At 44.3% G+C, this 115,343-nt stretch carries 103 protein-coding genes and 1 other RNA gene (2 of these 104 cut by a window edge); 54 read left to right on the plus strand and 50 right to left on the minus strand.

Annotation, left to right across the window (positions count from 1 at the left end; genetic code table 11):
- Together tilS and G6047_RS12035 are read right to left on the minus strand one after the other, a co-directional pair.
- On the minus strand, positions 1 to 1,108 hold the 5' portion of the coding sequence (tilS, locus tag G6047_RS12030) for a tRNA lysidine(34) synthetase TilS (RefSeq protein WP_169527876.1). 203 nt of this gene lie to the left of the window's left edge; the window shows 1,108 of its 1,311 coding nt (coding positions 1-1,108); its start codon is at positions 1,106 to 1,108; its stop codon lies off the left edge, out of view.
- On the minus strand, positions 1,098 to 2,405 hold the full coding sequence (locus G6047_RS12035) for an anthranilate synthase component I family protein (RefSeq protein WP_169527877.1): 1,308 nt from the start codon (positions 2,403 to 2,405) through the stop codon (positions 1,098 to 1,100). The genes tilS and G6047_RS12035 overlap by 11 nt, the downstream gene beginning before the upstream one ends.
- Positions 2,406 to 2,575: 170 nt before the next feature.
- Between G6047_RS12035 and G6047_RS12040 the strand changes: the two genes are divergently transcribed.
- Positions 2,576 to 3,466: a DUF4349 domain-containing protein gene (locus G6047_RS12040; RefSeq protein WP_169527878.1), complete on the plus strand. Its 891-nt coding sequence runs from the start codon at positions 2,576 to 2,578 to the stop codon at positions 3,464 to 3,466.
- Positions 3,467 to 3,562: 96 nt separating this feature from the next.
- Here G6047_RS12040 and ypfJ read toward each other — a convergent pair whose 3' ends face one another.
- The 5 genes from ypfJ to panB all read right to left on the minus strand — a co-directional run bounded on the left by ypfJ (position 3,563) and on the right by panB (position 8,454).
- Complete coding sequence (ypfJ, locus tag G6047_RS12045) at positions 3,563 to 4,417, minus strand: KPN_02809 family neutral zinc metallopeptidase (protein ID WP_169527879.1); 855 nt, start codon at positions 4,415 to 4,417, stop codon at positions 3,563 to 3,565.
- 70 nt (positions 4,418 to 4,487) lie between these two features.
- Positions 4,488 to 5,330, minus strand: coding sequence for a hypothetical protein (locus G6047_RS12050; protein ID WP_169527880.1), 843 nt, complete (start codon positions 5,328 to 5,330; stop codon positions 4,488 to 4,490).
- Positions 5,331 to 5,364: 34 nt separating this feature from the next.
- A complete protein-coding gene (locus G6047_RS12055; protein ID WP_169527881.1) occupies positions 5,365 to 6,693 on the minus strand; it encodes an aldehyde dehydrogenase family protein in 1,329 nt (442 codons plus the stop codon).
- 81 nt (positions 6,694 to 6,774) lie between these two features.
- Entirely contained in the window at positions 6,775 to 7,479 is a 705-nt protein-coding gene (locus G6047_RS12060; RefSeq protein WP_169527882.1) for an RluA family pseudouridine synthase, read from the minus strand.
- A 156-nt stretch (positions 7,480 to 7,635) separates the two neighbouring features.
- Positions 7,636 to 8,454 (minus strand): 3-methyl-2-oxobutanoate hydroxymethyltransferase, encoded by an 819-nt coding sequence (gene panB / locus G6047_RS12065; protein ID WP_169527883.1) that lies wholly within the window; start codon positions 8,452 to 8,454, stop codon positions 7,636 to 7,638.
- Positions 8,455 to 8,924: 470 nt separating this feature from the next.
- Between panB and G6047_RS12070 the strand changes: the two genes are divergently transcribed.
- The 4 genes from G6047_RS12070 to kdpA all read left to right on the plus strand — a co-directional run bounded on the left by G6047_RS12070 (position 8,925) and on the right by kdpA (position 12,616).
- A complete protein-coding gene (locus tag G6047_RS12070) occupies positions 8,925 to 10,265 on the plus strand; it encodes a sigma-54-dependent transcriptional regulator (RefSeq protein WP_169527884.1) in 1,341 nt (446 codons plus the stop codon).
- Between the two features lie 167 nt (positions 10,266 to 10,432).
- On the plus strand, positions 10,433 to 10,714 hold the full coding sequence (locus G6047_RS12075; RefSeq protein ID WP_169527885.1) for a DUF7674 family protein: 282 nt from the start codon (positions 10,433 to 10,435) through the stop codon (positions 10,712 to 10,714).
- Between the two features lie 99 nt (positions 10,715 to 10,813).
- Positions 10,814 to 10,891: a K(+)-transporting ATPase subunit F gene (gene kdpF / locus G6047_RS12080; protein ID WP_211165453.1), complete on the plus strand. Its 78-nt coding sequence runs from the start codon at positions 10,814 to 10,816 to the stop codon at positions 10,889 to 10,891.
- Positions 10,892 to 10,903: 12 nt separating this feature from the next.
- Complete coding sequence (gene kdpA / locus G6047_RS12085; RefSeq protein ID WP_169527886.1) at positions 10,904 to 12,616, plus strand: potassium-transporting ATPase subunit KdpA; 1,713 nt, start codon at positions 10,904 to 10,906, stop codon at positions 12,614 to 12,616.
- A gap of 35 nt (positions 12,617 to 12,651) precedes the next feature.
- On the opposite strand, the gene G6047_RS12090 is transcribed toward kdpA, so the two are convergent.
- On the minus strand, positions 12,652 to 13,008 hold the full coding sequence (locus tag G6047_RS12090; protein ID WP_169527887.1) for a four helix bundle protein: 357 nt from the start codon (positions 13,006 to 13,008) through the stop codon (positions 12,652 to 12,654).
- Between the two features lie 87 nt (positions 13,009 to 13,095).
- Between G6047_RS12090 and kdpB the strand changes: the two genes are divergently transcribed.
- From kdpB to G6047_RS12115, 5 genes are all read left to right on the plus strand, one after another.
- Positions 13,096 to 15,138 carry a potassium-transporting ATPase subunit KdpB gene (kdpB, locus tag G6047_RS12095; RefSeq protein WP_169527888.1) on the plus strand — a complete coding sequence of 681 codons (2,043 nt, stop codon included), beginning with the start codon at positions 13,096 to 13,098 and terminating at the stop codon, positions 15,136 to 15,138.
- Between the two features lie 15 nt (positions 15,139 to 15,153).
- On the plus strand, positions 15,154 to 15,705 hold the full coding sequence (locus G6047_RS12100; protein WP_169527889.1) for a K(+)-transporting ATPase subunit C: 552 nt from the start codon (positions 15,154 to 15,156) through the stop codon (positions 15,703 to 15,705).
- A gap of 13 nt (positions 15,706 to 15,718) precedes the next feature.
- The gene (locus tag G6047_RS12105) at positions 15,719 to 17,038 is read left to right on the plus strand and encodes an outer membrane beta-barrel protein (protein ID WP_169527890.1); all 1,320 of its coding nucleotides are present in this window, start codon (positions 15,719 to 15,721) and stop codon (positions 17,036 to 17,038) included.
- 81 nt (positions 17,039 to 17,119) lie between these two features.
- Positions 17,120 to 18,244, plus strand: a complete 1,125-nt coding sequence (locus G6047_RS12110) for a sensor protein KdpD (RefSeq protein ID WP_169527891.1) — start codon at positions 17,120 to 17,122, stop codon at positions 18,242 to 18,244.
- A complete protein-coding gene (locus G6047_RS12115) occupies positions 18,241 to 19,956 on the plus strand; it encodes a sensor histidine kinase (RefSeq protein WP_169527892.1) in 1,716 nt (571 codons plus the stop codon). Before G6047_RS12110 ends, G6047_RS12115 begins: the two co-directional genes overlap by 4 nt.
- Before the next feature lie 70 nt (positions 19,957 to 20,026).
- On the opposite strand, the gene G6047_RS12120 is transcribed toward G6047_RS12115, so the two are convergent.
- Together G6047_RS12120 and G6047_RS12125 are read right to left on the minus strand one after the other, a co-directional pair.
- A complete protein-coding gene (locus G6047_RS12120; protein WP_169527893.1) occupies positions 20,027 to 20,716 on the minus strand; it encodes a Bax inhibitor-1/YccA family protein in 690 nt (229 codons plus the stop codon).
- Positions 20,717 to 20,790: 74 nt separating this feature from the next.
- Positions 20,791 to 21,252, minus strand: a complete 462-nt coding sequence (locus tag G6047_RS12125; RefSeq protein ID WP_169527894.1) for an NUDIX domain-containing protein — start codon at positions 21,250 to 21,252, stop codon at positions 20,791 to 20,793.
- 44 nt (positions 21,253 to 21,296) lie between these two features.
- Between G6047_RS12125 and G6047_RS12130 the strand changes: the two genes are divergently transcribed.
- From G6047_RS12130 to G6047_RS12145, 4 genes are all read left to right on the plus strand, one after another.
- Positions 21,297 to 22,349 (plus strand): AI-2E family transporter, encoded by a 1,053-nt coding sequence (locus tag G6047_RS12130; RefSeq protein ID WP_169527895.1) that lies wholly within the window; start codon positions 21,297 to 21,299, stop codon positions 22,347 to 22,349.
- A 44-nt stretch (positions 22,350 to 22,393) separates the two neighbouring features.
- Entirely contained in the window at positions 22,394 to 23,110 is a 717-nt protein-coding gene (locus G6047_RS12135; protein ID WP_169527896.1) for a hypothetical protein, read from the plus strand.
- 162 nt (positions 23,111 to 23,272) lie between these two features.
- Positions 23,273 to 23,701 carry a hypothetical protein gene (locus tag G6047_RS12140; RefSeq protein ID WP_169527897.1) on the plus strand — a complete coding sequence of 143 codons (429 nt, stop codon included), beginning with the start codon at positions 23,273 to 23,275 and terminating at the stop codon, positions 23,699 to 23,701.
- Entirely contained in the window at positions 23,698 to 25,473 is a 1,776-nt protein-coding gene (locus G6047_RS12145) for a PKD domain-containing protein (RefSeq protein WP_169527898.1), read from the plus strand. Before G6047_RS12140 ends, G6047_RS12145 begins: the two co-directional genes overlap by 4 nt.
- A 44-nt stretch (positions 25,474 to 25,517) precedes the next feature.
- Here G6047_RS12145 and G6047_RS12150 read toward each other — a convergent pair whose 3' ends face one another.
- A complete protein-coding gene (locus tag G6047_RS12150) occupies positions 25,518 to 25,730 on the minus strand; it encodes a hypothetical protein (RefSeq protein ID WP_169527899.1) in 213 nt (70 codons plus the stop codon).
- A gap of 98 nt (positions 25,731 to 25,828) precedes the next feature.
- On the opposite strand from G6047_RS12150, the gene G6047_RS12155 reads away from it, so the two are divergent.
- On the plus strand, positions 25,829 to 27,067 hold the full coding sequence (locus G6047_RS12155) for a flavin monoamine oxidase family protein (protein WP_169527900.1): 1,239 nt from the start codon (positions 25,829 to 25,831) through the stop codon (positions 27,065 to 27,067).
- A gap of 3 nt (positions 27,068 to 27,070) precedes the next feature.
- Here the strand turns inward: G6047_RS12155 and G6047_RS12160 are convergent, their stop codons facing one another.
- The 3 genes from G6047_RS12160 to G6047_RS12170 form a co-directional block, all read right to left on the minus strand.
- Positions 27,071 to 28,498 (minus strand): L-serine ammonia-lyase, encoded by a 1,428-nt coding sequence (locus tag G6047_RS12160; protein WP_169527901.1) that lies wholly within the window; start codon positions 28,496 to 28,498, stop codon positions 27,071 to 27,073.
- Positions 28,499 to 28,602: 104 nt separating this feature from the next.
- Entirely contained in the window at positions 28,603 to 29,574 is a 972-nt protein-coding gene (locus G6047_RS12165; protein ID WP_169527902.1) for a hypothetical protein, read from the minus strand.
- A 4-nt stretch (positions 29,575 to 29,578) separates the two neighbouring features.
- The gene (locus G6047_RS12170; protein ID WP_169527903.1) at positions 29,579 to 31,021 is read right to left on the minus strand and encodes an MBOAT family O-acyltransferase; all 1,443 of its coding nucleotides are present in this window, start codon (positions 31,019 to 31,021) and stop codon (positions 29,579 to 29,581) included.
- 280 nt (positions 31,022 to 31,301) lie between these two features.
- On the opposite strand from G6047_RS12170, the gene G6047_RS12175 reads away from it, so the two are divergent.
- On the plus strand, positions 31,302 to 31,961 hold the full coding sequence (locus tag G6047_RS12175) for a hypothetical protein (RefSeq protein WP_169527904.1): 660 nt from the start codon (positions 31,302 to 31,304) through the stop codon (positions 31,959 to 31,961).
- Here G6047_RS12175 and G6047_RS12180 read toward each other — a convergent pair.
- Entirely contained in the window at positions 31,937 to 32,560 is a 624-nt protein-coding gene (locus G6047_RS12180; protein WP_169527905.1) for a hypothetical protein, read from the minus strand. The two genes, G6047_RS12175 and G6047_RS12180, sit on opposite strands and share 25 nt — an antisense overlap.
- 160 nt (positions 32,561 to 32,720) lie before the next feature.
- On the opposite strand from G6047_RS12180, the gene dnaK reads away from it, so the two are divergent.
- The gene (gene dnaK, locus G6047_RS12185) at positions 32,721 to 34,610 is read left to right on the plus strand and encodes a molecular chaperone DnaK (protein WP_169527906.1); all 1,890 of its coding nucleotides are present in this window, start codon (positions 32,721 to 32,723) and stop codon (positions 34,608 to 34,610) included.
- A 163-nt stretch (positions 34,611 to 34,773) separates the two neighbouring features.
- Positions 34,774 to 35,355, plus strand: coding sequence for a hypothetical protein (locus G6047_RS12190; RefSeq protein WP_169527907.1), 582 nt, complete (start codon positions 34,774 to 34,776; stop codon positions 35,353 to 35,355).
- A 73-nt stretch (positions 35,356 to 35,428) separates the two neighbouring features.
- On the opposite strand, the gene G6047_RS12195 is transcribed toward G6047_RS12190, so the two are convergent.
- From G6047_RS12195 to G6047_RS12205, 3 genes are all read right to left on the minus strand, one after another.
- On the minus strand, positions 35,429 to 36,127 hold the full coding sequence (locus G6047_RS12195) for a carboxypeptidase-like regulatory domain-containing protein (RefSeq protein ID WP_169527908.1): 699 nt from the start codon (positions 36,125 to 36,127) through the stop codon (positions 35,429 to 35,431).
- Between the two features lie 324 nt (positions 36,128 to 36,451).
- The gene (locus G6047_RS12200) at positions 36,452 to 37,300 is read right to left on the minus strand and encodes an alpha/beta hydrolase (RefSeq protein ID WP_169527909.1); all 849 of its coding nucleotides are present in this window, start codon (positions 37,298 to 37,300) and stop codon (positions 36,452 to 36,454) included.
- A 95-nt stretch (positions 37,301 to 37,395) separates the two neighbouring features.
- Positions 37,396 to 38,448: a glutaminyl-peptide cyclotransferase gene (locus tag G6047_RS12205; RefSeq protein WP_169527910.1), complete on the minus strand. Its 1,053-nt coding sequence runs from the start codon at positions 38,446 to 38,448 to the stop codon at positions 37,396 to 37,398.
- 88 nt (positions 38,449 to 38,536) lie between these two features.
- Here G6047_RS12205 and ffs point away from each other — a divergent pair.
- The 4 genes from ffs (at position 38,537) to fsa (ending at position 41,345) form a co-directional block, all read left to right on the plus strand.
- Positions 38,537 to 38,635, plus strand: an RNA gene (gene ffs / locus G6047_RS12210) — signal recognition particle sRNA small type.
- Between the two features lie 289 nt (positions 38,636 to 38,924).
- A complete protein-coding gene (locus G6047_RS12215; protein ID WP_235946539.1) occupies positions 38,925 to 39,284 on the plus strand; it encodes a VOC family protein in 360 nt (119 codons plus the stop codon).
- Positions 39,285 to 39,771: 487 nt separating this feature from the next.
- Complete coding sequence (locus G6047_RS12220) at positions 39,772 to 40,572, plus strand: SDR family oxidoreductase (protein WP_169527911.1); 801 nt, start codon at positions 39,772 to 39,774, stop codon at positions 40,570 to 40,572.
- A gap of 116 nt (positions 40,573 to 40,688) precedes the next feature.
- Entirely contained in the window at positions 40,689 to 41,345 is a 657-nt protein-coding gene (gene fsa, locus G6047_RS12225; protein ID WP_169527912.1) for a fructose-6-phosphate aldolase, read from the plus strand.
- Positions 41,346 to 41,393: 48 nt separating this feature from the next.
- Here the strand turns inward: fsa and G6047_RS12230 are convergent, their stop codons facing one another.
- On the minus strand, positions 41,394 to 42,836 hold the full coding sequence (locus tag G6047_RS12230) for a TlpA family protein disulfide reductase (protein WP_169527913.1): 1,443 nt from the start codon (positions 42,834 to 42,836) through the stop codon (positions 41,394 to 41,396).
- A 156-nt stretch (positions 42,837 to 42,992) separates the two neighbouring features.
- On the opposite strand from G6047_RS12230, the gene G6047_RS12235 reads away from it, so the two are divergent.
- The gene (locus G6047_RS12235) at positions 42,993 to 44,609 is read left to right on the plus strand and encodes an ABC-F family ATP-binding cassette domain-containing protein (protein WP_169527914.1); all 1,617 of its coding nucleotides are present in this window, start codon (positions 42,993 to 42,995) and stop codon (positions 44,607 to 44,609) included.
- 31 nt (positions 44,610 to 44,640) lie between these two features.
- Here G6047_RS12235 and G6047_RS12240 read toward each other — a convergent pair whose 3' ends face one another.
- From G6047_RS12240 to G6047_RS12255, 4 genes are all read right to left on the minus strand, one after another.
- Complete coding sequence (locus tag G6047_RS12240; RefSeq protein WP_169527915.1) at positions 44,641 to 46,623, minus strand: M48 family metallopeptidase; 1,983 nt, start codon at positions 46,621 to 46,623, stop codon at positions 44,641 to 44,643.
- A 149-nt stretch (positions 46,624 to 46,772) separates the two neighbouring features.
- Positions 46,773 to 46,940, minus strand: a complete 168-nt coding sequence (locus G6047_RS12245; protein WP_169527916.1) for a hypothetical protein — start codon at positions 46,938 to 46,940, stop codon at positions 46,773 to 46,775.
- Positions 46,941 to 47,021: 81 nt separating this feature from the next.
- Positions 47,022 to 48,449, minus strand: a complete 1,428-nt coding sequence (locus G6047_RS12250) for a sensor histidine kinase (RefSeq protein ID WP_169527917.1) — start codon at positions 48,447 to 48,449, stop codon at positions 47,022 to 47,024.
- Between the two features lie 7 nt (positions 48,450 to 48,456).
- Positions 48,457 to 48,915, minus strand: coding sequence for a response regulator (locus G6047_RS12255; RefSeq protein ID WP_169527918.1), 459 nt, complete (start codon positions 48,913 to 48,915; stop codon positions 48,457 to 48,459).
- Between the two features lie 146 nt (positions 48,916 to 49,061).
- On the opposite strand from G6047_RS12255, the gene pyrR reads away from it, so the two are divergent.
- The 9 genes from pyrR (at position 49,062) to G6047_RS12300 (ending at position 56,004) form a co-directional block, all read left to right on the plus strand.
- A complete protein-coding gene (gene pyrR / locus G6047_RS12260) occupies positions 49,062 to 49,607 on the plus strand; it encodes a bifunctional pyr operon transcriptional regulator/uracil phosphoribosyltransferase PyrR (protein WP_169527919.1) in 546 nt (181 codons plus the stop codon).
- Positions 49,608 to 49,614: 7 nt separating this feature from the next.
- Positions 49,615 to 50,541, plus strand: a complete 927-nt coding sequence (locus G6047_RS12265) for an aspartate carbamoyltransferase catalytic subunit (RefSeq protein ID WP_169527920.1) — start codon at positions 49,615 to 49,617, stop codon at positions 50,539 to 50,541.
- 71 nt (positions 50,542 to 50,612) lie between these two features.
- Positions 50,613 to 50,942 (plus strand): ribonuclease Z, encoded by a 330-nt coding sequence (locus G6047_RS12270; RefSeq protein ID WP_169527921.1) that lies wholly within the window; start codon positions 50,613 to 50,615, stop codon positions 50,940 to 50,942.
- A gap of 30 nt (positions 50,943 to 50,972) precedes the next feature.
- Positions 50,973 to 51,611: a hypothetical protein gene (locus G6047_RS12275; RefSeq protein ID WP_169527922.1), complete on the plus strand. Its 639-nt coding sequence runs from the start codon at positions 50,973 to 50,975 to the stop codon at positions 51,609 to 51,611.
- Positions 51,612 to 51,635: 24 nt separating this feature from the next.
- Positions 51,636 to 52,541: a ribonuclease Z gene (locus G6047_RS12280; protein WP_169527923.1), complete on the plus strand. Its 906-nt coding sequence runs from the start codon at positions 51,636 to 51,638 to the stop codon at positions 52,539 to 52,541.
- Positions 52,542 to 52,564: 23 nt separating this feature from the next.
- Positions 52,565 to 53,206, plus strand: a complete 642-nt coding sequence (gene pdxH, locus G6047_RS12285) for a pyridoxamine 5'-phosphate oxidase (RefSeq protein ID WP_169527924.1) — start codon at positions 52,565 to 52,567, stop codon at positions 53,204 to 53,206.
- A 365-nt stretch (positions 53,207 to 53,571) separates the two neighbouring features.
- Positions 53,572 to 54,072, plus strand: coding sequence for a CAP domain-containing protein (locus G6047_RS12290; protein WP_169527925.1), 501 nt, complete (start codon positions 53,572 to 53,574; stop codon positions 54,070 to 54,072).
- A 182-nt stretch (positions 54,073 to 54,254) separates the two neighbouring features.
- Positions 54,255 to 54,653 (plus strand): LexA family protein, encoded by a 399-nt coding sequence (locus G6047_RS12295; RefSeq protein ID WP_169527926.1) that lies wholly within the window; start codon positions 54,255 to 54,257, stop codon positions 54,651 to 54,653.
- A gap of 1 nt (position 54,654) precedes the next feature.
- Complete coding sequence (locus G6047_RS12300) at positions 54,655 to 56,004, plus strand: Y-family DNA polymerase (protein WP_169527927.1); 1,350 nt, start codon at positions 54,655 to 54,657, stop codon at positions 56,002 to 56,004.
- Here the strand turns inward: G6047_RS12300 and G6047_RS12305 are convergent.
- The 6 genes from G6047_RS12305 to G6047_RS12330 all read right to left on the minus strand — a co-directional run bounded on the left by G6047_RS12305 (position 55,892) and on the right by G6047_RS12330 (position 64,745).
- A complete protein-coding gene (locus tag G6047_RS12305; protein WP_169527928.1) occupies positions 55,892 to 56,722 on the minus strand; it encodes a sulfurtransferase in 831 nt (276 codons plus the stop codon). The genes G6047_RS12300 and G6047_RS12305 overlap by 113 nt on opposite strands.
- A gap of 3 nt (positions 56,723 to 56,725) precedes the next feature.
- Positions 56,726 to 57,178 carry a GNAT family N-acetyltransferase gene (locus tag G6047_RS12310; RefSeq protein ID WP_169527929.1) on the minus strand — a complete coding sequence of 151 codons (453 nt, stop codon included), beginning with the start codon at positions 57,176 to 57,178 and terminating at the stop codon, positions 56,726 to 56,728.
- A gap of 7 nt (positions 57,179 to 57,185) precedes the next feature.
- Positions 57,186 to 60,017 (minus strand): excinuclease ABC subunit UvrA, encoded by a 2,832-nt coding sequence (gene uvrA, locus G6047_RS12315; RefSeq protein ID WP_169527930.1) that lies wholly within the window; start codon positions 60,015 to 60,017, stop codon positions 57,186 to 57,188.
- 559 nt (positions 60,018 to 60,576) lie between these two features.
- Positions 60,577 to 62,397 (minus strand): chloride channel protein, encoded by a 1,821-nt coding sequence (locus tag G6047_RS12320; protein WP_169527931.1) that lies wholly within the window; start codon positions 62,395 to 62,397, stop codon positions 60,577 to 60,579.
- A gap of 99 nt (positions 62,398 to 62,496) precedes the next feature.
- The gene (gene ggt / locus G6047_RS12325; RefSeq protein ID WP_169527932.1) at positions 62,497 to 64,164 is read right to left on the minus strand and encodes a gamma-glutamyltransferase; all 1,668 of its coding nucleotides are present in this window, start codon (positions 64,162 to 64,164) and stop codon (positions 62,497 to 62,499) included.
- A complete protein-coding gene (locus G6047_RS12330) occupies positions 64,161 to 64,745 on the minus strand; it encodes an acyl carrier protein phosphodiesterase (RefSeq protein WP_169527933.1) in 585 nt (194 codons plus the stop codon). Before G6047_RS12330 ends, ggt begins: the two co-directional genes overlap by 4 nt.
- 390 nt (positions 64,746 to 65,135) lie before the next feature.
- Between G6047_RS12330 and glmM the strand changes: the two genes are divergently transcribed.
- Positions 65,136 to 66,524, plus strand: a complete 1,389-nt coding sequence (gene glmM / locus G6047_RS12335; RefSeq protein WP_169527934.1) for a phosphoglucosamine mutase — start codon at positions 65,136 to 65,138, stop codon at positions 66,522 to 66,524.
- Positions 66,524 to 67,192, plus strand: a complete 669-nt coding sequence (locus G6047_RS12340) for a hypothetical protein (RefSeq protein ID WP_169527935.1) — start codon at positions 66,524 to 66,526, stop codon at positions 67,190 to 67,192. The genes glmM and G6047_RS12340 overlap by 1 nt, the downstream gene beginning before the upstream one ends.
- 63 nt (positions 67,193 to 67,255) lie before the next feature.
- Here the strand turns inward: G6047_RS12340 and G6047_RS12345 are convergent, their stop codons facing one another.
- Positions 67,256 to 69,181 (minus strand): SPFH domain-containing protein, encoded by a 1,926-nt coding sequence (locus tag G6047_RS12345; RefSeq protein WP_235946540.1) that lies wholly within the window; start codon positions 69,179 to 69,181, stop codon positions 67,256 to 67,258.
- A 284-nt stretch (positions 69,182 to 69,465) separates the two neighbouring features.
- On the opposite strand from G6047_RS12345, the gene G6047_RS12350 reads away from it, so the two are divergent.
- Positions 69,466 to 70,956 carry an aminotransferase class V-fold PLP-dependent enzyme gene (locus G6047_RS12350; protein WP_235946541.1) on the plus strand — a complete coding sequence of 497 codons (1,491 nt, stop codon included), beginning with the start codon at positions 69,466 to 69,468 and terminating at the stop codon, positions 70,954 to 70,956.
- On the opposite strand, the gene G6047_RS12355 is transcribed toward G6047_RS12350, so the two are convergent.
- Positions 70,953 to 71,825, minus strand: coding sequence for a lysophospholipid acyltransferase family protein (locus tag G6047_RS12355; protein ID WP_169527937.1), 873 nt, complete (start codon positions 71,823 to 71,825; stop codon positions 70,953 to 70,955). The two genes, G6047_RS12350 and G6047_RS12355, sit on opposite strands and share 4 nt — an antisense overlap.
- A gap of 84 nt (positions 71,826 to 71,909) precedes the next feature.
- Here G6047_RS12355 and G6047_RS12360 point away from each other — a divergent pair, with 84 nt between their 5' ends.
- Both G6047_RS12360 and G6047_RS12365 read left to right on the plus strand, forming a co-directional pair.
- Positions 71,910 to 72,551 (plus strand): rhomboid family intramembrane serine protease, encoded by a 642-nt coding sequence (locus G6047_RS12360; protein WP_169527938.1) that lies wholly within the window; start codon positions 71,910 to 71,912, stop codon positions 72,549 to 72,551.
- 47 nt (positions 72,552 to 72,598) lie between these two features.
- Positions 72,599 to 73,291, plus strand: coding sequence for an SIMPL domain-containing protein (locus G6047_RS12365; RefSeq protein WP_169527939.1), 693 nt, complete (start codon positions 72,599 to 72,601; stop codon positions 73,289 to 73,291).
- A gap of 60 nt (positions 73,292 to 73,351) precedes the next feature.
- Here G6047_RS12365 and G6047_RS12370 read toward each other — a convergent pair whose 3' ends face one another.
- The 6 genes from G6047_RS12370 to G6047_RS12395 all read right to left on the minus strand — a co-directional run bounded on the left by G6047_RS12370 (position 73,352) and on the right by G6047_RS12395 (position 78,740).
- Positions 73,352 to 73,735 carry a DUF4258 domain-containing protein gene (locus G6047_RS12370; RefSeq protein ID WP_169527940.1) on the minus strand — a complete coding sequence of 128 codons (384 nt, stop codon included), beginning with the start codon at positions 73,733 to 73,735 and terminating at the stop codon, positions 73,352 to 73,354.
- 129 nt (positions 73,736 to 73,864) lie between these two features.
- Positions 73,865 to 75,058 (minus strand): alanine dehydrogenase, encoded by a 1,194-nt coding sequence (locus G6047_RS12375; protein WP_169527941.1) that lies wholly within the window; start codon positions 75,056 to 75,058, stop codon positions 73,865 to 73,867.
- Between the two features lie 281 nt (positions 75,059 to 75,339).
- Entirely contained in the window at positions 75,340 to 75,747 is a 408-nt protein-coding gene (gene tsaE / locus G6047_RS12380) for a tRNA (adenosine(37)-N6)-threonylcarbamoyltransferase complex ATPase subunit type 1 TsaE (protein ID WP_169527942.1), read from the minus strand.
- 1 nt (position 75,748) lies between these two features.
- Positions 75,749 to 77,302, minus strand: coding sequence for a T9SS response regulator signal transducer PorX (gene porX / locus G6047_RS12385; RefSeq protein ID WP_169527943.1), 1,554 nt, complete (start codon positions 77,300 to 77,302; stop codon positions 75,749 to 75,751).
- 318 nt (positions 77,303 to 77,620) lie between these two features.
- Positions 77,621 to 78,046, minus strand: a complete 426-nt coding sequence (locus G6047_RS12390) for a VOC family protein (protein ID WP_169527944.1) — start codon at positions 78,044 to 78,046, stop codon at positions 77,621 to 77,623.
- Positions 78,047 to 78,113: 67 nt separating this feature from the next.
- Positions 78,114 to 78,740, minus strand: coding sequence for a YceI family protein (locus G6047_RS12395; RefSeq protein ID WP_169527945.1), 627 nt, complete (start codon positions 78,738 to 78,740; stop codon positions 78,114 to 78,116).
- Positions 78,741 to 78,948: 208 nt separating this feature from the next.
- Here G6047_RS12395 and G6047_RS12400 point away from each other — a divergent pair, with 208 nt between their 5' ends.
- A complete protein-coding gene (locus G6047_RS12400) occupies positions 78,949 to 79,830 on the plus strand; it encodes a winged helix-turn-helix domain-containing protein (RefSeq protein WP_169527946.1) in 882 nt (293 codons plus the stop codon).
- Positions 79,831 to 80,106: 276 nt separating this feature from the next.
- Here G6047_RS12400 and G6047_RS12405 read toward each other — a convergent pair whose 3' ends face one another.
- The 3 genes from G6047_RS12405 to G6047_RS12415 are packed head-to-tail and all read right to left on the minus strand — an operon-like array spanning position 80,107 to position 87,166.
- On the minus strand, positions 80,107 to 82,050 hold the full coding sequence (locus tag G6047_RS12405) for an OmpA family protein (protein WP_169527947.1): 1,944 nt from the start codon (positions 82,048 to 82,050) through the stop codon (positions 80,107 to 80,109).
- A gap of 10 nt (positions 82,051 to 82,060) precedes the next feature.
- Complete coding sequence (locus tag G6047_RS12410) at positions 82,061 to 82,972, minus strand: PorP/SprF family type IX secretion system membrane protein (RefSeq protein WP_169528272.1); 912 nt, start codon at positions 82,970 to 82,972, stop codon at positions 82,061 to 82,063.
- Between the two features lie 27 nt (positions 82,973 to 82,999).
- Positions 83,000 to 87,166 carry a gliding motility-associated C-terminal domain-containing protein gene (locus G6047_RS12415; RefSeq protein WP_169527948.1) on the minus strand — a complete coding sequence of 1,389 codons (4,167 nt, stop codon included), beginning with the start codon at positions 87,164 to 87,166 and terminating at the stop codon, positions 83,000 to 83,002.
- A gap of 811 nt (positions 87,167 to 87,977) precedes the next feature.
- Between G6047_RS12415 and G6047_RS12420 the strand changes: the two genes are divergently transcribed.
- From G6047_RS12420 to G6047_RS12430, 3 genes are all read left to right on the plus strand, one after another.
- Entirely contained in the window at positions 87,978 to 90,974 is a 2,997-nt protein-coding gene (locus G6047_RS12420) for a delta-60 repeat domain-containing protein (protein WP_169527949.1), read from the plus strand.
- Between the two features lie 232 nt (positions 90,975 to 91,206).
- Positions 91,207 to 93,072 (plus strand): T9SS type A sorting domain-containing protein, encoded by a 1,866-nt coding sequence (locus G6047_RS12425; RefSeq protein WP_169527950.1) that lies wholly within the window; start codon positions 91,207 to 91,209, stop codon positions 93,070 to 93,072.
- A gap of 457 nt (positions 93,073 to 93,529) precedes the next feature.
- Positions 93,530 to 93,724, plus strand: a complete 195-nt coding sequence (locus G6047_RS12430; protein WP_169527951.1) for a hypothetical protein — start codon at positions 93,530 to 93,532, stop codon at positions 93,722 to 93,724.
- A gap of 102 nt (positions 93,725 to 93,826) precedes the next feature.
- On the opposite strand, the gene G6047_RS12435 is transcribed toward G6047_RS12430, so the two are convergent.
- Positions 93,827 to 94,114, minus strand: a complete 288-nt coding sequence (locus tag G6047_RS12435) for a hypothetical protein (protein ID WP_169527952.1) — start codon at positions 94,112 to 94,114, stop codon at positions 93,827 to 93,829.
- A gap of 137 nt (positions 94,115 to 94,251) precedes the next feature.
- On the opposite strand from G6047_RS12435, the gene G6047_RS12440 reads away from it, so the two are divergent.
- The 8 genes from G6047_RS12440 (at position 94,252) to sucD (ending at position 101,695) form a co-directional block, all read left to right on the plus strand.
- Positions 94,252 to 95,481, plus strand: coding sequence for an HD domain-containing protein (locus tag G6047_RS12440; RefSeq protein ID WP_169528273.1), 1,230 nt, complete (start codon positions 94,252 to 94,254; stop codon positions 95,479 to 95,481).
- Between the two features lie 111 nt (positions 95,482 to 95,592).
- The gene (gene lpxD, locus G6047_RS12445; RefSeq protein ID WP_169527953.1) at positions 95,593 to 96,624 is read left to right on the plus strand and encodes a UDP-3-O-(3-hydroxymyristoyl)glucosamine N-acyltransferase; all 1,032 of its coding nucleotides are present in this window, start codon (positions 95,593 to 95,595) and stop codon (positions 96,622 to 96,624) included.
- A complete protein-coding gene (locus G6047_RS12450; protein WP_169527954.1) occupies positions 96,624 to 98,012 on the plus strand; it encodes a bifunctional UDP-3-O-[3-hydroxymyristoyl] N-acetylglucosamine deacetylase/3-hydroxyacyl-ACP dehydratase in 1,389 nt (462 codons plus the stop codon). The genes lpxD and G6047_RS12450 overlap by 1 nt, the downstream gene beginning before the upstream one ends.
- Before the next feature lie 10 nt (positions 98,013 to 98,022).
- Positions 98,023 to 98,808, plus strand: coding sequence for an acyl-ACP--UDP-N-acetylglucosamine O-acyltransferase (gene lpxA / locus G6047_RS12455; RefSeq protein ID WP_169527955.1), 786 nt, complete (start codon positions 98,023 to 98,025; stop codon positions 98,806 to 98,808).
- Positions 98,809 to 98,862: 54 nt separating this feature from the next.
- A complete protein-coding gene (gene efp / locus G6047_RS12460) occupies positions 98,863 to 99,429 on the plus strand; it encodes an elongation factor P (RefSeq protein WP_169527956.1) in 567 nt (188 codons plus the stop codon).
- Between the two features lie 19 nt (positions 99,430 to 99,448).
- Positions 99,449 to 100,378 carry a UDP-3-O-(3-hydroxymyristoyl)glucosamine N-acyltransferase gene (locus tag G6047_RS12465; RefSeq protein WP_169527957.1) on the plus strand — a complete coding sequence of 310 codons (930 nt, stop codon included), beginning with the start codon at positions 99,449 to 99,451 and terminating at the stop codon, positions 100,376 to 100,378.
- A 2-nt stretch (positions 100,379 to 100,380) separates the two neighbouring features.
- The gene (locus G6047_RS12470) at positions 100,381 to 100,740 is read left to right on the plus strand and encodes a nuclear transport factor 2 family protein (protein WP_169527958.1); all 360 of its coding nucleotides are present in this window, start codon (positions 100,381 to 100,383) and stop codon (positions 100,738 to 100,740) included.
- Positions 100,741 to 100,822: 82 nt separating this feature from the next.
- Entirely contained in the window at positions 100,823 to 101,695 is an 873-nt protein-coding gene (gene sucD, locus G6047_RS12475; protein WP_169527959.1) for a succinate--CoA ligase subunit alpha, read from the plus strand.
- A gap of 92 nt (positions 101,696 to 101,787) precedes the next feature.
- On the opposite strand, the gene G6047_RS12480 is transcribed toward sucD, so the two are convergent.
- From G6047_RS12480 to prfB, 5 genes are all read right to left on the minus strand, one after another.
- Complete coding sequence (locus G6047_RS12480) at positions 101,788 to 102,303, minus strand: helix-turn-helix domain-containing protein (RefSeq protein WP_169527960.1); 516 nt, start codon at positions 102,301 to 102,303, stop codon at positions 101,788 to 101,790.
- Between the two features lie 192 nt (positions 102,304 to 102,495).
- Positions 102,496 to 103,416, minus strand: coding sequence for a LamG-like jellyroll fold domain-containing protein (locus G6047_RS12485; RefSeq protein WP_169527961.1), 921 nt, complete (start codon positions 103,414 to 103,416; stop codon positions 102,496 to 102,498).
- Between the two features lie 65 nt (positions 103,417 to 103,481).
- Complete coding sequence (locus tag G6047_RS12490; protein ID WP_169527962.1) at positions 103,482 to 103,907, minus strand: DUF1801 domain-containing protein; 426 nt, start codon at positions 103,905 to 103,907, stop codon at positions 103,482 to 103,484.
- A gap of 41 nt (positions 103,908 to 103,948) precedes the next feature.
- Positions 103,949 to 104,518 (minus strand): hypothetical protein, encoded by a 570-nt coding sequence (locus G6047_RS12495; RefSeq protein WP_169527963.1) that lies wholly within the window; start codon positions 104,516 to 104,518, stop codon positions 103,949 to 103,951.
- 143 nt (positions 104,519 to 104,661) lie between these two features.
- The gene (prfB, locus tag G6047_RS12500; RefSeq protein WP_169527964.1) at positions 104,662 to 105,762 is read right to left on the minus strand and encodes a peptide chain release factor 2; all 1,101 of its coding nucleotides are present in this window, start codon (positions 105,760 to 105,762) and stop codon (positions 104,662 to 104,664) included.
- 94 nt (positions 105,763 to 105,856) lie between these two features.
- Between prfB and G6047_RS12505 the strand changes: the two genes are divergently transcribed.
- The 3 genes from G6047_RS12505 to G6047_RS12515 all read left to right on the plus strand — a co-directional run bounded on the left by G6047_RS12505 (position 105,857) and on the right by G6047_RS12515 (position 108,475).
- Positions 105,857 to 106,882 carry a threonine aldolase family protein gene (locus G6047_RS12505; RefSeq protein WP_169527965.1) on the plus strand — a complete coding sequence of 342 codons (1,026 nt, stop codon included), beginning with the start codon at positions 105,857 to 105,859 and terminating at the stop codon, positions 106,880 to 106,882.
- Between the two features lie 60 nt (positions 106,883 to 106,942).
- On the plus strand, positions 106,943 to 107,476 hold the full coding sequence (locus G6047_RS12510) for a helix-turn-helix domain-containing protein (RefSeq protein WP_169527966.1): 534 nt from the start codon (positions 106,943 to 106,945) through the stop codon (positions 107,474 to 107,476).
- 87 nt (positions 107,477 to 107,563) lie between these two features.
- Positions 107,564 to 108,475, plus strand: a complete 912-nt coding sequence (locus tag G6047_RS12515) for a hypothetical protein (protein ID WP_169527967.1) — start codon at positions 107,564 to 107,566, stop codon at positions 108,473 to 108,475.
- Between the two features lie 31 nt (positions 108,476 to 108,506).
- Here G6047_RS12515 and G6047_RS12520 read toward each other — a convergent pair whose 3' ends face one another.
- From G6047_RS12520 to G6047_RS12535, 4 genes are read right to left on the minus strand one after another with little or no spacing between them, the layout of a single operon-like run.
- A complete protein-coding gene (locus G6047_RS12520) occupies positions 108,507 to 109,655 on the minus strand; it encodes an FAD-dependent oxidoreductase (RefSeq protein WP_169527968.1) in 1,149 nt (382 codons plus the stop codon).
- 9 nt (positions 109,656 to 109,664) lie between these two features.
- Positions 109,665 to 110,420, minus strand: a complete 756-nt coding sequence (locus tag G6047_RS12525) for a helix-turn-helix domain-containing protein (RefSeq protein WP_169527969.1) — start codon at positions 110,418 to 110,420, stop codon at positions 109,665 to 109,667.
- 6 nt (positions 110,421 to 110,426) lie between these two features.
- The gene (locus tag G6047_RS12530; protein WP_169527970.1) at positions 110,427 to 111,590 is read right to left on the minus strand and encodes a tetratricopeptide repeat protein; all 1,164 of its coding nucleotides are present in this window, start codon (positions 111,588 to 111,590) and stop codon (positions 110,427 to 110,429) included.
- A 24-nt stretch (positions 111,591 to 111,614) separates the two neighbouring features.
- On the minus strand, positions 111,615 to 111,941 hold the full coding sequence (locus G6047_RS12535; protein ID WP_169527971.1) for a YbaB/EbfC family nucleoid-associated protein: 327 nt from the start codon (positions 111,939 to 111,941) through the stop codon (positions 111,615 to 111,617).
- Between the two features lie 235 nt (positions 111,942 to 112,176).
- Here G6047_RS12535 and G6047_RS12540 point away from each other — a divergent pair, with 235 nt between their 5' ends.
- Together G6047_RS12540 and G6047_RS12545 are read left to right on the plus strand one after the other, a co-directional pair.
- A complete protein-coding gene (locus G6047_RS12540) occupies positions 112,177 to 114,237 on the plus strand; it encodes a S9 family peptidase (RefSeq protein WP_169527972.1) in 2,061 nt (686 codons plus the stop codon).
- Between the two features lie 75 nt (positions 114,238 to 114,312).
- On the plus strand, positions 114,313 to 115,343 hold the 5' portion of the coding sequence (locus tag G6047_RS12545) for a PLP-dependent cysteine synthase family protein (protein WP_169527973.1). The gene runs 10 nt beyond the window's last position; only the first 1,031 of its 1,041 coding nucleotides appear in the window; its start codon is at positions 114,313 to 114,315; its stop codon lies beyond the right edge, outside the window.

Consider the following 115,343-nt stretch of genomic DNA (forward strand, 5'->3'; position numbering starts at 1 on the left):
TATCGCCTTGTTGCCATCGCCTTATTTCCAACGGAAATTCGAGCAAAGAAGCGTCGGCAAATATAACGGTATTTGAAACGTCCGATATAGATTCAACCTTCTTAATCTCAAGTTTTACAGGAAAATTAACGATAGTATCAGTCGTGTCGATGCGGTAACTTTTTGAATCGGCTGTTTCCCGTCTTGGAAAAAGCAACAACCGGTTTCTGTCGCGAAGTAAGGTATGTGTAGGTGAGTGGACTTGTTTTCCACTGATTGCTGCGGTAAGTTCGGCAATATCATCCCAGGCTGAAAAACCGTATTCGCGAAGCCATTGATATAAATAGGAGGCGAAATTAGGCAGTTTGAGCAATGTGTCGAGGTCGAAAGAAATCTCGTCGCCATTTTCTGTTGCGATACGCTGATAGACCATGATGGCAGCATCTTCTGCCATGGTTTGTGTTTGTTGCAGATAATTTTGCGTATCTGCGAACGAATTCAGGAACGACGGCTGCAGCTGTTTCAAAAGCGGAACGATGTCGTGTCGTATTTTGTTCCGAAGGTATTTGTCCGATGCATTGCTGCTGTCTTCTCTCCATTCTATGCCTTCCGATGCAGCGAATGCAGCGATATCCTCACGCGAAAAAGCCAGCATCGGCCGCACGATATATCCGTTTCGGGCAGGGATTCCGGTCAGGCCTTCAATTCCGGTTCCGCGACTCAGGTTGATGAGGAAGGTTTCGAGATTGTCATCGGCGTGATGTGCGGTCAGGATAAAATCAAGATTGTTTTGGGAACGGATTTCCTCAAACCAGTTGTATCTTAATTCACGGGCGGCAAGTTGGATGGACAAACCGGTATCCGAGGCGAATTTTTGGGTATCGAATTTTTGCAGATAAAGCGGAATCGAATGTGAATCGGCATACGCTTTTACAAAATCGGCATCGTTATCACTCTCCAATCCGCGTAAACCGAAGTTGCAATGGACGAGAGAAATATCAGAACCCATACGTCGGAACAATTCACTCATAACCATACTGTCGAGCCCGCCGCTGCAGGCAATGAGCAGTTTTTTTCCGTTAAGAAAAGAAAAACCGTTTTGAATATGTTGTCCGAATCTATCCTGCATCAGTCTCGTTCGTTTCCAGCACTTTTCGCATCGCCACAGCTTTGACAAGGCATTCTTCATATTCCAGATGAGCGTCCGATGCAGCGGTGATGGCACTTCCGACCGAAAAAGATACATATTCACGGTCGCTGTCATACAGAATACTTCGGATGACCACATTGAAATCAAAGTCACCGTTCGGCATAAAATAGCCGAGAGCGCCGCTGTAGACACCACGTTTGGTTTCTTCGAGCTCCTCGATGATCTGCATGGCCGATATTTTTGGCGCACCCGTCATGCTGCCCATTGGGAACGTCGTCCGCAACACTTCCACCGGGCTCAGGTTATGTTCCACTTCCGATACGACGGTCGAAATAAGATGATGCACCTGCCGGAAGGTATACGGCTGGCACAATTCTTCAACGTGGACGCTGCCTTTTGTGGCGGTCCGCGATAAATCATTACGGACAAGGTCTACGATCATGATGTTTTCCGATCGTTCTTTTTCATTGGCGGAAAGTTCGTGTCGGATGTTTCTGTCTTCGTCCGGATTTTCACTTCGGCCTGCCGTGCCTTTTATAGGCTGGGAAATGATTTTATGCCCTTTTTTCTTTAAATAACGTTCAGGAGAAGCACTTAAAATATATTGGTTCGCGTGTTTGAAATAAGCCGAAAACGGAGGTTCCGAAATAGCGTTCAGGTTCCTGAATGTCGGCAATGGATCAATCTGGGCCGGATGCGCGTAGAATTCCATGCAGAAATTGGCTTCGTAAATGTCACCGCGATGGATGTGATTGGCCAATTTGCTGAACTTTTTCAGATAATCGTCGTGCGAAATCCGCTGACGGACGAGAAGCGGTTTTTTTGAAGATGCAACTTTTGGGACGATTCTTTGGATCGATTCGAAATCGGCTTCCATTTCATCATCGCACATGGGTAAATATAATAGTTCAACATCGGAACCTTTGATCACAAACAACTTTTTAGGTTGGAAAAAGTATAAATCGGGAAAACCGAGACAGTCGAGGTTGTTTGAATTCAGTGCTTCCACATCGTTTTTCAGGTCATAAGATAAATAACCGAATAGCCAGTCTTTTGTGGTTTTCTGCAATTCTTCGAGATCGTTGAAAGCGTTGACGGAATCTGTTTTAAGCGACAGGAATGCATCTGCGGCCAGCACGCAATCATAATCTGAATACGTTTGTTCGTAACCGTTGCTGTCCAGAAACTGTACTTCGCGGAACTGTTGTGCCCACTCGAGCAATTGCTGCCTGAAATGGTTTGGATTCGGTATTTTCCTGTGTAAAACGGTTCTCAAAATGAAAGAAGCTATTTTCAAAATTACAATAATTCGCCGTCAATGAAAGGGCCAAAATTTCTGGCACGATTGTTATTGCGCCTCGAATTGTGAAATCTTAAACCATCGCGGATATCGAAACAATTTTACATAGACTTTTAACATTGTGTAATTTAAAATCCGTGAATTTTATGAAATCTATTTCTCTTTTTGCAGCCATGGTTTTGGTTGCCGTTGCTTCATCCTGCAAGCAAAGTGATTTTTCCAAATCAGAAGAAGCCGTTTCCACTACAGAAGAATCCGTTTCCGCGGAACCTGCCCCAACGGCAAAACCAGTGCAGGGCCGCAAGTTCGTAAGAACCGCCGATATGCGTTTCAAAGTCAAAGACGTTGCAAAATCTACATTTGAAGTCGAAAAATCGGTGAACCGTTTTGGCGGATTCGTAGTCGAAACCAATCTGCAAAGCAATGAAAATGGTACGGAAACCGCCAAATTGAGCCAGGACAGCATTGTGGAAACCAAACGGTTTACAGTCACAAACGATATGATCATACGGGTTCCGAATGCCAGGCTCGATTCTCTTTTAACAACAGTCCAAAGCCAGGTTGGGTATTTAAACCATCGGGTCATCAAAGCAGAAGATGTTCAGTTGAAGATGCTCGCCAACCAAATGGCACAGCAACGCCAGCAGAAATACAATGCACGAATGGAGAACGGAATCGACTCCAAAGGCCGGAAACTAAAGGATGTGGTTGATGCCGAAGATAGGTTGACGACAAAAAACGAAGAAGCCGATTCCGCCAAAATCCAGAACCTTGATTTAGAAGATAAAGTGGCTTACAGCACGGTTTCGCTTCAGTTGTACCAAAATGAAACCGTCCTTCGTGAAGTGCTTGCGAATCCGGAAAGCCTGACTTATAAAACCAGTTTCGGAACACAAGTTACGGATAGTTTGCTGTTCGGCTGGAACATTCTCCAAGGCCTGATCACGTTCTTCTTACGCTTCTGGACCATCTGGCTCATAGGACTTTTGGTTTTCTTTATCCTGACCAGAAGGACAAAGAAAATCGCCCTCAAATAGTCCAATAAAAAACGGCTGATTTTTATCAGCCGTTTTTATTTCTAAGGTATAACACATCTTCCGATCTTTTGAACTTCCGAACTCCCGAACCAAAAATCAAATCCCCGAAAAAGTATCTCCATCGCGAATATTCCCGCCTTCAAAACCTTTGCGGAACCATTTGACGCGTTGGGCAGAAGTGCCGTGTGTAAATGAATCGGGGACGACACTGCCTCTCATACGCTTTTGTATGGCGTCGTCACCCACGGCATTGGCGGCACTTAACGCTTCTTCTATATCGCCTTCTTCAAGCGAGTGGGTGCGTTGTTCGTTGTAATGCGCCCACAGTCCGGCATAAAAATCGGCTTGAAGTTCCAAAGCCACCGACAATTTATTCGCTTCGGTTTCGCTCATGCCTTGCTGCATCTGTCGGACTTTTGCCGATGTGCCGAGCAAGGTCTGGACGTGATGCCCGACTTCATGCGCAATGACATAAGCGATGGCGAAATCGCCGCCTTCAGCCCCGAAACGGCTTTTAAGTTCATTAAAGAATTTAAGGTCGATATATACCTTCTGGTCTGCGGGACAATAGAACGGTCCGGCGGCCGAAGTCGCATTGCCACATCCGGTCTCGACACCATCGTCAAATAAAACAAGCCCCGGATTTTTATAGGTCATTCCATTTTCGGCGAAAATTTTGGCCCAGGTATCTTCTGTATCGGCCAGTATGACGCGAACCATTTTGCCCATTTCGACTTCTTCGGGTGTAAGTTCCCGTGTTTCGGTCTGGGTTTGCTGTTGTACTGATTGTTGCTGTATCTGATTCAGGAGTTCTGATGAATCGCCGCCCATGAACATATTGATCAGTAAAAGAACAAGACCAATCACACCGCCGCCAATGGCAACCTGTCCGCCTGAAACCCCGCGTCTGTCGTCTACGTTATCGCTTTCGCGACGTCCCATCCATTTCATAAATAGAAAATTAAGTGATAACTAATGTACTTAATATTCCATTAGGAACACAGACTAAGTGGACAAGGTATTATTCGGTTTGCTCAGAGATAACAGATTCTTTAGTAGTATCTGCCGGAAAACCAACAATCTGTTTATATAACGTATACACAAAAGCAAAAAGGAACGGCAAAGTAAAAATGAAGCCAATCGAAAATATAGAAAGAGCCGGAAGTGCTGTCGCGATACCTATAAACATAGGTAATAAACCTGAAATAGCTACAAAGATGGCCAATACATACAGAGAAAAAATCGTTGAAAATTGTTTCGAAATGAGTTTGAAACTGGCGCTCAATGCCTCTAAGGGACCGAACTCACCAAAGATTACAAGTGGTATCGCCAACAGTGAAAAGCATCCGAACAGAAAACTGAACGCGATATTTACCGTCGAAAAGCCTGGAAAATGAAGTAATTCCACACCGGTAGAAACACAGGTAGTTATGAGACTTACAACCACTCCAAGTAACAATACGTTTCCAAAAGTGCGTCGCCCGTAATGGATAAAGGCAGTGCCGAGGTCAAGTTGGTTTTTTGTATCGGCACGATGATTCATTTCTATGAGTCCTGCATTATATGGAGTGATTGCTGTATTGAGCAAGCCCATAAACCCCATATAAAGAGCCAGTGCGCCCGGGCCCAGCGAAGTTATTGTAATATTTTCAGGTTTTCCTACCAGTTTATCAATCCCAAAAACGGAAAGCATAATGCAAATGACAACAGGAACCACCAGCATACAAAGTACCGTAAGAGCAAGGCCGCCCCAGGCAAATGTTTTTTTGAAATGCTCCTTGGTTTCGGCCAGTACATTGTTAAAATCCAGTTCATAGCCTTCTTGCATGAGTTTTTCAACTCTGTCATGCATTCCCTTTTTCATAGCGTGATTTTACAGGCCAATATTACTCAAATTTTCAAAGCCATTTGAGGATTTTTTGCAGCAGTTTCCACTTTGCGGAATAGGGCGGATAACGCAACGAAGGATCTATCCATTGCCCTCTTTGCAGCACTGCTTTTTTGTGGGTGAAGGTATCAAATCCGAATTTGCCGTGGTAAGCACCGTATCCGGAAGCCCCGATTCCACCAAAAGGTAATTTTGGATTGGCAAATTGCAACACGCTATCGTTGATACAGGCACCTCCACACGGCTGTTTGGCAATCATTTTTTTAGCTTCGGATGTATCGTTCCCAAAAACATAGAAAGCAAGTGAATGGCTGAATCGTTTGAGGATTTCGTCTCGTTGCAGAACTGAATCGTATGCAATGACCGGAAGTATGGGGCCAAAGATTTCTTCCGACATTATGGGCGTTTCGACAGATTCCAGATCGATTATCGTCGGTTCGAAATAACGTGTTTCGGCATTGGAATTCCCTCCGGAGAAAATGCGCTCGTCTTGAATCAGTTTTTGGAGACGGATGCAATTATCGGTATTGACAATCCTTCCGTAATCTGGCGAAACCGACGCGTCCTGTCCGTAACTTTTGCTGATTTCGGTTCGCATGACTTCCATCAGTTTTGATTTTTGTGCCGATGGAACCAACACAAAATCAGGAGCGATACAGGTTTGTCCGCAATTGAAGAATTTTCCCCATACGATCCGTTTTGCCGTCAATTCCAGATTAGTATCGTCTAAAATCAGGCACGGATTCTTTCCGCCGAGTTCCATGGTCGTGGGCGTGAGGGTTTTGGCGGCTGCTTCGGCTACTTTTTTCCCGATTGAAATGCCGCCGGTAAAAAAGATATAATCCCATTTTTCTTCAAGTAAAGATGAAGCGACCTTCACATCTCCGTTCACAACACGCATTTCATCTGGATCAAAGACCGATGCTACCAATTGTGCAATTGCGGATGCCGTGTTCGGAGCGAGCTCAGACAGTTTTACTACTACGGAATTTCCGGCCGCATAAGCCGCGATTACCGGTGATAGCGATAAATTGAACGGATAATTCCAGGGTGCATACACGAGAACTTTTCCGTACGGCACGTTCATGATATAATCGCGGCTCGGGAAATTCAGCAGGGACGGCCAGACGCTTTTGGTCTGTGACCATCGTTTCATGTTTTTAAGGAATAATTTGATGTCGCCAATGATATAACCGGTTTCAGAAACGCGGGCTTCAAATGCAGGTTTGCCTAAATCGAGGAACAGTGCCTTTTCTATGGTTTCCAGATTTTCCTCAATGGCGAAAAGAAGCGCTTTGAGTTTTTGCTTTCGGGCATCTATGTCGTACGGATATTTCATTGGCTGACTGGTTCTTCAGCAAGTTCCGATAAATTTATGATATGACAATCTGAAGTGGCGCAACGTTTTTTGAAAGACTTTTCATGATGATGCGGCCTTCCACAACGCATCTTCCGGAACCGGCGCGACAATGTGAACGGGTTCTTTTTTGACCGGATGGATGAATTGGAGTTCGCGTGCGTGGAGTGAGATGCCTCCATCCGGATTGCTGCGGTCAAAGCCGTATTTGAGGTCGCCTTTTATGGGTGAACCGATGACGGAAAGCTGAGATCTTATTTGATGATGACGACCCGTAAACAAATTGATTCCCAGTAAGTAATATTTGTCGAGTTGTTTCAAAACTTTATATTCAAGTTCGGCTATCTTGCTGTTCGGGACTTCCTTGGCATGAGCCTTTGAAGTATTGCTTTTTTCGTTTCGTGTAAGATAATGGACGAGTCTTTCCGATTCTTTTGAGGGCTTGTTTTTGACCAGCGCCCAATATGTTTTTTTGGTTTCGCGGTTCTTGAAAAGTTCGTTGAGCCGTTCAAGGGCTTTTGAGGTCCGGGCAAAGACAACGATGCCCGTAGTCGGTCTGTCCAACCGATGGACAACGCCCAAAAAGACTTCGCCGGGTTTGTTGTATTTATCCTTGATGTATTCCTTGACGACATCAGATAAAGGCTTGTCGCCGGTTTTGTCTCCCTGAACGATGTCACCGACGCGTTTGTTGACGACAATCAGGTGATTATCTTCAAAAAGTACCTGAAGATTTGTTTTGTCGGAAAGGATCTTAGATGACGACACGTTGGGTTAAGACTAATGGTTGTTCTGGAAATGTATGCGCTAGGGATGGCGGCACTGTCGGAGCTCTTTAGACTACCTGAAAGATTTATTTATAATTGGGGTTTGTAGTCTAAAAGCGACTGCCGACAGCCCGGGCTGAAAGCAGCGCCCCAAAAATCAATATTGTTCCGAAGCGTTCGGAAAGTCACTCGATTTCACATCGGCTACATAATTCCCGATGGCGCCCGTCATTTGTTCATATAAATTCAGATAACGGCGTAAAAACCTGGGGCTGAATTCATTGTTCATTCCAAGCATATCGTGAATCACCAGAACCTGTCCGTCAACCCCGCCGCCGGCACCGATCCCAATGATAGGAACGTTGACGCTTTTGGCTGCTTTTTCCGCGAGTGCTGCAGGAATTTTTTCGAGGACGATGGCAAAACAACCTAACCTTTCGAGTAGTTTCACATCTTCCAGGAGTTTTTCAGCCTCGGCTTCTTCTTTGGCGCGGACCGTATACGTCCCGAATTTATAGATCGATTGAGGCGTCAACCCCAAATGTCCCATGACCGGAATTCCGGCGTGTAAAATTTTCTTGATCGAATCCTTGATTTCGCTTCCGCCTTCAAGTTTGACGGCATGTCCACCGCTTTCTTTCATGATCCGGATCGATGACCTAAGCGCTTCTTTAGGATCACTCTGGTAACTTCCGAAAGGCAAATCGACTACAACCAAAGCACGTTTAACCGCTCGGACCACAGACGAAGCGTGATAAATCATTTGGTCGAGCGTAATGGGCAACGTTGTTTCATGTCCGGCCATTACGTTTGAAGCCGAATCACCTACAAGTATCACGTCGCAACCAGCAGCATCGACCATGCCTGCCATGGTAAAATCGTAGGCGGTGAGCATGGAGATTTTCTCGGCATTGGCCTTCATTTCAATAAGTGATTGAGTGGTGATGCGCTTGTAGTCTTTTTTTGCGACGGACATGTGTTGTTGTTTTAGAGGCGTAAAGGTAATTAACAATTAATGATTAATGATTAATAAATAATCACGGTTAAAGCTGGCTGACATTGAACGGTGGCCAGAAATGTTTAGCCATAAAATTGTGGAGACATCATTTTTAACAAAAGATGCATTTTTTAGCTTATGCTCAGTTCGGGCAAGCCCTCGGGTCTGTATCTGGAGTAATTCAGGAAGCCCTATCTTTTCACAGGGAAGGGGCCAGTGTTGTCCCTACAAAATCCAAATTGAATTGATTACAGAAAAAATGTATTTTTTGTTAAAATTTGTGTTTTATATGCATGCATTAACTTGGAACTTGTAATCTATGATTGTGTTGATTTTATCCATCGGCATCCTTCGTTAATCTGTTCTCAGCAATAATCACCTTTAGTTTCACAATGAAAAAAAGTTTTCGCTTCTGGTATTAATCATAAATTCCTTCCGACCTTTGACCAGTGAACACTATACTCATCATAGACGACGAAGAAAAACTGCGCGGCCTCCTCGCGCGTATCATCAAAGCAGAAGATTTTGACGTCATAGAAGCATCAGATTTAAAATCCGGTTTCAAAAAACTTGAGCAAAACGAGATAGACGTAGTGTTGTGCGATGTCAAACTCCCGGATGGGAATGGAGTCGAAGCTGTCAGTAAGCTCAAATCGATTTCGTCGTATTCAGAAATAATATTGCTGACTGCTTTCGGCAAAATCCAGGACGGTGTACTTGCCATGAAAAACGGTGCATTCAACTACATCGTCAAAGGAGATGACAACGACAAGATAATTCCGTTGCTGCATCAGGCTTGTGAAAAGGCCGACCTGCAGAAAAAAGTTGCACTGCTTGAAAAAAGGGTTTCAAACACCTATTCATTCGACGGTATTATAGGGAATTCCAAACCGCTACAGCTAGCTATCGAACAGGCCAAAAAAGTTTCGGTGACGCATTCCACCGTTTTGCTTACGGGTGAAACCGGAACCGGGAAAGAGGTTTTCGCACAGGCCATACACCAAAACAGTCCGAGGGCCAATAAATCTTTCGTAGCACTCAACTGTAGTACGTTCAGCCGTGAAATCCTTGAAAGCGAATTGTTCGGTCATCAGGCAGGTGCTTTCACCGGAGCCATAAAAAACAAAAAAGGGTTTATTGAAGAAGCCAATGCAGGCACGCTTTTCCTTGACGAAATAGGAGAGATGCCGTTGGAATTACAAGCTAAATTGCTTCGGGTGTTGGAAACCGGAACGTTTTTCAGATTGGGCGAAACTGTTGCAAGAAAGTCAGATTTCCGACTGATTGCCGCGACGAACCGCAATCTCAAAGCCGAAAGCGAGGCACACACATTCCGGCCTGATTTATATTTCCGACTCAATATTTTCGAGATACGGATTCCAACTTTGAGAGAACGTTCGAAAGATATTCCCGTGCTCACCGATTTCTACACGGTCCAGTTTTCTCAAAAGATGAACCGCAAAAAACTTGATGTGTCAGCTGATTTCATACAAAAATTACAGGCTTATAAATGGCCGGGAAATATCCGTGAACTCAAAAACGTGATTGAAAGAGCTGTGATTCTTTGTCCCGGTGAAATTTTGGAGTCCGATGTTCTTCCGTCTGAAATCATAAATCTATCTGCCCCAACTTCCGGAAGCGTCTCTGCCTTTTCACTTGCAAGTGCCGAAAAACTACAGATACAGAAAGTCTATAATCACACAGGCGGAAACAAAGCAGAAACCGCAAGGCTTCTCGAAATTGGCATCGCGACCCTGTACCGCAAGCTCGAGGAATACCAGATTTCATAAAACACAGCACTTCCATTTTGATAAAAGCCTTTCATTTTGATAGGCTTTTTTGTTTTGCCACAATTCGATAATTAATCGCTAATCTTTAATTATTAATTAGTTGCGTTGTGATTTCATTTTTAGGAACGGCGTTTGGCAAGCGGGGCGCGAACAAAAATTTTTTCCTGATGAAAAACACCATCATCAGCATACAGGGCAAAGCGTCCCGTTTAGCTGAAATCACCAAAACCTGCCTCCGAACCGGAAATATAGTCCGGGCCCGCAAATGCCTGTTGGCCGCCGAAGAACTACTCAAAAACGGCAGCCTTGAAACCAAAGTGGCAATCACCAATGTCTATGTGTTTTCGGTATCGGGTTTCATGGAACTCCGGAACTGCCGTATCAGCGGTTTGTTTCCGCCGTTGTTGCATGCCGAATACATCAGTCAAATCAACGCGACAAGTGTTTAAATCCAGTCTTATAATGATGACGATTATCTTATTAGCCTTAGGCTTTGTCCTGTTTGGTATCTGTTTCAAATCAATTGACTTTTTTGAAAAAATGTAATGATGACAGCACTCTTTATTGTATCACTACTCGTTTTCGGCTATCTGGTCTATGTGCTGATCAAGCCTGAAAAATTCTAACACCGTCACCAAATGAACACTGAAATTACGGGCATCATCCCGGTATTCGGACTATCCATCCTGGCAGCCATTCCGTTCGGACGCTTCATTGCCCGCACATTCCTCGGAATGAAAACATTTCTCGATCCGGTATTCAAACCGATAGAAAACCTCATTTTCAAAATTTCCGGTATCGACCCGGATTGCGAAATGAACTGGAAACAGTATCTCAAAGCGATGTTGGGCGTGAACCTGCTTTGGTTCGTCCTGTGCTTTTTTGTGTTACTGACACAAGGATCGTTGCCACTGAATCCGGACGCAAATCCATCCATGACGCCGGACCTGGCTTTCAATACAGCCATTTCCTTTGTCGTCAACTGCGACTTGCAGCATTATTCAGGCGAAAGCGGACTGTCTTATCTGGGCCAGCTGATGCTGATGTTCCTGCAATTCGTATCAGCCGCAACCGGTATCGCCTCAGCCATTATGGTGTTTCGCGCCATGAAGGATAAAACAACGGATAAACTCGGCAACTTTTTCTCAAACCTCGTCAAATCGTGCACCCGCATTTTATTGCCGGTGTCGTTGATCGTGGCACTCGTCCTTGCTTTCCAGGGAACGCCGATGACCTTTGAAGGGAAAGATAAAATCATAACGTTACAAGGTGATGAAGTCGAAGTTTCGCGTGGGCCTGCTGCAGCTTTTGTCGCCATCAAGCACTTAGGAACGAATGGTGGCGGATTCTTCGGAGCCAACTCGGCACATCCGTTGGAAAATCCTAACTACTTTACCAATGCCGTCGAACTCTGGACGCAATTGCTTATTCCGTTCGCGATGATCTTCGCACTTGGTTTTTACCTCAACCGCAAAAAACTGGCTTATGTGATTTTCGGGGTTATGACGGTCGGCTTCCTGCTATTGGTCATACCGACCGTCGTCTCTGAAATGGGCGGAAATCCGGCGATTGAAAAGATGGGTATCGCCCAGGCCGGAGCCATGGAAGGCAAGGAAGTTCGTTTCGGAGCGCCCATGACGGCATTCTGGAGCATCGCTACCACGGTGATATCAACCGGATCTGTCAACGGAATGCACGATTCCACCATGGCCATGTCCGGAAATATGCAATTGCTCGCCATGATGGTCAATTGCTTTTATGGCGGATGCGGCGTGGGATTCCTCAATTTTTACATCTTCATCATCCTGGCCGTTTTCATATCTGGATTGATGGTCGGACGGACACCGGAATTCCTTGGGAAGAAAATCGAGGCGCGTGAAGTCAAGATTGCGGCTTTTATCGCCATTCTTCACCCACTATTGATACTTTCCGGAACAGCACTGGCAGCCTATTGTGCCGCAGGTGACTATGAAATGGGGTGGTGGTTCTCCGGAAAAGCCACGGGTTGGCTCAACAATCCCGGAAGCCACGGATTCTCTGAAATGTTGTACGAATACACCTCATCGGCAGCAAACAACGGTTCCGGATTCGAAGGCTTAGGCGACAACAATCCGTTCTGGAACATTACTACCGGAGTCGTGCTGTTGCTGGCGCGTTTCATCCCGATAATAGGGCCGATGGCCATAGCCGGATTACTTGCTTCCAAAAAGTTCATCCCGGAAAGCGCGGGTACGTTAAAGACAGATACGACCATATTCGGCGTAATGACCTTTGCTGTCATCGCAATTATAGCTGCACTTTCCTTTTTCCCAGCCCTGGCGCTTGGCCCGTTAGCGGAGTATTTTGGGTGAGAAGTGAAATGTGAAAAGTGAAATGTCTGGGCGTATTAGGGCCGTTCGAGATTTTTAATTAGGCCATAGATCATTTTTCCGACACGATCACATTTTACATTGAGCTTATCAATATCACTTGTTTCTCCAAAACCTAAACTGTTTGACAAATGTAATAGCGTATCAAGTTCGGTTAAAGAACCTAACGAAATATATAAGAAATAGATGAATTCCTTTTTCCCTTTCCGAGCCGCTCCTTCGGCAATATTCACCGGAACAGAAACCGCAGCTCTCCGGATTTGCGAAGTAAGTCCGAATCTTTCTGCAACAGGAAATGTGTTTGTAAAAACATACAATTCCTTTACAAGTTCACAGCCTTTAATCCAGGCATTCAGTTTTTGGTGTGGCTTCATATCAAATTATTTTGGCGGAGATATCGAAAGCTACAAATTTTCCGGAAATGCCCAGACATTTCACTTCTCACTTTTAATTTCTCACCAATGAAGTCACAATCCCTCTTCCAACAAGACCAGGTGTTCTCGGCCCTCAAACAATCGTTCGTAAAGCTAAATCCGAAGTTGATGATCAAGAATCCGGTGATGTTTTGCGTTGAAATCGGAACACTTATCATGCTTGTAGTCTGCGTGTCGGTATTGATGGGTAATACGACAGAAGGCAGTTTCGCCTACAATTTCATCATTTTCCTTATCCTTTTTGCCACCTTGCTTTTCGGGAATTTTGCCGAAGCGATTGCCGAAGCCAGAGGTAAGGCACAAGCCGACAGTCTTCGCAAAACCCGTGAAGAAACGTCGGCCCGCCAGATTCTCGAAAACGGAACCCTACGCGAAGTCAAATCATCGGAACTCAAAAAAGGCGACAAATTTGTCTGTGAAAACGGTGATACGATTCCTATGGACGGCGAGATCATCGAAGGTATCGCGACCATTGACGAAAGCGCCATTACAGGTGAATCCGCTCCTGTGATTCGTGAAGCCGGAGGTGACAAAAGCAGCGTTACGGGTGGTACTAAAGTATTGTCCGATAAAATCGTCGTGCAGGTTACATCGGAACCTGGTGAAAGTTTCCTCGACAAGATGATCGCGCTTGTCGAAGGGGCCAGCCGCCAGAAAACCCCGAATGAAATCGCACTGACGATCCTTCTGGCTGCATTTACCCTGATTTTTATCATTGTCTGCGTTACCCTCAAACCGTTCGCCGATTATGCGAATGCGCCAATCACCATTGCCGCTTTCATCTCGCTTTTCGTCTGTCTAATCCCGACCACGATTGGCGGATTGCTTTCTGCGATTGGGATTGCGGGCATGGATCGTGCGCTTCGGGCGAACGTGATCACCAAATCTGGTAAAGCGGTAGAAACGGCTGGCGATATAGATGTGTTGTTGCTGGACAAGACCGGAACGATTACGATCGGAAACAGAAAAGCGACAAATTTCTATCCGGCTCCGGGCGTGAATTTCCACGATTTTGTCGAAGCCGCCGTGTTGAGTTCGCTGGCAGATGAAACTCCGGAAGGAAAATCGATCATTGAACTTAGCAATCAAATGCATTCCGATATCGGCCTAGACATTTCACTTCTCACTTCTCACATCTCACAAACCATCAAATTCACAGCTGAAACCCGTACATCCGGAGTCATTCTCAAAGACGGAACAGACATCCGCAAAGGCGCACAGGACGCGGCAAGACGCATCGCTGAAAATGCGGGCAATGCTTTTCCACCTGAAACTTCAGATAAGGTCACTGAGATTTCTTCAAATGGGGGAACGCCACTTGTCGTGATTAAAAACGGTAAAGTTCAAGGAGTCATCGAACTTCAGGACATCATCAAGACCGGAATGAAGGAACGTTTCGATCGTCTTCGTAAGATGGGTGTCAAAACCGTGATGGTTACGGGCGACAATCCACTGACAGCGAAATTCATTGCCGAAAAAGCGGGTGTAGACGATTTTATAGCCGAAGCTAAACCAGAAGACAAAATGAATTACATCAAAGCCGAACAACAGCAAGGCAAGCTCGTGGCGATGATGGGCGACGGAACGAATGATGCACCGGCGCTTGCCCAAGCCGATGTGGGCGTGGCGATGAATTCCGGAACCCAGGCTGCCAAAGAAGCCGGAAATATGGTCGATTTGGATAACGACCCGACCAAACTGATCGAAATAGTCGAAATCGGGAAACAATTACTGATGACGCGCGGAACGTTGACCACGTTTTCGATTGCCAATGATGTCGCCAAGTATTTTGCCATCGTACCCGCACTTTTCATTACGGCGATTCCGGCATTACAAGGCTTGAATATCATGCGGCTGCATTCACCGGAAAGTGCGATTCTTTCAGCTGTCATCTTCAATGCGATCATCATCCCGCTGCTGATTCCGCTCGCGTTGCGAGGTGTGGCTTACAAACCGATAGGAGCGAGTGCCATTTTGCAACGCAACCTGTTGATCTACGGTCTTGGCGGTATCATCGTACCCTTCATTGGCATTAAATTAATCGACCTCGCAGTAGGTACTTTCTTCTAAAACAAAATCATAAATATGAAAAATCTGTTCATCCAGTTTAGGCTGACCATAATCCTGTTAGTCCTTTTTTGCGGAATCTATCCGCTTGCCGTTTATGCCATTGCCCAATTTGCCCCAAACCACGGGAAAGGAGAAACCGTTTCTGTTGACGGAAAAGTGGTCGGTTACAGACGGATCGGCCAAAGATTCAATGCCTTCAATTATTTCTGGGGCAGGCCATCGGCGGTTGATTACAATGCTGCGGGAAGTGCCGGAAGCAACAAAGGGCCATCCAATGTCGAATACCTTCAACAGGTACAAAAACGTATCGATACCTTCCTTATCGCACATCCATACCTGAAGAAATCGCAGGTTCCATCAGACATGGTAACGGCATCTGGCAGCGGCCTGGATCCCGATATTTCCGCCGAAGCCGCGTTGGTCCAGGTCAAACGTGTTGCCGGGGCGAGAAAATTAGACGAATCGAAAGTAAGACAGCTCGTCGAATCCAAAATCTACAGACCAGTAATCGGGACGGTAACGGTAAACGTACTGGAACTGAACCTCGCGCTTGACGAATTAAAATAACAACTATATAAACATGACAAATTTCAAAACACTAAGTTTTTTAGTATTGGCATCTATTGGACTTAATGCCCAGACCGATTCCCTGAAGACTTCCAGAATCCCGTTCGAAGGCATGGACCTGACCTGGATCAACGGTCAGAACCGCCAAAAGGATTTTCCACTGACCTTAAAGGATAAAGACGGAGAGACAATCGTAACCGGTGTCGCTTATGTGGATGCCTACTACAATTACGACTTCCACAATCCGCAGGACAATACCCATACGATATCTTCTTCGATCGGGCGCAGCAATGAATTCACGATCAATATGGCCAGCATCGGGCTCGAAACCAATTACAAAAACGTAATCGGGCGGCTTTGGCTGCAGTACGGACAGATGGCTTCCATAGTCCAGGATCTTGACGGAACCGTTGGCCATGGCCGCAACACAAGCGTCAATAACTTAAAGTATATCCGCGAAGCTGCGGCAGGTTATCACTTTAACGTGGCTTACGGGCTTAATGCGGAAATGGGTATTTTCATGAGCTACATCGGGCTCGAAAGTTATGTGATAGGCGAGAACTGGTCCTACCAACGCAGCATGGTGTGTGATTTCACCCCGTTTTATTTCCAGGGTGCACGTTTTCAGTTCTTTCCGTCAAAGCGTTTCAAGACCGAACTCTGGCTGCTCAATGGCTGGCAAACCTACAACGGCTGGAACCAGGGGTTGGGCATCGGGTCATCCAATTATTACAGACCGAACGAAAACCTGCAGCTCGTCGCCAATTTCTATTTAAACGGACAGGATACGCGCAATAATTCCGATGTCCGCAGATTCCATCATGACAATAGTGTCGTGTACAGATATTACCGCAATACAGGGGGCAACGGTATTTCACAGGCCGGTTTCAGCCTTAATACCCATTACGGTTTTCAGTCGGGCGGAGGCTTGGAGGCAAAAGATAATTATATGTTAGGGACTTCGCTTGCCAACAGGATCTGGTTCCATAAAAATAAACTCGCGTTGACGTTACGGGGTGATGTCATAACCAACCCTGGCGCTTATCTTGCCTTTTCGCCTTCCCCGGTCGCGGATAATGATTTCAACGATGCACTTGCCTCCGGAAAAGACCTGAAGATGTTCCAGGGAACGGCTACCTTCGATGTGATGCCGAACGATTTCATCACCTTCCGTCTTGAATACGGTTACCGCAGCAGTAATGTACCTTATTTTGCGGGCCCGAATGGGACGACAAGCCCGGACGGTTGGGTCGATACAAACGTAGGCGATTGGCGGCCTGACTTGCGAAAATCTGAAAACCGGCTGACACTGGCCGTGAATTTCAGGCTTTGAATTAGTTGCAGAAGTGTGTGTTTTGGCGCTCGGGGACGATTTAAGTTGTTTCCGGGTTGCCTGTTTTAAACGGAACCTGTTATGGAAAATAAAAACGATGCCCGACATTTTCTCGACTTAATCCAGCGTTCGCGACGCGGCAAGTTCAAGATTTACGTCGGCATGAGCGCCGGTGTCGGCAAGACGTATCGTATGCTTCAGGAAGCTCACAGCCTTTTGCGAAGCGGTATTGATGTCAAGATCGGATATATAGAAACGCATAACCGGGCAGAAACACACGCATTGCTCGACGGTTTGCCCGTGATTCCCAGAAGACGCTTGTTCTATCGCGGCAAAGACATAGACGAAATGGACACACAGGCCATCCTTAACCTGAGGCCGGAAGTCGTCATCGTCGATGAATTGGCGCATACGAATATCGAAGGCAGCAAGAACGAGAAGCGCTGGCAGGATGTGATCGATATACTCGAAGCCGGAATCAACGTGATATCGGCCATAAACATCCAGCATATCGAAAGCCTCAATGAAGATGTAAGGCGAATCACAGGAATCGAAGTAAAAGAACGTGTGCCCGACAGTGTGTTGAGACTGGCAGATGAAATGGTCAACATCGATCTGACCGCAGACGAATTAATTGCCAGATTGGAACAAGGCAAAATTTACCGCGAGGATAAGATTGCCCAGGCACTGCGGAATTTCTTCAAGCCAGATCAGATCCTTCAACTGCGTGAGCTGGCGTTAAAGGAAGTCGCATCACAGGTTCTCAGGAAAGTGGAAACCCAGGTTCCATCGACGGTTTCAATACGTCACGAACGGCTTCTGGCATGCATCAGCAGCAACGATAAAACCGCAAAAGCCATCATACGTAAAACCGCACGACTGGCCAATTACTACAATAGTGCGCATTGGTATGTGCTTTATGTGGAACTGCCAAAGGAAAGTCCTGATAAAATTCCGTTGGACAGGCAACGGCACCTGATCAACAATTTCAAGCTGGCGACCGAACTCGGTGCCGAAGTGCTCAACATACAAGGAACCAAAATCAGCGACGTAATCCTGGAAACCACTACCGAAAAGAAAATTACGACGGTTTGCATCGGGAAGCCGCATTTTGGGATAATTCGGGTAATTTTGGCTACGAACAGTTTCAGGAGATTGCTCGACAGCCTGTCGTCATCAAATGTTGATTTAGTCATCTTATCATGAAAACAAAAACCAAACTGAATCTTGCCGTCGGCTTGTTGTTGCTGATGATTTTACTGCTGACGACCATCAGTGCGTGGTACATCTTCGCCATAAAAAAAGATACCGACAACATTCTCAAGGCCAATTACAACACGCTTGAATATTCACGCAATATGCTTGGCGCGCTCGATGATTTTTCAAAAGACAGGAATACGGCAAGCATTGTTTTTGAGCAGAATCTGGAAAAGCAATTAGGCAATATCAGCGAAAAAGGAGAAGAAAAAGTCACGATAGATCTCAAACGGAATTTCGAAAAGCTCAAAGGTTCCGGATCGGATGAAATTGTCAAAGCCCAGATCAGAAGCGACATTTTCGAAATCATGAAACTCAATATGAGTGCGATAAAAGTCAAAGGCGACCTGGCTAAAAGAACCGCCGATACCGCGAACCTATGGATTGCCATTGCCGGGACTTTCTGTTTCCTGATCGCATTCAATTTAATGATAAACCTGCCGGAAAATATCGCCAACCCAATCCGCGAACTAACCGACAGCATCCGTGAGATAGCAAAAGGAAATTACACCCGCCGCGTCCATTTCAAAAACCGCAATGAATTCGGTGATCTGGCGCGGTCGTTCAACACCATGGCCGAAAAACTCCAGGAATACAATAACAGCAACCTCAACAAATTGCTGGTCGAGAAAAAACGCATCGAAACCTTGCTCGACAACATGCACGATCCGGTTATCGGGCTTGATAAAAACGGGATTATTTTGTCTGCCAACGACCAGGCATTGCGAATCCTTGGCCTCAAAGTTTCGGATGTAGTAGGCAAAGATGCGGAAGAAGTCGCAGGCCGGAATGACCTCATGCGTTCTTTGCTGTCGGAAGCCACAAATAAAAAGGCTATGAAGATTTATGCCGACGGAAAGGAAAGTTACTTTGAACCGGAAAAAGTCAATATCCGCGTTGTCCCGACGGGTGAAAATGACGTTGCGGACATTGGAAATTTCATTATCCTGCGGAACATCACGGCTTTCAAGGAACTCGATTTTGCCAAGACGAATTTCATAGCCACTGTTTCGCATGAACTCAAGACACCTATTTCGGCCATCAAGCTAAGTCTCAAATTGCTTGAGAAAGAAAATACGGGAACCACAAATGCCGAACAAAAACAGTTGCTCGAAAGCATTAAGGATGACAGCGACCGATTGCTCAAAATTACCGGAGAACTGCTCGAAATGTCCCAAGTAGAAACCGGAAATATACAGCTGACACTGGAAAGTTGCAGCCCGTCTGAAATCATTGAATCGTCACTCGATGCCGTCCGGACACAGGCCGATGAAAAACAACTCGAACTCAAAGTAGAACTGCCGGATACGCCTGTTGCAGTCCGCGCCGACGCTGCAAAGACCTCATGGGTTTTGAACAACCTGCTTACGAATGCCATTCGGTACGCACCTGAAAGCAGTGTCTTAAAAGTTGATGTCAAGGTAAGTGATTCCCGTTTATTCTTTTCCGTTACCGACAAAGGTCAGGGAATCGACGAAAAATATCAGGCCAGGATATTCGACAGGTATTTCCAGGTTCCGGGAAGCTCAAAAACGGGAACCGGGCTCGGATTGGCCATCAGCAGGGAATTCATCGAGGCACAATCAGGCGAAATGGGCGTTGAAAGCTCGGTTGGGAACGGTAGCACATTTTGGTTTTGGCTGCCTCAGATTGAAAGCTGATACTTCCATCATTCTTAAAACAAAAAACCGGGCTGTAATGGCCCGGTTCGTATTTGTTTCTGAAAAAGGATCAGCTTCTTCTGCTCATCAGAATCCGAAGCACATACCAGAACAACAGCATCACAGATGCGAATAGTTGCAAGGCGGCGCCAACATATTGTCCGGTTTCATAATTGTCCTTGATCTGGCCGGTCTGGTATAAGATACTTCCGGAGGCAAGTACCACCATGAATATCGAGAACCACAAGCCAAGGTCAAACCCGAAAATCATTCCGGCGACGATAGCCCCAAGCGCGATGAAACCGCCCATTATGATAGCCGAACGCAGGAATGAAAAGTCTGTATTGGTCAAAAATACAACTGCCGTAAGTCCGGTGAACATGAATAAAGTGACGATAGCGGCCTGTAGGATAACGGCCGATCCTACACTGTAAGCGGCAATGTAAAGCAACGGCAGGAAAATAACAGCTTCAAGAATTACGTAAAGCCCAAGGCCGGCGTACTGTTGCCCGCGCGTAGGGGCAAAAGACATTTTTGTCGAGATCGTACTTCCGAGCCAGAAAGCGCCTAAAAGGAAAAGCCAGATGAATTTTCCGCTGAGCATCCAGATTATCGCCTCTTCCGGGACGACACGAAAAAATAAACATTCAACGGCAATGAAAGCCAGCAATGCCAAAGCGACATGCATATATGTTTTTTTGTAGAAGGCTGCTTTCTCGATATCAGAAGATTCAGAGACTAAAAGGTTGTGATTTTCCATAAATGCTGTTTTGTTTTTACGAAAATAATAAAATAGAATTGTTGTGGCTTATGCAGAATCGAGATTGTTGAAAATTAACCCTTTTGTAATTGCTTCACTTCATCGAGAAGCGGAATCTGGCCGGAATTTATTTTGGCGACTGCCTCTTCATATTCGAACCACGCCGCTTTATCGACTTCCGGAATTTCAAGCAATCGGCCGGATTTTGGCGGCCATTCGATTTCAAACGTATTGCTGATTATGGAATCAGGATCGGCATTTTTTTCAAGGGCGAAAGCAAAAACTACTTTGCCCGATTTTAGCTTCACAGGTTGCAATTCGATAAAATTTGTTTCGTCAGATAAATCAATCCCGGTCTCTTCACGAAATTCACGAATGGCTGTAGACATCGGAAGTTCATCCGCTTCAAATTCGCCCTTAGGTATAGACCACGCGCCATCGTCCTTGTTTTTCCAGAACGGCCCGCCCGGATGGACAAGAAAAAACCGCAAAGGCTGTTTTTGGAACAATAAAATCCCGGCAGATTTTTTAGGCATCGCACACATGATTAATTCTCTAAATTTACAAGAAACAAACGCTCATGGCAAAATATCCGTTCTATACCAAACTGGCGCATGTGCTGGTCAGCCTTATTGCCATCGTCTATATTTCGATAATCGGGCAGACGGTACTTGAGCCTCTGGCGTTTGCGTTGTTGTTTGCCTTATTGCTGCTTCCGTTCGCCGGATGGCTCGAACGCAAACTCAAATTCCCACGAAGCCTTGCCGCCATGACTGCATTGATTGGCTCCGGATTGATCGTGGGTTCGTTGCTTTTTGTTTTGCTGGGCCAACTTTCAGATCTGGCTACGGATTTTCCGGCATTCCAGGCCCAGTTGCTCCAGGCGGTCAATGAAATTCAGACTTGGGTGGCCCAAACATTCCATATCGATAATTCAGCCCAAATCAAATACATCAATGAAGCCGCGAATGGCGCGTTGGGAAAGGGGACGGTTGTTTTGGGGACGATGCTCCTGTCGTTTTCATCGCTGCTGATGTTCCTCGTTTTTACATTCCTGTACGCATTATTCATACTTATTTACCGTCGGTTGCTATACAATGCAGTCGCTGGATTGTTTGATGATTCCCATTCTGAAACCGTAAGCGATGCCGTAAACCAGATTCGCCACGTAGTCAAACGTTACGTGAGTGGTTTGTTTTTCCAGATGCTGATCGTATCGATATTGGCCTGTACGGTTTTTTCCTGTATCGGGATAAAATACGCTATGTTGCTCGGGCTGATTGCGGGTATTTTCAACATCATCCCATACATAGGTATTTTCTCGGCTTTGCTGCTGGCATCTTTGGTGACATTTGCCACGGGAACGCCTGCCGATGTACTTTGGGTCGTGATAGCTGTAGTAATCATTCACGCTATCGACAGTAATATCGTGATGCCGAAAGTCGTCGGTTCGCAGGTTAAGATCAATCCGCTCATGGCACTTTTGGCATTGGTCATAGGCGAAATGATCTGGGGAATAAAAGGCATGTTTTTGAGCATCCCGATTCTTGCCGTGCTTAAGATTGTTTTTGACCGGGTCGACGGACTTAAAGCCTGGGCCGCTTTTTTCGGCGAAGAAGAGATTGGGAAATAGAGCGTTTTCCTTTTGCATCCATAACAAACGACTACGTTTATATCATGAAAAGGATTATTCTGATTTTATTGGCATTCGTCCTGTGTTCGTGTCGCGAGAATAAGATCACATTTCCAGATTTGGATCCGGATCCCATGATCGATGCTTTCAAAAGAAATAAAGTCGATTACTATATAAGAATGCAGGCAGCCAGAGATACGATTTATCAAAAAGATTCCGTTGTCATAAACCATTCCGGCTACATCACAGATAAGATCACAACGCTGGGCTGGATGGATAATGAGCATTATGAATATGATTCCATAAACAGAATACGTATTGCCAAGACTGACAGTGACATCCATAGCCATCTTAAAAGCACATATATATGCAAACCGTCACAACATAAGGTCCTTGAATGTGTTTATCATAAAAGTTTTGGAGCCTATCTGACTTATACAAAGGATACGATCCATTATTTGTTTGACGACAAGATGGAATTTTTGAAGCAAAAAATTTGTGTTAGCGACAAGGATACGACATGGGTTAGACGCTACAGCTATAATAAACGTGGAAAGCTGATCCGGATTTTAGAGAAGAACCTCTACGATAATATTCAATCCGAAGTACGTTATGGCTATGACGCCGATACGATCCTGAGACAGATAACGGATTACGTAAACCGGGTGGAATACATTTCTCCCTATACCGGGCTGATCGATTCCGTAAAAAAAAGTTTTCCCAAAGAGAAAACCATTTATGTCTATCATTTCAGGAAGTGATTTAAGTTGAAATGGCAGAAAAACGTCAGCCTTTTTCAATAAACACAGAAACCAGGCTCTTTCACAAAGGATTATTCACTAACAATCGTGTGTGTGGAAAACGATTTTTCCTTTTGGATAAGTTTGTCAAAAAAAACTATATTGCCTAAAAATCAATCTGATATGAAGCATTATTACTTAAGCATATTATTGCTGTTTGCCGGACTTATTGCCAATGCACAAAGCGGAATGGCAACGGGTAAAAATACCGATTCCAAAATCCGGGAGGTATACGGCAACCAGACCGAAACCATGATCATGAACGACAAAGACCGGAAGCAGCTTCTTGCAGATATGTTGCAGACGCGGGCTATACTGGTAAATCAAGCTGAAAGCTCCAGTGAAAAATTTCCTAAGATTTCGTCGGTTCCATTATTCAATAAATACAATCCCGAATTGGAACGCGATACTACCGGACCGGCTTTCAATCCCGATACCTTCAATGTCCTTAAATACAAAATTCCGCTTACTGCAAACCGTACGTTGGTTTACAGAATCGACGGAACAAATTACCTGCTTGTCGTCAATCCTCAAATCGTTGCGAAATCATGAAAAAGATACTACTCGGATTTTTGTTTCTCGCTTCGTTACATAGCATCGGACAGAACTTCAATATGAACAATGGATCTTCAACCACATGTGATGGTCTTTTTTATGATTCAGGCGGTCCGGACGGAAATTACAACCTCAACCAAAACCTGACAAAGACATTTTATCCTTCGCTTGCGGGTTCTTCGGTCAAGGTATCATTCTCAAGTTTCAGTCTTGAAGACCAGGCCGATATTTTATTCGTCTACGATGGCGGAAGTGTAACGGCACCGTTGATTGGCGGATTTACGGGAGAAACGCTGCCGCCGGTACTTAAGGCATCGGCGACGAATACTTCAGGCGCGCTTACGTTTCGGTTTCTTTCAGACGGACAGACTACGATGGGCGGTTGGGAAGCTTCCGTTTTATGTGTAACGCCTTGCCAATCGATAGAATCCGTTTTGGTAAGTACGGTTCCTGAGGCCGATCCGGCGGACGGACTCATAAAGATATGTCCCGGAACAACGGTCCAGTTCAACGGTGATGCGGTATTTGCCAATTCCGGGGCCGGAGCGACCTATGTCTGGACCATTGGAGATCTGGAAATCGAAGGCCAGAATATCACCCACACGTTTGAAACCGGAGGTGCTTACATGATTGGCCTCAGGGTTACCGACGCGTCCGGCTGTATCAATACGAATTCTTTGAACCGCGTGGTCCAGACGTCGTTCGAGCCTGCTGTATTAATCGCTACAGACCTTAATGAAGATAATAGTTTATGGATGGAAGCCCAGACAAGTTCTGCCAGCTTCACGTATGACTGTACGCCATCTGTTCCCGGAGTTACTTTTCTTCCTGACGGTAGCGGCGCATCTTATCAATCCACTATTTATGTAAATTGTTACGACCCTGGGCAGACGCTATCGAATCCAGATCAACTTTTGGGTATTTGTTTGAATATGGAACATTCCTATCTGGGAGATCTGACTATCAGATTGGTAAGCCCGAACGGCCTGGATGTGGTATTGAAATCGTATCCTGGCGGGGGCAATACCTGGCTTGGAATACCGGTAGACGACCAGGACAACCCTTTCGAGCCCGGAACCGGAAGTGAATACTGTTTTTCAATGGATGCAGCTACCACACTTGTCGATGCCCCAACATATATTCCTTATTTCGGATCGAGTGGAGTCAGCGTAGTTCCCGGAACATATCTTTCGGAAGGTAGCTTCAGTTCGCTCGTCGGAACTCCGCTGAATGGGACCTGGACTATACTTATTACGGATAATCTCGCCATTGATAACGGCTTTATCTTCGATTGGACTCTGGAATTCGCACCTGAGCTTTTGCCGGACGACCTGGCTTTTGAGACACAAATCATGGAAAGAGGCTGGTTGCCAGACCCTTCAATTATAGAGCAATATGACACTATAGCTATCGTAGGTTCGCCAGAAGCCGGAGAGGAGTGCTTTACTTATTTTGTGACCGATAATTTCGGGTGTACTTACTACTATGAACAATGCGTCGAACTCGAAGCGTTGGGAATTGCCAATATTACAGGGGAAGATGAGATCCAACTGTTCCCAAGCCCGGCCAACGACAACTTTAAGATTGCAGGTATTGACAGATTCGATCCGTCTTCCACAAAAATCACCATTACAGATGCGAGTGGCAAGCGGCTCAAGGCATATGACAAGGCCCAGACGTATGATGTTTCAGACTTGCAATCTGGAATTTATTTCATTACCGTTACCGATGCTTCCGGACACATCGTCAAACGCCTGATAAAGAATTGATGGTTAAATGAATAATGAAAAAGAGGGATTTTAGTCCCTCTTTTTTATTCCGGTAAATTAATACGGTCGTCTATAAACCGGCGGATAATCTTATAACGCCGAATGAATATCAGGGCCGTTATCAAAACACCCAGGTACAAAGCCATGAACAAACCTTCGCTGATGTGATTCGCATCGTCTTTCAAAACAGTGGCACAGCCGGCAATAATGAAAAGCACAAGGCTTACGGAAATAATTTTCAGAAGCATCCTGAACATAATGAATGGAGTTTGGTTTTTATGGAACGATTGATCGTGATACATTATTGTACGTATAAAACAGTCTTTCCGGTTTTACCATTTCGTATCTTTCTGCTATGAAAATGATAATCATCGGAGCCGGTGCGGCCGGGCTTATGGCGGCTTATGAATTGACGCGGAAAAATATTGAGGTAATCGTCCTCGAACGTGAAAACCGGATTGGCGGAAGGATACATACACTCATTCCGGATGGTTTTTCCCAGACTATAGAAGCAGCAGCCGAATTCATCCATGGCGAACTTCCGCTTACGCTTTCACTCATGAAAAAAGCAAAGCTTCCGGTTTCAAAAGTCTCGGGGCATTTCTATTCGTTTGCATCCGGCAGATTGAAATCGGGATTTGGAGATAGTACAGTCTGGTCATTGTTTTATGAAAAAGCCGATGCCCTCCAACGTGATCAGACGCTTTCAGAATTTCTTGAGGAAAATTTTCCCGGAAAAGAACATAATTCTTTCCGTACAGAAGTTATAGCAATGGCCCAAGGGCTTGATCTGGCTGATCCCGATAATCTCAGCGTATTCAGTATCCGTGAGGAATGGGCGTCTGAAGACCAGCAATACCGGCCGCATTCGGGCTATGTCTCTTTGCTGCAGTATCTGCATAACGAATCGGCCAAAGGTCAGTATGAATTACATCTGAATGCGAAAGTATCAAAAATCGATTGGAAACCCAATGCCGTAAGAGTCCATGCTTCGGATAAAATCTATGAAGCGGAAGCCGTAATAATTACTTCATCGGTAGGAAATATGCAGGCCCGACAGTTGGAATTCGTTCATCCGATTCCGCATAAGCTTAATCTTTTCCATGCCATCGGATTCGGAAATGTCATCAAAATCATCCTTGAATTCGACCGTGCTTTTTGGGAAGAAAGGGCAGAAGCGCTCGGTTTTTTATTCACGCCCCAATCCATCACGTTCTGGACGCAGCTCGAAGAACACAAGCCGATACTGACGGGATGGATCGGGAATTCTCATGTATCCGAGTATCAGGATAAAACAGATGCCGAAATTATCGAATCAGCTCTGGCCGCACTTGTGCCTGTATTCGGTGATATCCGCGACATTTTCAAAATCGGGGCGGTCTTTACATATGATACAGATTCAGCTTCCGGCGGCGGTTATTCTTATCTGAAAATCGAATCCAAAAAAGCCATAGCCGAATTGAACAGAGGCATTGAAGATACGATTTGGTTTGCAGGGGAAGCCTTGCACCCGAAAGGTGAAATTGCTACTGTGGAAGCGGCTTTGCAAAGCGGACGGTCTGTCGCAAGGAAAATTTCCACATTGAAACAGTAATCTTTAGCAATCTGCCATATTCACCGCAACGGCCAATCCGCCTTCACTCGTTTCCTTATATTTCGAGTTCATGTCCTGGGCCGTTTTCCACATGGTATCGACTACTTTATCGAGGGGGACTTTGGCATTTTTGGCATCGGTTTCCAAGGCGAGTTCTGCCGCGTTGATGGCTTTTATGGCGCCCATGGTATTGCGTTCGATGCACGGAATCTGGACCAATCCGCCAATCGGGTCGCACGTAAGGCCAAGATGATGTTCCATTGCGATTTCTGCCGCCATCAATACCTGTTCGGGTGTTCCGCCTAGCAATTCACAAAGTGCTCCTGCCGCCATCGCTGACGACACGCCAATCTCGGCCTGGCATCCGCCCATGGCTGCCGAAATGGTCGAGCCTTTTTTAAAGATGCTGCCAATTTCGCCGGCAACCATCAAAAATTGCTTGATTTCCTTTTCACCCGCTTTGTGGTTTTCAATGACCAGATAATACATCAGAACGGCCGGGATCACGCCCGAGCTTCCGTTGGTCGGAGCCGTTACGACGCGTCCGAGGGATGCATTGACTTCATTGACGGCCAATGCGAAACAGGAAACCCATTTCAATATCTGTCGGAATTTAACCTCAGTCTTGCGGATCACATGGAGCCATTCCCACGGATTCGAATAGGGTAATTCCCCAATTAAATTCTGGTGCATATCGAAGGCACGGCGACGCACGTTCAAACCACCGGGTAATGTCCCGGAAGTGTGGCAGCCGATGTACATGCATTCGAGCATGGTTTCCCAGATACGCATCAATTCTGAATTGACTTCAGGTTCCGGACGCATCGACTTTTCGTTCTCGTATACGATTTCTGAAATACTCTTGTTGTGTCGGTTGCAATAGGCGAGGAGTTCGTCCGCCTTTTGTATCGGATATGGAAACGCACATTTGATGATTTCTTTGGCTTTGGCGTTCGGCCGGTCTTCCTTGACGACGAAACCGCCGCCGATGGAATAGAACGTGGTTTCATATTCAGAACCATCTTCCAAAAAAGCGGTGAATTTCAATCCGTTGGCATGGAACGGGAGAAAATCTTTGTGGAAGACAATATCCGTTAGAAATGAAAACGGGATTTCCTTGTTATTCCCTAGCTTCAACACCTGTGTTTCCTGGATTTTCGCAACGATTCCTGAAATATCTTCAACCGGGATGTATTCCGGATCCTGTCCGCTTAAACCAAGCATGACCGCAAAATCTGTAGCGTGTCCTTTTCCCGTCAGTGACAGCGATCCGTATAAGTGGACTTTTACGGTTTCGGTCGTGTCGAAGATTCGTTCCGATTTGAGTTCCGATAGGAAACGTTCGGCTGCGCGCCACGGACCAAGTGTATGGGAACTCGATGGGCCGACGCCGATTTTAAGCATGTCGAATACGGAGATGCATTCTTCCATTGTAGCAACTTATTTTTTTACAAAAATACGTATAGGTTGATTTAAAATCTCATTTATTTTAAGGATAATCTAAAAATAATATAGTAAAAACGAGATAGTGATAATTAGTTGCCGAACAGGATTTTAAAATCCGATTCCATTTTAAGCCGGTGCGCAAGGTCGCTGCTGAATTTTTTTGCACCCTTGGAATTCATATGGGAAACATTGTAGAAATTCGATTGATCCATGGAAAGACTGTCCTGTGAATAATCGTAGAAAGGAATTTTGTTTTTGATAGCTATATCCCGATACAACTCCATGACTTCTGCACGATTTTTTGTAAAAGATTGGCCCTTTATATATTCGGGAGCAAAGACAAAGACCACTTTGATTCCTTTTAGACGGCATTCCGAAAGAAAATCATTGAACTGCTGCACGACGCGTGAATCAATAGTTATGATTTGCCGGTGAAAATTTTTCTTCACTTTTTCAAAATCTCCCATCCAATTCCTGTCACTCGATTGGAATCCATGTTTTCGTTCGACGGGGTTAGGTTGTCCGCGACTTATCCTAAAAGCTTCCTTGATTGCTCCTAACTTTCCGTAGTATCTGATTAAAGGGACATACTTATCCAGCAGATTATAACCTGTGCGTCCCGATGTAGCACTGATGAATTCCCGATCCCAAAGTAAGAACGGTAGGAATTGGTCCGGATTGTATAAATCATCCCGATAGGTAAGCGTATGCGGATCCAGTATCTGCACAATGAGTTTGGGCTGACGGTTCCTGTCCAGAAGTAATCTGTGACTGCAATATTCCATTCCAAACGTATATCCGTCTACGCCGAGATTATAGGCCGGCAATCCCAGCGTATCAGACAATAGTTGTGGATCTGCCATAACCCAGGCACGTGAACTGCCGTAAATTGCGATATCTGAATTTACCTTTCCGTGTACAAGATCACGCCACGGCTCGTATTCTTTCATTGCGTATCCGTTCGACTTTTCAAGGTTAATTGAAATACAGCGATCGATGGGATAACTTAGGATTACCAGTGGCAGGCAAAAAAGCGACAGGCGTTTAAGAAATTTTTTCATCGGGCTAGAACTGGAAATAAATGAATTGCTGATTCAATGCAGCAAAAACAAGGATTATGGCCAACAGCAAATAATAGAACCCCCATCTCAATGTAACATTCGACAAAAACAGTGAGGCAATGGCATACGGTTGACGTCTTCCAATCCATTCAATACAGAAAAAGAAAACGATAAGTATGTAGAAAGGATACATCTTGGAATGTAAAAAAGTTGACTCCATGGCCATTGGGCCTGAGCACATCCGGGAAATGTAATCGAGTGCGTGTGAAAGGTTCTCGGCACGAAAAAAAATCCATGCAAAACAGACCAATGAAAAAGTGACTGCCATAGACAGGATTTCAGGTACGTTTGGCAGGCTTCTATGCTGGGCCACGATTTCCATATGGCGTCTGTTGCGATTCAACAGGACAGACGGCATCATATAAATCGCGTGCAATAATCCCCACACGATAAAGGTCCAGTTCGCCCCATGCCAAAAGCCGCTTACGAGGAAAATTATAAATACATTCCTGATTTTTTGCCAGGTTCCGCCTTTGCTTCCCCCTAAAGGTATGTAAAGATAATCCCGAAACCACGATGAAAGGGAAATGTGCCAGCGCCGCCAGAATTCAGCGATATTTCTGGAAAAATAAGGATGTGAAAAGTTTCGCAGTAAATCAATACCGAATAAACGGGCTGTGCCCAGTGCAATATCTGAATAACCGGAAAAGTCACCATAGATTTGTATTGCAAATAACATCGCGCCTAAAACCAAAGTCGATCCGCCCGAATGGGAATGCGTATCGAAAAGCAGGTTGGCGAAATGGGCACAGTTGTCTGCAATCACTACTTTTTTAAAGAAGCCCCAAAGAATTTGCCGAAGCCCGTCTGTAGCTTTGGCCTGGTCGAATGGCCGTTTTTCCTTTAGCTGTGGAAGCAGATGCGTAGCGCGTTCGATTGGCCCTGCTACCAAAAGCGGAAAAAAACTGACAAAGAGCGAATAATCTACAAAATTGCGTTCTGCGCGGATTCGGCTTTTATGAATGTCGATCACGTAGGAAAGTCCATGAAATGTATAGAACGAAATTCCAACCGGCAATACAATTTCGAGCAATTTGGGATGAATCGAAAGGCCTAAGTGAGATGAAGCTTCCGCAAAAGAATCAGCGAAAAAGTTGTAGTATTTGAAAACACCCAGAAAGCCGGCATTTATTATAATACTCAGCCACAACCAGAATCTTCTATGGTTTGTTTTCAGGGCGTTCTCTATCCGGATTCCAGTGTAATAATCGAGCAGTGTCGAAAAAATCAGGACAAACAGGAACCGCCAGTCCCAGCACGCGTAAAAATAATAGCTTGCCGCAAGCAATAAGCCGTTTTGCAATTTCAGGCTTTTGCGCGACAAACCCCAATATAAGGCAAATACGACCGGAAGAAAAATCGCGAAACCCGCGGAATTGAAAAGCATGGCTGTCAGGTTGCCGCAAATATAGCAACAAGGCTGTAAAAACGATTTTTGTAATTGAGGAATGTTTACCTAACGATTGATAGTTAACAATCAACCCTGTCAGTGATGGATAAGTTGACTATTGGAAACACAGCATCAGAAATTAGTGTTACCTGATTATGTGTTACGCGATTTATAGTAACGGCAAATTGCGTAACAGGTTGATTCGATTTCGTTATATTTTTCCAGGCGATTTATGGAATAGTGTTTGGTTTTGAGATTTTTAGGAAATCGATAACAAATGAAAAGTAAAACGATTGTCAGGATTTTAAGCGCGATTGGATTTTTATTGTTGATAGCGCCTTTTTATGATCATTGCAATGGTAGCAGGTTGAGGAGGGTAAAAGATGAAAAGGCCGAAGAAGTTATTGTGGATTCTATTTCCCCAATAAATGCTAAATCTGATACTGTTGTGACAAGTGTCCCGATAAGAGATGGATTATCTTTTAAATCGATATATAGGTTTATGGACGATCCGGAATCTGAAAACGCATACGAAATTTCACAACTCGGGTTTGAACAGCTAGAAAGCCTGTTTACTGAAAAGATTCCTTTCAAAGAATTACAAGACGAATATCATGAAAAAGGGATGAAGAAATTTGTGGGGAACATAAGTTTTTGGATTAAAAATCTATGCTTTTCATTTATCGTCCTGTTTACCATTTTGATCTTTCCAATTTCTTTTTCCCGATGGACAAAGATGCTGTACCGACTTCAATTTGTCAATCTGTTGTTTTTGATTATCTCAATTTGCGCTTTGATGCTTGACGGAAGCTTTGAACAATGGTCCCAAATAAAATGGGGCTACTACGTTTTCACGATTGTACAGTTGAACTTGTTGCATTTTACGCGAAAACTCTCGGTTCACAACTGGTGTCATGAGCCACATTTCTCCAGATAATATTCTATTACCTGCTTGCCGCTTTTCGATTCGAAATCTTTTTCTTCCATGGCTTTGACCAATTCAGGGCAGATATCGGCAAAACGTTCCGCAACTGTCTTTCGCATGGCGCTCTTGCCACCTATCATGGCCATGCCTTTGATGTCGACCCAGAAATACAGTGCATAATCGGTATTGGGATAATGCATATAATAATAGGTTCCGGGAGTCGAGGTACGGATGTCGCCCACCACTTCATAACCTACGAAATCCACACGGGCACTATGATACATAACCGGAAACCAGCTTTTCTTTTTATCTTTCTTAACCTTGTCATTATGACCCTGAGCCGTGTACAATCTGACAAAAGCATTGATCTCGTTGCCCATGGTTATTTCCATCCGTGACAGGTCATCGCTTTTGATTTTTTCTTCGGCTGCGGTGGAATCGGCCTTGAACCCGACCCAATTGCCCGTTTGTTTATAAAAACCCCAGGTCTCGTTGAAATCTACAAGACCTTCGCGCATGGTGCCGTTGGTGAAATAGAGTTTACCCGGACGCGGTCTTGCGCAGGTAAGTAAGGCAGACAGAAGGCAGAAAAGTAGTAGTTGTTTTTTCATTTGGTTTGGTTTTGAGCTCAATATAGAAAAAAGCCCGTAAAATAAAAAGAAGGCTGTAATGTCATCTTGTCACCTCTTCCTGACATTTTCCTCAATGGCACAATGGTTGACTAACGGGCGGCGAAATAAAAAATAACGATAACAATAAACAATAATAAAAATGGGTAAAATAATCGGAATTGACTTAGGTACCACGAACTCCTGCGTAGCAGTAATGGAAGGCAGTGAGCCGGTGGTTATCCCGAACTCGGAAGGCAAGCGCACCACGCCATCGGTGATTGCTTTTGTTGAAGGTGGCGAAATCAAGGTTGGTGATCCTGCAAAACGTCAGGCGGTTACCAACCCGACAAAAACCATCGCTTCGGTAAAACGTTTCATGGGTAACAAATACTCTGAATCCAAAAATGAAGCAGACCGCGTTCCTTATAAAGTGGTCAAAGGTGACAACGACACGGCCCGTGTGGACATCGATGGCCGTTTGTATACGCCTCAGGAATTGTCAGCGATGACATTGCAGAAAATGAAAAAAACTGCCGAAGATTATCTTGGGCAAACCGTAACGGAAGCCGTCATCACGGTTCCGGCTTACTTTAATGACGCACAGCGCCAGGCTACAAAAGAAGCCGGTGAAATCGCTGGCCTTAAAGTAATGCGTATTATCAACGAGCCTACTGCTGCTGCTTTGGCGTACGGACTCGATAAAAAATCCACAGACCAAAAAATCGCCGTTTACGATTTGGGTGGTGGTACGTTCGATATCTCTATCCTTGAATTGGGCGATGGCGTTTTTGAAGTATTGTCTACGAATGGAGATACACATTTAGGTGGTGACGATTTCGATCAGGTGATCATCGATTGGCTGGCTGACGAATTCAAATCTGAAGAAGGTGTTGATTTGCGTCAGGATCCAATGTCATTGCAACGTTTGAAAGAAGCTGCTGAAAAAGCGAAAATAGAGCTTTCTTCATCGGCACAGACAGAAATCAACCTGCCATATGTAACGGCTACGGCTTCAGGGCCGAAACACTTGGTTAAAACATTGACACGCGCGAAATTCGAGCAATTGGCAGATACGTTGGTAAAGCGTTCCATGGAACCGGTTGCCAAAGCATTGAAAGATGCCGGTTTGTCAAAATCTGACATCGATGAAGTGATCCTCGTCGGTGGATCTACACGTATCCCGAAAATCCAGGAAGAAGTGGAGAAATTCTTTGGTAAAAAACCGTCGAAAGGCGTAAACCCTGACGAAGTCGTAGCTATTGGTGCTGCCATCCAAGGCGGTGTTTTGAGCGGAGATGTAAAGGACGTATTGCTCTTGGACGTGACGCCGCTTTCACTTGGTATCGAAACAATGGGCGGTGTTCTGACCAAACTGATCGAATCGAATACGACTATCCCAACCAAGAAATCACAGGTTTTCTCGACAGCTGCAGATAATCAGCCAAGTGTTGAAATCCATGTGTTGCAGGGAGAAAGAGCGATGGCTGCCGATAACAAGACCATCGGTCGTTTCCACCTTGACGGGATTCCGCCGGCACCGAGAGGCGTTCCTCAAATCGAGGTTACGTTCGATATCGACGCGAACGGAATCATCAAAGTTTCGGCTACCGATAAAGGTTCAGGGAAATCACACGATATCCGTATCGAAGCTTCATCGGGACTTACTCCGGAAGAAATCGAAGCGATGCGTAAAGATGCCGAAGCCAATGCCGACGCAGATAAAAAAGCGAAAGAGAAAGCAGAAAAACTCAATGAGGCTGACAGCATGATTTTCCAGACGGAATCTCAGCTGAAGGAACTTGGGGATAAACTTTCCGACGGAAACAAAACAGTTCTGGAAGGCGCTTTGAACGAATTGAAAGCCGCTTATGAATCCAAAGATGTCGATGTAATCCAACCTGCATTGGACAAAATCAACGAGGCGTGGAAAAATGCTTCCGAAGAAATGTACAAGCAAGGTGAAGCCGCTCAGGGCCAGCCACAGCAGGAAGCTCCACAGGCAGAGTCACAGGACAATGTTCAGGATGTGGACTTTGAGGAAGTGAAATAATAGTTAACAGATAACAGTTAACGGTTAAAAGTTTGAAAGCCGGATTGGAAACAGTCCGGTTTTTTATTGCCCTAAATTGTCCCTGAAATGAGGCTCAAATTGTTAATCATTAATTGTTAATTGTTAATTACCATTTCCCTATCTTGTAGAAAAAATCCAAATCATGAAAAAATACCTGCTATTACTTTGCGCTATTGCGGCCTGCAGCGGTTCGTTCGCTCAAAAATCAAAAAAGAAATCTACAAAGGGTAAGGCCAAAACCACAGCGACAAAGACACTTGCCACATCAGGTGACATGAAAGCCGAAGCCGGAAACGGATTCCTGGTGTTTTACCTTACGAAAACAGATACGGTCCACGCCAGGACTTTAGGCGGAACAGTTTCAGATGTGAAGATTACGCCATTTACATCGGGCGGTGCCAAATTGTGCAGCCTCAGTTGGACAGAAAAGAAAAAAGTCGGAGAATTGAAAACAAAGTTGGAAGAAAGTACGTCAGTGCGGACTGAAATCTATGATCCGGCGACAAAGGCAAATCTATTCACGAATACCAAAACAGATACGGATATTACGGAAGTCGTATTCCTTGATAAGGTCAAAGTGGTATCTGAAACCCAATATAAAAAGCGGCATGAAGGAATGGATCTGACCATTACACCGGCTGGCGATTTGATCGTAAAAGGAAAATCGTCCGAAACAAAATATGTATACAATGCAGATCAGAAAAAATTCCTGAATAAAAAATAATCGTCTAGCTTCTAAAAGCAAAAAGCCCATCAGTATAGATGGGCTTTTCTCATTACTCAATTAACAACCTAACTTACTTATTACGGAATAATCCTTTTAGTTTTTGAAGGAACCTTTTCCTTGCAGATTGGTTTACAGGAGCAAAACCTGCAAAGCCCAAGCCGCCCAATATATATTTATCTTCATTTTTCTTTTTAAGTTCGATTTTGACAGGTTGGTTATTTTGAATCACAACTTCACATTTTTCATAGTCAGGATGAATGAAAATCAACGTTGAGCCTTTTTGGCATCGCAACGTGAATTCGCCTTTTTTGTTAGTGACAGTATTGATGATGTTTCCGTCGATACTGATTTTTACATTCTTCAATGGTTTTCCGTTTGCCAGGACAATTCCCTTAATTGCCGGATTGGACGCAGGCTTGCCTACAATCAGATTTTTTCTTTCTACCAGGACTGTGTCGCCCTTGATTGATTGTGCATTTGCCGTAGTTCCTGAACTGAATAACCCTAAGAAGCCAATCGTGGCAGCAAGGTATCGGGGATATTTTTTTGAAGGGGTGATCAAGGGGCGATCCAGTTGGGACGGAAGAAATCGTCCGCAGAGGTTTTCCTGGTTTTTGATTCGTTCGAGTATTTGCCTATCCGAATCGGAAGTAAAATCAAATACTTTTTTCTGGCAGGAATCGCAAAAACGCCCTTTTTCCAAGGCAGTCATTTTGTTCCAGTTTTCATGGCAGGGTTGCGCAATCGAGAGAATGATATTTTGTTTCATGACCTAAGGTTTTCTTGTATAGAGTACAATTGAAACAAAAAGGTTGGGAAGGAGGTGAAAATTTTTTAGTTGCTTTCACAGATTGTCTCTCTTACGATGAGACTTCATACAGATTCGCTAAGATATCATGGGAAGGTACTTGCAATATGGAATATTCAATCTTTTGAAACTTTAACATAATATATATGAAAAATGTATCTCATAAATTTCAGGATTATGTAGGGAATACCATTGGCCCCTCCCCAGTGCCAAAGTAATGATTTGGAAAATACTTTTAGTACACAAAAACTGCCGCAAAAGTTAAAGTTTGAAATCAAGCTCTCCTCAAAACCTCGCCTCAAAAAAAGCAATCAATTTTGTCTGGAAGTCAATCATCGTCGGTAAATCCCAGTCGCCGTGGCCGCCTTCCGGATATAGATAATATTCATTGTAAACACCAGCTTCATCCAATTTGGATTTAAGACGTGTGGCCTGTGAAACCGGAATCAACGGATCTTGTCCGCCGTAGAACATCACAGTAACCGGAGCTTCAGAAGAAACATGAGTAGCCGGACTGACTTCGGCGAAAAGTTCCGGATTTTCGTCATAGGAAACATTTCCTATGAGTGGGGTCAGCCCATATTCAAAAACCGGATTTCCTATATAAGCCGGATCGGTGAAATCCGTCGGACCGACTATGCTGCAAACCGCTTTTACCTCATGATCGGGATCATATTTATAACTGTATAATAAAGACAGATGCGCTCCGGCACTTACTCCTATGAATCCATAATCATCTGAAATCTGGTAACCGGCGTTTTGGATGAATTGAATTGCCAAAGCTATATCATCGATCTGTTTCGGGAAGGCCGGACTCGTATCGGTTCCCAATCTATAATCAAGGTTAACGATGGCGTAATCCGGAAATTCAGCCTGTAGAGCCGGAACTACATAGCCCATATCGGTTCGGGAGCCTTCTGTCCAGCCGCCTCCGTGTACGAGGACGAAAACTTTGGTATCCGAGGTTCTGTCAGCAGGAAGATAGACATCGAGTTTTTGCTCCGCATCTGGTCCGTAAGAAACGTCCGTCAGCGTCTGTGCAGGAAGATTGGGTTGATCCTGGGTGGCATCATCATCTGAACCACACCCAAACAAAAAAAGTAAAGCGAATAGGGAAGAAGCAATATATTTCATAGCAATAAATTAAAAAGCAGGCCGAAACCTGCTTGTAATCAACGTAAAATCAAGGTTTTTATTTTTGCAGAATCTGATTTACAGACAGCCAATTATTAATTACTGATCGAAATCTCAAATAGCTTATCCCAGTTCTTTCCCGTCACGAAAAACGTTCCGGTAGATTTGCGATACGCGATTCCGTTGAGAACTTCTGCTTCTTTTGCCTTTAATTCTTTGCGAAGGTCGGCAAGATTCAGAATCCCTTCCACGGCTCCCGTTACCGGATCAATAAGGGCAATGGCATCTTGTTGCCAGATGTTTCCATACAGTTTTCCATTGACAAATTCCAATTCATTCACCCGTTGTATTTTTCCGGATTGTGAATACACATTTACATAATCCAAATGTTTTTGCGTCGCCGGATCCACGCGCCATATTTTCTCGGTTCCATCGCTGGCGTAAATGTATTTGCCATCGTTCGTCATTCCCCAACCTTCGATGTCTTTGTCATAGGTAAATTCCTTTTCTTTTTTCATTGTGTCGGCGTTGTAGACAAAGCCTGTCTTTTCCTGATAGGTGAGCTGATAGATTTTTCCGCCGATTACCGTGATGCCTTCGCCAAAATATTCCGGTGTCAAATCAACCTGCTTGTATGGCTTAGCTGTCCTGAAATCTGATTTACGGATCCACGACGCGCCTTTTTGGCCCGTACTTTCCATCAGCGTATCACGATAAAATTCAAGTCCTTCGGTAAAAGCGGCCACATCATGCGGATAGGTATTCAACACTTTGTATGAAAGCAACTTGGGTTCTATGCTCGAAACCACTTCAATACGTCCGTCGATTTCCTGGCCTGAAGTTTCCCCGTCGAAATAAACCAATGCTTTTAGTTTCTGGTATCCGAAAGACACATCTTTTAACGCAAATTCAGTTTTTTGCAACCCTTTTACAGACGCCGCTTTTTTATCGTTAACAAAATAAACCACGCTGTCTACAGCTTTATCCTTAAGGCTCGTAAGCTCCAACGTCACCGAATCTTCCTTTTTATACTTCGTTTTGAAGTTGGACTCATTGAAGCTGAAAAATTTTTCTTTCGGATCATCTTTTCCGCAAGACCCGAGTAAAAGACCTAACCCAATGGTTGTTAATAATTTGTATGAAGACATGTTATGTTTTTTTGTTGTTTTGTGCCTTCGTCCAGCTATTTTAGGCCTCCGGCGCTTGCGAAAATACGAAAAGATAGTATATTTGCAACGGCAAGTCCTGTACGACCAGCTCCTGCAGAATCCCCCAGGATGGGAACATAGCAAGGGTACGCGGTTGTAGCGGTGCGATACAGGTCGCTTGCCTTTTTTTTCTTTTTTTGATCTTCCTTTTGGAGGATTTTTTTTTGGCGTTGCTGTCGCAGGAAACTTTCTGTAAAAAGCAACAATCGATTTGCTCCAGCCAGGCTCTCGGCACTCGCTTTTTTGCAGTCAGAATGCTTCATGACTTTTTTTACTCTAACAGCAATTTCTTACGGTTGAAGATCATTAACAGCAAAAAGAGCTCAAACATATGCCTCCATCCTTAACGCGGACGTTTTCAACCCGGACCGATATCTATTTATGGAAATTCAGGATATTTACAGTAAATTATATACATGAAATTCTCAGCTCCAATCCCAATGCTCTACACCAATGAGCTAGACGAATCCATAGATTTCTACACGAATCAGTTAGGTTTTACCTGCGGCGAACGAAACAACGAATGGGGTTGGGCGGCGCTTTACAAAGATGATTGTGAGTTTATGTTTGCCAAACCGAATGAGCATATTCCGTTTGATAAGCCTTTTTTCACCGGAAGTTTTTACATCAAAGTTCCAGATCCGGACGGGCTTTTCAGGCAACTGAAAGATGCTGTCAACGTTTGTTACGAACCGGAAACATTCGAATGGGGGATGCGGGAATTCGCCATTTATGACAACAATGGATATTTGCTGCAATTCGGTTGTGAAGTGTAGCCTTAAGCCAGTTTAGAGGGTGTATTTGAAAATGTTGGTAAAATCCGGCCAGTAACATTAGCAACAGATGATTAAGGCGCATGGAACAGAGAATTTTCATGCCCGCATCCACTACTAAACGTTGGCTATATTCTCATAAGTATTAGAGGGGACGATTTATGGTCATACATTCTAGTAAGCTCAAATGAAGACCAGTGATAAAATTAATTTACGATATAGAGATAATGGAGATGGGCAACGTCAGGCTGTAGTGAAATTCAAATTCAAAAACATTTCACAACGTTATCCACCAGCAAACTTTAACAAAAAGTACATTTTTTCTGTACCAATACAATGGGTATTTTTTTTAGGGATAAACACCGGCCCCTTCCCTGAAGGTAATTTCCATATTTTTCCGATACGATGGATACATAAAAAATGTATCAATTGTTAAAATGTGATTTTTAAATCGCGGCTTTTTTCGTTCTTTGCCTTCCATATGACAAACATGAAAGTAGTACTCATCACCGGCGCTTCATCCGGACTCGGAAAATCCATAGGGGAGTATCTGCTCACAAAAGGACATTCTGTTTTTGGAACCAGTCGTAATCCGTCAAAATACCCCGATTCAAAGTTTCCGCTGATTGCCATGGATGTGCGCGATGTATCCGGTATCAATGCCTGTGTAGCAGAAGTCATTTCCAAAACAGGAGGAATAGACGTCCTGGTCAACAATGCCGGTGTCGGAATTCTGGGGCCGCTCGAAGAAATCCCGACCGATGAAATCCGCAATCATTTTGAAGTGAACCTATACGGCCCAATCGAAGTCATGAAAGCCGTACTTCCGCAAATGCGTCTGCAAAAGTCAGGTCAAATCATCAACATCACATCTATAGCCGGTTATACGGGTTTGCCATTCAGGTCAGTTTATTCCGCCGGAAAAGGCGCTTTGGAACTGCTAAGCGAAGGCATCCGTATGGAAGTTAAATCATTCGGAATCGATATCAGTTGCCTTGCCCCTGGCGAATTTGCCACGAATATTGCTGATGGACGGTATTATGCACCTCAATCTGCAGAATCTGCTTATGCCGAAGTTTATGGACGAACCATCGATTTGATCAACTCACAGGTCAATGCAGGCGACGACCCGATTTTGGTTGCCCAAGCCGTTTCCGCTATTATCAATCAGCATAAACCCAAGATACATTACAAGGTCGGGCCTTTTATGTCGCGCCTTTCGATTGTACTCAAAAGGATATTGCCAGACAAGGTTTATGAACGAATCCTGATGAATCATTATAAACTCTAACCGAATCAATAATTTAATGTGTGTTTTTTACACTTATTTAAGTTTCGTTGGATAAATTAGGACAGAAAAGCGTAAATTTGTCTTCGGAATACTAAATCACAATTAAAAAGAACAATATGAAATTCTTCATTGACACAGCAAACCTTAAAGAAATTGGCGAAGCGGAACAACTTGGCGTATTGGATGGCGTAACTACAAACCCGTCGCTAATGGCCAAGGAAGGCATCACCGGAAAAGATAATATCCTTAAACATTATGTAGACATTTGTAATATCGTGGCAGGTGATGTGAGTGCCGAAGTAAACGCAGTGGATTTTGAAGGCATGGTGCGTGAAGGTGAAGAACTTGCTGAATTGCACGAGCAGATTGTCGTGAAACTTCCAATGACGCGTGACGGTGTGCGTGCCTGTAAATATTTCACCGACAAAGGAATCCGTACCAATGTTACGTTGGTATTTTCACCGGGACAAGCACTTCTTGCCGCTAAAGCCGGAGCTACTTATGTATCGCCGTTCATCGGTCGCCTTGATGATATTTCTACAGATGGTTTGAACCTGATCCAGGAAATCCGTGAGATTTATGATAACTACGGATACGAAACTCAAATCCTTGCCGCTTCCGTGCGTCACACCATGCACATTGTGAACTGTGCCAAGATTGGTGCCGATGTCATGACCGGACCGCTATCTGCAATCCTCGGATTATTGAAGCATCCACTTACTGACAGCGGATTGGCTCAGTTTCTTGCTGATTATGCCAAAGGAAACAGTTAATAGGAAACTTCGAATAAACAAAAAGGATCGGTATTACCCGATCCTTTTTTATTTCATTGAGATAAGCCCTACGTGAGCCGGTTCATTGAGTTCTTTTTCAAATTCCGAATCGAACAGGTTGGTGAAGGCGTTTTTGATGCGCCCGTCTTTGTCGAGGATTATGGTGCGGTGGATTTTTGTTATGGCCCATCTGTTCCTCAAATCCTGAAAATCCCGCGTGGAATATTCGGCAATTCCGGTGGCTTTGAGTTTGGCCAGATTTTCGACCCATTTGTCTTTGTTCATATCGACGTTGATCGCTACGAACCTTAGTTCCGGATGTTTTTTCATCATATCGACCGCTTTTTGATGCACTGCGAAAAAGTGGGAACTGAGTTTTTCGGTCCAGAAGAATATAACCGTCGGTTTTCCGGTGAATGAATCGGAACTGATATCATTACCCGAAGCATCGGTAAGGTTTACAACCGGTAAATGGTTTCCGGGCTTAAGCAATTGGATGGCGTTCCCGATTTTGGTGATTTCGTTCTTTCGGATGTCATCGGTAGAAAACTTATGGAACATATCCAGGAATTTCTGGTTGTTTTCCATGCGTTGGTCTTCGAGCAGATAGGAGAAAGCGATATTGTTCAGGACGATATTCCGTACCTTTTCATTTTTTATAAGGGAATCGGCGACCTGTAGTTTGTTCAAATTAGTCTTTAGCGCCAAGTCTTCCTGCGAAAAATGATTGTGATACGTAATAGACGACATATTGTTGATCATATGTGTCAGGTAATTCACATAAGGCGAGAAGCCGGAAAGCAAGCTGTCGTTCAGGTCCAAATGCTGCCTGTAATCATAAAAATCTTTCGGAAGCTGTTCTATCACATCATTTCCGGTACGCAAGCGGTGAACGTTCGGATAAATTTCCTTCTTGGCGTAATAGTGATAATCCATGGCAGCTTTGGCATATTTGTCAAAACCGTCGCTCCATTTGATTTTCTCTTTTTTCTTTTCATAGAATTTCTCGTCGGAATTGTGGCTGGCGTCAATCCTCTTTGTAAAATCGGCCAGGCCAAGATCGAAGTTTTCAAAAAGGCTGTCTTTGTCCGCTTCGTTTCTCAGGTATTGCTCCATGAGAAAGTTGTTTTTCTGGTCGCCTCGTCCGCACCAAACCACCGATTGATCGAAGTCACGTGAATTGACACGTACCATCAAACTGTCGTTCTTATCGAAATACACATATTGATATTCCGGATCATGCCTGAAACTGTAAAGCCCGGGCGTAAGTGAATCAAAAGCTATAAAAAAAGTATTGTTGGCTTTAAGCGGAATGGTATCCAACACATCACCATCCTTACAGAAAAGTACATAGCGGTTCTGAGGGTTTACCACTTCGCCACCAAAATAGGCCCTGTAATCATTTCTGCCAAATTCTTTGTGGCAAGAACCGAGAAGCGGCAGCAACCCGGCCAGCAACACAACGGTTCGCATGGCTCTCATTTCAATCATTTCTCATAGGGGATAGGTCACAAAAATATCGGCAAAGCGTAAGCCATTGTGTTAAGGCATCGTTAAATGTAAAAGGCTAAAATATCGGATTGCGGCATCATTTCCTACTACTGGATTTTATTGTTACTTTTGCGCCCTGATTTAAACCAACTTTTCATGCTTACAGTAAATAATTTATCGGTACAATTCGGCAAGCGCATTTTGTTTGACGAAGTGAATACCGTCTTTTCCGATGGGAACATTTATGGTGTCATTGGAGCCAACGGCGCCGGTAAATCCACTTTTTTAAAAATATTGTCAGGCGAATTCGATCCGACTTCGGGCCATGTTTTCCTTGAACCGGGCAAACGGATGTCCGTCCTGAACCAGAACCACAACATGTTCGATGAGCACACCGTTCTGGAAACCGTGATCATGGGGAACAAAATGCTCCATAAGGTCAAGGCCGAAATGGATGCGTTGTATGCCGATTACGATGACAAAAATGCCGACAGAATTGGTGAACTTCAGGTCCAGTTTGAGGAAATGAATGGATGGAATGCCGATTCAGATGCCGCCACGATGTTATCGAACCTTGGAATAGGAGCGGAGCATCATTACACTATGATGGCAGATTTGGACGGAAAACTCAAAGTACGTGTGCTCTTGGCCCAGGCGCTTTTCGGAAGCCCCGATGTACTGATCATGGATGAACCGACGAACGACCTCGATTTGGAGACCATCACCTGGCTCGAGAATTTTCTGGCCAATTATGAAAATACAGTGATTGTGGTTTCCCACGACCGTCACTTTTTGGATTCAGTGTGTACGCATATTTCCGATATCGACTTTGGAAAAATCAATCATTATTCAGGAAATTATACGTTCTGGTACGAATCGAGCCAATTGGCTGCCAAGCAACGTGCCCAGCAGAACAAGAAGGCCGAGGAGAAAAAAGCGGAACTCGAAGAATTCATCCGTCGTTTTTCTGCCAACGTAGCCAAATCCAAACAGGCGACATCGCGTAAAAAGATGATCGACAAATTGAACATCGCCGATATCAAGCCGTCGAGCCGTCGTTATCCTGCCATCATCTTCGATCAGGAACGCGAAGCAGGCGACCAGATCCTGAACGTCCAGAACCTTGCCGCTTCAATCGATGGTGAAACCTTGTTCACCAAAGTCGACCTGAATATGGCCAAAGGTGATAAAATCGTAGTTTTTTCAAAAGATTCACGTGCTACCACCGCTTTTTATGAAATCATCAATGGCAGGCAGGAAGCCGATGCCGGAACTTTCGATTGGGGAATTACAACTACGCAGGCTTATCTTCCGCTTGACAACCATGAATTCTTTGAAGTCGATCTGAACCTTGTCGATTGGTTGCGTCAATGGGTCAAGACCGAAGAAGAACGCGATGAAGTATATGTACGCGGATTTTTAGGGAAGATGATTTTCTCCGGAGAAGAAGCGCTTAAATCTGCCCGTGTATTATCAGGAGGTGAAAAAGTACGTTGCATGACATCCAGAATGATGATGCAGCGCGCGAATGTCCTGATGCTCGACGAACCGACAAACCATTTGGATTTGGAATCGATCACGGCTTTCAACAACTCGCTCAAGAATTTCAAAGGCTCGGTACTTTTCAGTACGCATGACCACGAATTCGCACAGACAGTCGCCAATCGTGTGCTGGAACTCACGCCAAAAGGAGTCATTGACCGTTATATGACTTTTGACGATTATCTCGACGATCCTAAAATAAAGGAACTTCGCAAATCGATGTATGAATAAAAAAATCCCGGTCAGTAGCCGGGATTTTTGTTTATGAAGACATCAATTCGGCCTTTAATCCAAGTAGCTTTTTTTTGTTTTGCACATAAGCCCTCTGCAGCACCGCCATATATAAATTGAGGACGATTGCCTTTTGATTGATTGCCTCATGGTTGTATTTGTCGTTTGTGAAATAACGCGGCCTGTCTGAAATATAAGCATTGAATGCATTCGTGGCTTCGTCTGTAATGGCTGCTTTATAGGCTGCGGATTTCATCAGATGGGAAAGCTCATCACAAAAAGAATCCTCTATATGATAGAACCTGTTCAGTTTTGCATGTATCAATTCAGGTTGGTTGTTCTGATACGCGAATTCGAATTCCTCATGCATTTCAGTATACTTTTTGGCAAGACGATCAAATTCCGCATCCATTTTATAAAAGGAATCGTAGGCTTTCCTGAATTCATCTTTTCTGTCTTTTTCTGATGCCAGCCGGCGGAAAAAAGCATAGATGTCTTTGTCGTTTTGCTGTATTTGTTTCACCGTTTCGGCCATTTTTTTAGCGAGAATTTCAGCTACGAGTGAAGCTTTGTCAGACGAATACCGACCACTTTCATACTCGAAATTTCTATATGCCGCAGGATTTTGGGTCATGTATTCCAGAAAGTTAAGGTCGTTTTGAAGTGTAGCCAGTTCAGAAAGCAATGCAACTTGACTGGTTCCAAAATAAGTGACGTTTTCCGGATCCGAAGCATCTGTAGCATCCAAATCGAGATGCAACGGGTTGTGATTGTCATAATATCCGTTGAAGCATTCCGGAAAGTCATTGATTTCTTTGGTAAACGATGCTTCAAAATCGGCCCCGGAATCAAAAACAGGCTCATTTTCAAATGTAACATCGCGATACAGAAATGCTGTCGCTTCTTCCTGGGTCTTTTTTAGATTGGAGAATAAGATTCCGGCCGGACGGCAATCAGCAGGTATTTCCATATAATTTCCACTTTTATATGAGAGAATCCGATCTTCATCTGACGGATGCGAAGCCCACAAATCTTTAACCCTGATGTAAGATTTGACACCGGCCGCTGCCTTTTCTGCGGACACATAGGGAAAATTATTTTCAAGCGGAAGCTTTAGCCTTTGTGCCATCAGATTCATGGCTATGGTTTGTCTGCTGAAGATATTGTCTGGCTTGATCCCGTTGCGAATCTGACCGTTGTAATAATCGACAACCTGATCCAGGCTATCGGAAACCAGATTCATCCGAAGCAACGAATCAATCATTGGTTTTGTACCCACATATGTCGCGCCAACGGCATCGGCATGGAATTCCATTTCGCGTGAAAGGGCGAGGTTTCCTTTATTGACCTGGGAATACATCTGCCTCAATACAAACTGCACCCCTGAATTGAACACGAAAGCGAGCCAGTTCACTAGTTTGAAATAAATACTGGCGTTTGACCACGAAGCGATTGTATTGTTGTAGCTCTCGTTGTCATACAACAGGTTATGGATGACTTTATTGACATTATGGACATAAGAGCCGACAGCCATCGAACGTTGGGAAAAGTGCCCGAATTCGTGGGCGAGAATTCCTTTGAATTCGCTCACGGTGACTCCGTTGACCAATCCGAGACCTATATTGAGGTTCTTACGCACCGGAAAAAACATGCTCCAAAAAGAGGAAGTATAAAATACCGAAGCATTTACATTATAAGACAGCAATACTTTTTTGGGAAATTTTGTACCGATGCTTTGAGTCAGGTCAAGAATCACGTTTTTGAGTTCGGGTTCTTCGTCGAGATTGAGTTCAATCATATTGAGTTCTTGTCTCTCAGATGAACTGAACAGAAATTTTATCATATAGTACACAATAAATCCGCCCGAAGCAAAAAGTCCTATGCCAAGTGCTAAAGTGGCGAACATCGGCTTACTGATTATAAGCATTAGGGCTACATAACCCAGTGCTGCAAAACAGGCAATTGCCATCACAAGAAGAATCAGGTATATAATAGCAAAAAGAATTACCAGCATTACGGCGATTGTCGCCTTTGTGCGAAAGGCTGGGGAAAGCGGCACTTTTATCATATTTGTCCTCAGGTTTCCCCAAATATACCATTTAAGTCATAGCATAAAAAAGACCGTCCATTACAGACGGCCTTTGATATGATTTTGCTTACGGATTATTTCCTGAACCGCGATATGATCCAGATAATCACTGCAATCACAGCTACGACAAGGAATATCCCGACACCAACGCCGGCCTGAAAAATATCCCCAATGAGTTCGCAACTGTTGAGTGTTAATACTAAAAGTAAAAGAAGCGGATAAATAAAGTACTGGCGTTTCATGATTCCTGGTTTTTGTTTTTGTAAAATTCGGCCAAAACCAGATGTTGTCACTTACAGCATTCCTTTGGTTATTTGTAAAATTTATCCTGCTAAAGTTATTGGCCAATATACTATGAAACTCGAGCCTTTTCCGGGTTTGCTTTCGATATCGATGAAACCGTTGTGGTTTTCGATGATTTTCTTTACAATGGCCAGGCCGACACCGGTTCCGGAATATTCTTCTTTGGTATGTAGTCGCTGAAACACTTCGAAGATTCGTTTTTGGTATTGAGGTTCTATCCCGATTCCGTTATCGCTTACTGTCATTTTTGAAAAGGTTCCGTATTGTGTCTCATCGTTTAAACTGACATGGTCAACAATTTCGTGCCTCACTTTAATTTTGGGAGTGACACCTTCTGCCTTGAATTTAATGGCGTTGCTGATCAGGTTTATAAGCAATTGCCTGAACTGCACCGGAATCACTTCGATCTCATCGTTGCCTTCGGTAGTTATTTTAGAAGCATTCAATTCGATTTCTTCACTGAGTTCTTCCGTCACTTCATTGACCAGTTCCCTGAAGCTGTATTTCTCGAACAGGAACACTTCTTTCTTGACGCGTGAATAGGCGAGCAAGTCCTGAATGAGGTTTTGCATCCTGCGGGCCGCTTCCTGGGTGCGATTGAGATAATTGGCGCTGGATTCGGTAAAGCTATTGGCGGAATCTTCCCCAATCCGGCTTATGAACGTCTGTATCTTACGCAATGGCTCCTGTAAATCGTGGCTCGAAATGTAAGTGAACGATTCCAGTTCTTTGTTCATGGCATCAAGGGAAGCGTTTTTCTCGAGGAGGCTTTTGTTGGATTCAAGCAAATGCTGCCGGCTGCTTTCCAGATCGGTCTTTAACTGATTTGAAATCCTCAGTTCCCTAAAAATAATAAGGTAAGACGTTACAAGGATCAGCAGGGAAAGGAAGGTCAGGAATATTGAAAACAGTGGTGTCAGGACGGTTTGTTCCACTAAGGTTTTATTGCGGAGTTTGTACTGCATGTCTTCTTCTGTAACCATATGGTTCACGTGACTCCGCAAATCAATCATGATTTTTCGCCCTTTGAGCCAGCGCTCTTTTGGAATTTTTCCCAAAGGTGAATCATTGACGATATCTTTCATGAAAGTGACCCGCTTATTCAGGATGCTGTCCAGTTTCCGGAAGTTCTGGCGTTGGGAAAAATTATCCTTTATGAGTTCGCGTAAATACACTTTTTGGGAATCGAGCACAAACAGGTTATGCCTCATCCGTTCCAGATAGATGGGGTCTTTGGTCAGTACAAATCCACGTGAATCGGCTTCGGCTTCGTAAGTGGAAATATAAATGTTATTGAGCTGGAGTTTTACCAACGTCGTGTGGTTGACCCATTCGGAAGTCTTCGTGAGATTATTTATCCGCAGATAGGAAAACACCGAAAGAAGCAGCAAAAGTGCCGCCGCGATAATAAAGATTAATTGTATCCTGCTGCTTTTGAATGATGTCATGTACGCGTCAGGCCACCTTGATGACGAATTGTTCGCGAAGGGGCTTTACCTGCAATTTACGCGAGTCCAGTGAAAGTACATAGGCAATCGCCTTTTTTAACAAGTTGTAGGAAGCAGGTTTTGTGATGTAAAAATTGGCACCACCTTCAAACATGCGTTCCACAACATCTGAGTTGCTTGAAGTTGAAAATATTACAACGGGAATGTCACGAAGTTTTGGTGACTGGCGTATTTCCTGAAGGCATTCGAAGCCGTTCTTGCGGGGCATATTCAAATCAAGGAAAATGATTTCCGGGGCAGGAGGCGTATCTTCCAGTAGTTGCATGAGCCTGGCGCCGTCATTTGAAACCGTCAGATTCGCTTCGCCGGTAATTTCCATGAGAGCTTCGGAGAACAGGGTGCAATCGTCCGAATCGTCATCAGATAAAAAGATACTTCGTTTGATATGGGGGACATTCGCTTTCATAGCAAAAAGCTTTTGATGTGCTAATGTAGCGAATAAAACCTTATCTGTCCAAAAAAACAGAACAAGACAGGTTAGTAAATAATTAGCCCGATGTTATTTTTCCACTCGCAAAAATCGTGTAACTTTGGCGTGCAAACCACATCTCTATGAGCCAGAAAATATTGCTTACTTCCAAAGAAGTCAATATCATTTTGCACCGCCTTGCGTGTCAGCTCATTGAAAACCACCTCGATTTTAAAAATACAGTATTGATTGGCATCCAGCCGAGAGGTACTTTTTTGGCTAACCGGCTGAAAGCGTTGCTCGAAGAAGATTATGGTGTCAGCGATATTGTCATCGGATATCTCGACATTACCTTTTTCCGCGATGATTTCCGCCGAAAAGACAAACCGCTCGAAGCCAGCGAAACACGTATCGATTTTTCCATAGAAGGCAAACGGGTCGTCTTTATTGATGATGTGCTTTACACCGGAAGAAGCATCAGGGCGGCATTGACCGCAATCCAGTCGTTCGGGCGCAGCAAGGGCATCGAACTTTGTGTGCTTGTCGACAGGCGTTTCAGTCGCGACTTGCCCATTCAGCCCGATTATCGCGGACGACAGGTCGATTCCATCAACGATGATAAAGTCCGCGTACAATGGAAGGAGAACGAAGGTGAAGATGCCGTTTATTTAATCAACTCAAATTCATAATCCCCAAATGGCCGAACTCAGCGTAAATCATCTGCTTGGCATCAAATACATCAACAAAGCCGATATTGACCTCATTTTCGAGACCGCTGACCATTTCAAGGAAGTCATTAACCGACCGATCAAAAAAGTTCCGTCGTTGCGTGACGTCACTATTGCCAATATCTTTTTCGAGAACAGCACCCGTACCAGATTGTCGTTCGAACTCGCCCAGAAGAGGCTTTCGGCAGATGTAGTGAGTTTTTCGGCGGCCCAATCATCCGTCAAAAAAGGGGAAACGCTGATTGACACGGTGAATAACATACTGGCCATGAAGGTCGATATGGTCGTCATGCGTCATTCAAGCCCTGGTGCGGCTTACTTTTTATCGCAGAATGTAAAGGCGAGCATTATCAATGCCGGCGACGGCGCTCACGAACACCCGACTCAGGCGCTTCTGGATTCGTTCACCATCCGGGAAAAACTGGGTGATGTTGCCGGTAAAAAGGTTGTTATTGTCGGCGATATTTTACACTCGCGGGTTGCACTTTCCAATATCTATGCATTGCAGATGCAGGGAGCCGAAGTAAAAGTTTGCGGGCCGAATACGCTGATTCCGCGTTATATAAACGAACTCGGCATTTCCGTCGAACCGAACCTCAGAAAAGCCCTCGAATGGGCCGATGTCGCCAATATGCTCCGGGTACAAAACGAACGGCTCGATTACAGCTACTTTCCATCCACACGCGAATATGTAAAGCAATACGGATTGGACAAACAACTTCTCGATTCACTAAATAAAGAGATTGTGATCATGCATCCGGGCCCGATCAACAGAGGTGTCGAGATTACTTCAGATGTGGCAGATTCCGGGCATTCGGTCATACTCGACCAGGTTGAGAACGGTGTTGCGATTAGAATGGCGGTCGTCTATCTGCTCGCTTCTAAAATTAAATAAGATTTCACTTTTTTGGCTTCGGCACGCGGATTCAATCTTTGTATATTTGTTAAAGACCAAATTTCGCAGCTATGAAAGTCGAGACACACAACAATACCTGTATCATTCGTGACAATCAGAGTGATTTGACCAATTTCCTCATGAAGCTCACCCATGAATTCAAGACATTCGAAAAATACCATGTAATTATAGATGTAAGTTCGCACGGACGTATCACGGTAAAACAGGCCAATTCATTTTTGCCTCTGTCGAATTCGCACCGCAAAACCAAAAAGTCTTTTGTGGTGGTTACCGATACCGATTTCAATGCTACCTCTGCGAAATTGGCACTCGTTCCTACAATCCAGGAAGCGCATGACGTAATTGAACTGGAAGAAATAGAACGCGATTTGGGAATCTAATCCGTATCAACCAATTAAAACATCTAACAAATGAAGAATTTAGTTCTTTTGATTTTCCTTTTCCCGGTGATTGCATTTGCACAGTATAATCCAGGAACTGTTACACTCAATGACGGTTCTGTAAAATCAGGATTTATTGAGATTCCGGAATTTCAGGATTCCAAATTAAAATTCAGGTCTACAGAAAAAGCTTCGGTCGAAAAGCTAAAAGTCGAAACCGTAAAAGAATTCGAGATAACGAACCGTGAAGGCCAAACAGAAAAATTCATTACGCTTAAAACCGCGCGTAATCGAAATCTTCGCGACGGATTTAAGATAAACGAAGAAAAATCATTTTTGAAGATTGTAAAAAAGAATAGGATTGCAATCTATATCGCGCATTTCAAAGGTACTACCACTATGGGCCGGGCAAGTGGAGGCATAAGTTCGCAACAATTCGGAGGCGATAAATATTTCCTGCAACGCGAAGGTGACGATTTCGCATTCTCGATAGGTGACCACAGATACGACCTTGACTTTATGACAGGGATGAGTACATATGCCGTGATACACGAAAATTATAAGGAGATTTGTCCTGAATTCATAGAGAAACTAAAACAAGCCGATCTTCCTGTATCCAGATTCGGTGAGTTTGTTGACATTTATGATACGGCCTGTCCGCAAAAATAATTTGTTTTAAATCTTGTATTTTCTTTGAAGCTTACCATCCTCGGCTGTTATGCCGCAACTCCGCGAACCTTCACCAACCCGACTTCACAGGTACTTGAAGTGAAAAACCGTATCTTCCTTATCGATTGCGGAGAAGGAACACAAGTGGCGCTGCGAAAGAATAAAATCAAGTTTTCCAAAATCGAACATATATTTATTTCCCATTTGCATGGCGACCATTTGTACGGGCTTGTAGGTTTGGTTTCCACGTTCATGTTGTTGGGCCGCGTTGCAGATTTGCACATACATGGCCCAAGAGGAATCAAGGAAATCATTTTGTTGCAATTGCGGCTTTCGAATTCATTTACGGGCTATAATCTGTATTTCCACGAAAACGACAATAAGGAAAGCATCGTGGTGTATGAAGATGATAAGGTGATTGTTTCGACAATTCCGTTGGTGCATCGTATTTACACCATGGGGTATTTATTTCAGGAGAAAGCCGGTCTGAAACGATTGAACCCTGAAGGCGTGGAAAAGTACGGAATCGAAAAATTGTATTACCGCAATATTGTTTTAGGGAAAGATATTACGCTCGACGATGGAAGGACGATTCCGAATGAAGAATTGACATTTGAACCCGATAAGCCAAAGAGTTACGCTTTTTGTTCCGATACCGTATTTACCGAAACCATCATACCTTATATAAAGGAAGTAGATTCCCTGTACCACGAGTCGACTTTTTTGCAAAGCGAAGCCGAACTGGCCCAAAAGACCATGCATTCTACAGCGATACAGGCAGCCACTATCGCCAAAGAAGCCAACGTGGGTCAGCTTATACTTGGACATTATTCCACCCGATATGATTCGATAACGCTTTTCAAAGAAGAAGCACAGACCGTTTTTGAGAATGTTTTGCTTGCCGATGATGGGTTGAGTTTTGAATGGTGAATTAACACAATTAATAATTAACAATGGAAGATCTTTCCCACCTGCGCCAATCCTACGAAAAAAGCGAATTATCTGACGCAGGTTTACCTGAATTTCCTTTTGAGCTGTTTGCCAAATGGTTCAATGAGTTGCGCGATTTTGGAAAAGAACCTGAAATAAACGCGATGACATTGAGCACGATCGGCATTGACGGTTATCCCAAAGCACGTGTGGTTCTTTTAAAGAGTTTCGACGATTCCGGATTTGTATTCTTTTCGAATTATGAATCGGAGAAAGGACAAGCCATGGAACTTGAACCAAAAGTCTGTTTGTCATTTTTCTGGCCTTCGATGGAACGTCAGGTTATTATAAAAGGAAGCGTTTCTAAAATTGATGACGCGGAATCTGAAGCCTATTTCCATTCACGTCCGCGCGGCAGCCAGTTAGGCGCGTTGGCATCGAACCAAAGCCTTCCGGTGGAATCACGACATAAACTTGACGACCGGCTCAAAACACTCGAAAGTGAATTCGAAGGCCGCCAGATTCCGAAACCAGAATATTGGGGCGGCTATAAGGTACAACCGGAAAGCATGGAATTCTGGCAGGGCAGGGCTAACAGGATGCACGATCGTATTTTGTATGTCATTGAAGATGGTGATTGGAAACAGATTCGATTACAACCTTAAGTATTTATTAGTTGGACACACAGTTACAATAAATAACACAAACAAAGAAGAAGTCTTCAGTTTCCGCTGAAGACTTTTTATTGCTTAAAACATCATTTTGTAAGAAAAATATTTAATAAAAATACAAATATGTGTATTTCATCGATTTTATTTGTCATTTCACCGACATTTGCCGTAATATTGTCTCAACAAAAACAAAGACGTTCTTACGATTACCCAGATTGAAAGGTTACCGCCCCAAATGTAACCCGGATATCAAAAAGTCAAAACAACCTGAACTGGTTTGCCCCACATGCCAGTTTGGAAATTCAACAAACTAAAGCCCTTTTTCCCCAAATCAGGACTTTGCAAAACCTACTAATGCGATGAAAACATTTCTATTCAAATCAGTCTTGCTGTGCACTTTGGTGTTCACTATGAACTCTTGTACGTCTGATTCGGCCGAAGAGCTGAATGCAGAAGAGCGCACATTGGTTACCAACTACGCTTACAACGACCTTGAAACCGAACTGGCTACGGAAATCAACGATTACCGTGAGAGTATCGGGTTGAACCGTTTGGAACTCATCAACCATGTTTCCTTTAAATCTGAAGAGCACAACGAATACATGATCGCAAACCAGGTTGTAAACCACGACCAATTCGAGGAGCGCGCCCACAACATCATGGAAGTACTTGGTGCCGTAAAGGTAAACGAAAACATTGCTTACAATTATCAGGCTCCATCCGGTGCATTGAATGCCTGGCTGAACAGCCCGGGTCACAAAGCGAACATCGAAGGCAATTTCACTCACTTCGGTATCTCGATTACGGTAGACCCTGCCACCGGCAAAAAATATTACACGAACATATTCGTGAAAAAGTAAAGAGTGAGTTGAATTAAATTTTGTTTTTGTTTTGACAAAGAGGCTGCGAGATATCGCGGCCTTTTTTGTTTTTTATTAGTTCAAAAGATGGGAAGTTCGATAGATCGGAAGGTGTTTTGAGTTTGTTGGAAATAATCCATATTTAATTTGGAAAAATTCCATACATGAAATACATTTGACAAATGGACATTCCTTTTTTTCCAGATGGTGTTTCCGCAGGATTTCCCAGCCCGGCAGACGATTACTGTGAACAGACGATAAGCCTCGACACGGAAGTATTTGGAAATGCTCCGTTTACAAAATTTTGTGTGCGGGTAACAGGTACATCCATGAAAGATGCGGGTATAGACCATGGCGATATTGTAGTGGTCGATAAAGGAATCGAGCCCGCAGACCATGATATCGCTGTTTGTGTCCTTAATGGTGAATTCACTTTAAAACGACTCAAAGTAGAAAAAGACAGTTTATGGCTGCTTCCGGAGAATAACCAGTTCAAGCCGATACCAATTCCAAAAGATGCTGATTTTGAAGTTTGGGGCATCGTAACCCACACTTTAAAATATCACCGGAAAAGAAAATAGCATGTATGCATTGATCGACTGCAATAATTCATTCGTTTCATTCGAACGTGTTTTCCAGCCGGAACTCAAAGGCAAGCCCGTGATTGTCTTGTCGAATAACGACGGGTGCATCATCTCAAGATCCGATGAAGCGAAGGCTTTGGGAATAAAGATGGGAGCGCCATATTACCAAGTTCAGGATATCATCCGGCAGCATAATGTTTTTGTCCGCTCGTCCAATTATACGCTGTACGGCGACATGAGCAATCGCGTCATGAACCTGCTTCGGGAATTCAGTCCGGAAGTCGAAATATACAGTATCGATGAGGCTTTCCTCAAATTCGAAGGTTTTGAAAATTTCGATTTCGACCAAATCGGTACGGCCATCCACAAACGCATATTGAAAGGAGTCGGCGTTCCGGTATCGATAGGTTTTGCACCGACGCGCGCGTTGTCAAAGCTGGCCAACAAAATCGCGAGGAAATTTCCGGACCGCACCGGTAATTATTACATCATGGATTCAGAGGAAAAACGTATCAAAGCACTCAAATGGGCAGGCATCGGAGACATTTGGGGAATCGGCCGGAAGAATTACAAACGGTTGACTTCCATTGGAATCCGTACGGCTTATGATTTCACCCAGTTGTCTGACGATTATGTCCGAAGGCATCTTTCCGTAATCGGGCTTCGGTTGAAATATGATCTCGAAGGCAAACCGGCAACACAGAGTGACGAGATAAAAGACAAAAAGCATATCGCCTGTACGCGCAGTTTCGACAAGATGATTTGCGACGAAGAAGAAATGCAGGAACGCATCAGCACCTATGTTGCCAGTGCCGCAGTCAAACTCAGGAAACAGAAAAGCAATTGCCAGGCCGTCCATGTTTTTATCCTGAGCAACCGCCACCGTAAAGACCTGTCCCAGTACAACGGCGCTTTTTCGATTAGGTTTCCGTATCCCACATCATCGACACTCGAAATAAGCAAATGGGCACAAAGGGCACTCAAAGTGATATACAAACAAGGGCATCACTATAAAAAGGCTGGTGTGGTATTGATGGAGATTTCAAAAGACGAATCACAGCAGCTCCATATGTTCGAATATGAAAACCCAAACCATAAAGTTTTGATGGAAGTCATCGACCGGGTGAATCATAAAATAGGGGAAAAGATAAAGTACGGCCGGAATGATCTGAAGCGCAAATGGAAAATGAACCGCAATATGTTGTCAGCCTTATACACGACACAACTCGCCCAGGCTATCCAGGTGAAGGCGGATGATTCCGTGACCATTCACTCCACGACCCTACATATAGATTCGGAACCGGTAAACCAGCCACTTCAAATGCCAGCAGCGTATGACAGGCCGTGACACCCGAACCGCAGTACACAATGACTTCAGGTGATTTTTTATCACCAATCATGTTGCGGTACAAATCACGCAAATCCTCAGGCTTCCTGAAATTTCCGGCTTCATCCAGATTCGACCTGAACGGAATGTTTACAGCCGTTGGAATATGTCCGGCGACCAGATCTATCGGTTCGGTGATTCCGTCATATCGCTGCTTTTCACGCACGTCGATGAGCAGATGGCTTTTTTCATGGATGGCTTTACGGACAGCGTCAATCGTGACAAAAGGTAAATTCCAGCCGGAGCTTTCGTAATCTTTTGATGGTGTGGATTTGTTTATATGATCTGTCGTTGGAAAACCTTTTGCAATCGCATTTTGGAATCCGCCGTCGAGAACCTGGACTTTGGTGTGTCCTATGGCTCTCAGCATCCACCAGAGACGCGCCGCCGCATTGGCTCCGCAGTGATTGTCATAGATTACGACATGGCTTCGTTCGCTGATTCCAATGTTTGAAATCGCCTTTAGAAAATGCTTGATAGACGGCAACGGATGTCTTCCGCCAAACTTCGGATCGCCGACAGTCGCAAGGTCTTTATTCACATCGACAAAAACAGCTTTCTCCAGATGGCTCCGTTTATAATTTTCAAACGCATCCGAAGAATTGGATACATCGACAAGGATTACATCGTCATTTTTGTAAAGAAGCAGTAATTCATCGGGAGTAATCAATGGCGTCATGGGTTATGCTTTGTTTTTGCCCGATAGATGAAGCCATTCCAGGCGGCTCATTTCAAACCTGACTTCTTTGCCATGCATCCCGTTCCTGTGCCAGCCCATTTTCTCATAGAATTTTTCAGCCCTTGTGCCTGGCGCCGTTCCAAGCCATACTTCCGACTTATCCTGATCAAAATACCAGTCGAGCATCATGTCGTGGAGCCTTTTACCAATTCCTTTGCCTTCAGATTCGGGATCGAGGAAAAGCGCCCATATATTACTGTCGACCAAATCGGCTATGGCAAAACCCACAATCTTTCCATCGGCTTCACAAACCCAACCTTTCCCGCGATGGAACATAAAGTCGTAACAATCTGCATCCGTAACCAAAGCCGGATTCGAAAGCATATTCTCTTTCACCGAATTACGTACAATTTGGATCTGTGGAATATCTGCTGCTATCGCTTCCCGAAAAATCATAGGTTATTCATTTTAACTCCTTCGCCAGGAACCGCGCCGTATGGCTTTTTTTCACTTTCGCGACTTCTTCCGGCGTTCCTTCGGCCACGACTTTCCCGCCGCCTTTTCCACCTTCCGGGCCTATATCTATGATATGGTCGGCGAGCTTGATCACGTCCATATTGTGTTCGATGATGAGTACGGTATTGCCTTTGTCGACAAGTTTTTTGATGACTTCCATCAATACGCGGATGTCTTCGAAATGCAGGCCGGTCGTGGGCTCGTCCATGATGTAGAACGTATTTCCCGTATCTTTTTTGGACAGTTCCGTAGCGAGTTTGATACGCTGGGCTTCACCGCCTGAAAGAGTCGTACTTTGTTGTCCCAGCGTAATGTATCCGAGACCGACATCCTGTATCGTCTTGATCTTGCGATATATTTTCGGGATGTTCTCAAAGAACGGGACCGCTTCGTCAACCGTCATGTTCAGTACGTCTGAAATCGATTTGCCTTTGTAGCGTATTTCAAGCGTTTCGCGGTTGAAGCGCTTGCCCTGGCAGGTTTCGCATTCCACATACACATCGGGCAAAAAGTTCATTTCGATGGTACGCACGCCAGATCCTTCGCAGGTTTCACAACGTCCTCCCTTTACATTGAAAGAAAAACGTCCGGCCTTGTATCCGCGAATCTGGGCTTCCGAAGTCATCGTGAACAGGTTCCGGATTTCGGTGAAAACCTCTGTATATGTCGCCGGATTCGACCGCGGTGTACGACCGATCGGGCTTTGGTCGATATCGATGACCTTATCGATATGTTCGAGGCCTTCGATGGTTTTATACGGTTTCGGTTTCTTGACCCCATTGAAATAATAAGCATTGAGGATAGGGTAGAGCGTCTCGTTGATAAGTGTCGATTTGCCGCTGCCCGAAACTCCCGTGACGCATATCAGTTTGCCCAACGGCAATTCGATCGAGACATTTTTGAGGTTGTTTCCTGTTGCACCCGTCAGTTTGAGGATTTTGCCGTTGCCTTCGCGGCGTTTTTTCGGAACCGCGATTTCTTTTTTGCCACTGAGGTAATCGGCGGTCAGCGTATGTTCCGACAGCAATTCCTCCGGCGTTCCTTTCGAGATGATTTCACCACCGTATTTTCCGGCTTTCGGCCCTATGTCGATTACATAATCGGCGCGTTCGATCATATCCTTGTCGTGTTCGACCACGATGACGGAGTTGCCTATGTCCCGCAATTGCTCGAGCGAATGGATGAGTTTTTCATTGTCGCGCTGATGCAATCCGATGCTCGGTTCATCTAGAATGTAAAGTACGCCGACGAGTTGTGACCCGATTTGTGTGGCCAGACGAATCCGTTGCGCTTCACCGCCCGAAAGTGTTCTCGAGCCGCGGTTCAGCGACAGGTAATCCAATCCGACATTGACTAAAAAGTGAAGCCTGTCGCGGATTTCCTTGATGATTTCGACGGCTATTATTTTTTGTTTTTCCGATAGTTTATCGGTTAGGGAATCAAACCATTGCGTCAGGTCGGAAATATCCATTCCGGAAAGATCGGCTATGTTCTGGCCTTCGATCTTGAAGTACAACGCTTCTTTTTTGAGACGTGCGCCTTCGCAGACCGGACACGTTACTTCGTCCATGAAATCTTTGGCCCAGCGTTTTATGGAAGTCGAATCGGTTTCTTCGTACTGGTTCTTGATGAAGTTTGAAATCCCTTCGAATTCGATCTTGTACTCTTTGGTAATCCCAAGCGATTTCGAGGCGACGGCGAATTTTTCCTTTCCGCCGTTGAGGATGATATCCATGGCTTCTTCTGAAATCTTCTCGATCGCATCGGTCAGTTTGAACCCGAATTTTTCACCTATGGTTTCGAGTTGCTTGAAGATCCAGCTCGATTTGTATTCGCCGAGTGGAGCGAAACCGCCTTGTTTGATGGACAGTTTCGGGTTCGGGATAATCTTTTTGAGATTGATTTCATTCACCGTTCCAAGCCCCGTGCAATTCGGGCACGCGCCCTTGGGAGAGTTGAACGAGAATAAATTCGGTTCCGGGTTCGGATAGGAAATGCCTGTAATCGGGTCCATCAATGTCCGGCTGAAAAAACGCGCGTTACCTGAATCCTGGTCCAAAATCAGGAGTACATCTTCTCCATGATACATGGCGGTCTTAATGCTTTCGGTCAACCTGTTTCGGGTGTCGGTCGAATCATCTACTGCAATGCGGTCCACGACAATTTCAATATCATGCGTCTTGTACCGGTCGAGCTTCATTCCGGGCGTAATTTCCCTGACCTCGCCGTTGATGCGGACGCGAAGGAACCCCTGTTTGGCTATTTGCTGGAACAATTCGGCATAATGGCCTTTTCGCGCGCGGATAACAGGCGCTAAAATGTTGATGCGTTTTCCGGCAAAATCTTTTTCTATGAGCGAACGGATCTGGTCGTCGCTGTAGCTGACCATTTTCTCTCCGGTGTTGTAGCTATAGGCATCGGATGCCCTGGCGAACAGCAATCGCAGGAAGTCATAAATCTCAGTGATAGTTCCAACGGTAGAGCGCGGGCTGCGGCTTGTCGTTTTTTGCTCAATTGCGATGACGGGCGACAATCCGTCGATCTTATCCACATCGGGCCTTTCCAGACCTCCGAGGAATTGGCGCGCATAAGCCGAAAAAGTCTCTATGTAGCGGCGTTGTCCTTCGGCATAAATCGTATCGAAGGCAAGCGATGATTTCCCTGAACCCGAAAGCCCCGTGATAACCACAAGCTGTTCGCGTGGGATAACAACGTCTATATTCTTGAGATTGTGGACGCGGGCGCCGAGCACTTCAATGGTTTCGTCTGTCTTTAGCATAAAAATTCGTGGCGGAATAAGAGATGCAAAAGTACGATTTCGACACTGATTTTTGGGTGTGGGAAAACGGAAGTTTGTGTTAAAACGAGCTTTTGTTTGTTACTGTTACGATTCTGTTTACCAATTGTGTGTTTACAGATTTTTGTAAACAGGAAGTTTGTAAACACGAATTTGGTTTAGGTTAGCCGGAAAATCATTCAATTACCAGTTGTTTCAGTTGTATAAGGAAAAAAATCTTTAAGTCTAAGCACTCGTGGAATTAACATTTGCGGCAGATTTAATGTAACCAGTCTATTTTGGGAAACGTTATTTTTGCTACGGGGAGGGGCCAAATGGTACCCAAAAAAAAAATTAGAAATAGTCGGTACATTTTTTCTGCCGCAAATGTTAAAGTTTTATTGATTGCAGCGTGTTTGGATCAGACATCTGGTCCTATGGTCTCAACTAAGTTCGGGAAGATGTTGCTCTTTACTCATCTTCTAAACACAGTTTGACAGCTTTATATCCTCAAAAATACAAGGTTCAGTCAGCGATAGAAAAATGCATGAATCCTGAATGATTATTCAATAACCAGCTGCTTCAGTTGCAAGCGGTACGCCTCAAGTACCTTTGTTTTTTCAAGCAACCCAAAGTAGCGACCATTTTTGAGTACGGGCAGGATGGAAGCATGGGTCGATTCGAATTTTTCCATGGCCGATGCGACACCTTCTTCCAACGTGATGATAGCCTGGGGGTACGAAACGATGTCGTGCAGCGCCGTATATTTTTGCCGGAATGAATTGAAGATGATCGGCCGGATGGCATTGAGTTCGACAATTCCCGTCAGGTTGGCTTTTTCGTCGAGTACGGGAAAAACTTCCTGTTTGGTTTCAGACAGCAGTTGGATCAGTGTTTCTACGGAATCGGTCTGCCGCAGCCATTGGACTTCGTGGTCGACGAGTTTGAGCATATCGATGCTGAGCAGGATGTTCCGGTCTTTATCCGAAGTGAATACATCGTCTTTTTCAGCCAGGTGCTTGACATCCATCGAATGTTTTTCAAATTGTTTCGATACCGCAAAGCTGATGGAGGACACAATCATAAGCGGCACCATCAAATCATAACCGCCCGTGATTTCACCAATAAGGAAGATGGCGGTCAAAGGCGCATGGAACAAGCCGCTGAGTATTCCGGCCATGCCAACAATGGTGAAATTCCCGACAGGAAGCTGGTGGGTGATACCGAGCAGATTGAAAAATTTGGCGACAAAAAAGCCTAAGTAAGAACCTACAAACAGAGAAGGCGCAAAATTTCCGCCGTTTCCACCGCTTCCGAGCGTCATTCCCGTCGCAAAGGCTTTGAACATCATGGTTATCCCAAGGAAAGACAGCAGGATCCATTCGTTATGCCTGTGTTTCTCCAGTAAAGTATTTTCAAGAAGCGTCGACGGATCGCCATTGGCCAGGGTCTTGATGCTTTCATAACCTTCACCGAACAATAAAGGGAAAAAGAAAATCAATATACCCAACATCGTCGCTCCCAAAAGCGCACGTTTGTAGGCTTTGTTCTTCATGCGTGCAAAGAAACCTTCGACGCGCTGGAAATTTTTGGCGTGATACAGCGAGATGAATCCGGCGCACAGTCCCAATAAAATATAGAACGGTATGTTATGGTAATCGAATTCCTGTTTCTGGCGGAACGAGAGCAATACTTCTTCATTCAATACGACGGTAGAAACCAAAGCACCGGTCGCGGCTGAAATGATAATCGGGACAAAAGCGGAAATCGTCACATCGGTCAAGACCACCTCGATCGAAAAAAGCACACCTGCAACCGGTGCATTGAACGCCGCACCTATACCTGCCGCGACACCACAGGCCAAAAGCAGGATACGGTCTTTTTGAGAGAGCCGGTATTTTTGGGCAAAGTTCGACCCGATGGCGGCTCCCGTTATGGTAATCGGGGACTCAAGCCCGGCCGATCCGCCAAGCCCGACGGTAAGTGAACTCGTAACGATTTGGGCATACATTTGTTTTTTTGGCAAAATCCCACCTTTTTTGGCGACGGCAAACAAAATACGCGAACTTCCTTTTTCGAGGCTTCCGCCAAGAAAATTCCGGATGACGAAGACCGTCAGCAAAATACCTACAATGGGCAGCAGTACATTGATGAACGGAAACTTGAGGAATCCGTTGATATACGTCGCAAAAACAAAAACATAGTGGGCGAAACTCTTCAGGATGATTACCGCCACGGCACACGTAAAGGCAACCACCACACAGGCCAGGTATAGGAACTGGCGTTCCGGCAACATGGTCTTGGCAATGAAAAAAAGGCGTTCGAACTGTCTTGCGATCTTGCGGAAGAACAATACGGGGATCGAAGCTTTTTTGGCTGACATAGTTGTTGGGGATAAATTCCGGATGTGCAAAAATAACCCCTGCAAAGCCAACAACCTTTACATTTGAGATATTTTTTTGATTGATTTTTCCGATTCCTGTCAGAAACCGGCTGCGGCGTCATCCCCGCGCGGATCGGCACCAGCTTCATAGGTTCCGTTGGGTAATTGCAGGATCGCATCGACTTTTCCGATGACTGGCGCTGCCTGGATATTGATTTTGTACCCTTTGTCCTTTAATTGTTTGATTGTTTCGCCAGAAAATCCATCGGGCTCCATCAGTATGTCATCCGGAAGCCATTGATGATGCATGCGCGGCTGGCCAACCGATTGTTGCATGCCCATATCAAACTCAGCAACATTGAGGATGTTCTGGAAAATCGAGGTAATGATCGTCGATCCGCCCGGCGATCCAAGAACCATAAACAGTTTACCCTCTTTTTCAACAATCGTCGGTGTCATTGAACTCAGCATACGTTTACCGGGTTCGATTGCGTTGGCTTTTGAACCCGTAAGCCCGAAATAATTCTGCGTTCCGGCCTTGATGCTGAAATCGTCCATTTCATTATTGAGGAAAAAACCGAGCTCGGCACAATACAATTTGGAACCGAAGGCACCATTCAAAGTCGTAGTTACCGAAACGGCATTTCCAAACGGATCCACAATAGAAAAATGCGTCGTTTGATCGCTCTCTGAAAAAGGGATGTCGCCATGTGAAATCTGTGAAGACGGGATGATATTTTCAAGATCGGAACTTTTCAAACGATGGTGTAAGTACGTCGTGTCAATCAACTGGTTTTGAGGTGATTTTATAAAATCCGGATCGGCTAGAAAATAATTCCTGTCGGCATAGGAACGTTTCTCGGCTTCGGTCAGTAAAGTGATATAATCGACCGAGTTATGAGGTAGGGAACTGACATCAAAAGGCTCGATCATTTTAAACATCTGATTCAGGCAAAAACCACCGCTGCTGGGCAAACCCATAGAAATCACATGGATATTCCGATAGTCGAATTCAATGGGTTTGCGCCAGATGGCTTTGTATGACCTGAGATCTTTCGCAGACAGAATCCCGCCTTTCTCTGCAATGAACCTGATAAGCATTTTTGCCGATCGTCCTTTGTAAAATTCATTAGCCCCGTTTTTTTCAATCCGTTCCAGCGTTTGGGCGAGTTCCGGATATTTTATGGTATCGCCAATCTTAAAAGTGCCGGAATAAATGGTACCGTTTCCATTGAGACTGATGATTTCCTTTTTATGGTCGGTGATTTGTTTCAGTTGTTTGCCTGTAACCACAATACCTTTTCTTGCCAGGGCAATTGCCGGAGCGAACAATTTCTCTATCGGTAAGCTTCCGAATTTTTTATGCATTTCGAATATTCCGGCCACAGATCCGGGAACGCCGACCGCTTTGGCAGAACTGAGGCTCAGGTTCGGGATCACGTTCCCGTTTTTATCCAGGAACATATCGCGGCTCGCTTTCAAAGGTGCGGTTTCGCGAAAGTCGAGCGATCCTGAAGTTCCATCGTTCATTCGGTACACCATGAATCCACCACCCGAAATATTCCCTGCGTATGGATAAGCGACTGCAAGCGCGAGTTGGACGGCGATAGCGGCATCGAATGCATTTCCGCCCTGTCTCATTATTTCGGATCCTATTTCACTCGCTTCGATGCGGGCCGAAACGACCATCGCGTTCCGGGCTGTAAAACCGATCTGTGAAAACGAAATCTGGCAACATAGAAGCAATGAAAAAAGAAATCGCTTCATAGACCGGCTAAGGTTTTGGCGGCGTGGGCGCGCAGGTCTTCAAAGAATTCAGTGAATTCCTGTTCAAACAGGGTGTAGTATTTTGACAATTCTTCCGAAGCGAAACGCATATTGGATTCCGTGCGGCTGCGTTGGTCCATCTGGGTAAGTATGCGTTGGATGCCTTCAGGGAACTGGTAACTCCAAAGCCAGTTGTACTTGATCATGTACGGCATCATCCCTTTTGTCTTTTCGGTCAGCTGATCGTAGTTGCGCTCGAGCGAATCGTAAAAATTGTCGATAAAAGAACCGAGTTTTTCAGGGGAATATTTCTGCCAGTTCTTAGAAAGGAAATGATCGTAAAAAATATCCATGATCACACCTGAATAATGATGGTACCTTTCGTGCAGCCGTTTTGTCCCTTTGCGGAATACGGGATGCTGGTCTGTGAACATATCGATTTCGCGATGCAGCAGCACACCTTTCTGTATATCCGGATGCAGGGTTTCATAGTGCTTTCCGCGGATGCCGTCTGCCATGAAGTTGCCAATTTTGACGAGTTCGTTGTCGCCGGAAAGATAGATGTGGGCAAGATAGTTCATGGATTAAAGATAGGGATTGTTTGGTTAACGGTTAACAGATAACGGTTAACAGATAACGGTTAATAGTTAACAGATAACAGGTAAAGTATTTAGGAGGGGTAGTGTTACGCAATTTGTCGTTACTTAAAATTACGTAACAACGAATTGCGTAACAGGTTGGGAAAAACGAGGTATCATAAATCATTGGTCGTTTAACTTTATGGTCAGGTTAATTTCCAGATTTGAAAAAGCCAGGCGTGGACTGCGGGAATAGCTTCTAAATTTTATCTTTGTGACGCTGATGTAAAATTCACGGACCTAACGGCTCCAAATTCAGATCAACAAAAATCAAATCAACACCCGAGGCGCAGCCGAATTGTATAAAGCGCAGCGGATAAAATAATCCCCTCAATGACTCTAATCAAATCCATATCCGGAATCCGCGGTACCATAGGCGGAAAGACCGGCGATAATTTAACTCCTGTCGATGCCGTCAAATTTGCATCGGCTTACGGAACCTGGCTCAAGAATTACAGCAACAAAGACAAGCTGACCGTAGTGATTGGCCGTGACGCGAGGATTTCCGGCCCCATGATTCACAATCTCGTGGTCAATACGCTGATTGGCTTGGGAATCGATGTGATTGATTTAGGTTTATCGACGACACCGACCGTAGAAGTGGCCGTTCCTTTGGAAAAAGCCGATGGTGGAATCATCCTGACCGCATCACACAATCCGAAACAATGGAACGCGCTCAAGTTGCTTAACGAAAAGGGCGAATTCCTGAACGGGGAAGAAGGAGCCAAAATACTTGACATAGCCGAACGTGAGGCATTTGATTTTGCCGATGTGGATTCACTGGGCGAAATCATCCCGAACGATGCCTACATGGATATCCATATCGACGAAGTTCTCGAACTTCCACTTGTAGATGCCGAAGCCATTAAGGCTGCTAAATTCAAGGTCGTTGTTGACGGCGTCAATTCGTCCGGGGGCATCATCATCCCAAAATTACTGGATTTGCTCGGAGTCGAAACCGTAAAACTGTATTGCGAACCGAACGGTCATTTCCCGCACAACCCGGAGCCTTTGAAGGAACATCTGGGTGATATCTGCAAACTTGTCGTTGATGAAAAAGCAGATTTTGGGATTGTCGTCGATCCCGATGTTGACCGGTTGGCATTCATTTCAGAAGACGGTGAAATGTTCGGGGAAGAATACACTTTGGTCGCCGTCGCCGATTATGTCTTGTCGAAAACGCCGGGAAATACCGTTTCGAATATGTCGTCATCGCGTGCGTTGGCCGATGTCACCAAAGCGCATAAAGGTTCTTATGAAGCCAGTGCGGTAGGCGAGGTCAATGTGGTCGAACTGATGAAGAAAAACAATGCCGTTATTGGAGGCGAAGGAAACGGCGGTATCATTTATCCCGAACTGCACTACGGACGCGATAGTTTGGTCGGGGTAGCCTTGTTCCTGACACATCTGGCGAACAAGAAAATGAAAGTGTCGGAATTGCGGGCTTCGTATCCGCAGTATTTCATGAGCAAGAATAAGATCGAGCTCACGCCGGCGATTGATGTCGATGCTATTTTGAAAGCGATGACCGAAAAATATCAGTCCGAGAAAATAACCACTATCGACGGCGTAAAAATCGATTTTGCCGAAAACTGGGTACACCTACGCAAATCGAATACGGAACCGATCATCCGCATTTACACCGAAGCAAAAACACAACAAGCTGCTGATGATCTTGCCATACGCATCATTGATGAAATAAAGGCTGTCGCCGGAATCTGATGCAGCTGCGACTGGCCGTGATCACTTGTTTTTTCGTTTCGATCGTTTCGGGACAGCAATCGGATTGCGGTTGGTTCGGGACGATGCCGGTTGAAAAAAGACGGACATCGGAACCTTTTAAAAGCGCGGAACGGATCCTGTTGATTTCGTATTTTTCTGCCGGTCGTGATGGATCGGAAACAATAATTGATGGTAATTGGGAAGAAATCCAGGCGACAGACAGTGTTTCCATAGTCCGCAAAATGAACCTGAAGATATTGAAGGAGTTTGACCTGTCACATCTTTCGGATGTAAACAATCTCAAATACGCAGCTCTCGAAATCACCGAATTGAACCAGGCATGGAAAGACTCGCTGAGCCGCTGGTATTTCAATTATCATCCGAGGAAGTGGAAAGATGATGGAACAGTCGAGGTGATCGGTTGTTATTTTCCGAGAAACGCAATCTTGTTCCTCGATGGTAAAGACAGGATTGTTTCTTATATCGAAATTTGTTTTGACTGCATGGGCGCCGCCGCTTCCCAAGATATAGGCTGGCCCGACCTGATACGGTTCCCCATGCCTTGCCGCATTTCAAAACTGGATGTCCTTAAGGATATCTTCCGGAAAAACGGAATCGTCTATGGAATCGACGGACATAACTGGAATGACTTTAAAATCAAAGATTAGCCAACGGCAACAAACAAAAAATCCGCTCCAATCATGAAGCGGATTTTTATTTAACGACTGATCTTATTCGTCACCTTTAGGCTTTTCGCGTTTGGCCGGACTTATTTTAGCCGCCGCATTCGCATCCATCATTTCCATCAGTTTCATCCCGAGCAATCCGCTGATAGGCGAGTCGGATCCGCCATTTCCGGAAATCAATACATCCGGTATGACCTTGATATTGCCGCGACCGATTTCTTCGGTGATTTTATACTTCGTGAAGTTATCGCCACCCATGGCTGAAACCTGCAATTGATAGGCTTCTGCAGTTGATTTACCCACCGCCATGATTTTTTCGGCTTCGGCATTACCGGTTTTGGAAATGCGTTCGGCTTCGGCTCCGGCAGTCAGTTTTGTGGCTTCAGCCTGAGCGCCGGCACGGGCTTTTGTGGCTTCCGCTTCGGCATTGGCACGCATCTTCGTAGCTTCGGCTTCGGCATTTACGTTGAGTTTTAGACTTGTGGCATCACCTTCTGCTTTCTTGACGGCGGCATCGGCTGTACGTTGCGCGATCTCGACACTTTGGGAGGCACGCACGATTTCCTTTTGCATGTCGGCGATCGCGGTTTCTTTTTCGACACCCTGGCGTTGTTCCTGTGCCATTTTCTGGGTCTGATAGGTTTTTTGTTCCTCTTCGGCGATTTTCCTGTCGGTAAGTGTCTTCATCAGCGATTCCGGTGGGACGATGTCACCAATCAAGGTATCGACCGCATTCACGTTGTATTCGTCAAGCACTTCCTTGATATGGTTTTTAGCCGATTCCTGACGCTGCTTCCGTGTACTGAGGAACGAAATCACATCGCTGTCCTGGGCCGAGTTCCGGAAATAGTTACCGATTGTCGGTTCCAAAACCTGGGAAACCAAGTTCGTCATCGAACCGAAACGCGCGATAACCTTTGGCGCTTCGTTGGCCGGCACGTGGATGATCTGGGCCACGTCCAGGTTGAATGGGAAACCGTCTTTGGAGCGCACCGTAATGGTCGACAGGTTTTTATCGAGATCATGCGATTCGCTTCTGGCATTGGCCCAGTTCAGTACAAGGTTCGTAGTTGGAACGGGCTCGAGCTTGGTCGTGTACTTGTTCAATGCATATTTACCCGGCCCGAACGGTTCCAGCCAGACACCGCGTTGTCCTTTGGAAACAATGTTACCGTGTTTGAACGTTTCCCCGGTAACGTCCTGTCCGTCTTCACCAATATAGGAGATGACGACCCCTACGTATCCGATAGGCACATCTGTCATAGGTGTCTGCTCGATCTGGACCGCCCATGTGTTGAGATAATACGTACCGGCGAGCATCACCTGTGGCTGTAGTCCGCGGTTTCCGCCGTTGGTCAGGAACGAGTCGAAATCCTGGAAATTGTTGTGCCCTTCGACGAATTTACCGGCGATCTGCCCAATCGGGATCGGTTCCCCATCGAGTGCCGTGACGATCCCGACCATGTTTTCAAAAATCTTGATCTGATCGGTGATGATGATTTCAAACAAATAGGTATTGATCCGATAAGAACCTGTTGTGATAAAAGCGGTCTGACGTCCTTTTTGTCCGCCGTTGACCAAAAACGCTTCGGCATTCTGGAAGTTGTCGCTTTCTACACGTCGGGCCAGGATGTGTCCCGTTGGGATTTCGACGCCGTCCTTGCTCAGTACAAGTCCGACTTTTCCTTCGGGGATAATGGTAAAGTGAACCATATCCACTTTGTATTGCCAGAACCATTTGCCCCAGTAAAGACCCGGAGCAAGTGTCTGTGCCTGGAAACCGGCTTCTCCTTTGGTGGCGATGATGCGTCCGTCCGGCAGTGATCTGTCCGATCCGAAGATGACGAATTTTTTGGTTACGAGTCCAATCTTGTCTTCCGGTACGATGACCATCCCGAAGAAGACACGCAACACGATTTTGTACAATACGAGGCAGATAATCACAGGGATTACCCAAAATAAAATGTTCATGTTTGTCATGGTGTTTTGAATTTGATGGCACAAAATTAGAATGGAAAATTAACATAATATTTAAATTTAACAAATGGTTTTTGCGGGCAAATAATGCCCCTAAAACGCCTTGTTTAAGGCCTGTTATTGTCAAAATCTGACTTAAATTTATGAGGTGTCAACTATGATTGGTTACGATGCCTTTAACAGTTTAAAATGACAATTTGGGGGAATATCGATTTCGCGGACATCCATCGTTGCCCAATAGTATTTTGAGTTACCTTTGCAACCTACCTTATATATAGATGATGATTGCAGGAGCTAGTGTTTCGACCGAACTGGAAACGTATTTCAAGACGTTCCGGGATGGTATCGTTGGGATTGACCAGGAATTCGAATCGCCTTTCGGCAAAAAGAAAATCATTTATACCGACTGGACGGCAAGCGGAAGATTATACCGACCGATAGAGGAGAAGCTGCTCAACGATTTCGGTCCGTTCGTCGCCAATACGCATACCGAGACTACGGTTTCCGGAACCATGATGACCATGGCATATCATCAGGCGCGTCACATCATCAAGCAACACGTCAATGCCAATAGTGAAGATGTGCTGATTACCGATGGCAGCGGAATGACGGGTGTCATCAATAAATTCCAGCGGATCCTCGGACTCAAAGTCCCAGAAAACCTTCAGCCGTTCATCGACGTTCCTCAGGAAAAGAGACCTGTCGTTTTCATCACCCATATGGAGCATCATTCGAACCAGACCTCGTGGCTTGAAACCATTGCCGATGTAATCGTGGTTCCGGCCTGTGAAAAAGGATTGATCTGCCTGAATACGTTTGCAAAGTTGCTTGATGAGAATGCACACCGGCAACTCAAGATCGCTTCGGTCACTTCATGTTCCAACGTCACCGGAATCCAGACACCTTATTATGAGATCGCGAAGCTCATGCATCGTGCAGGCGGAGTGTGTTTTGTGGATTTTGCGTGTTCAGGGCCTTATGTAACTATCGATATGCATCCGGCTGATCCTGAAAGTTATCTCGACGCCATATTTTTCTCTCCTCATAAATTCCTCGGCGGCCCCGGAACTTCGGGTGTTTTGATCTTCAACAGCAAATTATACAAGAATATGGTTCCCGATCATCCGGGTGGCGGAACGGTCAGCTGGACGAATCCGTGGGGCGAGCACAAATACATAGACAATATCGAGGAACGCGAAGATGGCGGAACGCCAGGTTTTCTGCAGACGATTAAAACGGCGTTGGCCATTCAGCTCAAAGAAGAGATGGATGTTCAGAAGATGCTGGAGCGCGAACACGAAATTGTAGATTATGTCTTCAATCGGCTTCAGAATATACCGAACCTGAATATCCTGGCCGGACAGCATCAGAACAGGCTTGGCGTGATTTCCTTCTACATCGACGGATTGCATTTTAACCTCGGGGTCAAATTACTCAACGATCGTTTTGGGATACAGACACGCGGCGGATGCAGTTGTGCCGGGACTTATGGGCATTATCTGCTTCACGTAGACCAGGAACAATCGCATTACCTGACCGATAAAATATCAAATGGCGAACTGATTGAAAAACCGGGCTGGATTAGAATGTCGATACATCCGACGACTACGAATGCCGAGATTGAATTCGTCTGCGACAGCATTGTGGAACTTGCGGCAAAATTTGAAAATTGGGCCGATGAGTATGATTACAGCCGGTCAACGAATGAATATACCCATAAAAAGGCAAGTCATTTTGAAACGTCGGTAGTCAAAAGCTGGTTTTCCTAAGAACGCGAATACTTCCAGCGTTTGTGCGTCCATAAATAATAGGACGGATCGTCTTTGATTTGTTTCTCCACGAGTTTCATGAAGGTATCGGTGATTTGATAATCGGGTACTTGCCTTGGATTTTCAGCCAACAATTCAAAAGTTCCTTTATATCGTCCGCGGGCTACTTTTTCAGTCCGCATGAAAATGACGTTCATGTCGTATTTCTTGGCGAGCATTTCCGCTCCGGTATGGACGGGTGTGTCAATCCCGAGAAACTCCACCCAATGTTGTTCTTTACCTTGTTTTGGCGATTGGTCGCTGACAAATCCATAAACGCCAAGTATCCCGTTTTTTTGGTTGGTGACCAAGGTAGGAACCGTTTCTTTGGTCGTGATCAGATGTGCCCTGTATTTGGTGCGTATGTCACGGACGACTTTGTCAAAATACTTGTTCGCGATTTTTTTATAAATGGCATAACCTTCAAAAGTAATATGGAAGTTCATGGAAACGGCCCATTCGTAACTGGCATAATGGGCGCACAGCAAGGCTATGCTTTTCCCTTGTTTTTCTAAATCGAGATACAAGTCCATATTCGTGAAGGTGTACCTTCTTTCGATTTCCTTTCTGGAAATGGTCATGGTCTTGATCATTTCGAGGAACATATCGCAAAGATGCCTGTAGGACTCTTTTTCTATTTTTTTGAGTTCTGCTGCCGACTTTTCAGGAAAGGCCATACCGAGATTCTGCCGGACAATTTTTTTTCTGTAGCCCACAATGTGATAAACCAGGAAATAAACGATATCGGCCACCCAATATAATAGTCTGAAAGGAAGTATGGAAATACACCATATTAATGGGTAAAGAAGGATGAAGGCTAGTAATTGCAACAGGAGTTTTTTTACAAATATACATATATATAAATGGTGGCAAAATAAGGTGGAAATGCGTAATTTCGGGTCAAATAATTACCCATGGATATCGCACTGATAGGCATTATTGCCATCACTTGTCTTTTTAGCTATCAAGGCTTCCAGGATATTTCCTTTTTCAGAAAATATGAATTCCACATAGGCAGCATCCGCAGCGGCGAGCATTACCGCATGTTTACTTCCGCTTTGCTGCATGCCGATTTGCCTCATTTGGTTTTCAACATGCTCACGCTGTATTTTTTTGCACCTGTTGTCACCGAATATCTTGGGATGTGGATTTTCCTGCTCATTTATATGGCGAGCCTTCTCTTTGGCAGTATGCTCACCTTGCTCATCCATAAAGACGAGTATAGTTACAGGGCAATCGGTGCATCCGGAGCAGTCACCGGAATTTTATATTCGGCTATTCTGTTGCAACCGGATATGCCAATCTACCTGTTTTTCATTCCGATTGGAATTCCGGCATTTATCTTCGGAATCGTCTATCTGCTTTATTCGATTTACGGAATGAAAAGCCGACGCGACAATATTGGGCACACGGCTCATTTTGGTGGCGCCGTTGGCGGATATGCATTGACTTTGGCTTATCATCCGATTATTTTCAGCGAGCATTTGCTCATTGTCATCGTATTAGCCATTCCGATTGTTATTTTATTCATAATGGAAAGACGGGGTAAGCTCTGATGGCATAACCTTTGGAAACCGCGCGTCGGATTTAAAAAAAAACAATCATGAAAAACAGAATTTTTATTGTGTTGATGATGCTTTCTGCCGGATTTGCATCTGCCCAGGCCATCGATATGAAACCGGTTCCGCAAATCAATGTGGCCGGACAGGGAAAAGTAAAGGTCACTCCGGATCAGGTGACCATTTCAATTGGAATCGAGACAATCGGCGCAAATGCCACCGATGTCAAAAAACAAAATGATACCGAAACCGAAAAAGTGGTCCAATACCTTAAAAAAGCGAATCTGCAAAAAGGCGACGTACAGACGCAACGCGTTTCGCTCCAACCCAATTACGATTACCAAAAAAAGAAATATTCCTACAGGGCCAGCCAGACCATCCAGGTTATCCTTAGAGATTTGAACCGTTACGACGAAATCATGGGCGGACTGACCGAATCCGGGATCAACCTGATTAATAATGTGGAATTCCAGTCATCCAAAATAGAACAATCCAAAAGCGAGGCGCGAAAACTGGCCATGCAGGATGCGAAGAACAAAGCCCAGGATTATGTTTCGGTTCTCAATCAGAAAGTAGGGAAGGCGATAACCATTTCTGATAATTCGGAGGTTCATTTTCCTTCGCCTGTCATGTTTAAGATGGCGGCCAATGCAGAAGCTGCAGATTCACGCGAAACGTTGGCTTTGGGCGATATCGAAGTGACGGCAAACGTCCAGGTGAGTTTTTCTCTGGAATAATCCGGAAAAGCAAATCAGTTACCGCAAAAAAAGAAAAACCGGCATCGACCGGTTTTTTTATTATTCAGATTTTGTCTTTCTGATGGTTTTCAAAACCGCTTTATCCTCAAAATTCACCACTTCGATTTCTACTTTCTGCTTTGCGGCCGTCTGGCCTTCGATCAGGTATTTTTTACCGCCGCCTTCCTTGATGTTGCTGCGGTCGAAATCTACATCGCCGTAAGTAAGGATATTTTTGATGTCAGCTTCTGAAATCCATCCCTGGGAAAGCAATGAATCGGCCTCTTTTGTATGATGGAAAGGCTTGGTGCGAAGATCATTGAGCACACGGGCATTCGGGAAATAATTGCATCGGACATCTTTTCCACTCCACATGGCAGCCACGAAAAAACATCCTAAAACAAGACCGATAAGGTAATAAGCGAAACGTTGGTAGAATTTCATGAGTAAGACGAAAGACGAAAGACGGAAGCCCAAAGGACGAACACTACGTCTGATAAAATTAAATACGCCGCAAATTTAGGACATGATTATGGATTCATCATTCTAAATCCGGATAAGAATAAATGTATTTTAAAAAACAATCAGGTTTATGTCGTTATCCGGGAGGTTGAACCATTCGCTGATGGCTTTGTTCGTGAGGATTCCGTGATACAGATAGACGCCGTTGCGAAGACCCTTATCCATTCGGATGGCGCTTTCGATGCCGCCATTTTCCGCAATCTGGAGCAAATAAGGCGTAATGATGTTGCTGATGGAAAGCGATGCCGATTTGGAATAACGCGACGGAATGTTCGGCACACAATAATGTACTACGTTGTGTTTTACGAAAGTAGGATTTTCGTGTGTGGTGACTTCGGAGGTTTCGAAACATCCGCCCGTATCGATGCTGACATCTACAATGACAGCCCCGCGTTTCATATGTTCCACCATGGTTTCGGTCACCACCACCGGGCAACGGTCTTTCCCGCGCATGGCACCAATGGCGACATCACAACGTCTGAGTGCTTTAAGCAATCCTTTAGGTTGAATGGTTGAAGTAAATATCCGATGGCTCAGATTGTTCTGTAAACGGCGTAATTTGGTTATCGAATTATCAAAAACCTTGACACTTGCGCCAAGGCCGATGGCTGTCCGGGCTGCAAATTCACCTACCGTTCCGGCTCCAAGTATTACGACTTCGGTAGGAGCGACACCGGTAATATTACCGAATAATAACCCTTTCCCGAATTCATTGTTGATCATTAATTCGGCGGCAATCAATGCAGATGCGGTTCCGGCAATTTCGCTCAGTGTCTTTACGGCCGGATATGATCCGTCCTCGTCCTTTATATATTCAAAAGCCAAAGCCGTAATTTTCTTTTTTGAAAGCGCCTCGAAATATTCCTTCTTACGGGTTTTTAACTGGATGGCCGATATGATGATGGTTTCCGGTTTGACCATCTCGACTTCCTGCATCGTCAGCGGCTCCACTTTGAGAAGGATAGGGCAGCTGAAGACTTTTTTGGTATCGGCAGTGATCTCTGCGCCGGCATCGCTGTATTCCTTGTCACAATAACTGGCGCTGACTCCGGCTCCTGATTCCATAAGGACGCGATGGCCGTGGGAAACCAATGAATTCACGGCATCGGGAGTAAGGCAGATGCGTCTTTCCTGGTAACTCGTTTCTTTTGGCACACCAATAAAAAGTTCACTTTTGGCCCTTGCGATTTCGAGGGTCTCTTCCTGCGGAAGCAATTGTTGTTTCGTGAACGGGGTGATGGCCATTGGTTGAGGATTTAATGGACTAAATTATGAAAAGAAGTTGAAAACGGAAAGTCGAAATTGAAAGCGGTATAGTATCGAATTTTTTCTTTGATTTCCAGGTATAACTACGGCGTATGTAAATCTACAGGCTCTTTTTGCCTGCCACTAAAACTACTGGTAATCGAATGATTTCGGCCGAACCGTATCCAAAATTGTGTTTACAAATTTCCTGTTTACAAAAATCCGTAAACACACAATTGGTAAACAGAATCATGTCAGCAAACAACAGTTTACTTCATCAATCAATCAATCGTAAGCTGCCTCTTCTCATCGGTCAAAATAAAAATCTTGACTTTGGTATGTTCGTCCGGAATCAGGTTCGGGATGTTTTCCGGCCATTCCACAAAGCACCAATGCCCGGAATACAGGTATTCGTCTATTCCAATATCATAGGCCTCCGATTCCGTCTTGAGTCGGTACATATCAAAATGATATAATTTTTCATGAGGTGCAATACGGTATTCGTTCACAAGCGAAAACGTAGGCGAGCTTGTAGCGCCTTCAACTCCAAGGCTTCTGGCAACTTCCTTTATAAGCGTGGTTTTTCCGACGCCCATTTCTCCATAGAACAGGACAACCTTATGCGGATTACTGTCTAAGATATATTTTGCTGCCAGATGTATTTCTTCCAGATTATATTCAAAATGCATTTTACTTCGGATTGAAAACCAAAAAAGGGATTATCATTTCTTCGAGCGAAACACCTCCATGCTGATACGTATTCCGGTAATAGCTAACGTAATGGTTGTAATTATTGACATAAGCCAGGAAGTCGTCGTTTTTGGCAAAGATAAAAGACGAACTCATGTTGATGGCCGGAAGCCCTATCGAGCGCGGATCTTTGACCGCATACACTTCTTTTTCCTCATAAGACAACGAACGCCCGGTTTTATACCGCAGGTTGAGGCTTGTATTTTTATCACCGATGACCTTGGACGGATTTTTTACGTTGATGGTTCCGTGATCTGTAGTGATGATCAGCTTGAAACCGAGTTGTTGTGCCTGCTGGATAATCTCAAGAAGCGGTGAGTTTTTGAACCAGCTTAATGTCAGCGAACGGTACGCTTTATCATCTGAGGCCAATTCCTTGACTACATCCATCTCTGTTTTAGCATGGGATAACATATCGATAAAATTGTACACCACAGTTACCAGATCATTGTCTTTATAAGACTTGAATGTCTCGGCCAATTTCTTTCCGCCTGCCAAATTCGTGATTTTAAAATAATCCTGTTTTATATTCAGGCCCAGACGTTTAAGATGAGCCGTTAAAAACTCTGCTTCATGTAAATTCTTTCCGCCTTCGTCAATGTCGTTCTTCCAGTATTGCGGGAATTGTTTCTCCATTTCGGTAGGAAGCAAACCTGAAAAAATCGCGTTTCTCGCATATTGGGTCGCCGTCGGAAGGATAGAATAGTATGGAATTTCCTTTTCCAGTTTGTAATGGTTGGCGACGACACTTTCAAACGCTTTCCATTGGTCGTAACGCAAATTGTCGATGACGACAAAAAGTACCGGACGTTCTTTTTTGGTGATTTCAGGAACCACGAGCTCACGGAACAGCGTATTTGACATGATTGGCTTATCCGCTTTCGGTGCGAACCAGTCTTCGTAGTTGCGTTCTATGAATTTGCCGAACTGTGAATTCGCCTCGGTCATTTGGGATTCCAAAATTTCCGTCATGCTCTGGTCTTCGATATCCTCGAGTTCCATTTCCCAGAAAATCAGTTTTTTGTAGGTATCGACCCATTCTTCCCAGGTGCGCACCATAGCCATTTCCATGGCGATCTTGCGGAATTCCTTTTGGTAATCGAGTGTCGTTTTTTCAGAAACCAGACGTGAATTATCGAGGTTTTTTTTAAGCGACAATAAAATCTGGTTCGGGTTGACGGGCTTTATCAGATAGTCGGCAATCTTGGATCCGATAGCTTCCTCCATAATATATTCTTCCTCAGATTTCGTGATCATGACCACAGGCACCGAAGCCTTTTTCTCTTTAAGTTCACTAAGTACTTCAAGCCCGCTCATTCCCGGCATATTTTCGTCGAGAAATACGATATCGAAATTCTTTTCTTCGAATACATCTATTGCATCCGGCCCGTTGTTGCGTGTGGTTACCTGGTAATTTTTCTTTTCGAGGAACAATATGTGGGGTTTGAGCATGTCGATTTCGTCGTCAACCCAAAGGATCTGAATTTTATCCATACTAATTTGTCGTTTTATTGTGGAGGCAATTTAACATTTTGCGACAGGCGGTTTTCATAAAGTTGTTATAAGTTTTTGAGTATTACTGTGGCCCGATAGTACGGGCTTATAACGTAAATTTTAAATAGGTGACCCCAATTTGAGAAAGTTGACAAAAAACAAATGTGGCAAACTCCCGAATTTTAGAAGTTGCCACAAGAAAGCGAAACGGATCAACATTCAAAAGGAATGAGAAGTTTTAATTGCTGTCATTTGCATAGGTAAGTAATGCCTGTGGGCTTCCTGAAATAAAGAGACTGGAAGCCGGATTTTATTCCGTTATGAATTAGGATCAAAATCTATCATCCATTCGATGCCATATTTATCCCTGAACATTCCAAAGTATGAACCCCAGGGACTTTCCGCGATTGGCACTTCGATTTGCCCGCCTTCCGAAAGTCCGTTGAATAAGTTGTCGGCTTCCGCTTTGCTTTGGGCACTGATGGAAATTTTACTTCTGTTTTCATTTTCGTTCGTACGCCCGAGAAATTCCGGAACATCATTGGCCATCAACATATTTTGACCAATAGGTAAAGCAATGTGCATTATTTTATTGGCATCGTTTTCCGTGACCGGGAATTCAGTACCCGCTAAATCTTTGAAACGCATGATTTTGGTGAATTCACCACCAAATACCGATTTGTAGAAATGGAATGCTTCCTCTGCATTTCCGTTGAAGTTGATGTGTGGATTTATAATTGCCATACTATAATTTTGATATTCACAACTGTATTATCATCATTAAATTTAAGGCTTTTATGGATGCAGCAGTCTATTTTTTTGCTACAATCTTAATATGGAATTCAATGTAATCGGATATGGTTTGATCCGCCAGATTATCATAGAACTTCCCCGATTTATATCTCACATCCCACAATGTCCGATCAATGGCCAGATAGCCGCTTAAGTTGACAATCCCGTCCCTGGTTTCCAATTTGGCAGCAAAACTGACCGGTTGCGTGATGCCTCTTATCGTCAGGTTTCCTGTAATGTTCCTGCTCTCGGCATTTTGGGTAAGTACGATTTTAGAAAGTGGAAATTTTTTGACATCAAAAAAATCAGGGCCTTTTAAATGTTTAATAAGGCCATTATCCCGTTCATGGTTTTCATCTTCAATTGTATTCATGTCGATTTCAGCCGTACCGCCTACAATTCGATTGTTATCAATCATCAGTTCTCCTTTTGAAATATGGACATATCCGGCATGACTGTTCGAACCAACCAGGTTCGAACCTTTCCATGTTACGACAGTTTGCGTTGTGTCTATACTGTATTTTTGGCCTTGGGATAAGGAACCCGAGGATGCGTTGTCATTATTTTCCTGTTTAGGCCCTTTGCAACCCAAAATTAAAATGGAGAGGCATAAAATGGAATAAGTGATGGATGTCTTAGTGTTCATAGTGAAAAATTAGATTGATTGATTGATTGATTGAAACTCGTTGGCAAATGATTTTTTAAATTAGCGGCACATGTCATCTGGCTATTTTTGACTTCAAAGTCAATAAATACCCGTAAACAGGTTCGGCGAACTTACCTTGATAATTTCGGTACCTGGAGATTTGGTTTGTAAATAAGAATGTAAACTTTGTAAATAAAAAAGTGACACTATGATTAATAGCCGAAATCTCATGCCAGGTAAAGGCCGGTACTTTTTTGGAATCCTGCTGCTTTTATTTATTTCTGTGGCCTGCGCCGCTTTCAGCCTCACTGATCGTAACGACTATACTGTATCAAGAAGAGAAGTTTTGCTTCGCCGGCTCGGGCATGAAATACTGCTGCAGTCGGGCGACAGTATATCGCGCGTTCTTCCGGTAAAAAAAATATCCGAAAACGAGTACCAGATCCGGTTTGAGGATGAGTTTACTTTTCAACCCGACTCTCTGGTAAATACTACCCGTTATTTGTTGGCCAAAGATCCCTTGTCAAGTGACTATATTGTTCAGGTACTGAACAAGGACGGCTCCGGTATAGCTTACGGATATGCCATATCGAAAAATAATAAAGAAGATGACATTATTTCCTGTACAGGCAGAAAACAGCCCAAGGCACATTATGTGATCAACATTAAATTTGAACCGACAGGCATTAATGCAACAGCCAATGGATATCTTTTGGGGAGCCTGCCACTTTTGGCTTTTGTCGGATTTATTTTTTTAAGATCAGTCAAGCCGCCAAAAGCCTCAACAGGCGGTACACTGACTTTGGGATCGACATTATTTGACATAATGACTCGTAAACTTATTGTAGGTGGAGAAACCACAGAGCTGACCAGGACTGAAGCCCGTGTACTGCATATTTTTGCATTGTCGCCCAATGAGATCATAGAGCGAAGCCGGCTCCAGAAAGAGATATGGGAAGATGAAGGAGTCATTGTGGGCCGAAGCCTCGATATGTTCATATCAAAACTTAGAAAAAAACTGGAACTTGATCCGAATATCAAAATCGCTGTCATACGCGGGAAAGGCTATAGACTTGAAATTGGCATTTAAAATTCTTTTTGTTCAACTGCACTGATCATATTATTTACGATTGCTGTCCAAAATAGAACCGTAAAGTTTGTTACGCAATTTCCGGTTACGTAAAAAAGCGTAACACATAGTTACGTAACGAAAATCAACAGGATAAAAATGGTGAAGAAACGTGGCGGGCGAAAATACCGCGACTTAAGTCGGGCAAATAAAAAAAGGCGCCCATTACGGACGCCTCTTTCAACATAAGCCTAAAATTATTCAATTGATAACAGTTACTGTTATCCGTTAACCATTTTACAAAGCGGTAATCACAAATAAACTTCTGCGGTTGGCCTGGTGCTCGTCTTCTGAACACTCAACACCATCGGAGCATTTGTTTACCAATTGTGATTCACCGTAGCCTTTTGCGGTCAATCTGTGTTTGGCTACACCGTGAGATAGCAACCATTTCAACGTGGACTGGGCACGACGGTCAGACAGCTTCTGGTTGTATTTGGCAGTTCCGCGGCTGTCGGTATGAGACTGGATATCCAGTTTCATGGTCGGGTTTTTCTCAAGTACGTCAAGTATCTTGGCCAGATCGACTGCTGCATCGTTGCGGATGTCAGATTTGTCGAAGTCAAAATAAATCAGTCGGATCTTGAACGCATCGGCCAGGTTGTCGCCAACTTTTACGGCTTGTACAACCGGATCGAGAAGGAACGGAAGTTCGGTCTTGTCTTTATCGGACGTGATGATTACCGGAACTTCTTTGGTGATGTATCCTTCAGCCTCAGCCTTCACATAATACTTCTTACCGGTTTCCACTTCGCCAAGGTCGTATTTGCCCTGAGCATCAGATTTAACCGTTTTGATTACCTTGAAATTCTCGTCGCTCAACGTGATCGTCGCGTTTGGAATGGCTGCGGTCGTATTGACATCTTCTGTCTTACCTACAAGCTGCTGGACTTTTTTCATATCCAGTTTCTTGGTCTCGACGAATTTGTAGATGTCATCCGAACCTTTTCCACCATCACGGTTAGAACTCAGGAAACCTTTGCGTGTCTCGCTGTTTATATAGTAAGCGAAGTCATCCTTAGGACTGTTCGCATCGGCACCCACGTTGAAGATTTCACCGAATGCGCCTTTGTCGTCCAGTTTGGAAACAAAGATGTCGAAACCTCCAAGGCCCGGATATCCGTCAGATGAGAAGTAAAGCTCGTTATCACCACTCATAAAAGGGAAGGACTCACGGCCCGGTGTGTTGATCGAAGCACCCAGGTTTTCCGGCGCACCGAACGTACCATCGGCACCAACAGAAACCTTATACAAATCGGAACCTCCAAAACCGCCTGGCATATCTGATGCAAAATACATCGTCTTTCCATCAGGACTCAATGATGGATGGGCCACACTGTAGTCGTTGCTGTCGAAAGGAACTTCTTTCGGATCTGACCACACAGAATCTTTGAGCGTTGCCCAATAGATCTTTAGGTTCGTCTTGTTCTTGGCATCGCGGCCACGTGTTCCGTTGAAGTTATTCCGTGTGAAATACATGGTTTTTCCGTCTTTGGTAAAAGCGGCTGAACCTTCATGGAAACGCGTCTTTACAGATCCTTTCAATTTCTGTGCATCGCTTAGTGTTCCGTCCGGAGTCAAAATGGCTTCGTAAAAATTGGTCAGGTATTTACCATCCCAACGATCGGTACGCTTGGCGAAGTTTCCGGTATCACGTGCCGTTGTGAAAACCATCTTGTTGCCCCATACGGCAGAACCGTAATCGGATGCAGACGAGTTGATTCCGGCATCTTCCAATTTGTATCGGCCCGAATTCTTGGCAATCACCTCGCGGTAATTCTTTTGGGCGTTGTACAATTTAGAGCGCGGATCAGATGCGTTCTTCGACGCGAACGTGGCAAGCATCTGGTCGCCCTTGGCGTTATCACCCGTAGCTTTAAGCGATTGGGCATAACGATAGTAATATTCCGGTGCAACATCCTGCGACATGGCGAAGAGTTCACCGTACCATTTGGCCGCATTCGTGAAATCCGACTGGAAATAGTAGGAATCGGCCAGGTTCTGAAGCAATGCCGGATTCTTATATCCTTTGTTGGCAATGCGTTCGTAGGTTTTGATAGCGTCTACGTAGGCGTATTTCTCGAAATTCTTGTTAGCGCGTTTCTCGGCACCTTCCTGGGCGTAGAGAGACGTAACAGAGAACAGGCCTGCGAGTGCGATATGTACGAGTCTATTTTTCATGATATACATATTAGAAGAATCTTGGGGTAACTAAATCTTTGTACTTGCGGACCAGTTCGAAACGCAGGTAGATTTCATGCGAACCTGAACTGTAGTTTTTCAAACGCGTGGTTTCCATATCGTAGGCGTAACCCAGCATAAGGCCATCGGTAATCTGGATACCGGCCATGGCGCTCCATGCTGCATCCCAACGATAGGCTGCTCCAAGCGTGAACTTGTCGATAAACATAGCATTCAGTGAGATATCTGCCTGAAGCGGTGCACCTTGTACTGCTTTGAGCAATAGGGCAGGCTTCAGTTTGGTTGACGGACTCACGTCGAATACATAACCTCCTATAAGGTAGTAGTGCATTTTGGCTTTGCTGACTTCTACGTTGTTGTCGTCGTACTGAAACTGCTGGAGCAATCTCGGAACCGAAAGACCTACATAGTAGTTATCACCGTGTAAGTAAGCACCTGCACCAATGTTCGGTGACAGTTTGCTGTTGTAGCTCTGCAGGTTCGGATCTGATGCATTCGACGGATCGAGTTTGTTTACATCAAGAGAGAAAAAATCCGCAGATCCTTTGATACCGAAGGACAACTTGGTGGTTTCACCCATTGGTACGGTATACGAGATGTCTACATTGAACGTGCTCTGGTCTGTAGGTCCTATCTGATCATTGATGAATCCAAGACCGAGACCTAAACGGCTGTTGCCTATTGGTGTGTTGAGGGAAAAAGCACCGGTTTTTGGCGCTCCGTCCAAACCGACCCACTGGGTACGGTACAGTCCGAAGAAACTCATGGCACCACGTGAACCAGCATAAGCAGGGTTAATGTTCACGGTGTTGTACATGTATTCGGTATACTGTGCATCCTGCTGGGCAAAACTTGCGATTCCCGTCAGCAGCATGGCGAAAAGTATGATTTTATTTTTCATCATTTCTTGTTTTTAGATTTGGGGGTATTATCTGCTGATGTACAAATAGCTTGATTTCTCAGTTACTTTACCTTCTACATCGGTGTATTTGAGGATGTAGAAATACGTTCCGGCAGGAAGCTCCTCGTCTTTCTTAAGCGTAGCACGCCCTTCTGACTGTCCGCGGAAAACAACGCTCGTGTTGTTGTACTGACGCGCTTCGTAAACCAGGATTCCCCAACGGTTGTATACTTCGATAGAGTTATCTGTATAACATCCGTCCGTAAGACCGTCGATGATCATGGTATCGTTTTCACCGTCACCGTTAGGAGTGATCGCATTGTGTACCAATACGGAACAAGCCGGCAATACGATACAGTCGTCGTTGATCGCGATAGCCAATTCCGCTGTCTGTTCGCAACTGTCTACAGTAACTGTATAGTTAATGGTATAGTTACCAACTGCCAACCCTAGCGGAACAAAGTTGCTTCCTTGCAAAGCACCTGTATTGGCTGGGTCAGAGAATGTTCCTCCTTGTGCAATGCCTGCAGGAAGGTAGTCTGTCAGGTCAACGATTGCACTTTCGTCAGCATTACACTGATCTGGAGTAGAGCCATTCTGCGTAGCCGGAGTGGTTACCGTAACAGATTGTTGGGCTGTACTTGTCAAACCATTCGCATCTGTAAACAACCAGTTAACAGTATATGTTCCCGCAACGTTATAGGTCAACGGATCTGTGGTTGTTGCAGTAACTGTTCCGCTACAGTTATCCGTAGCAGTTGGAGTTGGTACAGTAATGTCACAATCCTGGGACAATGCTGCCAATGCAGGGGCGGTCGGAGGCGTCACATCCTGAACGATTACTTGTTGGGAATCCTGAACGGTTCCGGTAGAGAACACATAGGTCCACGTGATAGTAAACGTACCTTGTGATGTAAACGAAGTCTGGTCTGGCGTAGCCGTAACCAAAGCACCTGTACACGGATCGTTAGCCTGTGGAGCTGTACCTGCTGTCACCGAACATTCGCCTGTGAGCGTTGGTAATGTAGGAAGGACCGGAGCGCCAGGGTTTGTAACGATAACAGTCTGCTGGGCGAATACAGAAGCGTTTCCGTTTCCGTCATTGAATTCCCAGTTGATGGTATATGTTCCGGCAACGCTGTAGTCTACAGGATCAGAAGTTGTACCTGTTACTGTACCGGCACAGTTGTCGGTAGTAGTAGGTGCATCGACGTGGATGGTACAAGATGCGGTTGCATTGGCAAGAGTCGGCTGAACCGGAGATTGTGTATCGTCGATTGTAACGTCTTGTGTAGCAGTCACTGTTAATGGAGGAACTGCGTTTCCGTAAGCAAACGTCCATGTGATGGTATAAGAACCTTCTGTTGTAGGATTGACATTATCCAAAGTAGTACCTGTGATAGTACCGCCTGTACAAGGATCTTCGATGGTCGGAGCCGTGATAGGAGCAGGACATTGCATTACAATAGGTGATAAAACCGGAGCTGTAGGTGCAACCGCGTTCACGATTACGGTTTGCGTCGTAGAATCTATGTTTCCGTTTCCATCGTCAAATGTCCATGTAATGTTGAACATACCTGGTGTATTGAATACCAATGAATCAGAAGTTGTACCTGTGATTGTTCCGGCACAAGAATCTGTGGCTACAGGAACATCTGTTACAGTTCCGAAACAGTCGAACTCAATAGTGCTAAGTGATGGCAATACCGGATTGGTTACGTCATCGATGACTACAGACTGGTTAGCCGTAACATCTGTACCATCAAAGTCAAAATGCCATACGATAGTATATGTTCCATCACCCGTGAAAGTCGTAGGACTTGTAGTTGTTCCTGTTACTTGCGTATCTGTACAAGGATTTGTTACTACCGGAGCTGTGATTACAGGGTTACATTCAGCAGTTATGGCAGGAAGATCACCAATTTGCGGTAAAGCAGAAGGATCGATAGTAACTGTTTGCTGAGCTGTAGTGGTATTTCCGTTTCCGTCATCAAAAGTCCAGTTGATCGTGTATACACCAGGAGTGGTGAAAGTCGTAGGATCTGTAGTAGTACCCGTGATTACGCCCGCACAAGCATCAACAGCAGTCGCCGCCGGAACTGTAAGTCCGCAAGGAGATACTATTGGAGAAAGATTGGCAACCGGGTCTGTGTTGTCGAAGCTACGCGTGATGTTCTGGTGTAATTCAAGAACATTCTGACAAGCATCTGTTACAAGGTAAGTACGTACGATAGTTTCGTTACAACCATTCAATACAGGCTGGCTGTCACCTCCGTAAGTTACCGTAGGTGTGCTGCAGTTGTCTGCCTCGTCCGTTACCAGGTTTACATCTGGATTTGGGAACGGCTGGTTGAAGTCTACGATCACGATGTCTGCCGGAGCTGTAGCTGTAGGCAATACAGTATCGTTAGTACGGGTAAGTACCTGAGTAACAACAATACTGTTACCGCAATTATCGGTTACACTATAAGTACGCATGATGGTTTCCTGGCAACCTACAAATACCGGAGCGCTGTCACTTACGAAGGCAACTTCCGGAGAAGCATCGCAATTGTCTGCTTCATCCAAAACTACCGAAGTATCCGGAGCAGGAAAAGCAGTGCCACAACCTACTACGTCTATCTGTGCAGGGTTCGATGCCGTTGGATCTACAGAATCACCAACAGTAATGGTTTGTTGAACAGTCAAACTGGAACAACCACTGATTGTAAATGTACGTGTAACGTTTAGCGGGCAGGTACCGCTAACAGTATCCTGGTACGTGATACCTGTAACTGCTGCAGGAACAGATAATACACCACCAGCCAATAAATATTGAGCAACAGAAATGGACACAGCCGTTTCACTGTATACCAAACCTGTAATGGCGGAAGTAGAACAGCCTTCAACAATAAGTGCTGCCGGAGCCTGAGCCGTAAGAGCCGTAGGCAGAACGGTTACAGTACAATTAGGACATTGCTCGTTGTAGAAAGGACTGCTGCTTGAAATAGGAGTAGGATCTACGGAAGAATTATTAAGTGCTTGTCCTTCTGAATCTGTAGCTGTTACGTTGGCGAGGTTATATACTGCACCAGCAGCGGCCTCGGCGGCTGTGATAGTATGTGTGCCTGTAAAGTTCGTTGAGTTGGTTGCGCCCGGTGCAAGTGTGGCAAGGGCCGAACCACTTAATGTTACAAGTGGATCGTTGACCATAATGTTAGTCAAGGCGTCCTCACCTGTATTGGTTACCGTGAAGCTATAATTTATAGTATCACCGGCATCTGCGATACAGTTATTATTACTGTCGACATATACGCCATCTTTTTGCAATGCAATTCCCGCAGGAAGTGGCACGACAGTAACCGTATTGAAGTTATATGCAATAAAAGCCAGATCCGAAGTTCCTTTGAGACCAACACCAAAACTTACGATTTGCTGGTAGTTCGCTGGTGTAATTCCAAAGTCACTCAAGTCTGCAGCCCAGAAACGTATTGGGCGCTCTGTATTCACAAAACCTCCAGGAATAACCATTGGTACACTATTCACCTGGTAGAAATCTGCGACCCAGTTTCCTACCGGTGTAATATTGGCCAGGACGATGTTCATTGTATTTCCTACTATATTCCCATCTGCATCGCGGAAAGAATATTGATCATTCGCCCCCGAAGGCTGGGCTATCTGGCTGATGAGGATGTCTGGTATACCATCACCAATGGATGCAGCCTGCATTCCACTGACACCAAAATTGATGTTTCCGGTTGGAATGTTGGCGACACAGGTACCCAAATCAAGTCCGTGGGCACCATCGGTAAGGTACATTGGAATGTTGTTGATTGGAGGAGGGACCGAACCACCGTTATTTACCCCATCATACAATTGACCCAAACCAATAAAAGTACTACTGGTTGGTGTTCCTGTAAAATAGAGAAACGGAAGTGCCTGGAAATCCTGAGGAGAGAATACCTGACCGTTTGTCGTCAGCAATGCATCGTTCACACCTGTAGAGTATCTTGTACCGTTGTACGTAAAACTCACCAGATTGTGGCTGTTTTGAGGTTTTATGGGGTTTATGTTCCCAATCCCACTTTTCCAGTAGCCCTGATAATCCGTAATGATTTCAGTAACTGCTTGGGCCCGTAGGGACGGAGAATTAAAAACACCATAAAAAAGGAGCAGGTATAATGCACCCTTTACGCGTGTAAATAATTGTTTCATAATACATTAATTGTTAAGTTTTTAAAGCAAATAAAATTGTGGCAGCGTCATTTAATGACAGGACGAAATTATTACAACCTGACAATACACGTTCTTTTTAGGCCGAGAAATAGATAAAATGCTCAGTTTTTCGGTTAAAAGATGTCGATTATGTAATATTTATCGACGAGTGGTATTGGCAAAAAGTTAAAATCGGAACCGATTTTTGAATAAAAACACAGTTACGGGTGTCAAAACTGCCTGTTCTTTCAATATGCTTTCATAGTTAGATTGGGATTAGGGGTTAAACATGCCATTCAATAATTGTAATCATAAACTTATTAATCAATTCAAATGTATCACTTTATCGGTAAAATAATACACTTTGTCGATATTTTTTTAAAAAAAATTCATTTCGTCGATGAAATGCAGCTTTTAAACTGGTGTTTTTTGATGTGGAAATGGATTATAAGTAAAGCATATTTTTAACGGTGAATGTCTTATAGACACTGATAGTCTTTGATAATCAGGAGTATATAATATATTGAAATTGTCTCATTCAAGATGTTAGTGACAGTTTCATCTTATAAAATACTGCTGACCCGTTATAAAAAATCATAAATGGTGTAAATTCTTACAATTAAATTCTAAAGGCGCTTGTTTCAATGGTTTTGGCCAAAACCGTTTATCGTCAAAATTGACATTTCATTATCCGTTCGTCGATAAAACAGATCGCTTCAACAATTATATGTGAAGATTATCATCTGTCACAAATCAGCCGACATAATTTTGCCCTGTAACTGATTTGATAACCTACTTAAAATCAAGAACAATGAAAACAAGAATACTTTTTACAATTTTATTTGCAATGGTTGCTTTTGCCGGTCAATCCCAAGTCGGACCAGGTGAAATAGACAACACATTTAATTCAAGCGGCATTGGAGCTTATGGAGGAAATCCTTCTGCAGTTCCTTTAGATGCGACCGCTGACGGAAACGTTTACAAATCCAAAGTCTATCCGGCGACTTCGGTTCACAAGGACAAAATCCTTATCGTGGGACGTTTTACCAGCTACAATGGTGTTGCCCGTGAATACATTGCCCGCTTGAATGCCGATGGTACGCTTGATACCACATTTTCTGCGACAACAGCCTTTGGAAGCAGTCAGTATATATACTGCGTTGAAATTCTTGCTAACGATAAAATCCTTATCGGAGGAGGTTTTACTGTTGCCGCCAGTGGAATTACCTATAAAAATATGGCGCGTTTGAATTCAGATGGTACGCTTGATACTACTTTTTGTTCGGCTGCAGGAACAACCCGCGGAACGAACGGTGTGGTACATGCCTTTTGTCCACTGGGAACAAATGCTTCTTCCGGCTTATATATAGGAGGTGATTTTTCATCTTACAGCGGAACCGCTTGTGGACGCGTAATCAAGTTGACTTCTGTGGGTGCTTTGGCTTCAGGCTTTTTGACAAGTTCCACAAATACGCCAACCGGTGAAGTTCGTACAATCGTGCTTCAGGGAACAAGCCCTACAAGCAAAGTTCTTGTCGGCGGATTCTTTGCAGGCTTCAACAATGGCGGAACCACGGTAAATCAGTCTCGTATCATCCGGTTGAATACGGACGGAAGCCTTGATACGACATTTAATTCCGGTGGAGCAGGAGCAACCGGCGGAAGTGATGGAGCCGTATTCCAGATAGCTTACGTAGGTTCAGGTTCTTATTCCGGAATTTATGTAGCGGGAAGATTCGACTTATATAACGGAGTGGCCCGTAAAGGCTTTATAAAACTGAATACCAGTGGTGCTTTAGTAACAGGTTTCAACGGAGGCGCTGCCGGAACAGGCGGAACTTATACACACGTTTTCTGTTTCACGATCCAGCCGGACAACAAGTTTATCCTGGGGGGAAACTTCACACAGTGGAACGGCACCAATATTCCAAAAGCAATCGTTCGTTTGAATCCTGACGGGTCAAGAGATACTACTTTCCTTACAGGCACAGGATTTTCCGGTGGAACAAGTGTTTATCAAGGTGTTGCGGTTATCCGTGATATCCAACTACAATCTGATTCAAAAATCATAGTTGGCGGCGATTTTACAACATATGACGGGAACCCAAGACGTATGATTGCGCGTATAAAAACACGTGAGTGCTCACTTGCTGCGGTATATTATGAAGATACAGGCTGGGACGGTGGTGTCATCCCTACAGATCCGACCAACGAAAACTATTATGTATCTATCGTAAGCGGAACCTGTACTATTCCGTCCGGAACAAACGTATATGCCTGTGAACTGGACATCAAGCCGGGGGCCACTTTACTAGTCGAGCACAATGCATCGATTACTGTAAAAGGCGTTTTGATGAATAACGGCTATTTTCAGATTGATGATAGCGGAAGTCTGATCCAGATTAAAGACGATGCGGTTAACGCGGATCTTGGAGACGGTATGTTCAAAGTAATCCGCAATACAAAACCTGTAAGAAGATATGATTTTACCTATTGGGCTTCACCTGTTGAAAATCAAACGCTTTACAATTTATCTCCCAATACGCTTGCCGATAAATACTATAAATTCAACACGGCCGGAAATAACTGGGTAACTATTATGAACGGAGCAGAAAGCATGGCGACAGGCCAGGGATACATCATCCGCGCACCTCAATCACACAGCATTACAGCGCCTTCCGTTTACCAAGCTACTTTTATTGGCCGCCCGAACAACGGATTGTTAAGTACAACAGTATATAAGAGCGGAACCAATTCCTGGAATCTGTTAGGAAATCCATATCCTTCATCTATTGACATTAACTCATTCCTCAACGATTCAAACAACTCTACCAAGCTTGGAGGAACAGTCTACATCTGGACACATAACACTGCTATCAATCCACAAACAGGTGTGTATTCTTATGTAAGTTCCGATTACCTGGCTTACAACAAGACTGCCGGTACTGTTACTTCTCCTGGAGGAGCTTCGTTCAACGGAAAACTTGCATCAGGCCAGAGTTTCTTTGTTGAAGCGCTTGCAAACAATGTTAGCGTACAGTTCAAAAACAGCATGCGGTCAAGCACTAACAATACACAGTTTTTCAGGACTAGTGCCCAAAATTCGCCTAATGCATCTTATGATGTAGAAGATACGACAAAAAGCCGTGTGTGGCTAAATATTACCAATGCAAATGGAGCCTTCCACCAAATTGCCGTAGGTTATCTGGCAGGTGCGACTAATGGTTTTGACCGTGATTATGACGGAAAGGTTTTCAGCGGAAGTTCGCTGACGCTTTATTCTGTCGGAGTTAACGAAAACTACGTAATACAGGGACGGGCATTGCCTTTCAAGGATACTGATGAAGTAGAACTTGGATACACCAATCCAAGTCAGGGAACGCTCACCATATCGTTGGCTCAGTTCGACGGTTTGTTTACAGAACAGGATGTCTATATCAAAGATGCCACTACAAATATGGTCCACAACCTTAAAAATGGTGATTATCAATTTACATCGGCTGCCGGATCTTTCCACAAAAGATTGAAAATCATATTCAAGGTGCCGTCTCAGCAACAATATTTGGGACGCCAGGCCAATCTTACTGCTTCGGCACGTGAAAATATGGTTCAGCTTAAAGCCGAAGAAGATGCCCTGATCAATAAAGTTGAGGTTTATGATGTAACAGGAAAACTTTTATTTGTAAGTAACGAAGGATTGAATTCTGATTCCTTTGAAACAACAAGCATCACACGTCAGAATCAATTGATTTTAGTCAAGGCTTACATGGTTGACGGAAAAATCCAGACCAAAAAAATAATGTTCTAATAAATGGTGTAATTGAAGTTCCTATCTGCCAGATAGCTACATAAGGTGATAGGAACTGCAATTTATCGGAAATAATTACAGTTTGTCCTAAAAATTATAGAAGTAAATAATTTCAGGATAATTTTAATTCAGAAATTCAGAAATCCCTAAATCTGCTGTTTCCTTATTACCGCCTGATGTTTGGTTTAGACTCGAATTAAACAAAATCGAATTATAAATTAAATTTAGGCTTATGATCAAAAAAAGACTTTTAACAGGCGCGGTTGCAGCTGTCCTTGGAGTATATGCTCCAAATGCTGTTGCCCAGGAAGGCCAGGGATGTTACGCTCAGACTGTTGAGAATTACACTCCCGGGACTTTGAAAAATTCCGCGAATCCGGTTCCTGCAGACCGTCAGCATGCTGACAGGGCTCTTGGGGTTCCACAAAATGACAACACAGAAAACTTCGTATCACTTGGATACGGCGGATCTTTGACACTTGGCTTCGGTGGAGCCGTAATGGATGGTGTTGGAAAAGACCTTTACGTTGTTGAAACTTCTTATGCTTCAAATGACTGTCTGAGCGACGGTATTGAGCGCGCTCAGGTATACCTTAGCCAAAACGGAACTGATTTCGTATGGGCTGGTGAACTTTGCCGTGACGGTTCAGTAGATATCGCTGCCGCAGGTTTCACTTGGGCTTCTTACATCAAAATTGAAAACGACGCTACAAGTACAACTCCTGATGGATTCGATGTTGATGGTGTTTACGCTGTAAACGGATGTGGCAACATTCCTGCTCCAGGATGTTATGCTGTTGAAGTGATGGATTTCTTCCAGGGAACTAAAGAAAACGGCCAGCCAATTACAGATCCGATGCGTACAGACGAAACCAAAGCTTTGGGAGAGCCTGAAAACGATCGTTCATCTGGTGCTGACAACTTCTTTACACTTGGTAACGGTGGTTGGATTGAATTAAGAATGAGTGATTTCATCATTCAGGATGGAACGTCTGCTCCGGATCTTCGCGTGTACGAAACTACATGGGGTAACCTTTCATGTGCTTCTTACCCGGAATATGCTGAAATTTCAGTTTCTGCAAACAACGTAAACTGGTATTCATTAGGTTTCCACTGCCAGAGTTCAGATATTTCCCTTGACCTTGATGCAGTTGTTCCAGGCGGAGTACACGTTAAATATGTACGTATCGCAACAAATTCTGCATTGGGAAGCACAGAAGATTTCTTCGATGTTGATGGTGTAGAAGCATTGTTCGGTTGTGAGCCTTTCGAGCCTGAAACTCCAAACGGATGTTTTGCAGCTTGTACTACAGGAGAAGGATATGTTCAGGGAACTACTAAACTTGGTGGTGCGTTGCCAGCAGCAAGAACTCACGTAGACAGAGCTTTGGGAACTCCTCAATACAGCGATGCAACAACTTCACCTGCTAACAACAACTTCCTTACTTTAGGTTACGGTGGTTCATTGACACTTTGCTTTGATGGTTTCATCATGAACGATGCTGGTGACGATATCGAAATTGTTGAAACATCTTTCAACAACCCATCATGTGCTTCTTATCCTGAATACGCTGACATCTGGGTTTCTAACGACAACGTAAACTGGTATTTCGTTAAGACAGGTTGCCATAACTTCACTGTAAACTTTGACGATGCGGTTGATGCAAGCAACAACCCAATCTACCTTCCTTACGTGCAGTATGTGAAAATCGCTAATAACGATAACCTTACAACAACTCCTGATGCTTACGATGTTGATGGTGTAAGACTGATCGCCAGCCAGTGTGAAAATACTCAAGGTCCGGTTACTAATGAGCCGGTCGGACAGCCTCAGCCAGTAGTTGGTTTGAGATCTTATCCAAACCCAAGCCGTGGAATTGTTAACTTCAACTTCTCTTCAATGTACACAGGTAATGCTTCTCTTGAAGTATTCAACATTGCAGGTCAGCGTGTTGCACTATTGTTCAACGACGAGGTTAAAGAAAATGAAGAAAACGTTGTGACTTTTGATATGTCTCAACTTCCAAACGGTGTTTACATTTCTAAGTTGAGTACTTCTGAAGGAGTAGTTACAGGAAAAGTAATGCTTGCAAGATAAGTTTCCAGATTTCATTATACCCAAAAGGCTGTCATTTCTGACAGCCTTTTTTATTTTAATAAATCAAAAGATAATTTAAAGCCAGTAAAAACAGAAAGAGGTTTCATAAAAATGAAACCTCTCCCATCAATAACCTAAATAACAAATAGAAATCTAAATTGTTCTTCAGGTTCTTAAGTATGTTGTATCTATAATACACTACAAAGATAAAAAACTTAAGTCTCTATTTTGCTGCTTAACGTTTATTTAACGGCACAACTTTGCTCTATGCCAACAATAAGCGATTAATTTGAAATAGGCTGTTTTCGCCCTTATTCATGAGACTTCTTATTTTTCTGATAATACGGATCGTGTCTTGTGATGTCCGCAAAACAGCATCTTTATATTCAGGATCATCTTTATGAAAATATTGAGCCGAATTTCCGTCATCCGATACCTTTATCCAATAAATTTTCGAATGATCGTCATCACGAAAAAAGTCATGCCATCTGGCAAAACCAACAGAACCTTTCCTGTCGTAAGATTTGCCATCGGCTGCAGTGAGCCTCCATTTACATTTTGCGGCGCGACCCCAATGTGTAGAAAATCTGTAAACACCATCATTGGTAAAATAATACCGGCTTCCGGAACGGCTTACATGATCTGGTTTTAAATCAGAAACAACCGAATTCTCGACCTGCCTGAAAATACAAAACGTATTCCTGTGAAAATTATGTCGCCCATACTGCATATTACAAATATAGTCGCTTCAGGGTTAATTGTTTTTTCGTTTTGTATGCTTGACACGTTGGACCGTATCGGTCAAATTTGGCGGAAGTCCCTGCGGCTGTACCTGTGTCTGTTTTTGGGATTGACCTTTTTCTTTTGACATTCTTTCGGCATTGACTTCTTTATTACTTTGTTTTTTAGCGTCTTTTTGAGCTGCTCTTTCTACCGATTGTTGCTCCTGTCTTGGAGGCTCCTGTTGGAGTTTATCATCTGTGGTTTGTCCTATGGAAAGCTGCGTCATCAGCAACCCGAGTATTGCAAATTGAATTTTCATGATTTCAGGATTTGAATTTTAATAAAATTACATTGGCAGAAGTAGAACAGACTTATATAGTATCTGTGGATTATTCCAACTTTGACGGTTCGCCTCCTGCCTCCAAATCCTTATATTTGCTTTTTAAATCGTCATCAGTGGGCAACAGCAATAAGTTAAAAATCTTCAACGATCCTATTTACGGATTCATCAATTTGCCCAATGAATTCATTTTCGACCTGATCCAGCATCCATTTTTCCAAAGACTCAGGCGCATCAGCCAAATGGGACTTTCGTATCTGGTCTATCCTGGGGCGCACCACACCAGGTTCCATCATGCGATAGGGGCTATGCATATCATGTCACGGGCAATCGATGTGTTGAAATCCAAAGGCATCCAGATTTCCAAAGACGAAGAAAATGCATTGCTGGCTGCCATTTTATTGCACGACATTGGTCACGGCCCGTTTTCACATGCCATGGAACACAGCATTGTTCCGAGTATGGACCACGAAAGCATCTCCTTACTATTTATGGAGCAACTCAATATCGAATTTAACGGAAAACTGGATGTGGCGATCCAGATTTTCAAAGGGCAATACCCACGTAAATTTATGCTCCAGCTGGTTTCAAGCCAGCTCGATATGGATCGGATGGACTATCTCAAACGCGACAGTTTTTACACAGGTGTCGCCGAAGGGAACATCAATTCCGACCGTTTGATCCAAATGATGAATGTATCCGACGATGTCCTGGTGATTGAAGAAAAAGGGATCTATTCTGTCGAGAAATTCCTCATGGCCAGACGGCTGATGTATTGGCAGGTCTATCTGCACAAAACAAGTCTCGGAGCAGAAATGTTACTCACAAAGGTATTACAACGCGCCAAGGAACTGATGCGAAATGGGGCAGAAGTCGATTGTCCCCAAAACCTCAAATTTTTCCTGCTTTCAGATATTACGATTGAAAATTTTACCGCCGACGTCCTACAGCGATTTTCAAGTCTCGATGATGTTGATATTCTATCGGCCATAAAAAACTGGACGAATGCAGAAGATGCCGTACTTCGTGATCTGAGTCTTATGGTCATCAACCGGGATCTTTTGAAAGTACGTCTCAGTGACGAAAAATTCCCCAAGCAACTGCTCAACGATTATCTGGCGCAGCTTTCAAAAGACCGGAATTGCTCGCTTCACGAGGCTTCTTACTTTGTATTCAAAGGCAAAATATGGAACCAGGTGTATAACAAACAAATGGAACCTGTGCGCATCATAATGAAAGACGGAAGCGTGGAAGATGTGATCGACCGTCCGGATCAACCGAGTCTCAGGGCGCTTTCAAAACCAATAACGAAATACTATATGTGTGTGCCAAAACATCTGGTATAAATTCAAATAGTACAACCAAATTTTTATATTTTTGTCCGAATGGAACGGGAACAACAAAGCCCATGAAACTACCGCGTCCATTCATTTTAAAGCCGACCATAACACAACCGAATGAAATTCACCGCAGCACAAATAGCAGGAATACTTGAAGGAGAAGTAATAGGAGATCCTTTGGTAGAAGTTTATAAACTGGCTAAAATTGAAGAAGGTGTCGCAGGTTCACTCACGTTTCTTTCGAACCCCAAATACGAAAATTACATCTATTCCACCCAGGCTTCGATTACGATTGTCAACCATAGTTTCGATCCGAAATCTGATGTAAATACCACACTCATAAAGGTCCAGGATGCCTATGGTGCTTTTACCCGTTTGCTCGAGGTATATAACGAGGTGAAGCGGAACAAGAGCGGCATAGAACAATTCACGATTATTTCCGATAATGTTTCGTACGGTGAAAACCTGTATCTCGGAAGCTTCAGCTATATAGGTGTCAATGTAGTCATTGGCGATAATGTTAAAATCTATCCGAATTGCTACGTTGGCGACAATGTACATATAGGTAATAACGTGACGTTGTTTGCCGGAGCAAAAGTGTATTCGGAAACGGTAATCGGGAATCATTGCGTCATTCATTCCGGAGCCATTATCGGTGCAGACGGATTCGGGTTTACACCCACCGAGGACGGAACCTACAAAGCCGTTCCGCAAATAGGCAATGTCATCATTGAAGATCATGTTGACATTGGTTCGTGTACCACAATCGACCGCGCGACTTTAGGTTCTACCATTATTCGCCGCGGTGTCAAATTAGACAACCAGATCCAGATTGCCCATAATGTAGAAATAGGCGAGAATACAGCCATTGCTGCCCAAACCGGTGTGGCAGGTTCGACCAAAATCGGCAAGAACTGTATCATTGGCGGACAGGTTGGTATCGTGGGACACCTTATTATTGGTAACAATGTCCGTATCCAGGCCCAGTCCGGAATCGGGAAAAATATAAAGGATGATGAAGTCCTGCAGGGAAGCCCGGCTTTCCATTTACCGGATTACAACAAATCCTACGTCCATTTCAAGAATCTGACGAAGATTGCTTCAGATATTGACGAATTGAAAAAAAGTGCAAACCAAATAAACAAATAATGGTTAAACAAAAAACCATAAAGAATGAAATCTCCCTTAGCGGTGTGGGACTTCACACCGGGAAAGAGGTTAAAATGACTTTTAAGCCGGCTCCTGAAAACCATGGATTCACGTTTGTCCGTGTAGATCTTGAAGGCAGCCCTGTAATCGAGGCCGATGCCAATTACGTAGTCAATACGCAACGCGGGACGAATCTCGAAAAGCTCGGCGTAAAGATACAGACATCAGAACACGTACTTGCAGCGCTTACGGGTTGTGATATTGACAATGTCATCATCGAACTCAATGCGCCAGAACCTCCAATCATGGACGGATCTTCCAAATTTTTTGTACAGGCGATAGAAGAAGCGGGTATTGAAGAACAGGATGCCGCACGCGAATATTTCGTGGTCAAAGAAGTGATTTCCTATACAGACGAAGCCACCGGAAGCGAAATCATCGTAATGCCTGCAGACGATTATCAGGTCACGGCCATGGTCGATTTCGGGACAAAGGTTTTAGGTACGCAGAACGCGACCATGAAAAGCCTTTCCGATTTCAAATCTGAAATATCCAATGCACGCACCTTCAGTTTTCTTCATGAACTGGAAACACTGCTCGACAACGGACTCATCAAGGGAGGCGACCTGAACAACGCGATTGTTTATGTAGACAAGGAAATCTCCGAGAATACGATGAACAACCTCAAGCATGCGTTCGGAAAAGAAAAGATTTCAGTAAAACCGAACGGTATCCTCGACAACCTGACGCTACACTATCCGAATGAAGCCGCGCGTCACAAATTACTTGATGTTGTTGGTGATTTGGCATTAATTGGAACCCGTATCAAAGGAAAAGTCATCGCCAATAAACCCGGGCATTTCGTCAATACCCAATTTGCCAAGAAACTCTCAAAGATCATCAAAATAGAACAGCGCAACCAGATTCCGGTTTTTGACATTTACAAAGAACCGTTGATGGACGTGAATAAAATCATGTCTATTTTGCCACATCGCCCGCCATTCCTGCTCGTCGACAAAATCCTCGAGATGAGCAGTACGCATGTGGTCGGATTGAAGAACGTCACGATGAACGAGAATTTCTTCGTTGGTCATTTTCCCGGAGCACCTGTAATGCCTGGCGTTCTTATAGTCGAGGCGATGGCGCAATGTGGAGGCATCCTTATTTTAAGCACGGTTCCGGATCCTGAAAATTACCTGACGTATTTTATGAAAATTGACAATGTCAAGTTCAAGCAAAAGGTGCTTCCGGGTGATACATTGGTATTCAAATGTGATTTGATCTCTCCTATCAGACGCGGCATATGCCATATGAAAGCGAGTGCTTACGCGAATGGCAAACTGGTTACCGAAGCAGAACTAATGGCGCAAATCGCCAAACAAAACTAAAAGACAATTTATGAATCAGCCATTGGCATATGTCCATCCCGGAGCGAAAATCGCCAAAAATGTGGTGATTGAGCCGTTTACGACCATCCACAATAATGTGGTAATCGGAGACGGAACCTGGATAGGATCGAATGTAACCATAATGGAAGGAGCACGCATCGGAAAGAATTGCAATATTTTCCCGGGCGCTGTAATTTCTGCGGTTCCACAGGATTTAAAATTCGGTGGGGAAGAATCGCTGGCCATCATTGGTGACAATTGTACCATCCGCGAATGCGTTACCATCAACAGAGGAACTATTGCTTCCGGACAAACCGTTATTGGGAACAACTGTCTTATCATGGCAACGGCCCACATTGCCCACGACTGTCATATTGGTGATAACGCCATCATCGTGAACGGGGTGGCACTTGCCGGACACGTTACGGTTGGTAAATTCGCTATCATAGGCGGATTGGCTGCCGTGCATCAATTCATCAGCATTGGAGATCACGCCATGATTTCGGGTGGATCACTGGTACGTAAAGATGTTCCTCCTTTTACCAAAGCTGCAAAAGAACCGCTTTCCTATGTCGGGATCAATTCCGTTGGTTTGAGAAGACGCGGGTTCACATCTGATAAAATACGTGAGTTGCAGGACATATACAGAATCCTGTACCAAAGAAATTACAATACGACCCAAGCCCTCGGTATCATAGAAGGCGAATTCGAAGCGACCCCGGAACGCGATGAGATCATCATGTTCATCCGGAATTCATCGAGAGGAATCATGAAAGGCTACTCCGGCGGATATTGACCGGCTCCAATAAATCAAATCAACAAATTACAAATCAACGCATAAACAACAATAATGGCTTCTACATCAGACATCCGCAACGGACTGTGCATCAAATTCAACCACGACATCTATAAAATCATAGAGTTCCTTCACGTCAAACCTGGTAAAGGACCGGCTTTCGTACGTACGAAATTAAAAAGTCTGACGAATGGTAAAGTGCTTGACAACACGTTTTCTGCAGGTCATAAAATTGATGAAGTACGTGTAGAGACGCACGAATTCCAATTTTTGTACGCCGAAGGTGATGCATATAACTTCATGCATACGGAAACGTACGAGCAGATTGCATTGAACAAGGAAATCCTCGATGCACCGGAACTTTTGAAAGAAGGAACTACCGTAAAAGTCATCATCAATGCCGAGACAGAAGCACCTCTGTCCGTAGATATGCCTGCATCTGTAATCCTCGAAGTTACTTATTCCGAGCCGGGAGCCAAAGGAAACACGGCAACCAACGCGACTAAGCCAGCAAAAGTCGAGACAGGCGCATCGGTCAACGTTCCTTTGTTCATCAATGAAGGGGACAAGATCAAGATCGATACGGCTACGGGTGCTTATATGGAGCGTGTGAAGGAGTAGTTGTTAACGGATAACAGTTATGAAATTCCCCCGCGTTTACGGTCTCGAAGAAATTGCAATGATCATCGGCAGTGAGTTTGTCGGCGCTAGTGATTTTGGTGTTCACGGCATGAATGAGATTCATGTGGTAGAACCCGGAGACATTGTTTTTGTAGATCATCCCAAGTATTACGACAAGGCCTTGCAGTCTGCAGCCACCATTGTCCTGATCAATAAAAAAGTGGATTGTCCCGATGGAAAGGCACTGCTCATTTCTGACGATCCGTTCCGCGATTTCAACAAACTGACGAATTATTTTTTACCGTTCGAGAAATCGGTCTCATCCATTTCTCCGTCTGCCACAATAGGCGAGGGCACTGTGATCCAGCCCAATTCATTTGTGGGTAACCATGTGGTCATCGGTAAAAATTGTATCATCCATTCCAATGTTTCCATTTACGACCATACCATTATTGGTAACAACGTAACCGTCCATGCCGGAACCGTTTTGGGAGCGAATGCTTTTTATTATAAGAAGCGTCCCGAAGGTTTCGACCGGTTGATTTCTGGCGGACGTGTGGTTCTTGAAGATAACGTCGACATTGGTGCCTCGTGTACCATCGATCGCGGTGTCACTGCCGATACGACTATTGGTGCGGGAAGCAAGATCGACAACCAGGTCCATATCGGTCACGATACGGTCATCGGAAAAAAATGTCTTATTGCGGCCCAGACAGGTATCGCTGGTTGCGTAGTCATTGAAGATGAAGTTACGATCTGGGGCCAGGTTGGTGTCAAAAGCGGCATTACCATCAAATCCAAAGCGGAATTATTCGCCCAGAGCGGTATCAGCAAAACCCTCGAAGGAGGAAAACAATATTTTGGGACGCCTGCAGTAGAGGCGAGGGAAGCCATGAAACAAATGGCATCGATCCGTCAGATTCCATCAATCATAGATAAGCTCAAATAAGTATGTCCCCTAAAAAATTCGTCCAGCTTTTTTATAAATCAGATGCACTTATCGATGGTGAAGTAATGGAACAATTCCTTCATCCGGAAGCCACAATCGACTGGAATAGCAGCAGGGGACTTATTCAAATGGACAGGGCCGCCATCATCCAGCTCGCCACCGAACTCGGTCGTGCCTATATGCGCTCAAAGGTCCGCATCAGCCATATCTTGCAGGAAGGCAACACAGTATCTGTGCGTTATACGCATCATATCAAGACGATAGAGAACCCGCGCGAAGAAATCCTGCTCGCGAATTTCATGGCAATCTGGGAAATCAAGGATGATAAGTTATACAGAGGTTATCAAATGAGCCAACTCTGATAAATTTGCTATATATTTCCTTTCCTGAATGCGGTTTAACCCGTACTTTTGCAACCAAAATAAATCTAAATAAAAATACGTAATGAGTGTTTTAGTCAATAAAGATTCAAAAATCATCGTACAGGGCTTTACCGGAAGCGAAGGTACATTCCATGCATCCCAAATGATCGAATACGGAACCAACGTTGTTGGAGGTGTAACTCCGGGAAAAGGAGGGACACAACATTTGGATCGTCCGGTTTTCAATACCGTAAAAGATGCTGTGGATAAGGCCGGAGCAGATGTTTCCATCATTTTCGTACCGCCGGCTTTCGCTGCTGATGCGATCATGGAAGCCGCCGATGCAGGAATCAAGGTCATCATCACCATTACAGAAGGTATTCCGGTAGCCGATATGGTCAAGGCATACGATTATATACAAGGAAAAGACTGCCGCCTTATCGGGCCGAACTGTCCGGGTGTCATTACTCCGGGAGAAGCCAAAGTGGGTATCATGCCGGGTTTCGTTTTCAAAAAAGGAACCGTAGGTATTGTTTCAAAATCCGGGACTTTGACATATGAAGCAGCAGACCAGGTTGTAAAACAAGGCTTGGGAATCACGACTGCAATCGGTATTGGTGGTGACCCGATCATCGGCACAACTACCAAAGAAGCGGTAGAATTATTGATGAACGACCCTGAAACCAAAGCCATCGTCATGATTGGTGAAATTGGTGGACAACTCGAAGCCGACGCCGCAAAATGGATCAAGGCAGATGGCAACCGCAAACCAGTAATCGGGTTCATCGCCGGAGAAAGTGCGCCTAAAGGACGTACCATGGGACACGCCGGAGCTATCGTTGGTGGTTCTGACGATACGGCCCAGGCTAAAAAGCAAATCATGCGCGACAACGGAATCCATGTCGTGGATTCACCGGCTGAGATCGGGAAGAAAGTAAAAGAAGTTTTGGGTTAACGGATAACAGTTAACAATTATCTGTAACCACTTTACTTATAGACTATCTAGCCCTGCAGATTGCAGGGCTTTTTTTTGGAACGGACAATTTTTTACTCCAAACTCTCCTTGAGCATTGATCTTTCCAATTCCAATACTTTCAATGTATGCCTGAGTTGCATCAATTCTTCAAAATGCATTGGCCTTTTCCATTTGGAATCAGAGGTATCGATTGAAAATACCATCGGATTGACAGGCTCGTCTGTTGTGGCGCGATTTTTTAGAAACCACGCCAGTTCCGAACGGGTTGTATCGCACTGCTGGTCCTTCAGCAGTACCCTTATCCGTCTTGCCGTTTTAATTTGCCGGAATTCATTTTCTTTGAGGACTTTCAAAAAATAATCGGCTTCCTGGTTACTTCTGTACGATACAAAGTCAGGCATGGCGCTCTTTCTTTTGTTTTGCTCCAAATGCATGGTCATATCCGATATAACCTGAAGCTTTTCTATGGGTAAATTTCTTCTTCCGGATTCAAACATCGCCAGTCGCGGACGGGAAACACCCAAAAGCATGGCCAGGACTTCCTGTTTGATTCCCAATTGTTTGTGTACACTCGATTTTTGTTTCATGTTACGTGATTTTGCGTTACGTTATTTTCCGTAACAGGAAAAAGAGTTACGGTTTATTGGATTGATGTCTAAAAGAGGCAAAAGGTTGGAAGACTACTTTTTATTTTTTGATTGTAGCTTGAAACACGAACAATAAAAAAGCCGGCTCCATAAAATAGAACCGGCTTTTCCGTTTTGCATATAACTATTATTCTAGCCTTTGATGAATTTCAAAGATTTACCATCGACGTTCAAAAAATAAAATCCCGGAGTCAGCTGATCGACATTAACTTTATTATTGCTGATGCTGCCTGAAAAAACCAATCTTCCTTCTGCGGAATATATGTTAATATCGGGGCTGGCATAATTCTCTATGTTCACAACAGCTGTAGCTGGATTAGGATACATCTTTAATGTTGGTATCTGGTTTTGGCTTACGGCGAGGATATCTCCGATTTCCTCGGAGGTCATCGCCCTTTTATAGACAGAAATCTCATCGATCTTTCCGTCGGTATATTCGTCCGGCCCACTTAAGCTGCGCCCTATGGCATATAAGTTCTCTGAATCCGGCGAAAAATCCTGTGAATAGGAAGATGAGCCTACGAGATTTCCGTCGACATAAAAATTCACGATCGATTCCGTCTTTTTATACGTCACGGCCACATGGTGCCACGCATTGAAATCCCACGTGTAATTCGCGCCGACAATTTCATAGTTATAGCCGGAAGTGAACAATATTCCGCCCGAAGCCCAATTGGCTTCCAAAACCAGCGAGCCGTAATCTGTCAAAGGATTGTATTGTTCGATTATAGGAAAAACGTTCCAGCCCTGATACCAGTTCCGGATGTTGATCCACGCGGCGATAGTGACTTCTTCACTCGTATAGATTTCGTCGAGTGAGGCGCTTGCCGGAAAATCAATGTAACTGTCGACGCCGTTAAAATCATAGGCGCCGTTCGGATTGCCGTTTCGGTCTTCGGTCAGCGTCGCATTGTGGACCGTGCCGTTGTTGTTGTTTCCGCTCGAGTCGTTGGCATTTCCGTCGAAGGTATAATGCAGGATAAGATCTTCCTGGGCCACAAGTGTCGGGGCACAGCATAAACTAAGTAACAGAATAGCGTAGAGGTGTTTCATGATACAGGATTTTCCCTAAAGATAATCCTTTATTTTATCTACCTGATAAATAAGTTTTTAGATAGTTACTTATTTTGTTCGAATCCATATCGGATGGCTGCTTCGAGAACATCCACGTTAATGTTTTTCAGGGTTTTGAATTTGATGCAATAGCCCGTGACGCTGGCCTTGCCAATATCTTTCCCATAGGTTTCTGACAGGTACTTTTTATCATCTATGCCAAGAATATATACAGAAATTCCGGTGGTGTTCGCACTGACGCCTATCTGGTAAAATTCCCTGGCCGTGCCGTCGGCATATTTCATAATCCGGAATCCGTACCCGATATTTGGGTTCGATACCATTTTGCCCTGTTCGTTCAGCCCGTCGAGGAACCACAATTTACATTCGGGATTTATCTTCAGGATACTCATGTGCAGGGCTTGCATATCAGTACGCTTTGCATCAGGCTGGCTGTTGATGTATGCGTCTATTTGTTTTTTTACATCCATAAAATTTTGTTTTGCTTGCCTTTAGGCCAAGGCAATCCGATTTACATCTTCTCATTCAGCAACATCATGAATTTGAGTTGCCAGCTCATCATCTTGTTTCCATAGCCACTCACGGTGTCGCGGAATTCCCGTTTGGGCTTTTCCATTTGATATTGCATAAGCAGGTTGTGCTCCTGGAGCAGGCTTTCGTAATATTTCTGGTCCCATTTTTTAAGCCCGGTATTTAAGCCGCCTTCCTGCATATATCTTTTTCCATCGTGATAATCCTGATAAAAATTAATTTTTCCCATCGACAGGCATATATAGGCTTTACCGTCAATGACACGCAGCAGCATGCCGCGGTTGGTGAAATATTCAGATGGCCATTCCTTGCTTTTGCATTTGACGTTCCGCTTCATCTCGCCATTGGGATAGAAGATATCGAATTCGTGGTACTGATTCCAGTCAGTCCTCATATACAGGTCCGGAAGCGGATTATGGTTCTGGGCATCTTCAAGCGTGGCGTAAAAAAGGTTGTCCTTGTCGTCGTACTTTTGATTGGTTTCCTGGGCAGATGCCGGAATCAGTGAAATCAAAAACAGAAAGGCAAAGAAGAATGACATTTTTTTCATATACAGGGATTTTTTTGAGTTGAGGACTAATTTAATGGAAAATAAAAGATTCCGTACATGATTCATAGCTGGTGCTTGTAAAAGAAAAAGCCAGGCATTCACGCCCAGCTCTCATTATTAATTATTAATCGTTACTTATTAATTCAAACCTCTTCCTCTTTCTGTCCCATCATCATCAAAAAGGCCTTTAGAAACTCATCGATCTCACCATCCATAACGGCATCCACATTACTTGTTTCATATGAGGTACGAACATCTTTGACCAGTTTGTAAGGCTGCATCACATAGTTACGTATCTGCGAGCCCCATTCGATCTTCATCTTTCCGGCTTCTATATCACTGCGCTGTTCCTGTTGCTTTTTGAGTTCGATTTCATACAACTGCGATTTCAGCATCTGCATGGCACGTTGGCGGTTATCGTGTTGGGAACGCGTCTCGGAACACTGGATCTGGATTCCCGTAGGTTTGTGATATAATTGGACTTTGGTCTCGACCTTGTTTACATTCTGTCCGCCGGCACCACTTGATCGGGCGGTCGTGATTTCAATATCTGCCGGATTGATTTCGATTTCGATCGTATCGTCGACAAGCGGATACACATAGACCGAAACGAAGGAAGTATGTCGCTTGGCATTACTGTCAAAAGGGGAAATGCGGACCAACCGATGCACGCCGTTCTCGCCTTTAAGCCATCCGAAAGCAAAATCGCCCTCGATTTCCAACGTCACCGTTTTGATTCCGGCCACGTCGCCTTCCTGGAAGTTAAGCTCCTTTACTTTGTAGCCGTGTTTTTCGGCCCACATCAAATACATCCGCATCAGCATCGAAGCCCAATCGCAACTTTCTGTTCCACCGGCTCCGGCTGTGATTTGCAAAACGGCACTAAGGGAATCGCCTTCGTCCGAAAGCATATTGCGGAATTCGATGTTTTCCACATGGGAATTGGCTGCCGAATAGGCTTCGTCGAGTTCTTCTTCGGTCAGTTCACCTTCGCGGTAGAATTCATAGGCCAATTGCAGTTCGTCAGATAGCGAAATGCTTTTTAAATAATCGTCAACCCATGCCTTCTTGCCACGCAGCACTTTAACGAAAGCTTCAGCCTCACGGGCGTTGTTCCAGAAATCCGGGGCAAGGGTCTTTTCCTCGTCGTTGGAGATTTCTATTAGTTTTTTATCGATGTCGAGATACTTGCGTAGTGCAGAAACACGTTCGGATATATCTTTTACCTGTTCGGAATTTGTCATATTATGATGTACTTTTGTGTTCCTTTTTCGCAGATGGAAGTCATTTCCGGCACCGGTCGGACACAAATGCAAAAGTAGGACAAGCGCACAACTTATGGAAATAAATTTAGTCAGCGATACCGTCACCAAACCCACACCCGAAATGCTGGAGTATATGTTCAAGGCCGAAGTAGGCGATGACGTATATAAACAAGACCCGTCCATAAATGCATTGCAGCGCATGGTTGCCAATGTATTTGGGATGGAGGATGCTTTGTTTTTTCCGTCCGGCACCATGGCAAACCAGACCGCGATCAAATTACATACGCAACCCGGTGATCAGTTAATCGCAGACAAATATGCCCATGTTTTCAACTTTGAAGGCGGAGGCGTTTCGTTCAACAGCGGTGTTTCTTGCAAATTACTCGAAGGCGATCGTGGTATGATTACGGCTGCACAGGTTGAATCTGCCATCAACAATCCGGAATTCTATCACAGCCCGAAAACGTCATTGGTTTGTGTCGAGAATACGACCAATATGGGTGGCGGTGCCTGTTATGATTTGAACGAGCTTAAAAAAATCCGACAAGTTTGCGACAATCACAACCTCAAATTCCATCTCGATGGTGCACGTCTGTGGAATGCGTTGGTTGCCAAACGCGAAAACCCGAAAGAATACGGACAGACGTTCCATACTATTTCGGTCTGTCTTTCAAAAGGATTGGGCGCACCGGTAGGATCGTTATTGGTTTCGGATGCCGCTACAATCGAACGCGCCCTCAGGATTCGCAAAATACTTGGAGGCGGCATGCGTCAGGCGGGTTATCTCGCGGCTGGCGGAATTTACGCCTTGCAACATCATGTGGGCCGTTTGGCAGAAGATCACCGACGCGCCAAAGAACTCGCACAGATTCTCGCTCAGCTTCCTTTCATCCGCAAGGTCGAACCTGTAGAAACAAATATCCTGATTTTCGAGATCGATTCCAGAATAGGTGAGCAGGCTTTCATTGAAAAGCTCAAACAGAAAAACATCCACATCAGCGGTCTTGGTCAGGGCAAGCTTCGTATCGTAACGCATCTGGATTATCGTGAAGTGATGCATAGCTATGTGGTGGAAGCATTGCAGAAATTGACTTTTTAAACGGAGAGCTGCCGTTTCAGTAATGATGTCGATTTTTTAATCTGGAATGCCGTTTAGAAAATGAACAAAGTAAAATATTGGCGCGAGAAGAATAATCTTACCCAAAATGAACTTGCCGATAAATCAGGATTATCTTTAAGAACCATTCAACGGATTGAAGCCGGAAGCACATTGAAAGGATTTTCATTGCATGCCCTGGCAAAAGCTTTGGAAACGAATCCTCAAAATTTATTCCCGGATGAAACCCAAAGCATTGAGAGGGCCAAACTGATCAATTTATCTGTCCTTTCCGGTTTGGTCATCCCATTTGGAGGAATCATTTTTCCACTCCTCTTAACGTCAAAAACCCAGGATGCATTCAATAAAAACATCGGTAAGAAAATAGTGGAAGTGCAAATCATCGTGACGTTCCTTTTATCTGTTTCCTTGATAGCCCTACCGTTTTTCCAAAAAGAATTTCAAATCAGAAAGCCGCTTTTCCTGTATGTATTGATCGTTTTTCTGATTGTGAAATTGGCCATCGTTATCTATAATGGAGTGGCTCTGAACAAATACAGTAAAATCTCAATTGCGCTGAAAAACAGCTTTTTATAAAGAACGACAGTAAAATGGCGTAAAAGTGTCGTCCCGCCTTTTCGGGAAATCAGAAAAATTTGCCACAACATTGCATAAAAAAAAGCAATGAAATTACTTAAGAAAATGGTACTGGCATTTTTGGTTCTGATTACGCTCACATTCCTTTTTGGCTACGTTTATTTTGACCGTAAATTTTCTCCGGACAAAAATTATCTGCACGTCACCAATGAAAGCGGAAAAGTTTTCGTCCGGTGGGAAACCGAAGAGAAAAAGGTAATGCTTTTGCCAATTCATTTTAATACGGATACCACAACGTACTACATGCAATTCGATACCGGAAGTCCGTACACTATGTTTTATAAAACGCCAGTTTCAACAATCAGCCAGATTTCAAAAAGCAAAATGACGGCAAAGTGTCGTTTTAGAATCGGCAATTGTGAAGTAAAATCAGACTGTTTTAAAATGATTGATTTTGGGGAAAAAACGAATGAAGGCCAATTGCCTGTAATTGGTACAATAGGAACCGATATCTTGGAAAACAGAAAAACACTTTTGAACTTAAGGGAAAATTATGTGGTTTTCAATCTGGGTTCAGTTCCGGATCATATTAAAACCAAAACGTTCAGGTTCCAATTCAAAAAGCGAAAGATTATCATTCCCGCAATGTTGCAGAATCAGAAAGAAGCGTTTTTATACGATTCCGGTACAAGCGGTTATGAACTTCTGACCAATAAAGAAATTTGGGAAAGACTAAAGTCGAAAGATTCCAAAATCAAACAGGAAAAAGGAAAATCCTGGAAAAATATCCTGACTACTTACACGGCGGAAACGAATGAAAACATAGCATTTCCGAATACCGCGATTCCGCTACATGAAATTACGTATGTCGAAGGATATTCCAAAGCCCAGTACTATTTGATGAAATTTTCAGGAATGTCCGGAATGTTGGGGAATAAGCTCTTCCTGCAAAAGGAGCTTTACATTGATGCTGAAAACAGGCAAATGGCCATTGAATAGAAAGATAGGAGGCCTTTCTTTTATTTGTCCGTCATCCAAAAAATCCGACCATAAGCTTCAATGCCTCCGCTGAATGCATCTTCTCACCATTCTCAATCGATTCCTGTGTAGCCATGGCGGCTCTTTGGCGCATGTTGGTTTCATAAACGGCAATGGCTTCTTCTATTGAATCGGATGTATCAGAAGTCAAAGCTTCACTCAATTCCAAAGCGTCGAGCATAGCCATATTCGCGCCTTCTCCGGCAAATGGCGGCATCACGTGGGCTGCATCGCCAATAATCGTCAGGTTGGGCCATGCTTTCCACGTTTGGTCCAGTGGCATATAATATATTGGTCTTGGGATAAAAGGCATTTCAGCTTTTCCGATAAGTTCCTGCCAGCTGTCGCTCCAGTTTGAAAAGGTTTTGGTGAACCATTCCAGGACTTGGATTTTGTTCGAGAAATCGACTTTTGTGAATGAATCCAAATTGGTTTTCAGGCTTAGGTAAAACCCGATGTTGCCGTTGCCTTTCTGTCCGCCCAGGATACATTGCTCATTCCCGAACGCCATTATTTTCCCGCCGTCAAGCAGTTTATACATATCAGGTGTGGTTTTCGAGGCGTCATGGACGTTGACTTCGATCATGGTGATTCCGGAATATACAGGTTTGATTGGAGTGATGTACGGACGGATTTTGGAATTGGCACCATCGGAACCAATTACAATATCGGCGTAAGCGGATGAACCATTTTTGAAATGTAAATTCCAACCGTCGCCTTGTTTGTCCATTGAGATAAAATGGCTGTCCCATACCACTGTTTCAGGCTTCAGCGAATCCAGAAGCATATTGCGCAACGGACCGCGGTCTATCTCCGGACGGAAATGTTCGTGCCCGAAATTTTCGTGGACATTGGTATCGTGATCGCTGAATGCAATAGTACCGTGGTCGTCCGCAATGACCATTTTATCTGCTCCCGGACGGAATGTTTTCCGGAACACATCGAGCAATTCCGCTTTGATTATGGCCGCCAGTCCCGATTCTTTGTGCATGTCGAGAGGCGAACCCGTAACACGTGCCGTAGCATCGAAATCCCTCTCATATACCTTTACGTCTGCGTCCTTGAGTTGCAAAAGACGCGCTAATGTAAGGCCACCCGGGCCTCCGCCAACGATGGCGATTTTTTTGTCTTGTAATTTCATGTGACAAACCTACTCCGGCAAAAGCGTCGAAAATTGTATAAATCGGTCGTTTTCATTTTTGAGCAATTCTTTTGGGATCACACCTGAAAATTTCCGGACCTGTTTGATGAAGTGGCTCTGGTCTGCAAAATTCAATTCCGGAAAAAGGTTGCCTTTGGCCAGATGGCCGAGCGATTCGCGAAAACGAAGGATGTTGCAATACGATTTGAGTGAAAGCCCGAATTGGGATGTAAAATATCGGTTGATCTGACGGCTGTTCCAAAATACGGCCTCTGAAAGTTGCCTGACAGTCAAATTTCCCTTATCAGCGTAAATCAGTTGGAATAACCTGAGTTTCCGGTCATCGGTTTTATCCGGCAAAAGCGCAGTGATTTTAGCAGCCGCTTTTTGACAAAAGTTGTCGAAATCCAAAAGATCGTTTTGATCAAATCCCCAGAAGTCATCGGGCAGGTATTCGGCATAATCGAGTAAATTCGAAATCCGGTTCGGGAAAAGCAATTCGGTTGCCGGAAGCTTGAAACTGACGGCACACATCAACGTATCCGCTTCAAGGATTACAGGCTGCGGAAGTGTTTCAAGCCCTGAGAGCATGATATGGAACGGCTGTGTCCCGGTTTTGGAAAGGATCAGGTCGACGCGGCCGTCTGGCAGGACGACAATTTCTTTGTCTTTGCCTGTAGCATTGTGCAATAACCAAAAACTTTCGACAAAACCCGAAAGTGATTCATCAGGCTTTACGATTCTGAACAGGAGATTGTCTTCCATTTTTCATCAAGCCATTGTACTGTTTACTTTTTCGAGCAGCTCATCAATCATATGCGTATTCGGATCAAGCTCTTTTGCCTGCTTGAAACAGGATGATGCTTGTTCTGTATTTCCCAGATCGAGATGATAAATGCCGAGGTTTCTGTATGCATAGGCATTTTTTGGATCAAGTTCCATTGATTTTTGAATATCGTCCAACCCGGATTGTGTATCGCCGAGCTTGATTTTGGATAGGCCGCGGTTGTTGTACGAGTAAGCGAATTCAGGATCTGTTTTGATTGCAAGGTCGAACAACGGAATCGCTTTTTTAAATTTTCCCTGCAGATTCAGGCAGTAGGCAAGGTTGTTCAGCGCATATTTGTGGTTGGCCCGGGCATCGAGTGCTTTTTCATAGCATCCTATCGCATTTTCGATATCGCCCTGGTCAAAAAGGGCATAACCGTACCAGGTCAGCTCATCTGGATTCATGCCACCTTTTGACTCAAGCATACGCAAGTGCGGCAGCGATTGGCCGTATTGCTTTAATTGCATATGACATGAAATTTTTTGGCGCAACGTGTGCCTTTTTGATTTGATTTTTGGAGGAAGCATCTCAAATTGTGCTATGGCACCTTTATAATCGCCTTCGGCATATAATTTCTGGAATTTACCAAATCCCTCCCCATATGTCATCAAACGGATACATGCCCTTACGTTCGTTCCGTCGTTATGGACGTAGGAACCATTGGCAAGCTGGATTTTATTGGAATTTGGAATAAGATTGTACAATCCGTCAAACACAGCCATAATAAAGAATATCACTGTAATCAACGTTGCCGTATCGCCCCAATTCCAAACGATGCATGCAGATAATAAAAATACGCCTGAAAAGAAAACCGATAAAGGGCCGCCAAGTGTATAGATCAATATATGGCGAATAGGTATTCCTGTTGCTGTGGGGCTGCAAAGACCTTTTTTCCAGATGGTTTTATAATTAAACCAAAAATCAATATTCCCAATGGAAATTTTTCTGCTTGCTTCCGTGTTCCCATAAGAACCCAGATATACGGTTACTTTTTGTCTGGTAAGGAGCAATGCAGGAACGGCATGTCCAAGTTCGTGGATGAATACAACAAGATAACGCAAGGGCAGGATGAGTGCGACACATAATAATATGAAAAGTAGCTTCATAATACCCCTGTCATCGAATTTAATTTAGAATCCCAGATTTCCCATCCCCGGAATATTCGGCATCCCTTCTTTGGCGACCGCTCCAAGTTCCGCGTCATTGACAGCTGTAGCCTTTGCGATGGCTTTATTCAGAATCAGTATCAGATAATCTTCAAGCTGTTCTTTGTCCTCAAGCAATGAATCGTCTATGCTGATCGATTTCACGGCGCGGTTTGCCGTCAGCGTAACTTTCAGCAATCCGTCGTTGCTTTGTTCATCGACGAGGACCGAATCGAGGCGTTTTTTGGTTTCTTCTATTTTTTGTTGGGTTTCCTGAAGCTTGCCCATCATACCCATTAAATCTCCGAACATGGTTTTTGTTTTTTTGCGAAGGTAAGCAGAGTACGTCAATTTAGGGCCATTTGATTTATGATCTGGGTTGTTACTTCATTTTCTGTTACTTAAAATAGCGTAACGCCAATTTGCGTAACACATCGGGGCTTGACGGCTGGACTTAGTTAAAAATATCAATTAAACGAAATGTTCAAGCTTCTGCAACGCCCCAAAAAAATCCCTTACTTTAGTCCATTCAAAGAAAAACCAAACTATGCCTGATAAAATACTTCCGCCTGTAGCCGCCAAAAAACCGCACAGGCTGGAAAAACACGGAGATGTGCGAATTGACGATTACTACTGGCTCAACGACCGCGAAAATCCGGAAGTGATTGATTACCTCAATAAAGAGAATGACTATTACCGCGAAATGACCAAAGACACGGTCGGTTTCCAGGAAAATTTATTTCTTGAAATGAAAGCCCGTATCAAGGAAGATGACGAATCTGTTCCATATTTCTACAATCAATATTGGTATATTACACGTTTTGAAACCGGAAAAGATTACCCGATTTATTCCCGAAAGAAAGGTTCTCTCGATGCGCCGGAGGAAATTTTATTCGATTGCAATGAAATGGCAAAAGGGCATTCGTTCTTTCAATTGGGCGGAGTTAGCATCAGTCCGGACAATCAGCTTGCGGTTTTTGGGACGGATATCGTGGGAAGAAGAATCTATACGCTTCGGTTCAAGAATCTGATTACCGGCGAAATTTTTTCCGAAGAAATCGAGAATGCGGCTCCGAATTGTGTGTGGGCAAACGATAATAAAACGGTTTTCTATACGCGTCAGGATAAAAAGACGCTTCGGTCTGATACCATTTACAAACATAAGATTGGTTCCGATGCGAAAGACGATGTCGTGGTTTTTTATGAAAAAGACGATACGTTCCATATTTCGGTGAGCAAGGAAAAATCACGCAAGTATCTGGTGATTGCTTCCATGAGTACGATGACCTCTGAATTCCGGATACTCTCTGCTGACGAACCGGACGGCGAATTCAGGGTTTTCCAGAAACGCGTCCGCGGATTGGAATACAGCATTTCCCATTTTGAAGATGCGTTCTACATCCTGACCAATAAAGACGAAGCGACGAATTTCAAATTGATGAAGACGTCTCTCGATAAGACCGGAATGGAGCACTGGACGGAACTGATTCCGCACAGCGAAGACGTTTTGCTTGAATCTGTCGATATGTTTCGCGATTATCTTGTCATTGAGGAGAGAAGCAACGGCCTGAACAAGATCCATATCAAACCGTGGAATGGGGAAGGTGATTATTATCTGCCGTTCGAAAGTGAAACTTATACTGCGTTTACTACGACAAATCCTGATTTCAATACGGAAATCCTGCGCTATGCGTATCAGTCACTCACTACGCCATCTTCTGTCATCGATTTCAACATGAAGACGAAGGAAAAGACAGTGCTCAAGGAACAGGAAGTGTTGGGCGGAAAATTCAATAAGGATAATTATAAGGAAGAACGCATTTGGGCGACGGCGCAAGACGGCACCAAGATTCCGGTTTCCATGGTCTATCGCAAGGAATTGAAACAGAACGGAAACAATCCGCTGTTGCAATATGCGTACGGATCTTATGGCTCGTCGATGGATGCACATTTTTCAAGCACAAGGCTTTCTCTTCTCGACAGAGGTTTCATTTACGCCATCGCACACATTCGCGGAGGTGAAGACCTGGGCCGCAATTGGTATGAAGACGGAAAACTGCTCAAAAAGAAAAATACGTTCACCGATTTTATAGATTGCTCGCGCTATCTGATACAGAAAGGCTATACATCGCCCCAACATTTATATGCAGAAGGCGGATCGGCCGGCGGATTGCTCATGGGGGCGGTTGTGAACATGGCTCCGGAATTATATCACGGCGTCATTGCGCAGGTTCCTTTTGTAGATGTCGTGACCACGATGCTCGACGAAGACATTCCATTGACGACGGGCGAGTACGACGAGTGGGGAAATCCGAATGAAAAAGAGTACTACGACTACATGAAATCGTACTCACCTTATGATAATGTTAAGAAACAGGATTATCCGAATATGTATATTTCGACAGGGCTTCACGATTCCCAGGTTCAATATTGGGAGCCGGCGAAATGGATCGCTAAGTTGCGCAGTGTCAAGACCGACGGGAATTTGTTGTTCCTCGATACGAATATGGATGCCGGTCACGGAGGTGCATCGGGCAGATTTGAAGCATTAAAAGAACTGGCGCGCGAGTTTAGTTTTTTACTACATTTAGAAAAAATTAAATCCTGATTAGATTTTTTTGTTAAATTTGCAAGGACTCAAGGTATGCCCAAAAAGCAACTTTCCTTGACTAATTATTTTTTTATGAAAGAAGAAATAAAGGCCTACAGTAATGTCCTGGAACTTATCGGAAATACGCCACTAATCAAATTAAACCGCGTTACCGAAAACTTAGAAGGGAATTTTTACGCTAAGGTTGAGGCTTTCAATCCCGGACATTCCACAAAAGACAGGATTGCATTATATATCATAGAAGAAGCAGAAAGACAAGGTATCCTCAGCCCGGGAGATACCATCATCGAAACCACATCGGGTAACACAGGCTTCAGTCTTGCCATGGTAAGTATCATCAAAGGTTACCATTGCATACTTGCCGTCAGTTCAAAATCATCACGCGATAAAATCGATATGCTACGCAGCATGGGCGCCAAAGTCTATGTTTGCCCGGCACATGTTTCTGCAGACGACGAGCGTTCTTATTACAATGTAGCCAAGAGGCTTCATGAAGAAACAAAAGGCTCGGTATATATCAACCAATATTACAACCAGCTTAACATAGATGCGCATTACAAGACCACAGGCCCTGAAATCTGGGAACAGACAAACGGCCAGATCACGCACCTTGTAGCTTGCAGCGGAACCGGCGGAACTATTTCAGGAGCCGCGAAATTCCTTAAAGAGAAAAATCCGAATATCCGTATCCTCGGTGTCGATGCTTTTGGATCTGTGCTTAAGAAATATCATGAAACCAAAGAATTCGATGACAAGGAAATCTATCCGTACCGAATCGAAGGACTTGGAAAAAACCTGATTCCGTCGGCTACCGACTTTGATCTGATCGATAAGTTCATCAAAGTTACCGATGAGGAAAGTGCACACACAACGCGTGAAGTCACTAAGAAAGAAGGTTTGTTCGTCGGATATACTTCAGGTGCCGTGGTGCAGGCTATCAAGCAATACGCCGAAGAAGGTGAATTTACCGCCAACAGCAATGTAGTCGCTATTTTCCCGGATCACGGTTCGCGTTACATGAGCAAAGTATTCAGCGACGAATGGATGAATGAACAAGGTTTCTTTGACAGCGTCAATGCGGAAGAAGCACAGAAAATTGAATT

Origin of the sequence: Flavobacterium silvaticum (genome assembly GCF_012911565.1) — a bacterium.
Taxonomy (GTDB): domain Bacteria; phylum Bacteroidota; class Bacteroidia; order Flavobacteriales; family Flavobacteriaceae; genus Flavobacterium; species Flavobacterium silvaticum.

Coding starts and splice junctions, on each gene's coding strand:
- G6047_RS12450 (WP_169527954.1), top strand. CDS start 96,624: ATGGTTAAACAAAAAACCATAAAGAATGAAATCTCCCTTAGCGGTGTG.
- G6047_RS12305 (WP_169527928.1), bottom strand. CDS start 56,722: ATGACGCCATTGATTACTCCCGATGAATTACTGCTTCTTTACAAAAAT.
- G6047_RS12370 (WP_169527940.1), bottom strand. CDS start 73,735: ATGAAATTCTACCAACGTTTCGCTTATTACCTTATCGGTCTTGTTTTA.
- G6047_RS12120 (WP_169527893.1), bottom strand. CDS start 20,716: ATGGAAAATCACAACCTTTTAGTCTCTGAATCTTCTGATATCGAGAAA.
- efp (WP_169527956.1), top strand. CDS start 98,863: ATGGCTTCTACATCAGACATCCGCAACGGACTGTGCATCAAATTCAAC.
- G6047_RS12535 (WP_169527971.1), bottom strand. CDS start 111,941: ATGTTCGGAGATTTAATGGGTATGATGGGCAAGCTTCAGGAAACCCAA.
- G6047_RS12345 (WP_235946540.1), bottom strand. CDS start 69,181: ATGAACATTTTATTTTGGGTAATCCCTGTGATTATCTGCCTCGTATTG.
- fsa (WP_169527912.1), top strand. CDS start 40,689: ATGAAATTCTTCATTGACACAGCAAACCTTAAAGAAATTGGCGAAGCG.
- G6047_RS12190 (WP_169527907.1), top strand. CDS start 34,774: ATGAAAAAATACCTGCTATTACTTTGCGCTATTGCGGCCTGCAGCGGT.
- G6047_RS12075 (WP_169527885.1), top strand. CDS start 10,433: ATGAAAAACACCATCATCAGCATACAGGGCAAAGCGTCCCGTTTAGCT.
- G6047_RS12405 (WP_169527947.1), bottom strand. CDS start 82,050: ATGAAAAATAGACTCGTACATATCGCACTCGCAGGCCTGTTCTCTGTT.
- kdpF (WP_211165453.1), top strand. CDS start 10,814: ATGACAGCACTCTTTATTGTATCACTACTCGTTTTCGGCTATCTGGTC.
- G6047_RS12110 (WP_169527891.1), top strand. CDS start 17,120: ATGGAAAATAAAAACGATGCCCGACATTTTCTCGACTTAATCCAGCGT.
- G6047_RS12365 (WP_169527939.1), top strand. CDS start 72,599: ATGAAAAACAGAATTTTTATTGTGTTGATGATGCTTTCTGCCGGATTT.
- G6047_RS12175 (WP_169527904.1), top strand. CDS start 31,302: ATGAAAAGTAAAACGATTGTCAGGATTTTAAGCGCGATTGGATTTTTA.
- G6047_RS12415 (WP_169527948.1), bottom strand. CDS start 87,166: ATGAAACAATTATTTACACGCGTAAAGGGTGCATTATACCTGCTCCTT.
- G6047_RS12140 (WP_169527897.1), top strand. CDS start 23,273: ATGAAGCATTATTACTTAAGCATATTATTGCTGTTTGCCGGACTTATT.
- G6047_RS12340 (WP_169527935.1), top strand. CDS start 66,524: ATGCAGCTGCGACTGGCCGTGATCACTTGTTTTTTCGTTTCGATCGTT.
- G6047_RS12330 (WP_169527933.1), bottom strand. CDS start 64,745: ATGAACTATCTTGCCCACATCTATCTTTCCGGCGACAACGAACTCGTC.
- G6047_RS12135 (WP_169527896.1), top strand. CDS start 22,394: ATGAAAAGGATTATTCTGATTTTATTGGCATTCGTCCTGTGTTCGTGT.
- kdpB (WP_169527888.1), top strand. CDS start 13,096: ATGAAGTCACAATCCCTCTTCCAACAAGACCAGGTGTTCTCGGCCCTC.
- kdpA (WP_169527886.1), top strand. CDS start 10,904: ATGAACACTGAAATTACGGGCATCATCCCGGTATTCGGACTATCCATC.
- G6047_RS12155 (WP_169527900.1), top strand. CDS start 25,829: ATGAAAATGATAATCATCGGAGCCGGTGCGGCCGGGCTTATGGCGGCT.
- G6047_RS12360 (WP_169527938.1), top strand. CDS start 71,910: ATGGATATCGCACTGATAGGCATTATTGCCATCACTTGTCTTTTTAGC.
- G6047_RS12230 (WP_169527913.1), bottom strand. CDS start 42,836: ATGATTGAAATGAGAGCCATGCGAACCGTTGTGTTGCTGGCCGGGTTG.
- G6047_RS12270 (WP_169527921.1), top strand. CDS start 50,613: ATGAAAGTCGAGACACACAACAATACCTGTATCATTCGTGACAATCAG.
- sucD (WP_169527959.1), top strand. CDS start 100,823: ATGAGTGTTTTAGTCAATAAAGATTCAAAAATCATCGTACAGGGCTTT.
- G6047_RS12165 (WP_169527902.1), bottom strand. CDS start 29,574: ATGAAAAAATTTCTTAAACGCCTGTCGCTTTTTTGCCTGCCACTGGTA.
- G6047_RS12390 (WP_169527944.1), bottom strand. CDS start 78,046: ATGGCAATTATAAATCCACACATCAACTTCAACGGAAATGCAGAGGAA.
- G6047_RS12265 (WP_169527920.1), top strand. CDS start 49,615: ATGGCCGAACTCAGCGTAAATCATCTGCTTGGCATCAAATACATCAAC.
- G6047_RS12215 (WP_235946539.1), top strand. CDS start 38,925: ATGAAATTCTCAGCTCCAATCCCAATGCTCTACACCAATGAGCTAGAC.
- G6047_RS12205 (WP_169527910.1), bottom strand. CDS start 38,448: ATGTCTTCATACAAATTATTAACAACCATTGGGTTAGGTCTTTTACTC.
- G6047_RS12520 (WP_169527968.1), bottom strand. CDS start 109,655: ATGAAATTACAAGACAAAAAAATCGCCATCGTTGGCGGAGGCCCGGGT.
- G6047_RS12375 (WP_169527941.1), bottom strand. CDS start 75,058: ATGGCCATCACCCCGTTCACGAAACAACAATTGCTTCCGCAGGAAGAG.
- G6047_RS12470 (WP_169527958.1), top strand. CDS start 100,381: ATGTCCCCTAAAAAATTCGTCCAGCTTTTTTATAAATCAGATGCACTT.
- lpxA (WP_169527955.1), top strand. CDS start 98,023: ATGAATCAGCCATTGGCATATGTCCATCCCGGAGCGAAAATCGCCAAA.
- ypfJ (WP_169527879.1), bottom strand. CDS start 4,417: ATGAAATGGATGGGACGTCGCGAAAGCGATAACGTAGACGACAGACGC.
- G6047_RS12145 (WP_169527898.1), top strand. CDS start 23,698: ATGAAAAAGATACTACTCGGATTTTTGTTTCTCGCTTCGTTACATAGC.
- G6047_RS12255 (WP_169527918.1), bottom strand. CDS start 48,915: ATGAAAGCGAATGTCCCCCATATCAAACGAAGTATCTTTTTATCTGAT.
- G6047_RS12200 (WP_169527909.1), bottom strand. CDS start 37,300: ATGAAATATATTGCTTCTTCCCTATTCGCTTTACTTTTTTTGTTTGGG.
- glmM (WP_169527934.1), top strand. CDS start 65,136: ATGACTCTAATCAAATCCATATCCGGAATCCGCGGTACCATAGGCGGA.
- G6047_RS12180 (WP_169527905.1), bottom strand. CDS start 32,560: ATGAAAAAACAACTACTACTTTTCTGCCTTCTGTCTGCCTTACTTACC.
- G6047_RS12505 (WP_169527965.1), top strand. CDS start 105,857: ATGGAAATAAATTTAGTCAGCGATACCGTCACCAAACCCACACCCGAA.
- G6047_RS12485 (WP_169527961.1), bottom strand. CDS start 103,416: ATGAAACACCTCTACGCTATTCTGTTACTTAGTTTATGCTGTGCCCCG.
- G6047_RS12465 (WP_169527957.1), top strand. CDS start 99,449: ATGAAATTCCCCCGCGTTTACGGTCTCGAAGAAATTGCAATGATCATC.
- G6047_RS12290 (WP_169527925.1), top strand. CDS start 53,572: ATGAAAACATTTCTATTCAAATCAGTCTTGCTGTGCACTTTGGTGTTC.
- G6047_RS12040 (WP_169527878.1), top strand. CDS start 2,576: ATGAAATCTATTTCTCTTTTTGCAGCCATGGTTTTGGTTGCCGTTGCT.
- G6047_RS12170 (WP_169527903.1), bottom strand. CDS start 31,021: ATGCTTTTCAATTCCGCGGGTTTCGCGATTTTTCTTCCGGTCGTATTT.
- G6047_RS12400 (WP_169527946.1), top strand. CDS start 78,949: ATGATTAATAGCCGAAATCTCATGCCAGGTAAAGGCCGGTACTTTTTT.
- G6047_RS12480 (WP_169527960.1), bottom strand. CDS start 102,303: ATGAAACAAAAATCGAGTGTACACAAACAATTGGGAATCAAACAGGAA.
- G6047_RS12525 (WP_169527969.1), bottom strand. CDS start 110,420: ATGGAAGACAATCTCCTGTTCAGAATCGTAAAGCCTGATGAATCACTT.
- G6047_RS12245 (WP_169527916.1), bottom strand. CDS start 46,940: ATGAAACGCCAGTACTTTATTTATCCGCTTCTTTTACTTTTAGTATTA.
- G6047_RS12100 (WP_169527889.1), top strand. CDS start 15,154: ATGAAAAATCTGTTCATCCAGTTTAGGCTGACCATAATCCTGTTAGTC.
- tsaE (WP_169527942.1), bottom strand. CDS start 75,747: ATGCATTTTGAATATAATCTGGAAGAAATACATCTGGCAGCAAAATAT.
- G6047_RS12235 (WP_169527914.1), top strand. CDS start 42,993: ATGCTTACAGTAAATAATTTATCGGTACAATTCGGCAAGCGCATTTTG.
- G6047_RS12430 (WP_169527951.1), top strand. CDS start 93,530: ATGATCGTCATCACGAAAAAAGTCATGCCATCTGGCAAAACCAACAGA.
- G6047_RS12240 (WP_169527915.1), bottom strand. CDS start 46,623: ATGCTGGTAATTCTTTTTGCTATTATATACCTGATTCTTCTTGTGATG.
- G6047_RS12425 (WP_169527950.1), top strand. CDS start 91,207: ATGATCAAAAAAAGACTTTTAACAGGCGCGGTTGCAGCTGTCCTTGGA.
- G6047_RS12115 (WP_169527892.1), top strand. CDS start 18,241: ATGAAAACAAAAACCAAACTGAATCTTGCCGTCGGCTTGTTGTTGCTG.
- G6047_RS12435 (WP_169527952.1), bottom strand. CDS start 94,114: ATGAAAATTCAATTTGCAATACTCGGGTTGCTGATGACGCAGCTTTCC.
- lpxD (WP_169527953.1), top strand. CDS start 95,593: ATGAAATTCACCGCAGCACAAATAGCAGGAATACTTGAAGGAGAAGTA.
- G6047_RS12510 (WP_169527966.1), top strand. CDS start 106,943: ATGAACAAAGTAAAATATTGGCGCGAGAAGAATAATCTTACCCAAAAT.
- pdxH (WP_169527924.1), top strand. CDS start 52,565: ATGGAAGATCTTTCCCACCTGCGCCAATCCTACGAAAAAAGCGAATTA.
- G6047_RS12300 (WP_169527927.1), top strand. CDS start 54,655: ATGTATGCATTGATCGACTGCAATAATTCATTCGTTTCATTCGAACGT.
- dnaK (WP_169527906.1), top strand. CDS start 32,721: ATGGGTAAAATAATCGGAATTGACTTAGGTACCACGAACTCCTGCGTA.
- G6047_RS12195 (WP_169527908.1), bottom strand. CDS start 36,127: ATGAAACAAAATATCATTCTCTCGATTGCGCAACCCTGCCATGAAAAC.
- G6047_RS12125 (WP_169527894.1), bottom strand. CDS start 21,252: ATGCCTAAAAAATCTGCCGGGATTTTATTGTTCCAAAAACAGCCTTTG.
- G6047_RS12150 (WP_169527899.1), bottom strand. CDS start 25,730: ATGTTCAGGATGCTTCTGAAAATTATTTCCGTAAGCCTTGTGCTTTTC.
- G6047_RS12515 (WP_169527967.1), top strand. CDS start 107,564: ATGAAATTACTTAAGAAAATGGTACTGGCATTTTTGGTTCTGATTACG.
- G6047_RS12220 (WP_169527911.1), top strand. CDS start 39,772: ATGAAAGTAGTACTCATCACCGGCGCTTCATCCGGACTCGGAAAATCC.
- G6047_RS12540 (WP_169527972.1), top strand. CDS start 112,177: ATGCCTGATAAAATACTTCCGCCTGTAGCCGCCAAAAAACCGCACAGG.
- G6047_RS12130 (WP_169527895.1), top strand. CDS start 21,297: ATGGCAAAATATCCGTTCTATACCAAACTGGCGCATGTGCTGGTCAGC.
- G6047_RS12530 (WP_169527970.1), bottom strand. CDS start 111,590: ATGAAGCTACTTTTCATATTATTATGTGTCGCACTCATCCTGCCCTTG.
- G6047_RS12310 (WP_169527929.1), bottom strand. CDS start 57,178: ATGATTTTTCGGGAAGCGATAGCAGCAGATATTCCACAGATCCAAATT.
- G6047_RS12350 (WP_235946541.1), top strand. CDS start 69,466: ATGATGATTGCAGGAGCTAGTGTTTCGACCGAACTGGAAACGTATTTC.
- pyrR (WP_169527919.1), top strand. CDS start 49,062: ATGAGCCAGAAAATATTGCTTACTTCCAAAGAAGTCAATATCATTTTG.
- G6047_RS12295 (WP_169527926.1), top strand. CDS start 54,255: ATGGACATTCCTTTTTTTCCAGATGGTGTTTCCGCAGGATTTCCCAGC.
- uvrA (WP_169527930.1), bottom strand. CDS start 60,017: ATGCTAAAGACAGACGAAACCATTGAAGTGCTCGGCGCCCGCGTCCAC.
- G6047_RS12105 (WP_169527890.1), top strand. CDS start 15,719: ATGACAAATTTCAAAACACTAAGTTTTTTAGTATTGGCATCTATTGGA.
- prfB (WP_169527964.1), bottom strand. CDS start 105,762: ATGACAAATTCCGAACAGGTAAAAGATATATCCGAACGTGTTTCTGCA.
- porX (WP_169527943.1), bottom strand. CDS start 77,302: ATGGATAAAATTCAGATCCTTTGGGTTGACGACGAAATCGACATGCTC.
- G6047_RS12160 (WP_169527901.1), bottom strand. CDS start 28,498: ATGGAAGAATGCATCTCCGTATTCGACATGCTTAAAATCGGCGTCGGC.
- ggt (WP_169527932.1), bottom strand. CDS start 64,164: ATGAAGCGATTTCTTTTTTCATTGCTTCTATGTTGCCAGATTTCGTTT.
- G6047_RS12420 (WP_169527949.1), top strand. CDS start 87,978: ATGAAAACAAGAATACTTTTTACAATTTTATTTGCAATGGTTGCTTTT.
- G6047_RS12275 (WP_169527922.1), top strand. CDS start 50,973: ATGAAGAATTTAGTTCTTTTGATTTTCCTTTTCCCGGTGATTGCATTT.
- G6047_RS12495 (WP_169527963.1), bottom strand. CDS start 104,518: ATGAAAAAAATGTCATTCTTCTTTGCCTTTCTGTTTTTGATTTCACTG.
- G6047_RS12050 (WP_169527880.1), bottom strand. CDS start 5,330: ATGAAAAAGGGAATGCATGACAGAGTTGAAAAACTCATGCAAGAAGGC.
- G6047_RS12055 (WP_169527881.1), bottom strand. CDS start 6,693: ATGAAATATCCGTACGACATAGATGCCCGAAAGCAAAAACTCAAAGCG.
- G6047_RS12490 (WP_169527962.1), bottom strand. CDS start 103,907: ATGGATGTAAAAAAACAAATAGACGCATACATCAACAGCCAGCCTGAT.
- panB (WP_169527883.1), bottom strand. CDS start 8,454: ATGTCCGTCGCAAAAAAAGACTACAAGCGCATCACCACTCAATCACTT.
- G6047_RS12250 (WP_169527917.1), bottom strand. CDS start 48,449: ATGACATCATTCAAAAGCAGCAGGATACAATTAATCTTTATTATCGCG.
- G6047_RS12090 (WP_169527887.1), bottom strand. CDS start 13,008: ATGAAGCCACACCAAAAACTGAATGCCTGGATTAAAGGCTGTGAACTT.
- G6047_RS12395 (WP_169527945.1), bottom strand. CDS start 78,740: ATGAACACTAAGACATCCATCACTTATTCCATTTTATGCCTCTCCATT.
- G6047_RS12320 (WP_169527931.1), bottom strand. CDS start 62,397: ATGTCAGCCAAAAAAGCTTCGATCCCCGTATTGTTCTTCCGCAAGATC.
- G6047_RS12410 (WP_169528272.1), bottom strand. CDS start 82,972: ATGAAAAATAAAATCATACTTTTCGCCATGCTGCTGACGGGAATCGCA.